The organism is Hymenobacter aerophilus DSM 13606 (genome assembly GCF_000382225.1).
Taxonomy (GTDB): Bacteria; Bacteroidota; Bacteroidia; order Cytophagales; family Hymenobacteraceae; genus Hymenobacter; species Hymenobacter aerophilus.
Genome location: NZ_KB907807.1, coordinates 73,571 through 170,811, shown reverse-complemented (window position 1 = coordinate 170,811; position 97,241 = coordinate 73,571). Strand labels below are relative to the sequence as shown.

Here is a 97,241-nt window from a genome sequence, read left to right as displayed (position 1 = left end):
CTTTTGATGTCAATAGGTTGCGGCAGGCCTGCGCGGGCCGCGGTATCGAGGCCAACATCCCGCGCAAACGGCGCTCGGCCGACTGGCAGACCGACGATGACACGCCGCTCGACCCCGAACTCTACCGCCGACGCCTGGTCATTGAGCGCCTCAACGCCTGGCTTGACGGCTTCAAGACCCTGCTCGTGCGCTACGAAACCAGCTTGCAAAACTGGCTGGCCATGCACTGGTTGGCCTTCACCGTATTGTTGCTGCGCAAAATTGCCCCATCTTCTACTTCCTAAACAGCTTCTATCTCTATTGAGAGCCTGGAAAAAACTGGACTATACGGGTGGACGCTAATGGCGCCGCTTGATTGGCTAAACAAAATTCAAAACTCATAATTCAAAATTCATAATTCCAACATCAGTCCGAGTTGAACTTGTAGCCCACGCCCTTGATGGTCTGGATGTGGTGGTCGCCCACTTTCTCGCGCACTTTGCGCACGTGCACGTCCACGGTGCGGGCCAGCACGAATACGTCGCTGCCCCAGATGTTCTGGAGCAGCTCGTCGCGGCCGAATACTTTATGGGGCGAGGAAGCCAGGAAGGCCAGCAGCTCGAACTCCTTTTTGGGCAGCAGGATTTTGCGGCCGTCCTGGTACACGGCAAAGGCCGTGCGGTCGATGGTGAGGCCGTTGATTTCTATCGTGTCGGACACGGGCTGGGGCTCTTTGTCGCGGCGCACGTAGGCGGCCAGGCGGCTGAGCAGGGCCCGGGGCTTGATGGGCTTGGCAATGAAGTCGTCGGCCCCGGCATCGAAGGCGGCCACCTCCGAAAACTCCTCGGCCCGGGCCGTCAGGAAAATGATGTAGGTGTCTTTGAAACGGGGCTGCTCGCGCAGCTGGCGGCAGGCGGCAATGCCGTCGAGGTGCGGCATCATCACGTCGAGCAACACAATGTCGGGGCCGAACTCGGGGGCCAGCGCCAGGGCCTGCTGGCCGTCGGCGGCGCTGGCCACGGTGTAGCCTTCCTTGCGCAGGTTGTATTCGAGCAGCTCCACAATGTCGGGGTCGTCGTCGACTACCAGAATTTTGTAGGCGTTCGGGTTCGGATTGGCGGTTGGGGCTGGTTGCACGGGCAGGGGCGGTTTAGGGTAGAACAGCAGGCGCGCCGATAAAAGTACGGCCGGCCGGCTTTGCCGGCGTGTTATCGTTTCGTTACCCGGGCCGCGGCGCCAGCTCAGCGGGGCCGGCCGGGGCAGCTTGGCCGGCACCGGGTTCGGAATGGGCCACACGAAATCGGCCAGCCCCACTGGGCGGGCCACCGGAGCCACGGGTGCGGCTAGCAGAATCGGGCGGCAGCGGGGGGCGGGGGCAACGAGGGGCGGCATCAGCAAGAAGGAAAACCAGCAGTAAGCACTACCCGCCGGCCATCCGGTACGGGCCAAAAAAAGGCGGCCCCGAATGGGAGCCGCCTGTCACTTCGCTTCATTTCGAAGCCACCATATTGAGCCGGTTTCGCAGGCCCTTGTACTTGTAGAGGTCCACTTTCACGGCCCCGACCAGCATTTCGGCCTGAATGAGGACCGGCACTTTGTTCTGGTCGTCGGAGAGAAAGACTGATACCGCGTTTTCGCCCTTGAACAGCTTGTTTTTGGGCATTTTGGGCACCAGCCGGATAACGCGGATGGTGCCGGCTTTGGTCGAAACAGTTTCGCGGCCCTTGTAAATCACGTCCATCGACATCATCTCCTCATCGAAGAAGCCCTGCACCCGGATTACCTCGCCGGGCCGGCGTAAATCGTAGTTGAGCGTGCGCAGGTAGTAAAAGCCGCTGACGATGTCCTGCACGTTGGCCGGCACTTTAAAGGTGCCGCGCTTCACGTCGTTCTTGTTCTTCTTGTAGCTCTCCACGTTGGCCACGTCGCGCTGGTGGTCGAAATCAACGGTTTCGCGCTTGCGGTAGTTGTTTTCCTCGATGTTGCGGTAGAAGCGGTGCGGCAGGATGCTGGTCGTGTCGATGTAGGAGCGCCAAGTGTCGCGGATGCGCAGGAAGTAGTCGAACGAGCCGGTGGTGCGGCCCGTAACGGTGGCCCGGTAGCAGGGCCGGTCGTTCACGCGGTGCACGTTGTCGTCGAGCTCAATCACCGCCTCGGCCGCGTTAATCAGGCCGTAATGCACCTTGTAGTGCAGGGTTTCGCCCCGCTCGAAGCTCGTGTTGCCCATCGAGCGGGAAACCGTGCTGGCGGGGCCGAAAGCGGCCAGACCAATAAACAGAACACCCAGAAAAACAGGAAGCAGAAGCCAGCGGCGGAGAAACATAAGCAAGTAGAAACGGTGATTCGGCCGGTTCATCTCAAATGCGGTGCCAGTAAAGGTACTCGGTTTTGAGCAGGCCTGAAACTCGGTCTTATTTAACGGCCGCGCGCCGCGTATGGATTTAACCCCGACGCCCGGCCGGCACCCGCCTGGTGGTCGGCCACAAAAAAAGCTTCTCCGTTGCCGGAGAAGCTTTTTACTTATGCCGCAGGCAGAGGCGCTTACGCTTCGTCCTCGGCTTCTACGGGCTCCAGCGCCTCTTCGGCGTCGATGGTGCGGTCCTCGTCGAGGGCGGCGAGGGCCTCCTCGGGGTTGCCCTTCACCTTGGCCCGAATCTGGGCTTCGATTTTGTCGGCTAGCTCGGGGTTGTCCTGCAGAATGGTTTTCACCCCCTCGCGGCCCTGGCCGAGGCGGTTGCCGTCGTAGCTGAACCACGAGCCTGACTTGGCAATAATGCCCATATCCACGCCGAGGTCGAGGATTTCGCCCACTTTGGAAATGCCTTCGCCGTAGATGATGTCGAACTCAATCACCTTGAACGGCGGAGCCACCTTGTTCTTGGCCACCTTCACCTTGGTGCGGTTGCCGGTAATGTTGTCCTTGTCTTCCTTGATCTGGCCAATCCGACGAATGTCGAGGCGCACCGAGGCATAGAACTTGAGCGCGTTACCACCGGTGGTGGTTTCGGGCGAGCCGAACATCACGCCGATTTTCTCGCGCAGCTGGTTGATGAAAATGCAGCAGCAGCCGGTTTTGTTGATGGTGCCGGTGAGCTTGCGCAGGGCTTGGCTCATCAGGCGGGCGTGCAGACCCACTTTCGAGTCACCCATGTCGCCTTCCAACTCGCCTTTGGGCACCAGGGCAGCTACCGAGTCAATTACGATGATGTCGATGGCGCCGCTGGAAATCAGCTGGTCGGCAATTTCGAGGGCCTGCTCGCCATTGTCGGGCTGGGCGATGAGCAGGTTGGCCGTGTCGATGCCGAGCTTGCGGGCGTACACCGGGTCGAAAGCGTGCTCGGCGTCGATGAAGGCCGCAATGCCGCCCTTCTTCTGGGCTTCGGCAATGCAGTGCATGGTGAGCGTGGTTTTACCCGACGACTCGGGGCCGTAGATTTCGACCACCCGACCCTTGGGCAAACCACCCACGCCGAGGGCAATATCGAGGCCCAGCGAGCCGGTGCTGATAACTTCGACGTCCTGCACCTTGCTGCTGTCGAGCTTCATTACGGTGCCTTTGCCGTAGTTCTTATCGAGCTTTTCGAGCGTCAGGTTAAGCGCCTTTAGCTTTTGCTGCTGCGGGGTCAGGTCTTTGCTATCGGCTTTGTCAGCTTTTTCGGCTTTCTCAGCCTTATCGGCTTTATTGGAGTTTAAGGCCATCAGAAAAGGGGTAAGTGAATTTGCTTAGGTTTGGTGAATGTAAGTCTTTTTGCCAGCCCGTGCAAGCCATTCAGGGCTACCGGAGGGGCTGGCATCTGGTAACGCCGCCGGGCTATATTTTGTGCCCGCAATGCTAAAGAAATTCGTCGGATTCAGCAGCTTTTTTTCGTGCTAAGATTTTTAGAAGTGAAGCCGGTTTTTAGCACCCTGATACTGACCGCCCTAGCGGCGCTGGCCGCCAGCCCCGCCGCGCACGCCCAACTTGATAACCGTGCCTTTACGGCCGATGCGCCCGGTGCCCCGCGCGGAAAACCCGGCATTCTGGGCCCCGCCCAACCTCTGGCCGCCGCCGAAACCCCCGCGGCCGGCGAGCTGCGCCTCTCGCTGCGGGCCTTCACGTTCTTCAAAGACAACGAGTATTTCAACGCCATTGCCGACGGCTACACGCTGTTTGGCACCCAGCTCAACCCGCAGCTGGCCTATAACCCCACGGCCAACCTGCGGCTCGAAGGCGGCGTGCTGCTGTGGAAGGATTTCGGCACGGCGCGGCTGCGGCAGGTGCGCCCCACGTTCCGGGCCACCTACACCAAAGGGCCGCACGAAATCACGCTGGGCAATATCCGGCCACACCTCAACCATGGCTATATCGAGCCGCTGTTCAACTTCGAGCGCGTGATGTTGCGGCCGCTCGAAGAAGGCCTGCAGTACCGCTACCACGGCACCCGGTTGGCGCTGCTCGATGTGTGGGTGGACTGGCAGCGGCAGCAGTACCGCTTCAGCAATTTTCAGGAGGAAATTGCCGGCGGACTGAGCGCCACCGTGCGCCTTACGCCCGAAGGCAGCCCGTTGCTGCTCACGCTGCCGGTGCAGTTCACCGCCACCCACCGCGGCGGCCAGATTGATACCATTGATAGGCCGTTGCAAACCCTGTTCAACGGCGCCACCGGCCTCGAAGCCCGCTACCAACTGCCCGGCCGCCCGACGGCGTTGCGCCTGCAGGCCTACGGGGTGGGTTTCTACGATAAGTCGTTTACCTACGAGCTGCCCTACAAGCGCGGCGCCGGCCTCTACCTCAACGCCACTGCCGAAACCCGCTACCTGAACGTGATGCTCAGCTACTGGCAGGGCCAGCAGTTCCTCTCGCCCCTGGGCGGCGACCTGTACCAGTCGGCCTCGCGCACCGTGGCCAACCCCGGTTACGTCGAGCCGCACCGTCGCCTGCTGTTTCTGCGCCTGCTGCGCGACTTCCCGCTCGGCGACGCCGCGGCCCTCACCGTGCGCGCCGAGCCGGTGTATGATTTCCAGCAGAAAACCACCGATTTCTCCTTCGGCGTGTACCTGAACTTCCGCCAGGAATGGCTGCTCGGAAAGGTGAAGTAGTGGGATTAAAGTTCTGTCATCCTGAGCGCAGCGAAGGACCTATATAGCAGGTAACGTCTGATGACACCTTCTATATAGGTCCTTCGCTGCGCTCAGGATGACAGAACCTTGAACTCACCATCTCGCCATCTCACCGCTTCAGCATATAATACAGCACCTGCGGGCCGTTGCCCAACAGCCGGTGCAGCCAGGCGGGGCGGGGGCGCACGGGTAGCGGCTGGAAGCCCAGCGCTACGGCAACGGCCACGCTGCGCGGGTTGTCGGGCCGGCAGCGGATGAGCAGGCGGGCGGCGCCAAGTGTCTCGAAGCCGAACGCTACAGCCGCGGCCAGCGCCTCGCGGGCGTAGCCCTGGCCCTCGGCGTCGGCGGCGAGGTAGTACCCGATTTCGAGGGTGACGGGGGCGCTCCAGTTGGGCTTGAGGCTGATGTCGCCGAGGTAGCGGCCATCCGGGCGGTGCCAGATGCCGAGCACGTAGAGCCGGCCGCTGCGCCAGTCGCGGCCGAACTGCGCCAGTAGCCGGGCGCTGGCCTCGGCGGAGCTGGCGGCGGCCTCGCGGGCCGGAAAGGAGGGCCGAAGCCGCAGCCGGTTGGCGGCAATCAGGGCGAAGAACTCCGCCGCGTCGGTGGGGGCGTAGTGCCGCAGCAGCAGGCGGGGCGTGAGGCGCGGGGCAGAGTCGGGAGCAGCGGCGGGGGCGGGCAAGGCGGCGTGTAAAATTTGCGACGAATTGGGAGGAAATGGCCCCGCAGGCCGCGGAAAACGGCGCCGGGTGCCGGGGCAAGCTCAGCACTGGAAACCAGCGGCGGCGGCAGTCGTTCAAAAAGCGTGCTCCGCGCTGGCGCACCGCCCCGACGTTCTACGCGGCCGCGGCCCGGCAGGCGCTTTTTTCACTTTTCACTTATCAATTTCAACCCCGATATGGCAGGCAGACTCCAGGACAAAGTAGCAATTGTAACGGGCGGCGGCTCGGGCATCGGCGAAGCCATCAGTAAACGATTTGCCCGCGAAGGCGCGGCCGTAGTGGTCGTGGGCCTCGACTCGGACCCGGTGCGCGCGGTCGTCGACGAGATTTTGAGCAGCGGCGGCCGCGCCATCGGCTACCTCGGCGACATTTCGCGGCAGGATACGGCCAAAGCCTGCGTAAAAGCGGCCGTTGATGAGTTCGGCCGGCTCGACATCCTCATCAACAACGCCGGCGTGTTTCCGGCCACCGCCGAACTGGACAAGTACCCGGTCGACGCCTTCGAGTACATGATTAAAAACAATATCTACTCGGTGTTTATGATGAGCCGGGCGGCGCTGCCCGAACTGCAGAAAACCAAGGGCAATATCGTGTCGGCCGGTTCGGAGGCCGGGCACATGGGCTCGCCCATGATTACGCCCTACGGCGGTACCAAGGCCTGGGTGATGACCTTCAGCAAGGGCCTGGCCGTGGAGCAGGCCAAGCACGGCGTGCGCGTCAACTGCGTCGGCCCCGGCCCCATCGACACGGCCTGGACCCACAAGGAAACCGGCCCGATGAACTCGAAAATGGAGAAAAACACGGTGAACGGTGTGCCGCTGGGCCGTCGCGGCACGCCCGAGGAAGTGGCCAACGTGTACCTGTTCCTGGCCTCCGACGAAGCCAGCTACGTAACCGGCGCCACCTATTTCGTGGATGGCGGCGTGACGATTTCCAAGAGCCTGCCGGGCGAGGAAGTGCCCGCACGCCTCAAGCAGCAACCCCCGCAACACCTCGACCTGGAGCACAGCAAAGAAGGCAACACCAAAGTGCGCAAAGACGCTGCTGCTTCGATGGGCTAAGACCACGGATTAGCGCGGATTTTAACGGATTGCACGGATTTTGTAGACCATCAAAAAAGCCACCTCAACTGAGGTGGCTTTTTCTTTTAGCGGATAGCGAATGGGAAAATGATAAGTAGGCCGGCTACAAAATCCGTGCAATCCGTTGAAATCCGTGCTAATCTGTAGTCCGGCTACAGAATCCGTGAAATCCGCTAAAATACGGGCTAATCCGTGGTCTTATTTGGTTTGGGCCACCAAGCCCACGCCGGAGCGCGACTGAGGCGGGCTGCCGAGGGCGTACTGGTTGCGCATCACGTTCACCTGGCGGGCGGCCTCGTTGAAGTATTCGAGGCGGCGGATGAGCATTTCCTTGGTGAGCACCCGGCCTTCGGGCGTGCGCATGAAGCTCTTTTTGTCGGCCAGAATGCGCTGCATCAGGGCCTCATTGTGGGCCTCGTGCTGCTGGAACTGCGCCAGAAACTCGCGTACCTGCTCGCGGGGCGCCAGGTCGGCCGAAAGGCGGAACTGGCCGCCGCCCTGGTTGAGCACCTCGCTCAGCACGTACACTTCCAGCGGCAACGACACGTTCAGGGCCGTCGTGCTGATGTTGAGGCCCGCGTCGAGGGCGCTGAGGATGATGATGAGGTTGCGCTCAAACTGCTCGTAGTAACCGGCTGCTTCCATGTTCTTTGAATTAATAATTAGTAATTACGAATTAATAATTGAAAAAGGACTGGCTGCTGTCAGCAGAGCAATTCTTAATTACTAATTCAAAATTACTAATTAACCTAAAGGAGTTCTTTCACCAGCTGATCCACCGTGATGCCCTCGGCTTCGGCCTTGAAGTTGCGCACGAGGCGGTGGCGCAGGATGGGCAGGGCCACCGCCTGCACGTCTTCGATGTCGGGCGAGTATTTGCCGTGGATGAGGGCGTGGCACTTGGCCCCCACAATCAGGTGCTGCGAAGCCCGGGGCCCGGCGCCCCACTCCAGCAGCTGGCTGGCGCGGGCGGCGGCGCGGCCGGTGTTGGGGCGGGTTTTGTGCACCAGGCCCACGGCGTACTCCACCACGTTGTCGGCTACCGGCACGCGGCGCACGAGCTGCTGGAACGCCTGGATTTCGTCGGCGTGCAGCACCTTCTCCACCTGCACGCGGTGGTTAGAAGTGGTGTTCTTTACGATTTGCAGCTCGGCCTCGTAGCTGGGGTAGCCCAGCTCGATGTTGAACATAAACCGGTCGAGCTGGGCCTCGGGCAGCGGGTAGGTGCCTTCCTGCTCGATGGGGTTCTGGGTGGCCAGCACGAAGAAGGGGCGGGGCAGTTGGTAGCGTTTGCCGGCGACGGTTACGGCGTACTCCTGCATGCTTTCGAGCAGGGCCGCCTGGGTTTTAGGCGGCGTTCGGTTGATTTCGTCGGCCAGCACAATGTTGGCGAAAATCGGGCCCGGCACGAAGTGGAAGTCACGCTCCTTGTTCAGCGTTTCCGAGCCCACGATGTCGGAAGGCATCAGGTCGGGCGTGAACTGCACGCGGTTGAACGAGAGGTCCAGCGAGTCGGCAATGGTCTGGATGAGCAGCGTTTTGGCCAGCCCGGGCACGCCCACCAGCAGGCAGTGGCCCTGCGAGAAAACAGCAGTCAGCACCAGCTCCACCACGTCTTCCTGCCCAATAATGACTTTCCCAATCTCGCGGCGCAACCGCTGGTAGGCGGCGGCCAGCGCGTCGGCGGCTTCTTTATCGGAGGCGAAGGGCATTAATGAGAGGTGAGATTTTGAGAAGTGAGAAGTGAGATTTTTGGCCTAACAGGTCAATAGGAAAAGCGAAATGGCAAGTCAATCGTTCTACCCAGAACGTAGTCTCACCTCTCACTTCTCAAATCTCACCTCTAATTAATCGAATTCAGCAGCTTGCAGCCGGCGTACTCGGGGTCGACTTCGAGGTAGACGGTGCCGCGGTTGAGGGCAAACCAGGCGTCGAGGGCTTTGTTTTTCTTCTGGTTGAGGGCGGCGGCGGCAATCTTCTGGTAGTCGTCGTCGAGGTTGGCCTGGTGGGGCGCGCTGTTCGATTTCAGGTACAGAATGCGTACGGCGTCCTTGCCATCCTCGGTGCGGTAGGGCAGGGGCGGGCTGATGCTGCCCACTTTCATCGTGTCGATGGTGAAGAAGATGGCCGGGTCGAGCTGGTCGAGGGGCAGGTAGGTGCTGGCGTCGCGGCGGTTCTGGAGCAGGCCGCCATTGCCGCTGGTCAGCTTGTCGTCGGAGTTGTCCTTGGCGGCTTTGGCGAAGGTCAGGCTGTCGGCCATAATCTGGCGGCGCAGCTTGGCCAGCTGCAGCGAGGCCTCGTTGGTGTCGGTGGTGCCGGTTTCGGGCTTGAGCAGGATATGACGCGAGCTGTACGAGTCGCCTTTGCGCTCGATGAGCTGGATGAGGTGGAAGCCAAACTGCGACTCCACGACCGGCGAAATGCCGCCCGGCTCCAGGCGCAGCGCGGCGGCCTCGTACTCGGGCACCAGCTCGCGGCGCTTGAAAAAGCCCAGGTAGCCGCCTTCCACGGCCGAGCCGGGGTCCTGCGAGTACTCTTTGGCCAGCGTGGCGAAGTCTTCGCCGGCCAGAATGCGGGCCCGCAGCTCATTGAGCTTGGCCTGGGTGGCCTGCTTGACCTTGTTATTGACCTGCGCCACCTTCACAATCTGGCCCACTTCCACCTCGGCCGAGTAGTAAGGCAGGCTGTCTTTGGGCATGCGGTTGAAGAACTGGCGCACCTCGCGGGGCGTTACCGACACCTTGCCGGCAATTTCGTCCTGCATTTTCTGCTGAATCAGCTGCTCCTTTACCTGCGGGCGCAGCTCATCCTTGATCTGCTTGAGCGGCTTGCCGTAGTATTCCTCCAGCTTCTTTTCGGAGCCAATCTGCTGCACGAAATAACCCATGCGGCGGTCCAGTTCGTTCTTCACCTGGCTGTCTTCCACTACCACCGAGTCGGTTTCGGCTTTGGCCAGCAGCAGCTTGTTCAGCGCCAGGCTTTGCAGAATCTTACACTTGGTATCGGGCGGCAGCGGCTTGCCCTCGGCGCGGGCCACTTCCTGCCCGTAAATGCCTTCCAGGTCCGATTTCAGCACAATCTGGTTGTCGACTTTGGCAATAATGCCGTCGACCATGGTACGGCCCACCGGGCGGCCCACGCCGAGTTGCGCGTGGCCAGCCGTAGCCGAAACAACCAGCAATGTGAGGCTTAACAGGGCCTTACAGGCTGGTACTCGCAAAAAAATACGCATGAATCTGGTTCGAATGCCCATCCTGGCAATATGCCCGGCAAAGGGTTGGTAAAAGACGCAACGCCCAAAACCGCCCGTAAATTTCGTTATAAATCCTTGCACCGGCAAAAACCGGGCGTTGCTCTGGATACAGGAGCCATTTTCGGGCCCCGACGTTGCATTCGTGCGCCGGCGCTGGGCCCTACCGCTTACTGGGCTTTACCGCTTGTCATCCTGAGCATTCCGCGAATTGAGCGGCGACGAAGGACCTGTACAGAGTCTAACATCAAAAACTACCTTCTGTATAGGTCCTTCGTCGCCGCTCAATTCGCGGAATGCTCAGGATGACAAATGGCGGCACGGCCTACCGGACTTTACTTGGTTATCAGCTTGTCGACTTCGCTGCGGTTGATTTTTACCGGATTCTGGGCCTTGAGCTGCTCCAACCACTCTTTTTCCAGGAAGTTCTGGTAGTCGGAAGTGGCCTGGCCGCGGGCTTCGTTCAGGGCCTTGGGACCGGCGGGCAGCTGCTTATCGATGACGACGGTGTAGTAGCGGCCGTCCAGCTCGGTCTGGTACACGCCGGGCGCCTTGTCCATAAACTGGTCGGCGGCCTTGCTTTCACCCTTGGCAAAGCTGCGCTGCTGAATCTGCACGGCCAGCGGATTTTTCTCGTTGAGCATGGCCTCCAGCGCGGCCGGGCTGGTGGTGGTCAACTCGAAGCGCACTTGGCCGGCGGCGCCAGCGCGCGGCTCGGCCGTGGCGCGCAGGCGGTCGGCGGCAATGCTTTTGCTCCGCAGGTAAGCCACTACGCGGTCGGCGCGCCGACGCGCCAGGGCCGGCGTTTCCCCTTTCTTCACCCGGCCCACCGCATTCAGGGTCAGGGTTTCATCGGCTTCGAGGCGGAAAGCCAGCTCGTCGAGGGCCTGGTTACTGGCGGGCAGGTCGGCCGAGCCGGTGCGGAAGGCGACGGGGGCGGGCAGGTCGGCTTTCAGCTGGTAGCGGCCCACCGCCATATATTGCTGGGCCTGGTTGCGCAACTGGGGCGTGGCGGCGCTGATGACGGTGGCCTGCACCCGCGGGCCCCACTGGTAGTTGGCCTGGTTGGCGGCGAAGAACTGCTGCAGGCCCACCGTGTCCTCGATGGCCTTGCTCCACACCTTCTCATCCATCAGCTGGAACAGCAGAATCCCGTCGCGGTACTCTTTTACCAGCATCCGGTAGTCCTCGTACTTGTTTTCGAGGTTGGCCTTCTCGAACTCGGTCAGGCGCTGGTCCACGTACTGGTCGTAGAGCTGCTGCATGGCGAAGCGTGGCTCGGCACCGGCACGCGGGCGCTGGCTTTGCTGGGCGTAAGTCAGGAAATCCTTTACCAGGTAGGGCTGGCCCTGAATGGTGAACAGGGCCGAGTTGTCGGTGATGTTCTTGCCGGCCTTGCCCGTGGCGGCGGCCGGCGCCGAGTAGGCAAATCGGCCCTGCACCAGCGAGGTATCGGCCTTGGCCAGCACGTACTCCTTCACGGCCGGAATTTCTACGAAGTTGTTTTCGCGGCGCACGCGCTTGAGGAAGGCGGCCCGGTTGAGCTCGGAGCGCGAATCCTTGGACACCTTGCTTTTGAGCGTGGGCTCCATGGCCTCAAACGACGGCACGGGCTGCTTTTCAGTCAGCTTGATGATGTGCCAGCCGTAGGGCGTCTGCACGGGCGGGGCAATGTCGCCGGGCTGCTGCAGCTTGAACGCGGCTTCCTCGAAAGAAGGAATCATGCGGCCGGTGCTGAAGGCCGGCAGCTCGCCGCCGTTGGGCGCCGAGCCGGCATCCTCCGAAAACTGCCGCACCAGCTTGTCCCAGTTCTCGCCCCGGCGCAGGCGGGCGTACAGCTCGTCCACCTTCTTTTTGGCCGTAGCCGAGTCGGCGGCGGGCATGTCGGGCTTGGTGCGGATCATGAGGTGGGCCACCTTGATTTCGCCCTGCGCGGGCCGCACGTTGTCCACCTTAATCAGGTGGTAGCCGAAGCGGGTGCGCACCGGCTGCGACACCTGCCCGGCCGCCGTGGCATAAGCTGCCGACTCGAAGGGGTACACCATCTGCATGGCCGTGAAGTAGCCCAGCTTGCCGCCGTTGCCACTGGCGCCGCGCGCCGAGGGGTCGTCGGAGTTTTCGCGGGCCACGGCGTTGAAATCTTCGCCGCCTTCCGTTACGCGGCGGCGCAGGTTCAGGGCCTTCTCATAAGCGGCCAGCGTGTCTTTGGGAGCGGCATCGGGCGCCACGCTCACCAGCAGGTGCGAGGCACTGATTTCCTTGCTCAGGCGGTCGTAGGCCTCGCGCACGAGCTGGTCGGTTACGCTTTTCTCTGTCAGGTAGGGCTGGGCCAGCTGCTGCTTGTAGCCCGCCAGCTCCTGCCGGAAGGCCTGGGTGGTATCAAGGCCGCGCTGCTCGGCGGCCAGCACCTTCAGCTTGAAGTTGGTGTAGAGGTCGAGGTACTCCTCCACGCTGGCCTTGGTGCCGAAGCCGGGGTCGGAGGCGTTGTTCTTGCGGTACACGTAGGCAAACTCCGAGGCCGGAACGGCGGTGGTGCCCAGGGTTTCGACGGCGGCCGTAGGGGTGCTAGCGGCGGGTTTGGTGGCCTGGCACCCGGCCAGAAGGGCAGCCGCAGCAGTGCCGGCAAACAAAAAACGGTGGTGCATACGAAGAAAGAAGGGAATCGGCGGGCGTAGTTGCGCGCCGGACCAAGGGCCCAGGCGCGGGGTGAACTACAATTTTACGGATTTTTTCCCGGCGGCCGGAACCGGCTGCCCGCGCCGCCGCGCCGGCTCAGGCCAGCGTCTTGTAGAGGCGGCAGATGGTATGCTCGCCACTCGTGCTGTACTCCACCCGGTCCATGATGCGGTTGACGAGCATCATGCCCACGCCGCCCTTTTTGCCCACCCGCACAAATTCGCGCAAATCGGGCTCCTGGTAGGGCCCGGGCGAGAAACCCGACACGGTGCCATCCTCAATCTCGAAGCCCAGCTCGCGGTTGTGCACATCTACGCGCACATCCAGAAACTGCTTTTCGTCCTCGGCATTGGAGTGGATGATGAAGTTGGCCACCACCTCATCCACGGCCAGAATCAGCTGATTCACCACGACCTCCGACAGCTGCTGCCCGGCCAGATAATCGGCCACGAAGTCGCGCACCACCTTCAGGTTGCGACGGTTGCAGCTAATACGAATGGCGTGTTGCATGCCTTGGCGGTACGGGCAAAATCAGGAAAGTGAACTCAAACGGCGGCGGCGTCGGCTTCCGAGGGCACAATGGTCATCAGCGAATCGAGGCCCAGTATCTCAAATACGTTGCGCACTTTTTCCTGCATATTGAAGAACACCAGCTTCACGTTGGCGTCCTGAAACGTCTGCAGGTGCGAGATGAACACGCCCAGGCCGGCCGAGGAAATGTAGTTGAGCTGCTGGCAATCGATGAGCACTTTCTGGGTGCGCAGGATTTCGGGCTTGCTGAGTTCCGTGTCGAGCAGAACGGAAGAGCTGGCGTCCAGCTCGCCGTTGAGGGCCAGCGTGAGCGTGGTGTCGGTGGCGTGTTGCGTTATTTTCATGGCTTGAAGCTACGTTAAAGCCCGGTCTCAGGTTGGGCCGACCGGAATTTAATGACCAGCAGCGTCTGGTCGTCGTGCATGGGCTGGCCCTTGCTGAACTCGTGCAAATCGGCCAGGATGTGCGCCTTAATCTGGTCGGCGTTGAGGTAGTAGGAGGCTTCGAGCAGGCGTTGCAGGCGCTCCTCGCCGTACTCTTCCTGGGCCGCGTCGCGGGCCTCCACGATGCCGTCGGTGTAAATCACCATCACGTCGCCGGGGTTGTAATCGTAGAACTGGTTTTTGATGTGCTTCTCGTAGCCGTCGTGGCGGATAATGCCCAGCCCCAGCCCGGGCGTCTGGAAGTAGGAAACTTCCTCCTTGATGGAATGATAGTACAGCGTGTGGCAGTGGCCGGCGCGGGCAAACACGAAGCCGCCGTGCTCATAATCAATGATATAGAGCGAAGCCGTGATGAAGGCCGACTTTTCGAGGCAGCGGCCCAGCGCACGGTTGGCCTGGGTCATGAACTGACTGGGCACCGGGAATTTCTCCCGCTCGTTGCGGGCCAGCGGGTTTTCCTGCATCAGCGCATGGAAAATGCCCTTCATCTGGGCCACGTGGAAGGCGGCCGTCACGCCCTTGCCGCTTACGTCGCCGATGAGCACAGCCAGCCGGCGGCCCGGCAGGTGCAGGAAGTCGTAGAAGTCGCCGCCCACTTCGGTGGCCGCCACGGCGTAGGAGCTGATTTCGAACCAGTTGTCAATCGGCAGGTTTTTCGGAATCAGGCTGTCCTGCACGGCCGAGGCAATTTTGAGCTCGTCCTGCACGCGCTGGGTGTGCAGCGAGGCCTGAATGAGCTGCAGGTTTTCGATGCTGAGCACCGCCTGGCTGGCGAAGGTCTGCAGAATGCTCAGGCTCTCGCGGTCGAAGGCCTGGGCGGCTTCCTGCAGCAGATAGATGTTGCCGTATTGCCGCTTGCTGGAACCGAGCGGCATCACCATCAGTGAGCCAAACGGCAGCTGCAGGCGACGAAAACTGCTGCCCACCAAATCGTTGTTGAAATACTCTAGGTTGCCCAGGTTGAACTCGGCCAGCAGCTCGCGGATGGGCGCGGCCTGTTCGGCTGACAGCCGGTGGTACAGGTCGAGGCGGTCTTCGTCGTCGATGGCGTCGATATGCAGCCAGGCGGCATCGGCGCGGGTGGTCTGGATGGCCGAGTCGAAGAACATCTGGTACACCTCGGTCGTGGTCTGGCCCCGCTGGATAAGCTGGGTGAGGCGCTGCATGCTCAGAATCTCCTCGCGCTTCTGCTCGAAAACGCCCGCCGTGGGCAGGTTGAACAGCGTAACCAGTAACCCCATCAACGCATAAAAACCCGCGAAAAAGGCGTTGAGCAGCAGAAACGCGTTCTGCGGCGCGGGCCCCACCAGCCGGAAGGCCGCCTTGGTGTAGAGGAAGTAGGCCACGAACACGCTCATCACCCCAATGATGGCCAGCTGCAGCAGCACGGCCTCAATTTTCTGGCGGCGGCTGAGGTAGGCCACCCACTTCTGGCGGCCACTCAGGTAGGCGCCATAGGCTGCCAGCACCCCCAGCAGCGCCGACGACAGGCCGATGGGCGGCGCGTAGGGCAGCAGGCGCAGCAGCAGCGTGGCGCCGAGCAGCACCTCGAACCACACCCACTGCCGCCGCAGCCGCTCGGAGCCCCGAAACAGCACCAGCGCCCGCCAAGCATAGTTGGTGCGGGCCAGCAGCAGTACAAACAACCCTACATTGAGGGTGTAAAAAGCCGTATGCGCCACCGAATCGGGCCCAAACCCGGGGGCCAGCGCCAGCAGCAGCTGGTGCAGGCCCGCGCCAGCCACAGCCAGCAGCGCCGGCCCCAGCAGCAACCGCCGCAGCAACCCAATAAAATCGACGCCCCGCAGCCGCTCGGCCGTGTTGCGCTCATGCAGAAATACAAGCGCCGTGAACAGGGCCTGCAGCACCAGCACCAGCCCGCTGGAGGGGGCCAGCTGCACGCCGCCCAGGCCCGGGTGCGCGTACAGCAGCGCCGCCGCCAGCAAGGCCAGCCAGCTCAGCAGCACGCCAACAGACAGCAGGGAAAAAGGCTTCCGAGGAACACCCATGCAGACTCGAAGAAAGGAACAGCCAACCCGGAAAAGGCGGCCGGCGGAAAGAAACAGGAGGACAAGATACGCGGCGCGCCGTTAGCAGGCCAAACCGGCCGCCAGCAACGGCAGTACCGCCCGGCGGCGCGGGCCACCAACTGGCTGAACAAACAGGCACCCCGGAGTTCAGCCTCCGGGGTGCCCGCCCAAACCGTCGCCGGGCGTTGTTAGCGGCTGCTATAGTTAGGCGCCTCGCGGGTAATCTGCACGTCGTGGGGGTGCGACTCGCGCAGGCCGGCCCCGGTAATGCGCACGAAGCGGGCCGTTTGCAGCGCTTCGATGGTGGCGGCGCCGCAGTAGCCCATGCCGGCGCGCAGGCCGCCCGTGAGCTGGTAAAGCACTTCGGCGGCCAGCCCTTTGTAGGCTACGCGGCCCACAATTCCTTCCGGCACGAGCTTCTTCACGTCGTCTTCGGCGTCCTGGAAGTAGCGGTCCTTGCTGCCTTCTTCCATGGCTTCCACCGAGCCCATGCCGCGGTAGGTTTTGTACTTGCGGCCTTCAAACAGCGTCATTTCGCCGGGCGCCTCGTCGGTACCGGCCAGCAGCGAGCCAATCATCACGGTGCTGGCGCCGGCCGCCAGCGCCTTCACCACGTCGCCCGAGTATTTGATGCCGCCATCGGCAATAACCGGCACGCCGGTGCCTTCGAGGCCGCGGGCGGCTTCGAGCACGGCCGACAGCTGCGGAACGCCAATGCCGGCCACGATGCGGGTGGTGCAGATGCTGCCGGGGCCTACGCCCACCTTCACGGCGTCGGCGCCGGCGTCGGCCAGGGCGCGGGCACCTTCGGCGGTAGCCACGTTGCCGGCAATGATTTCGAGGTCGGGGAACTGCTGCTTGAGGTTGCGCACGGCGTCGAGCACGCCCTTGCTGTGGCCGTGGGCCGTGTCTACGCTGATAACGTCCACGCCGGCTTCTACCAGGGCCGTTACGCGCTCGGCCAAATCGGCCGTGACGCCCACGGCAGCGCCCACCATCAGGCGGCCCAGCTCGTCTTTGCAGGCGTTGGGCGTGCGGCGGCGCTTGCGGATGTCTTTGTAGGTAATGAGGCCCACCAGCCGGCCTTCCATATCGATAACGGGCAGCTTTTCGACTTTGGAATCCTGCAGAATGTCCTCGGCGGCGGCCAACTCGGTGCCGGCCGTGGCCGTTACCAGCGGCGTGGCCGTCATCACCTCGCGCACCGGCCGGCTCATGTCCTTCTCGAAGCGCAGGTCGCGGTTGGTGAGGATGCCCTTCAGGTGGCGCTGCTCATCAATAATGGGGATGCCGCCGATGTTGTGCTCGCGCATCAGCTGCTTGGCCTCGGCCAGGGTGGCGGTTTCGGTGAGCGTGAACGGGTCGAGAATCATGCCGCTCTCCGAGCGTTTCACGCGGCGCACCAGCTCGGCCTGGGCCCGGATGCTCATGTTTTTGTGGATGATGCCGATGCCGCCTTCCTGGGCCAGGGCAATGGCCATTTCGGCCTCGGTTACCGTGTCCATGGCCGCCGATACGAAGGGTAGTTGCAGGCGGATGCGGCGGGTGAGCTGGCTGCCGGGGTCAACGTCGCGGGGCAACACCTCGGAGTAGCCGGGTAGCAGCAGCACATCGTCGTAGGTCAGGGCCTCGAAGGCAATTTTGGCGGTGTGGTCGGCCATGGCAACAAGAAGGTTAGAAGGTGGCTTGTTGCGGGTCAAAGTTAGGGCGCAAAGTTGGGTTTTGAATTATAGTCGGGTTTGGTTGCCAGGAAAAGACCGTAAAAAAAGCTGCTGCCGCCGCTAAAGCAGCAGCGGCAAAACCTGCGGCCCGCCCCGGCAGTTATAAGCCCCAGCCGCGCCACTCCGGCACGGCGGTTCCGTATCAATTTCAACCCATGGCAACTACCAAAAACTGGTTTATTACCGGCGTCAGCTCCGGTTTCGGCGCCTCACTGGCCGATTTACTGCTCGAAAAAGGCGATAAAGTGGCCGCTACTTTCCGCCAGCAGGCGCAGGCCGACGAGTTCACCAAAAAGGCCAACGGCCAGGGCTTCGGCTTCGTGATGGAAGTAACCGACGAGGCCCAGGTAAAACAGGCCATTGCCGACGCCATCAGCAAGCTCGGCCACCTCGATGTGATTGTGAACAACGCGGGCTACGGCTCGCTGGGCAGCATCGAGGAAATCGAGGCCGAGGAAGTTCGCCGCCAGTTCGACGTGAACGTGTTCGGGCCACTGCACGTGCTGCGGGCCGTGCTGCCCCACCTGCGCGAGCGGAAAAGCGGCCACGTGCTCAACATCACCAGCATTGGGGGGCTGAAAACCTTCCCCGGCGTGGGCGTGTACAACGCCAGCAAATTCGCCCTCGAAGCCATCGGCGAAAGCCTGGCTCAGCAGGTGAAGCCGCTCGGCATCAAGGTCACCAACATCGAGCCCAGCGGCTTCCGCACCGAGTGGGCGGGCGCCTCGGCCACCTACGTCGATACGGCCATTGAGGACTACCGCGCCACCGTGGGCGAGAACCTGAAGGGCATCCAGAGCTACAGTGGCAGCCAGCCCGGCGACCCCGACCGCGCCGCCCAAATCATGTACGACCTCGTGCACGCCGACGGCGACGCGCCCCTGCACCTGCCGCTGGGCAAAGCCGCCGTCAAAGGCGCCCGCGAGAAGTTCACGGACCTGGTAAAAGAGCTGGCCGAAGTAGAAGAAACCGGCAACTCGGCGGATTTCCCTGCTTAAGCTGCAAGCTACAAGCTGCCCAACTGTCATCCTGAGCAACGCGAAGGACCTTATCACGTGAAGACGAGCCGTTATTACGGCCGTTCCAGCGTGGTAAGGTCCTTCGCTGCGCTCAGGATGACAGCCGGGTAGCTTGCCGCTTGCAGCTTGAGGCTTGCAGCTCAACGAAGCCCGTTCTGCTTTTTAGTGCCGCGCACGGCCTGGGCTTCGAGCGGGTTTTCGGGCCAGTAGTGCTTGGGGTAGCGGCCGCGCAGGTCCTTGCGCACCTCGAAGTAGGAACTGGTCCAGAAGCTGCGCAAATCGCGCGTAACCTGGGCCGGGCGGTAGCCAGGCGAGAGCAGGTGTAGCGTGAGCGGCACCCGGCCGCCGCCCACCGTGGGCGTATCGAGCAGGCCGAATACTTCCTGCAGGCGCACGGCCAGCACCGGCGCTTCGGGTACGGCGTAATCGAGGCGGATGCGCGAGCCGGTGGGCACTTCGAGGTGAGTGGGGGCGAGGCGGTCGAGTTCTTGGCGCTGGCTCCAGCCGCCCGGCAGCCGGCCCAGCAGCGCCTCCTGAAAGTCAATCCGGCCCAGCTCGGCGGTTGATTTCACGCCCGTCAGGTAGGGCCCCAGCCAGTCGTCCAGTTCATCCAGCAGTACCTCGTCCGATACATCGGGCCAGCTTTCAGGGAAGTGGTAATGCGCAAACGCCAGCCGCTGCCGGAGCTGAGTAGCGGCCTCGCTCCAGGGTAGCCCGGCCACACCGCCGGCCCGCACTGCGCCCAGCAGGGCCGCGGCCACCAGCGCCGGGTCGGGGTTGGGTAGGTTGACATCGGACAGTACCAATGCGCCCAGACGGCGCAGGCGGCGGGCCGTTACGCGGCCGGCGGCCTCGTCCCAGCGCACTTCGTCGCGGGTTTCTATCTGATGCGCGAAGTGCTCTTCCAGCTCGGCCCGGCTCAGAGGGGCGGCCAGGCTGGCGCGGGGCTGGGCGGTGTAACCATCCAACGCGGCCACGGCAAAAAACTGGTCCTGCTGGCCGAAATGCTCAGCCGGCAGCGTAGCCCGCTGGCCGCTAAGCAGGCGCACCCGTTCGGGCGTTTCGCGCTGGGCCAGGCGGTCGGGGTAGGCCAGCGCGGCCAGCAGCCCGGCCGCATCGGGCTCAATTTTGCCCTTCGCCCCGGCTCGTTGGCGCAGCACGGCCGCCGCCTCGCGCACCCGGCGCAGGCCAGCGGCGTCGGGCAGCAGGCCGGGCAAGGGCGCGCGGCCGGTGTGCAGGGCCTCCAGGCGCAGGCGTAAATCGGGCGGACCAAACGAGCCGTCGGCGGGCCGCAGGATGTCGCGCTCGGTGAGCAGCGCGGCCAGCGCGCAGGCCGTGGCCCCGTGCCCGATTTGCTGACCGCGCGCCACCAGATGGGCCAGGCGCGGGGCCAGCCCCAGCCGGGCCAATGCGCGACCGTGAGGCGTGGGCGGCCCGGCGGGCGTAAGAGCTTCCAGCCGTACCAGCAGCTCGCGGGCCTGGGTTAGCGCCGGGGCGGGTGGGGCATCGAGCCAGCGCAAACTGCCGGCTTCGTGCGCGCCCCACAAGGCCAGCTCCAGCGCCAGCGGGCTCAGGTCGGCCGTCAGGATTTCGGGCGGCAGATGCGCCGGTAGCTCCCGGAATTCGGCTTCGGTCCAGAGGCGGTAGCAGGTGCCGGGGCCCAGGCGGCCGGCGCGGCCCCGGCGCTGGTCGGCGGCGGCCTGGCTGGCGGGCTCGGTGCCCAGCGTCGTCAGGCCAGTGCGGGGCTCGAAGCGCGGTACGCGGGCAAAACCACCATCCACCACGATGCTCACGCCCTCAATAGTGAGGCTGGTTTCGGCAATGCTGGTGGCCAGCACCACCTTGCGGCGACCGGCCGGGGCGGGGCGTAGGGCGGCGTCCTGCTGCTCGGCGGGCAGCTCGCCGTGCAGCGTGTGCAGGTCGATGTGGTCGGGTAACGAGGCCAGTTTGGCGGCCACCCGGCGCTGGTCGGCGAGGCCGGGCAGGAACACCAGCACGTCGCCGGTGGGGTGGGTTTGCAGGGCCTCGCGCACGAGCACCGGCACGAGGTCCTGAAGCTTTTCGTGGGGGCGGCGGGAGGCGCTGGCGGCTCGTCGGGGGCTCAGGTAGTGCGTTTCAACCGGAAACATACGGCCCAGGCTGCTGACCACGGGCGCGTTCAGCCAGCGGCCCAGTCGGTCGGCATCCAGCGTGGCCGACATCACCAGCAGGCGCAAATCGGGCCGCAGCACCTGCTGGGCATCGAGGGCCAGGGCCAGGCCGAGGTCGGCCTGCAGGCTGCGCTCGTGGAATTCGTCGAACAACACGGCCGCCACACCTTCCAAGGCGGGGTCGTCCTGGAGCTGGCGGGTGAGGATGATTTCGGTGACGACTTCGATGCGGGTTTTCGCCGATACCTTGCTTTCCAGCCGCATACGGTAGCCAACCGTCTGGCCCACGGGCTCGCCCAGCAGCTGGGCCATGCGGGTTGCCGCCGCCCGCGCCGCCAGCCGCCGCGGCTCCAGCACGATTAGTTTGCCGCCCGCCCGCCAATCGGCTTCCAGCAGCGCCAGCGGCACCAGCGTGGTTTTGCCGGCGCCCGGCGGGGCCTGCAGCACGGCGATGCTGTGGGCTTCGAGCGTGGCCAGCAGCTCGGGCAGGGCAGCGGTGATGGGCAGGTCGGGGAGGCGCATTTGTCTAGTTGGGTTTAGCCCGCAGAGGACGCAGTGGTTTCGCAGAAGGCGCCGTGTTCTTCTGGCACGACACGGCGCCTTCTGCGGAAACCACTGCGTCCTCTGCGGGAAATCAATACAACGCCACCGAACTGTCCACCCGCCGGCTCCAGGCGTCGATGCCGCCGCGCAGGTTCAGCAGGTTGGTGTGTTCGTGGCGGTGCTGCAGGTAGGCCAGCGCCTGCATCGAGCGCACGCCGTGGTGGCAGATGAGCACCACGGGCCGGTCGTCGGGCACTTCGTCGGCGCGGGAGGCCAACTCGCCCAGCGGCAGCAATACGCTGCCCTCGATGCGACAAAACTCGAATTCCTCGGGCTGGCGCACGTCGATGAGCTGGAGGTTTTCGCCGCTTTGCAGGCGGGCGTGCAGGGCTTCGGGCGTGAGTTCAGGCAGCATCAATAAAACAGGTGAAAGGCGGAATCAACCGTAAAATTACCCCGCGGCTGGTTAGCTTTGGCCGGCGGGCCCCAAACGGAGCCACCATATCTCACCTGCTGAAACCGAATTGGAAGAACTGCTCAGCTTCTGGACCGCCGCGGCCGGCAACGGCCCGCTCGAATGGGTGGCCGTACTCACGGGCTTTGCCTGCGTGTGGCTGGCGGCCCGCGAGTCGCTCTGGAATTTCCCGGTGGCCATCGTCAGCTGCGCGCTGTACGTGGTGGTGTATTTTGAGGCCACGCTGTACTCCGACGCCTTTCTGCAAACCCTGTTTATCGGGTTGGCGGGGCTGGGCTGGTACCAGTGGCTGTACGGCGGCCGCAACCGCTCCGAGCTGCCCGTAACCCGCACGCCTATGCGCGAGTGGGCGGGTTGCGCGGCCTTCGTGGCGGCCTACACGCTGGGCGTGGGCTACTATTTGCAGCACCACACCGATGCTGCCCTGCCGCACTGGGACGCCTTCACGACGGCCGGCAGCCTGGCCGGGCAGTTCCTGCTCATCCGTAAGCGCCTCGAAAACTGGTTTATCTGGATTGTGGTGGATATTATCTACGTGCCCATTCTCTGGTACAAGCAGCTGTACCCCACCAGCGCCCTGTACGTGCTCTACCTCGGCCTGGCCGTGTATGGCTACGTGGAATGGCGCCGGGCGCTGCGCAAAAACGCCACGCGTTCCGTTCCACTTTCTGCCTGACTTGCCATGAAAAAACCGCTCTACTTTCTGCCAGCCGATTTTCCGCTTCCCGCCGGAGTGGCCCGCCGCTGATGCTGCGCGTTGCCCTCACCGGCCCCGAATCGACGGGCAAAACCACCCTGAGCCGGCTGCTGGCCGAGCATTACGGCACGGCCTGGGCCCCCGAGTACGCCCGCGCCTACCTCACCGGCCGCCCCCCGGGTTACACGCTGCCCGACCTCGAAGACATTGCCCGCGGCCAGCTGCAGGCCGAGGAGCAGGCCGTGGCCGCAGCCCAGCGCCTGGGCCGGCCGCTGGTGTTCTGCGACACCGATCTGCTGGTGATAAAAATCTGGGCGGAGCACTCGTTTGGCTACTGCCCCGACTGGATTCTGCGCCGCATGGAGCAGCAACAATACGCCCTGATTCTGCTGCTGAACGTGGACCTGCCCTGGGAGGCCGACCCGCTGCGCGAGCACCCGCGGCAGCGCGGCCATTTTTATGCCCTCTACCAGCGCGAACTCCGCGACCAGCTGTCGAACTTTGCCGAAATCTGCGGCCCGCCCGCCCATCGGTTCGAGCAGGCCTGCTTCCACGTTGATGAGCTGCTCGGCCGCCAGCCCCGGCCCGACGAAGCGGCGGGGTAACTTTGTGGGGCGGCGGCCGTTGTTTGCCCGGTAGCGCATCGGTTTATCGCTCTATTCAATTTAGCATGGTTTATACCCTCGAAAACGAGCATTGCCGCGCGCAGGTGAGCACCCGCGGGGCCGAACTCACCAGCCTGGTGCGCCTGGATGCGGCGGCCGGCGGGCTGGAGTACCTCTGGCAGGCCGACCCCGCCTACTGGGGCCGCCACGCGCCGGTGCTGTTCCCCATCGTGGGACGCCTGCCCGAAAACCGCTACCTCCACCAAGGCCAAACCTACGAGCTGGGCCAGCACGGCTTCGCCCGCGACCAGGAATTTCAGCTGCTGCACCGCAGCGAGTTCGAGCTGACATTTGCGCTGCGCGACGATGCCGCCAGCCGGGCCGTGTATCCGTTTGGGTTTGCGCTGCGCATCAGCTACCGGCTGGCCGGCACCACGCTCACGGTGGGCTGGGAAGTCGAAAACCCCGGCTCCGACGAGCTGCTGTTCAGCATTGGCGCGCACCCGGCTTTCCGCTGCCCGCTGCTGCCCGGCGAAACGTTCGAGGACTACGAGTTCGTGTTCGACCACCCCGTCAGCCTCGACCGGCACCTGCTGCAAAACGGCCTGTTCAGCGGCGAAACCACGCCGCTGCTGCGCCACGAAACCGTGCTGCCGCTCAGCTACGGGCTGTTTGCCCAGGATGCGCTGGTGTTTCAGCACTTCGATTTTACCAGCCTCACGCTGCGCAGCCGCCGCTCGGGCCACGGCGTGCGGGCCCGCTTCGACGGCTTCCCCTACCTGGGCCTCTGGACGGCAGGACCGGGCGCCGAATTCGTCTGCATCGAGCCCTGGCACGGGCTGGCCGGCAGCGTGGGCGGCCCCGTCGAGCTGGCCGACAAGCCGGGCATCATGACGCTGGCAGCCGGTCAGCAGTTTATCACTTCTTACAGTCTGACCCTTGCCTGATACCAACACTTCCGACGTCTCCATCCGGGCCATTTCGGCGGCCGATACCTACGCGCTGCGCCACCAGGTGCTCTGGCCCGATGAGCCGGTTTCCTACATCAAGCTGGGCAACGATGAAACCGGCTTGCACTTTGGCGCCTTCCGCCACGGCAAGCTCGTGTCGGTTATCTCGCTGTTTATTGATGGCAGCGTGGCCCGGTTCCGCAAGTTTGCCACCCGCCCCGACTGCCAGGGCCAGGGCATCGGCTCGCAGCTGTTGCGCCACGTCATCAACGAAGCCCGCCGCCACGGCGCCCGCCGCCTCTGGTGCGACGCCCGGGCCGTAAATGAGGCCTTCTACCGCGCTTTCGAATTTGAGCCCGAGGGCAACCGCCTGTACCGGGGCACCGAGCCGTATATTCTGATGGCCAGGGATTTGTAAATAAGTCTGGTTGATAATAGAACGTCATTCAGAGCGAAGCGAAGAATCTCGCAGGCCAAAGTATTCCCAACATGGAGGTTACTTTGGCCTGCGAGATTCTTCGCTTCGCTCTGAATGACGTTCTTTTCTAAGCCCTAAGCCCTAGGCCCTAAGCCCTAAAACCTAATCCCGCATCACCGGGCGGCGGTTGTAGTCGGGCTCCCAGTCGTTGATGGGGCGCGAGATGCCGGGGGGCAGGTCGAAATCGGGCAGGCCGTCGTCGAGGGGTTCGCCGCCGCCATCGTCGTCGTTGCCGGGGGCCGGGGGCTGGCGCAGGCGGCGGCCGGGCATCAGCAAGACAAAGGCGGCGAAAATTAGCGCAACGAGCATATACAGGAGGCTGGGAACGGACATGGCGCGGAGGGTTGAAGAGGGGCGGGAGAGCTCCGGAACCGGACGGGCTATTTTAGTGCAACGGGCGCCGGCCTTGGCTTGTTTTTGCCGGCCGCCGCTTTTTTGCCGGGCAGCGGCCCTGGGCCGCGCCTATTTCCAAGATAACTGATTGCCAGTAGAAAACGAAGCCGTCCGCCTTTTTTTGACCGGACAAACCGGGTATATTCAGCTAAACCAATTTCCGCGGCGTACCTTCGCCGCATAGTTTAGGGGTGCCCCAGGCCGCACGAATTGCATTTCGAGCGGTAATAAGGCTGAGATCATACCCATTGAACCTGATCCGGGTAATGCCGGCGAAGGGAACAAACGATCCGCGAGCGAAAAACCCGTGGGGCCGACCCCTGGCCCCGGGTCCGTTCCACTTTTCCCATTTTTCACGTTTGAAAACTGTTGTAACTACCGGACTGGCCCTGCTGGGCCTGTCGGGCGCAGCCTGGGCCCAGGGGCCCGTGGCTGGTACCCTTACCGATGCCCGCACCGGCCAGCCACTGCCCGGCGCCACCATCCTGCTCGATGGCACGCCCAGCGCCGCCACCGACGCGGCCGGAACCTTCCATCTGGCCGAAGTGCCGGCCGGCGCCCACGAGCTGCGCATCACGTTTGTGGGCTACGAAACCTTCGTGCAGGCGCTGCAAGGGCAGGCCGCAGCCCAGCGCGTGGTGGCCCGCCTGCAGCCCGGCGGGGTGCTCACCGGCGACGCGCTGGTTACGGCCCAGCGCGCTTCCGACCGCACGGCCACGGCCTACACCAACCTCGGTAAGCAGGATCTGGCCAAGCGCAACTTCGGCCAGGATTTGCCCTATCTGCTCGACCAGACGCCCTCGGTGGTGGTTACGTCGGATGCCGGGGCGGGCGTGGGCTACACCGATATTCGCATCCGGGGCACCAGCAATACGGGCATCAACATGACGGTGAACGGCATTCCGCTCAACGATGCCGAGTCGCACGGCTCGTTTCTGGTGAACCTGCCCGATTTGTCCTCGTCCATCAGCAGCCTGCAGGTGCAGCGCGGGGTGGGCACCAGCCAGAACGGCGGGGCGGCTTTCGGGGCCAGCCTCAACATCTCCACCCTCGACAACCGCCGCGAGGCCTACGGCGAAACCAGCAACTCGTTCGGCTCCTTCAACACCTGGAAAAACACCGTGCAGTTCGGGACCGGGCTGCTGGGCGAGCATTTCACGGTGGATGGTCGCCTGTCGCGCATCAGTACCGATGGCTACATGAACCGGGCGACGTCCGATCTGAAGTCGTACTACCTGGCCGCCGGTTATCAGGCCAAGAATACGCTGCTCAAGTTCATCACGTTTTCGGGCCGCGAGAAAAGCTACCAGGCCTGGAACGGCGTGCCCGAGCCGGCTATTACCGGCAACGAGGCCCTGCTCCAGCAGTTCATCGACAACGGCGAGCTGAGCCCGGCCGACGCCGAGCGGGTGCGCCGCGAAGGCCGCCGCTACAGCTACTACACCTACGACAACCAGACCGACAACTACCAGCAAAACCACTACCAGCTGCACCTCTCGCAGGGCCTGGGCACCAACTGGAACCTGGGCGGGGCCCTGCACCTCACGCGCGGGCTGGGCTACTACGAGAGTTTCCGGGCCAACCGCAAGCTGGCCAATTACCAGCTGCCCAACCTCACGCTCGGCGACACCACCATCAAGCGCACCGACCTGGTCGACCGCAAATACCTTGATAACTATTTCTACGGCGGCACCTTCGCGCTCAGCTACCAGCCCAAGGAAGACGACCGGCTGCAGGCCACGGTGGGCGGGGCCTGGAACCACTTCGTGAACGACCACTACGGCGAGGTTATCTGGGCCCGGTTCGCCTCCACGGGCAACATCCGCCACCGCTACTATTTCAACGACGCCGCCAAAACCGACTACAACGCCTACGCCCGCGCCACCTGGCAGGTGCTGCCCCAGCTGGGCATCTACGGCGACGTGCAGGTGCGCCACATCGACTACGCGATTGACGGGCTCGAAGACGACCAGAACGACGTGCGCACCCGCGCCCGCTACACCTTCTTCAACCCCAAAGCCGGGGCCACGTTCGCGCTTGCGGAAGGCCAGCAGCTTTACGCCAGCTTCGCCGTGGGCCAGCGCGAGCCGGTACGCTCCGATTTCACCGACTGCCCCGCCGGCGACCAGGGCGCCAAAGCCGAGCGCCTGCACGACGTGGAAGCCGGTTACCGCCTGCGCCAAGCCAACGTGAATCTGCTGGGCCCTGGCGGCGCGGTGAGCTTCGAGGCCAACTACTTCTACATGCACTACCGCAACCAGCTGGTAGCCACCGGCCAGCTCAACGACGTGGGTACCGCCCTGCGCACCAATGCCCCGCGCAGCTACCGCACCGGCCTGGAACTGACCGGCGCCGCTTCGGCCCTGCAGAACCGCCTGGGTCTGAATAGCACCCTCACACTCAGCCGCAACCGCATCCTCGACTACCGCGCCGTTACCTACGACGCCGACTACAATCCGATTACGGCCGCCGAGGCGCGCACCACCACCATTTCCTACTCGCCCAGCGTGGTATCGGCGCACACGCTCGAAGCCCAGCCGCTGGCCGTTGTGCCGGGCCTGCGGGCGGCGCTGCTCTATAAAACCGTCAGCCGCCAGTACCTCGACAACACCACGAGTGAAGACCGTCGCGTGAAGCCCTACCAGGTACTCGATTTCCGGCTGCGCTACACCATCCGCCCCGCGTTCATGAAGGAGTTGGAGCTGGGCCTGCTGGTCAATAACGTGCTCGACCGCCGCTACGCCGCCAACGGCTACACCTACGGCTACCCCGGCGCCGACGGTCGCCAGCAAACCTTCAACTGGTACTTCCCCCAGGCCACCCGCAACTTCCTGGTATCGGTAGGGGCTAAACTCTAAATCACTGATTTTCGCTGATTGATCGTGATTTCGCTGATTTTTTGACGTGCTTTATTTCTGGACCTCCTGAAACAGAAAGGCCCGCTTTAAGCGGGCCTTTCTCATTTTACATGATTTTACATGCTGGAATCAAGAACCTAAAAATCAGCGCAATCACGATTAATCAGCGCAAATCAGTGATCAAATGATCAGGCGCACGCCGCCCAGCTCGGAAATCTGGTAGGGGAACCGGTCGCCGGGCGAACCGATGAACATGAAGTTTTTGGGCACGTTCCACTCGCGGGAGAGTTGGTCGATGAGCTCGGGGCCGAAGTGGCCGGGCATGGCCACAAAATCCACCCGAATCTGGTCGTAGGCGCGGTCGAGCACCTCAATGTCCTTGAGCAGCTCGGGCGAGTAGGTTTCGCCCTCGCGCAGCAGCGTCACAATTTTGAGACGGTTAGTGAACTCGTTTTCCACCACGTAGGCCATCACCTTGTTCAGGTTTGAAACGTTGTCGCCCTTCGTGAAAAACACGAACTCCTGCTGGTGCAGCTCGCGGGTGGCCTTTTGCACCTGCAGGCGGCTGAAGCGCGACACGCCGGGGTACTTGTGGGCAAAGGAAGTGGCAGCGGCCAGAATCAGCTCCAGAATAGAGGCCCGGTTGAGCATGATGTACACAATGGCCATCGAGGGCAGGAAGTACTGCAGGAAAACAATCAGGAACTTGGGGTTGAGCTGCACGTTGCCGTAAAGCGCTATCAGCACGCTGATCAGGGCCACCGTCACTGTGAGAATACCGGCGTAGATGGGCCGCGGCAGGTTGGGCCGCTTGCTCTTGAGCAGGAAGTTGCCCACGGCAAACAGCGCCATCACCGACAAAAACGAAATGGTGTACACGCCGGCTAGCGGCTTAATGTCGCCGTTGGTGATGAAGAGCACCGAAGCGCAGAGCAGGAAAAAGGTAACCAGGATGATGTAGTTGCTCTGGCGGGCGTTTTCCTTGAGGAAAAACTGGGGCAGGATGCGGTCGAGGGCCATGCGCTTCATCAGGCCGCTCACGCCCACAAAGCTCGTGAGCACGGCGCCGCTGAGCACGGCCACGGCATCGATGGAGATGAGCGTACCCAGCCACGGGCCGCCCGTAACCTCGCCCAGGTATGAAAGCACCGTTTCGGCGTGCTCCTCGACGCTGATAATGGGCAGCGCCGAAATGGCCAGAAACGCAATAACCGGGTTGAAAAAGCTCACCACCACCCACATGTTGCGCAGCGTTTTCGGAAACACGCCGTCGGCCTGCTCCTCCACGAAGTTGGCCGAGCTTTCGAAGCCCGAAATGCCCAGCATGGCCGCGCTGAAACCAAAGAACAGGGCCGTTATAAGGCTGCCGCCGGGAATGGGGGCCGAGAAGTTGAGCGAGAACGTGCTCATGTCGTGGGTAAGCAGAAACCAGATGGCCGTGCCCACCAGCACCGTCAGCGTCACCAGGTGCGTCAGGAAAATAGCCACCGCCACCTTCGCCGACTCCGAAATACCCAGGATGGTGAGGGCCAGAAACAGGCCCAGCAGCGCCAGGGTGGCGTAGTTGATGTTGAACCCGTCCCAGAGCGTGTGCAAATAGTGCATAGCCTCGGCGGCCGAAATAACGGCCGTGGCCATGTAGGAGAGGATGGTCAGGCAGGCGGCCAGCGCGGCGTTGCGCTTGCTGGTGGTATTGAGCAGCACGTTGTAGGCGCCGCCGTTGAGGGGCAGCGCGCCCACCACCTCGCCGTAAATCTTGCGGAACAGAAACAGCACCGCCGCCACCATCAGCAGGGCCACGAAGGCGTACTGGCCGGCGTAGGCAATAGCCAGCGCCGAAACATAGAGGCAGGACGAGGATATGTCGTTACCGCAAATGGCGGTGGCTTCCAGTTCGGTTAGCTTCTTGTGATGCGTGCTCATAAACGGGGGTGGGATGGGTAATAGAGGTTTTCAGGGAATAAACCGGAGCCCCCAAGCCGGGTAGCTGGCGGCGGGGCCGGATTCTAAGGTAGACTTTTTTCGGGCCGGCCGCCGGCCGAACCATCGGTCTGGGCGGGCTGTTTCGCATACGGAAAGTTCTATCTTTGAATCTGATTCCCACGTAAAAAATTGCCTTATGTCTTCTGAAGCTGACGTTCTCTCGCCCCAGGCCAAAGCCCACTCCGCCCAGCGCGGCTCCACCAACGCGGCCGGTTTCACCGACTATTTCGACCTCGACGGCCTGCTGACCGAGGAGCACAAGCTCATCCGCCAGAGCATTCGTGATTTCGTCAAAAAGGAAATCAGCCCCAACATCGAGAAGTGGGCCCAGCAGGCGCACTTCCCCAGCGAAATGGTGCGCAAGTTCGGCGAGGTGGGCGCGTTCGGCCCCACCATCCCCACCGAGTACGGCGGCGGTGGCCTCGACTACATCAGCTACGGCCTGATTATGCAGGAAATTGAGCGCGGCGACTCGGGCATGCGCTCCACGGCCTCGGTGCAGGGCTCCCTGGTGATGTTCCCGATTTACGCCTACGGCTCGGAGGAGCAGCGCCGCAAGTTTCTGCCCAAGCTGGCCAGCGGCGAGTGGCTCGGCTGCTTCGGCCTCACCGAGCCCGACCACGGCTCGAACCCCGGCGGCATGACCACGAACATCAAGGACATGGGCGACTACTACCTGCTGAACGGCGCCAAGCTCTGGATTTCCAACTCGCCCGAGTGCCAGGTAGCCGTGGTGTGGGCCAAAAACGAGGAAGGCCGCATCAAGGGCCTCATCGTGGAGCGCGGCATGGAAGGCTTCACGACGCCCGAAATCCACAACAAATGGAGCCTGCGCGCCAGCACCACCGGCGAGCTGGTATTCGACAACGTGCGGGTGCCCAAGGAAAACCTGCTGCCCGGCATCGACGGCCTCAAGGGCCCGCTCAGCTGCCTCGATTCGGCCCGCTTCGGCATTGCCTGGGGCGCTATCGGCGTAGCTATTGACTGCTACGAGTCGGCCCTCAAGTACAGCCTGGAGCGCGAGCAGTTCGGCAAGCCGATTGCAGCCTTCCAGCTCCAGCAGAAAAAGCTGGCCGAAATGATTACCGAAATCACCAAGGCCCAGCTGATGGTGTGGCGCCTCGGAGTGCTCAAAAACGAAGGCAAGGCCACCAGCGCCCAGATTTCGATGGCCAAACGCAACTCCGTCGAAATGGCCCTGCACATTGCCCGCGAAGCCCGCCAGATTCACGGCGGCATGGGCATCACGGGCGAGTACCCCATCATGCGCCACATGATGAACCTCGAATCCGTCATCACCTACGAAGGTACCCACGACATCCACCTGCTGATTACGGGCGCCGATATCACCGGCATCCAGGCATTCAAGTAAAGAGAGAAGGTGCATAAGTTCAAACGGCCGTTCTGGAAGCAGAGCGGCCGTTTTCTATAATTTTCGGATATGAATAAGGTGTTGCTCATTTTGATAATAGTGCTAGTTAGCTCTGTAGCCGCGTGTGCTCAAGTACCTGTTGCGCAATTCTATAAACTTGCTGATGCAGTACTTGATGGATTAAGGCCAAACGCAATTTCTTCTGTAAAAAGGGGAGATGATGGATATTATTATTGGCGCAACACTCCTGCAGATACGCCAACCGTACGCCTTCTGTTGCTAGACCACGCGTACGGTGATAGTCAGGTTTCTGGGCGCTTCATATCGGCTAACCAAGGCACTGAGTGGTACGCAGGGTTGCGTAAGTATTTTTCAGAGCGCGACATTGCCTCATTTCAGCAGCAACTACCGGCGGCCCATAGCTTCACCTTTGAGCAGGCTTATATAAAGTACGATTGGGTGCATGTCATAAGCCAGGATACGATCCGAGCTATTGATGGTAGGACGTCAAAGAAAGGGCAAATAGTATCATTAGATCCTAGAGGAGATTATCTTTCAAAGCACTATGGTAACTGGCAACTATTCAGTATTTCCGGAATGCTATTTTCTGAGGATGGCAAGCGGGCAATGGTCGAAGTCGGTTACGGGACTGGTATGGATGTGTGGATATATGAGAAGATAAAGGGCCAATGGCACAAGAAAGTTGCTATCTACTCGATGGTTCGGTAGAAAGACTATTCCGTTGTTGTAAATATCTTTTAAAATAGAAACAGCTCGCGTCTTTACCGCAGCGCATCAAACGCGTACTGGGCGCTGCTCCAGAACGCATCCAGCGCCACCAGCCGGGGCTTGAAGAAGGGGATAAGCCGGGGCCAGTCGTCGCGCGCGAACAGGTTGGCGGGGCGCAGCTCCTGGTAGATGCGGGCCAGCGGTTGCCCGCTGTCGTTGACGGCGGCCGGCTCCCAGGTCCAGGCTTCGCCGGTGGCTTCTTCCAGCAGCGGCCGTAGCTCCCGGAACTGCTCGAAGAACAGCTCACGCAGGCCCGCGTCGGGGTGGGTAATTTCGATGCCGATGGTAGCGTGGCGGTTGTCGGCGTGCAGGCGGAAGTACACGTGCTTGAGGCCGGTTTTATAGTTCATCCAGTTCACCAGCCCGCCATCGGCCGACGGTACGGGCTGCATGTACTGGCCCAGCGTGGTCCAGAAGGCTTGGCGGAGTTGGGTGGCTTCGGTCTTGCTATACATAGGCGGGCAAAGGTAGCGGGTGGGCGGAGGAGGGCGGCCGAACCCGGGCAAACGCGGCCCGCGCTGCCGGGTTGCGCAAACCGGCGCGACCCAAACCCGATTTGCTGCGTAGTTTAGGGCCTCACTACGCCTTCCTCCCATGTCCAAATCAGCCCCCGCCAACGCCCTGGTGCTGCTCGAATGCCTCGTGGCCGGCACCACGCACCGCCCCGGCCTGCGCGAGTTCGAGCCGCAACTGCTGCCCGGCCAGCTGCTGGCCCTCACCCGCGAAGCCGACAGTTCCTACGACGATTGGGCCGTACGCGTGCTCACCAGCGGCCCCGGCGAGGCGTTCTGGCTCGGCTACCTGCCCGAGGGCCGCAACGAAACCGTAGCGCGCCTGCTCGATGCCGGCTACCCGCTCGCGGCCCGCCTCACCCACAAAGCCTGGGAAGACGAGTGGCTGCATCTGGAAATTGAAGTGCTGCTGGAGCGGTAAAGCGCGGTAGTCCAATAACGAAACGGTCATTCAGAGCGCAGCGAAGAATCTCGCGTGCCAAAGTAATTCCTTACGGTAGGATTACCATTGCACGCGAGATTCTTCGCTCCGCTCTGAATGACCGTTCTTATACAGTTCACCGTCTACAGCAAATCGGCCAGGGCCAGCACCTGCTGGCGGGCCTGCGCTATTTCGGGGTGGTCGGGGAAATGCTGCTGCACCCAGCGCGTGAAGCCGCCGACGATGCTGCCCACGGCCTCGCGGTTGCTGGCCGGCGCCGGCTCGCTGGCCCGCCGCTCCTCGTCCGATAGGGTCGGGAAGGCGTCTTCCAGCCCGATATGGCTCATCAAATCCGACACGAACACCATACCGCAGACCTGCAGGGCCTGGTAAAGCTGCACCACTTCGGGCATCGTGAGAGGCAGCGGCTCGTGGGGCTGCGCGTGGCCGAGCCGGGCAATCAGCGGCTCCAGCGCCGCGGGCTGCAAGTGGGGCAGCGCCCGCACGGCCTGCGCAAACGGGTGGTCGGTGTCCTGCGGCAGACTGACGGCCAACAGCAGCGCCAGCCTCATAATGTGCAGCTGCGGCGGCAGCGGCCGCAGCTCCGCCACGGGCCGCGCCGCCAGCTGCCCGGTCAGAAATCCGGCAAATGCTTCCTCCAGCGCCAAGCGGTGCAGGCCCAGCGAAGCCGCCCCCGCCGGGGCCGCTACGTGCTCTTCCAACTGCCCCAGAAAGGCCTCGCTCAGCTGCCGGCAGTAGGCGAGCAGTTGGCCCAGCTGCTCCTCGGTAATATCCATAGCCTGCCGCACGTAGGCCAGCACCGGCGCCGCCAGGCTGGTTTCCAGCGTCAGGCCACCCAGCAGCAGCAGGTGGTACACGGCCAGCGGCTCCTGCCGCAGCGCTGCCAACAGCTGCGCTTGGCTGCTGATACCGTTTAGCCGTTGTATCATAGGTACATCGAGGCCGCTAAGCTGATGCATACGGCTGGTATTGGGGGTAGCGGGCCGGCTCAGCAATTCCAGCGCGGCCATGCCGTGCAGGTTCAGGGTGTGGGTGAGTTGGGCGTAGAAATCGGCAGGCAACGTATCGAGCCAGGAGTTGGAAGCGGGCATGAGCAAGGCGACGGGTTGAGGCCGCAAGGTACGCCATGGACCCCTGCAAAGCCGATAAGGGCCGTTGCTGTTTCCAGTTTTGCTAAAGAAATTAGTTGTATTCAAAATAGCCACTATTTTTTGCTAAAAAAGGCACCAAGGCCCGCGGCAAAGTGTTACCTTTCGACACGCTGAATTATTGCCCGACTTATGCGCGAACCGCTCCTGACGGGTGGCACCGACCACTACGACGCCACCGATAAAGACATTGACAAGGCCCTGCGGCCACTTTCCTTCGACGACTTTGCCGGCCAGGACAAGGTGGTGGAGAACCTGAAGGTGTTCGTGGCCGCCGCCAAGCGCCGCGGCGACGCCCTCGACCACGTGCTGCTCCACGGCCCTCCCGGTCTGGGCAAAACCACCCTCTCGCACATCATCGCCAACGAGCTCGAAGCGGGCATCAAGATGACTTCGGGCCCGGTGCTCGACAAGCCGTCCGACCTGGCCGGCCTGCTCACCAACTTGGAGCCCCACGACGTGCTCTTCATCGATGAGATTCACCGCCTGAACCCGGTGGTGGAAGAGTACCTGTACTCGGCGATGGAGGATTACCGCATCGACATCATGCTCGACTCGGGCCCCAACGCCCGCTCGGTGCAGATTTCGCTGTCGCCCTTCACGCTCATTGGCGCCACTACGCGCTCGGGCATGCTTACCTCGCCGCTGCGGGCCCGCTTCGGCATCAGCTCGCGCCTCGAATACTATGATGCCAAGCTACTGACCAGCATCGTGGGCCGCTCGGCCGAAATTCTGGCCACGCCCATTGAGGATGAGGCGGCCTACGAAATTGCGCGCCGTTCGCGCGGCACCCCGCGCATCGCCAACAACCTGCTGCGCCGCACCCGCGACTTTGCCCAGATTAAAGGCACCGGCACCATCACCCAGGACATTGCCCAGTTTGCCCTGGCCGCCCTCGACGTGGACGCCCGCGGCCTCGACGACATGGACAAGCGCATCCTGACCACCATCATCGACAAGTTCAAGGGTGGACCCGTCGGCATCACCACCATCGCCACGGCCTGCGGCGAGGAGGGCGAAACCATCGAGGAAGTCTACGAGCCGTTCCTGATTCAGGAAGGCTACATCAAGCGCACCAGCCGCGGCCGCGAAGCCACCGAAGCCGCTTACGAGCACCTGGGCCGCACCATGCCCCAGCACCTGCGCGGCAACTCGGCCACCGGCGAGCTGTTCAGCTGATATATTAACGTAAAGTTGCTGTCATCCTGAGCATGTCGCGTAGCAAGCGAGGACGAAGGACCTTGTCACCCTGAACAGAACGATAATCGCAGTTCTATTCAGGGTGATAAGGTCCTTCGTCCTCGCTTGCTACGCGACATGCTCAGGATGACGTATTTTTGTCGTTTCCTAAGTGCCCCGCCCATGCTGCCGACCGCCCACTACACTGCTTTCATCAAACGCCGGGCGGCGGAGTTGGGCTTTATGTACTGCGGCATTTCAGAGGCCGGATTTCTGGAGGAAGAAGCGCCGCGGCTCGAAAACTGGCTCAACAAGAACATGCACGGCCAGATGGCCTACATGGCCAACCACTTCGACAAGCGCCTCGACCCGCGGCTGCTCGTCGATGGGGCCAAATCGGTGATTTCGCTGCTGCTCAACTACTACCCGCCCCCGGAAACCCAGCAGCCCGACGACACGCTCAAAGTCAGCAAATACGCCTACGGGCGCGACTACCACTTTGTCATCAAGGACAAGCTAAAGGAGCTGTTGCACGATATGCAGCAGGAGATAGGGGAAGTGGGCGGCCGCTGCTTCGTCGATTCGGCGCCGGTGCTCGATAAGGCCTGGGCCAAGAAGAGTGGGCTGGGCTGGGTGGGCAAAAACTCCAACCTGATTACGCCCGGCACCGGCTCGTTCTACTTCATTGCCGAGCTGATTGTGGACGTGCCGCTGGACTACGACGGCCCCATCAAAGACTACTGCGGCACCTGCACCAAGTGCCTCGACGCCTGCCCTACCCAGGCCATTACCGAGCCTTACGTGGTGGATGGCAGCAAGTGCATCAGCTACTTCACCATCGAATTGAAGGACCAGATTCCGCGCGAAGTAGAAGGCAAATTCGGCAACTGGATGTTCGGCTGCGACATCTGCCAGGACGTGTGCCCCTGGAACCGCTTTGCCAAGCCCCATCAGGAGCCCCAGTTCAACCCGCACCCCGCCCTGAAAGACCTCAGCCGCGGCGACTGGCAGGAAATCACCCACGAGCTGTTTTCGGAGCTGTTCCGGCAGTCGGCCGTGAAACGCACGGGCTACGCGGGGCTGCAGCGCAATATTCGGTTCGTGACGGATGGGCAGGATACCGCTACGCCCGCAACTCTGGACTGAGCTAAACCAAAAACGCAAGGGCCGGGCAGCGCCACCAAGTAGGTGCGGTGCCCGGCCCTTGCGCTGCCGGCTGCCTGGGGAGCGGCCGGGAAGGGGGCTCAGCCCACGGCCGGCTGACCGAATACGCGGTTCAGCAAGCGGTGGTAAACGCGGGAAAATTGTTGGTAGCACCAGCTTTTAAGTTCCAGCCAATCGGCCGGCACCAGGTTGCGCAGGGCTTTGCGCAGTTCCTTTTCAAAAAGGATTTTGTCGAAGCTGACTTTCAGCAGAATAGTTTTAGCATACTCCAACATGGCGTTGACTAATTTGGGGTGGGAAAGGTGAAAAAGAGCGGAGGGGAAAAAGGTGGAACAATGAGTTTGTGCAGCTAAACTGCCCCTTTTACGGTCGCCACAAAAAAAGGCTGAACATGGGCCGAAGCAAGTACGCTGCGTTCTTGAAAGATACAAAAAATTGCCGGACAGATGCAAGCCCGGGCATTGAGTAGACTTGGGACAGAAAAACTAAAAGCGGCCGAAGAAACGCCAATTGCGCTTCTCCGGCCGCTTGTGCTTCCCGGCTACCAGGCCGGAACTAGTAGGTAAACAGCGCCGCCACGTCGGTGGCCACTACGGCGTTGGCGGGCTCGTCGAACGCCTCGGCCACTTTGCGCAGAATGGCTTCGGGGCTGAGCGGCGGCGTGGCTACGTTGATGGGCAGCGTGGAGTTGAAGGGCACCGAAGTCAACGCCCCGTTATCGGCCGCGCTGTAGGCCTGGACGCTGTTCGACTCGCCCGCATAAACGCGGGCCACGGCCGTGCCCGTCGTGCCTACGGGCGCATCGTCGGGGCTAATCCAGCTTTTTACCGTGGCGCCGCGTTGCCGCCGCAGGGTGCGCAGGTGCGAGGCGTGGCGGGCTTCCACCGTGTGGCTGCGTAGCAGCAGCTCGCTCAGGTAGATATCAGCGCGCACAAACTCCACCTGGGTTTTATACACCCGCACGGCCGCATCCTTCAGCACCTGGGCCACCAGCAGGTAGGTGTCGGGGTTGGTTTGGATGTCGGGGTAGAGGGCGGCGCGGGCGCCGTTCTGGCTGCCCGTAAAATCGTAGCGCGGGGCGGCGGGCAGCGTGGCCCCGCCGTCGGTAATCAGCTGCGAAACTAGGGCCACGCGTTGCACCTCCTGCTCCCGAATCACCTGGATGCCGGTTTTTTCGGCGGCCGTGAGGGGCAGGGCGGTGTAGCCGGGCACGAGGCCCAGGGCCCGCGAGTGCAGCTCGTTGCCGAGGGCGGCCAGTTGGCGTACCAGCAGCAGCACATCGAGGCGGGTACGGGTATCGAGGGTGCCGGCGGTGGCGGGCTGGCTGAGGGCGCCGAGCAGCAGGCCCGGCAGCAGCGCGGTGCCGGCCTGGCCCAGCCGGCCCAGGGCAGCGCGGCGCGCGCCAGCCGGTTGGGGCGCAGCAGCAGTCGAATCGAGGTCGGCCAACCGGGCCAGCAGGTTCAGAAAGTCCATGAGAAAGGAAAAGCGGGGCTTAAAGCAGCATCAGGTTGTCGGCCACCAGCACTGCCGGTACCAGCGGAGAAAGCAGCGTAGCTACCTCCACGGGCGTCTTCACCGTGTCGAGGCTGGCCTGGGAGCCGGTGATGGCAACTACATCGGGGCCGGCGAAGGAGTTGGGCTCGGCCTGGTCGCGCACAAAGGCGGCGTGGCGGGCCTTCACCGAGGCAATTTTAAGTAGCAGGCGCAGGTAGCTGAGGTTGCGCAGCCGCCGGCCCAGCCCGTTGTAGGCGCCCACACCAAGGTCTTCCAGCTTGCTGGCCGCCTCATACACACCTTTGCGCGTGGTGAGGGTGTAGGGGGTGAAGTTGAATTCCAACGCCTTCGTCAGGTTGCTATCGTAGGCATTGGTCGACAGCACCGATTTGTAGAACTCGCGGTAAATAACCGCGTGGTCGCGCATATCCACGAAGGCCTCCTTGTCGGCGGCGGTGAAGTCGGCGGGGGGCGTGGTCACCAGCTTCTGGTAGAAGTCGGCCTGAATCTGGGCCAGCAGGTAGGTCAGGTTGAAGATGCCCGTGTCGTCGCCCTTGAACGTCAGCGTGCCGGTGGTAACCTCTGGGGTCGGGGTAGGGTTGTCCTCCTTTTTATCGTTGCAACCGGCCAGAACCAGTGCCGAAGAAGCGGCCGTAGCGCCGGCTACCCGCAAGAAAGTGCGGCGGCGCAGGGCCCGGCCCGAAAATGAAGTGTCTGCCAAATCAGCCATACGCGAAAATAAACCCGAAAAGCGGCAACCCAACGCAGGCTGCCAGCTCCCGGCGGGCAAAGGTACTTCTTTGAACCGGGATGCTCTGTTGCCACGATACCAATACCGGCCGAAAGGTTGCGTAGCCGGCCCGTATAGTTGCAACCAACCTGCATTAACCGGCAAACCGCTCCGAATAGGCTGCGGGGGGCAGACCCAACAAAACAGGCTGCCCTTTACGGAGCAGCCTGTTTCAAAAGCAAGCCAAAAGGCTTGGCGCAATTTATTCTACCAAGCCACCAGCGCGCTTAGTGTCGAGCACCTCAGCCATGGTCAGGACTTCGTCAAACGAAGCCGCAGCGTCGTTGGCCGAGTATCCCGAGCCAAGCTTGGTGATATCGACTTTCGATTGTACAGTGTTGTCTTCGCGGGGCGAGGTTTCGCCGGTGTACACCGGACCCAGCGGAGCCGGCAGATTCGAGTCGGCGGCCGGAATCCAGGGCGTCTGCATGCGCATGGTGCGGATGTGGGCGGCGTGGCGGGCTTCTACTGAGTGAATCTGGAGGGCTACCTGCAACAGGCTGGTAGTACCGGCCACCTGCCCCATCAGGGCGCCAGCCTGGCCTTTGTAGGCCCGTACTCCGGTGTCTTCCAGCGCCTGGGCTACTACCAGCTGCGTGGTATAGTCAGCCGGGAAAGCCGACGCCTTGAACTTCTTGCCCGTTACCGGCGTGCCTTTGAGGGCCGTGATGGTGTCGGTAAGAAGCTTTACGTGCGCCGTTTCGTGCTTGTAGATGGTGTCGATGGCACCGGCCGGAGCACCGGCGGGTACTTTGCCGGCATCTTTCATCTTCTTGTAGAAGTCCTGCTCCAGCAGTTCCAGCGTCAGGGCGTAGTTCAGAACTTCAATAACACCGGTGCCGGTAGTCTGGCCGTAGGCTTTCGAGAACAGCGAAGCCACGAAAACCGGGGCGGCAGCCAGGGCACCTTTCTGAGCAGTGTTGCCAAGGCTCTTGAATACGGCCCGGCGCGAGTCGAAGCGGCCCAGTACGTCGGCGTCTACTTCCGACAGTTGTTCGATAATGCGAAGTATGTTCATGATGAAGTCTCGTTAAAAGGAAGGGAGGAATTACTTGCCGACTTTCGAAGCGTCGAGCTTCACTTTGAGGTAGCCCGAAGCAGCCGTGATAACTTCGACCGGCTCCATGGCCTTGTCCAAGCCCATAGAATCAACTACTTCCTCATTGGCAAACGAGCCGTTGGAAATCAGGTCGCGCACATAAGCGGCGTGGCGGGCTTCCACCGATACAATTTTGCCGGCAATTACCAGGTAATCCGCCTTCTTGATGTACTTGCCGGCACCGTTGTAGGCGGCTACGCCCAGGTCCTCGAAGGCCTTGGCAGCACCCAGCACCGAAGCGCGCTTGGTGAAATCAATGGAACTGAAGTTCAAGTCAGCCGCCGTCAGGGTTGGGATAATCTGGTTGGGCGCATCGCGGGTGATGGCAGCCTTGAAAAAGTCGCGGTGAATGGCTTCGTGGGCCGCTACCTGATTAAAGTAATTCTTCTCCACGTCCGCAAAATCAATAGCTGGGGTAGCCTTTACCTGGGCGTAGAACGCGGCTTCGAGCTGCTCCAGGGCGTAAGCGTAGTTGAGCACGCCCACGTCGCCCGAGCCCAGGCTGATGGTGCCGTCGTTGGGCACCACATTGGTGTTTTCGTCGTCGTCGCAGCCCGAGAGCAGCAGGGCCGTGGCACCGGCCGTGGCGCCGGCGTACATGAAGAACGAGCGCCGCTTGATGGGCGTGTACAGCGGCTTGGCGAATTCCGCCTCTTCGCTGGCATTTTGCTTGATGTTGGACATTGGGAAATAAGTTTGGGTGAAAAAAGGCAATAAGGGTCTGCCCGCCATCAGGCAGTAATTTGAAAACCAATAACTTCCATCCTGGTAAGCTGGAGGGTATTTGTTGCGTTGAGTTACGGCGCCAACTCAGCAGTGGATTGATAAATGCCCGAATTATGTATAATATGAATCATAACCCACTGATAAATAGAATATAACTTTTTTTATTTGGAGTTACACTTAATTTTTAGATGAATCTAATTTAGGGTGCCCAACAAGCAGGCTCAGACCAACAACCTAATTTGTGCGCCACCAGCTGCAGAGCCGAAAAAGCGGCCCAAACCAGTTTTTCGTAGCTTTGAAACCCACCCGCTGAAGTTGGGCCCCATGCGCGTAGTATTGGTTTTGTTTTGCTGGATACTGCTGCTGGCGGCCCCCGGGGCCCGTGCGCAGCCAAGCCCACCCACTGCCGCTGCCGCTGATATTGAACTGGGCCCGAGCGCGATTCCGCTCAACGAATACTACACCATCAGCTTCCGGCTGCGCGGCGCCCCGCTGGAGCGCTACTCGGCCTTCCCCGATCTGGAGGGCTTCAAGAAAAGCGGCAAGTCGAGCACCACCACCACGCGCATCGTGGGCGGCCAGCAGTTCACCGAGCTGACCATCACGCAGCGCTACGCCGCTTTTGCTGAGGGCGAGTTTGAAATCAAGCCCTTCAGCATGAAAGTGAATGGGCTGACGCTGGAGTCGGCAGGGGCCACGCTGACGGTGGGGCCGCAGCAGGCCGCCGCGCCGCCCGCGCCCGGCGGCACCGCGCCGCTGCAGGGCCTGGGCCTGCTCGACCAGCTTTTCGGCAAGCCCAAACCCCAGGACTACGTGGAGCCCCAGGATCAGGCCTTTCTGACCGTGGCCACCGATAAGCCGCGGGTGTTTGTAGGCGAGGGCCTGCACGTGGCGCTGTATTTCTACCTGCGGCCCGAAGACCAGGCCGTGCTCGATTTCTACGATTTCGCGGGCCAATTGCCGGGCATCATCCGGCAGTTGCGCCAGCGCACGGTGTGGGAGGAAAGCTTCGACGAGCAGGAAGTGGTGCCCGAAAACGTGACGGTGGGCGGCAAGCCATTTCTGCGCTACCGCCTCTGGGAAGCCGAACTGTATCCGCTCAATGCCGCGCCGCTGGCCTTTCCGGCCGTCGAGCTGAAGATGCGCAAGTACAAGGTGGCCAAGAAGCCCGCCGAGGGCCTCGACAACCGCCTCGAAGGCTACAAAACCTACCGCTCGGCTCCGCTGGCGGTGCCCGTGGTGCCGCTGCCGCCCCACCCGCGCCGCGACCAGGTGCCGGTGGGCAACTACGAGCTGAAGGAGTTTCTCGACCGCACCCGCTTCCAAACCGGCCGCACGTTTGCCTACACCTTCGGGCTCGAAGGCGAGGGCAACCTGGCCACCGTGAATCTGGCCGCGCCCGTGCCGCCGGTCGGGCTCGAACTCTACGGCCCCGAAGTGCAGCAGACGCTCACGCGTCAGAACGGCCGGGTGGGGGGGCGCAAGAGCTTCCGCTTCCGGCTGGTAGCCCGGCAGCCCGGCCCCGTGCGCCTCGATACGCTGTTTCAGCTCATCGTCTTCAACCCCAGTACCGCCCGCTACGACACGCTGCGGCCGAAGCTGCGGCCCGTGGTGCGGGGACCCGAGCGCACGGCCAACACCCTGCGCCCCGTGCCCACCGACCCGTTCTACCGTCAGGCCCTGGCGGCCGCCGACAGCACGCCCCAGCCCCGCGGCATCTACCGCGACGTGCGCCGCTACGCCAACCTGTTTCTGGCCGCCCTGCTGGTTTTCGCGCTCTGGGGCTGGTGGCGAGCGAGGCGGTGATTTGGTGATTTGGCGACGTGGTGATTTGGTGAATGAAAAAGAGAACGTCATTCCGACGAAGGAGGAATCTCGCTTGCTGAAGTAGTAGACCTGACGTTACCATTGCACGCGAGATTCCTCCTTCGTCGGAATGACGTTCTTACCTTCGCCCACTCATTCGCCAAATCACCACCTCACCAAATCACCGTATGAACACGTTCGGCCGCCTGTTTCGCATTACCACGTTTGGCGAGTCGCATGGGCCGGGGATTGGGGTGGTGATTGATGGGTGCCCGGCGGGGCTGGCCGTGAGCGACGCGCAGATTCAGGCGGCGCTGGACCGGCGGCGGCCGGGGCAGTCGGACCTGACGACGCCGCGCTCCGAGGCCGACCGGGTGGAGGTGCAGTCGGGCATCTTCCGGGGTGAAACCACCGGCACGCCCATCAGCCTCTACATTCGCAACCAGGACCAGCACAGCCACGACTACTCGCACATCGAGCACGCCTACCGCCCCTCGCACGCCGACTACACCTACGACCAGAAGTACGGCCGGCGCGACTTCCGGGGCGGCGGCCGCAGCTCGGCCCGCGAAACGGCCGCCCGCGTAGCCGCCGGTGCCGTGGCCCAGCAGCTGCTCAACCAGCACGCTATTCAGGTGGATAGTTACGTGTCGCAGGTGGGGGCCGTGGCCGTGCCGGTGAGCTACGAGGCGCTGGATTTGGGGTTAATTGACACCAACCCCGTGCGATGCCCGCACCCCGAAACGGCCGCGCGTATGGCCGAGCTTATCCGCCAGACCCGCGACCGGCACGACACGGTGGGCGGGCTGGTAACGGGTGTGGTGCGGGGCCTGCCGGCGGGCCTCGGCGAGCCGGTATTCGATAAGCTGCACGCCGAGCTGGGCCGGGCCATGCTGGGCATCAACGCCGTGAAGGGCTTCGAGTACGGCTCGGGCTTTGCCGGCACGCTGCTGTTCGGCTCCGAGCACAACGACGAGTTCTATACCGACGAAACCGGCCGCGTGCGCACCCGCACCAACCACTCGGGCGGCGTGCAGGGCGGCATCAGCAACGGGCAGGATGTGTATTTCCGGGTCGCCTTCAAGCCCGTGGCGACCATTCTGCAGCCCCAAAGCACCATCAACGACCAGGGCGCGGCCGTTACGCTGGCCGGCCGCGGCCGCCACGACCCCTGCGTGCTGCCCCGCGCCGTGCCCATCGTGGATGCCATGACCAGCCTCGTACTGGCCGATTTACTGCTGCGGGCGCGCGCCAACCGGATTTAGCGCGCGTCGGCCACCGGGCCGGGCAGCACCCAGGGCGCCGGGCCCAGCGTGCGGTGCACCGTCAGCAGGTTGAGCGTGGGGCTGACGAGCGGCTGGGGTGGGTGGCCGTTGAGGCTGACGCTCGATTCGCAGTAGATGGCCACCGGCGGCAGGCCCCGGCGCCGGTAGTCGTCGGCCAGCAGGTGGGCGAACTGCAGCAGTAAATCGGGGCTGGCCGTGAGCTTGTGGGCCTGGTTGGGCGTGAGGTAGCTGCTTGGCCATATCAGCTCCTGGGTGCCGTCGGGCAGGTGCACCCGGAACGCGGCCGTGCCGGTTTTGCTGCGCAGCATCAGGTGCCAGCTGAAACGGTGGCCCTCCTCGGTCCAGTGCACATCGGAAGGATACAGGAAGTGGCGCAGCGGCACCAGCACCTGCACCGCCACGAACAAACCCAGGCCGGCCAGCACCCAGCGGGTCCGGCGCGGCGCAATTGTTGGCGCACTTTGCGCGGCCTCGGTAGCCAGCGGCACCCGCGCCCGGAACCAGCGGCCCACGAAGCCCGGCAGCCGGCGCGGGAAATCGGGCGCGAAAAACAGGCTGGTGAGCAGGATGGAAAACCACGGAAACGTACCCAGCCCGAACACTACCACATTGGTCAGGTGAAACAGCACGGCCACCCCAAACGCCCAGGGCCGGCTGCGGCGCCACAGCAGCAACGGCACCACCAGCGCATCGAAGGCAATGCCGCCGTAGCTCAGCAACCAGGCCGCAGTGGGCTGGCTCAGTAGCGGCCCGATAAGCGGATAATGGGCCTTGGCGCCCAGCCACACCGTGAGCGGGCGCGCCGCCAGCCAGTCGGGGTTGAGCTTGGCCAGCGCGGCCAGCGCGTACACCAGCCCCATCTGAAACAGTAGCACCAGCCGCGTCCAGGCCGGGGTAGTGGCGGCGGGGGCCACGCGGCCGGCGCGCACGTCGGCCGAGGCGGCGCGGTGGGCGGGCAGCACCGCCAGCACGGCCGCTACCAGCGCGTAGAGGTAGAAGTGGTTGATGTACTCGGTTTCTTCGAGCAGCAGCAGGGCCCCGTAGCTCAGGCTGAGCGTGGCCGCCGCCGCGCGGTAGTGCCAGCCGGCGGCTACGGCCAGTCCGGCCACCATTACCAGCGCGTAGATAGCGTAAATGCCGGCCGGTGGCGGGTGCGGCAGCCACTCCCAGCCCAGGTAGCGAAAGTGGAATTGCGGCTCGGTGTAGTTGCGCACCCGCCCCAGCAGAATGGCCCCGCCGTGCTCCAGGGCCAGCAAAAAGCCCACGCCCAGCCGGAAATACACCAGCCAGGCAATGTCAACGGGGCGAAACAGGGCGGCAGTCAGGCGGGACATAATTGGGGCTACTGGGGCACTGGGGCTACAAGCTTCAGGCTGCAAGCTACAAGCTGACGTTCAACATCCGCTTATAGCTTGCGGCTTGGCCATTACGCCGCCCGCGTCGTGCTTACCGCGGCATCAGCAGGCTGACGTTCAACATCAGCTTGTAGCTTGCGGCTTAAAGCTTGTAGCTTAAGCAAAGAAGCTACCTTTGCAACTATTGCCGCCCCGCGCGGTTTTATGGTATTGAGGCCGACCAGAACGGCCCGTTTTCTCTCCGCTTGTCACCAAGTCTTTCAAACATGGCTGAACAACTCACTGCCCCCGCCGGCCCGGTTTCCATTTACGCCGAGGCCTCGCCCAACCCCGAATCCATGAAATTCGTGCTCAACGCCCAGCTTTTGGCTGATGGGGTGAGCGTGGATTACCCGACCCTGGAAGCCGCCGTTAACTCGCCGCTGGCCCAGGAGCTGTTCAATTTCGATTATGTGGGCCGCGTATTCATCGCCCAGAACTTCGTTACCATCACCAAGAGCACCGACCACCAGTGGGCCCAGCTGATTCCGGAGCTGCGCACCTTCCTTAAGTCGTACATCGAGGCCAACGGCCCCATTTTCACCGTCGACCCCGCCGCCGAGCAGCAGGCGCAGGCATCGGCCGCGCCCGCCAACGCCTCGGAGGCCGACCAGGCTACCAGCCAGAAAATCATCGACCTGCTCGATAACTACGTGCGCCCCGCCGTGGAGCAGGACGGCGGCAATATCACCTTCAAAAGCTACCATGAGGGCATCGTGACCGTGAACCTGCAGGGCTCGTGCTCGGGCTGCCCCTCGGCCACCGTTACGCTCAAGTCGGGCATCGAAAACCTGCTCAAGCGCATGGTGCCCGAGGTGCAGAGCGTGGTAGCCGAAGGCATCACCATCTAATCACAGATGTTGCAGATGAGTGGATGCCGCAGATGTAGGCGTCAACCCACCTAAGATACAAAGAGCCCGGCCGGTTGGTCGGGCTCTTTCTGTTTTACTGAGGACGAGAAATCGGCACTCCACCATCTACCAAAGAAAGAGCCCGACCAACCGGCCGGGCTCTTTCTTTGGTAGATCAGAAGCTTACAGAACGAATCTGCGCTATCCAACCATCTGCAACATCTGTGATCAGGTGTGCGAGGTGCTCAGTTTGGGAACTCCAACTTCGCCGGTGTCGCCCAGCGGGGTCTTGTCCTTGCGGCCGTAGGTGTCGACAATCAGGCCGGCGGCAATGAATAGCGACGAGTAGGTGCCGAACACCACACCGAGCAGCATGGCGAAGGAGAACGAGCGCAGCGTTTCGCCCCCGAAGATGTAGAGCACCAGCATTACCAGGAACACGGTGGTGAACGTAATCATGGTGCGCGAGAACGTGCTGTTCAGGGCCGGGTTTACCACCTGATTGAACGAGAGGTGCTTGTTTTCCTGCAGATATTCCCTGATTCGGTCGTAGATAACGATGGTGTCGTTCATCGAGAAGCCGATGGTCGTCAGGATGGCGGCCACGAATACCTGGTCCATCTCGTAGTTGAGGCCGAAGGCCCGCGCAATCGGGAACGACGCAATAACGATGAGCGCATCGTGGAACAAAGCCACTACCGCCGCCATCGAGTACTGCCACTTCTCGAACCGGAAGAGCACGTACACGAAAATGGCCAGCAGCGTGAGGCCCAGACTCAGCACCGACGTCCGCTTGATGTCGTCGGCAATGGTGGCGCCCACTTTCGCGGTGCTCTCGATTTTGGGATTCAGGGCGCCGTATTTGGCGTTGAGGCCGGTAAGCAGCGCCGTTTTCACTTTGTCGTCGGCCGCTACGCTCTCGTCGTCGGCCAGGTAGCCGGTCGTGATGCGCAGGCGGTTGCTGGCGCCAAAGGTTTTGGCCTCGGTGCCAGTGCCGGCAAAGTAGTCCTTGGTGAGCATGTCGCGGGCATCGGAAGCCACTACGGCCTTATCGAAGCTCACAACGTAAGCCCGGCCGCCGCGGAAGTCGACGCCCAGGTTGGGGCCGCCCTGCACGTACATCAGCCCGAAACCAATCAGAATGAAAACGGTCGAGAAGAGGTAGGCCAGCTTGCGCTTGCCCATAATGTCGAAGTTGACGTTTTTGAACAGGTTGCGCGACAGGAACGTGCTGAAGGTCAGCGAAGTGGTTTCCTTTCCTTTCACCATCCACTCGATAATCAGGCGCGAAATGTACACGGCCGACAGGAACGAGGTGAACACGCCAATCAGCAGCGTGATGGCGAAGTTTTGCACCGGACCCGTACCGAAAATGAACAGGATGGTGGCAATAATCAGCGTGGTGACGTTGGCGTCGAAGATGGCGGAGAAAGCCCGCGAGTAGCCTTTGTTGATGGCGTCCTTGGGCTGCAGGCCGTGGTCCATTTCCTCGCGGATTCGCTCGAAAATAAGCACGTTGGCGTCTACCGAAGCCGCAATTACGAGCAGCAGACCGGCAATGCCGGGCAGCGTGAGGGCGAAGCTGAACTGGGCCAGAATGCCCATAATCAGGAACAGGTTGAACAGCAGCACGGCGTCGGCCACGATGCCGGCGCGGCCGTAGTAAGCCGCCATAAAGGCCATGATAATCAGCAGGCCGCCGAGCGTGGAGTACAGGCCCTGGTTGGTGGCTTCCTGGCCCAGCGAGGGGCCTACCACGGCTTCTTCCACAATGCGGGTAGGAGCGGGCAGCTTACCGGCTTTCAGCACGCTGGCCAGGTCCTGGGCTTCCTCGATGGTGAAATTGCCCGAAATGCTGGAGTTGCCACCGGCAATTTCGGCCTGCACCACGGGGGCCGAATACACGTAGTCGTCGAGCACGATGGCTACCTGGCGGCCGATGTTGGCGGCCGTCAGGCGCTGCCACTTGCGGGCGCCGTTCGAGTTCATCTGCATCGACACCTCGGCGCCGCCGCCCTGCTGGCTGAAGTCGCCGCGGGCATCCGAAATAACTTCGCCGCCGATGGGCGCTTCCATGTCGCGGCTCTTGCGGATGGCGTAGAGCTGCAGGTACTCCTGGCCGTCAATCACGTCGGGCTTCACGCCCCACATCAGCGTCAGGTTGGAGGGCAGCACGGCGCGGGTGTCGGCGCTGTGCAGCACAGCATTCACGCGGGCCGTGTCGCGGATGTTGGCACCCAGCGTGCCGGGCATCGTGAACAGGCTGCCCAACACATTTTTCTGGGCCAGGGCCGCGGTGTCGGTTTTAGCGGCGGCGGTGTTTTTCTGGGCCAGCTGGCGGGCCAGGGCCGAGGTGTCGCCGGCAGCAGCAGCGGTAGGAGCAGTGCCGGCGGTGGTGGCAGCAGCGGCGGCCGGCGCGGCGGCAGCTTCTTTGGCGCTCAGCACCTGGTTGAGCTGGTTGAGGTAGGGCGCAAATTCATCCTGGCGCCATACTTCCCAGAACTCCAGCTTGGCCTGGCCCTGCACGAGCTTGCGCACGCGGTCGGGGTTATCCACGCCGGGCAGCTCAATCTGAATGCGGCCGGTGCCTTTTACCCGCTGAATGCTGGGCTGGCTGGTGCCGAACTTGTCGATACGAGTGCGCAGAATATCGAACGAGCGGTCGATGGCCTCCTCAATCTGCTTGTTGATTTCGCCGATAACCTTGTCGTCCGACGAGTTGATGTCGATAGCGCCCTTGTTGATGGTGTTGGCAAAAATGCGCGCCAGCTTATCGTTGGGCGCTACCGAGCGGAACGACTGGGCAAACAGCGTAGTGAAAGGCGTGCCCGGGTTGGTGCGCTGCAGGGCCTCGGCCTGCGTCATGGCCTTGTTGAAGTTGGCGTCCTTGCTCTTGCCGCTCATGGCGCGCACAATTTCCACCGGCGACACTTCCAGCGTCAGGTGCATGCCGCCGTTCAGGTCCAGGCCCAGGCCCAGCTCCGACTGCCGCACCTCCTTATAAGTAAGCGGCCCGAACACGGGCGCGCGCCACACCGAATCGAGGTAGTGCTGGCGCTGTTTTTCCACGATCTGGCCGCCGCGCGTGGCGTAGCGCTCGGCATCGCGCTGCACGCTCCGCGAAATGAGCGTCAGCGAGAGAAAGTAAATGCACAACGCCGACAGAATAACTGTCAGCGTGATGATGAGTCCTTTATTACGCATGTAGTAGTTTGAGCTGTTAGCCAGCAGCCGTTGGCTGGTAGCTACTGTTCGGGAAAAGCAAAGGGGAAAACCGGCACCGTACCTGCTAGAATGGCGGGCGCTGGCTAGCTGGAGAGTTGGGCGGGCAGAAAGCGCGAAAAGCAAGCTGCCGACCCAGTTGCCACTAAGGGGCCTGGGGCGAGAGGGCCACGCGCAGCAGCCGGTTGCGGAAAGTGCCTTTTGCCGCACTCCGGAGCGGGTGCGGCGTTGGGGTGCGGGCTACCGCCGGCCATTGGGGCGGCGCGGGCAGCCGCAGGGGCGGAACCGGCAGCCAGGCATCGGCCGCGGCGGGTATTTCGGCTACAAAAACGGGCGTCGCCTCCAGGCTCACGCGCTGCTTCACCACGGCCGTGTGGCCCGATACGGCCGCGCGGGCGGGCGCTTCAGCGGCCGGCAGCACCCGCAGCGTCGCCACCGACTGGTGGTTGAGGCCCAGCACCATCAGCACCGTCAGGGTGAGGAAGGCCAGGCGCAGACGCGGTAAAAAGGCGGTGAGCAGCAGCACGGAACAAACGTAAGAACTACAAATATAGCTTTTTGACCCTGCCGCCGCAATGCCCCGGCCGCAACCGGCATCAAAAACCTACTGGGCGGCCTCGCGGCTGGCGGCCACTTTGCCGCGCAGGTAGGCCACCAGCACCTCGAGGCCCTTGTCGAAGCGGTGGTTGTTGGGAATAATCAGGTCGGCGTCCTGCTGGAAAGGCTTGATGTACTTTTCGTAGGTGGGCGCCACGTGGTGGGTGTAGCGGTAGAGCACGTCCTCGAGGTCGTAGCCCCGCTCGTCCCGGTCGCGCACAATGCGGCGCTGCAGCTTCACGTGCTCCTGGGCATCAATGAACACCTTCAGGTCGAGCAGCCGGGCCACGGCTTCAAAGTAGAACACGAAAATGCCCTCCACCACCACAATGGGCGCGGGCCGGAACACCAGCTCGGCGGCCACCACGTTGGGGTTATTAAAGGTGTACTCGGGCCGGCGCACTTCCTTGCCCTGGCTGATGCGCAGCACATCGGCGGCGTAGGCCGTCGAGTCGATGGAAGTGGGCAGGTCGAAATTGGTGACGCCCTGGGCATCGACGAGCTGGTTTTCGCGCGGGTGGTAGTAGTTGTCCTGCGAAATCAGGCAGATATCCTCTTCGGGAAACGAGGCCAGCAGCCGGCGCAGAAACGTGGTTTTGCCCGAGGCGCTGCCGCCCGTGATACCAACGATGAAAGGTTGTTGCATAGGGGAATTCGGGGCCCGTACCGGCAGGGCCAACCCTGCAAAAGTAGTGAGAAGCAGGGTTAGAAGTAAGAAGAAAGGGCGACGAAGTGGGAAAAAGGCCGTCAGGCCGAACGAAAGGATGTCATTCTGATAGAACTGTCATTCTGAGCGGAGCGAAGAATCTCGCGTGCCACGGTAATCCTGACATTAGGATTTACCGTGGCACGCGAGATTCTTCGCTCCGCTCAGAATGACAGTTCTTTTAGTGCCTGTCTCCCGTACCGTTTCTCACTTCTCACTTCTCACTTCTCACTTCTGATTTAGAAATGCCACCAGCCCGGCTACGGCGCGGCTGCGGTGGCTGAGGCCGTTCTTTTCGGCCAGCGGCATCTCGGAAAACGTGCGGCCGTCGCCCTCAGTAGGCACAAACACGGGGTCGTAGCCGAAGCCGCCCGCGCCGTGCTGCGCCTCGCTGATGCGGCCTTCCACGGCCCCGGCAAACTCGTGCACCGCGCCGTCGGGCAGCACCAGGGCCACCACCGTCCGGAACCGGGCCGTGCGGTCGGAGTGCTCGTGCAGCTCGTGCAGCAGCTTGGCCACGTTGTCTTCGGCCCGGCGCTGGGGGCCGGCGTAGCGGGCCGAATACACGCCGGGCGCCCCGCCCAGGGCCATTACTTCGAGGCCGGTGTCATCAGCAAAGCAGGCCACGCCGAAATGGTCCCACACGTACTGGGCCTTCTGGCGGGCATTGCCTTCGAGCGTGTCCTGGGTTTCGGGCAGCTCTTCGGTGCAGCCGATGTCGGCCAAACTCAGCAGCTGCACCGAAGCGGGCAGCAGCGGCCGGATTTCATCCAGCTTATGTTCATTGTTGGAGGCGAAGCAGAGGCGCATAGCAGGGCGGCGTAGCAGGGTTGAAGAAGGAACCGGGCGCAAAGTACGGGCATAAAAAATCCGGCGCCGGGCCGGATTTCGGGGTTGGCTGGAACTCAGCGGAACATTTGTTTAATAAGGTCCCAGGAGCGGCCCAGCACGTCGCTGGAAGCGGGCGAGCTGAGGTAGGAGCGGGTGCCCGCGGCCGTATGCACCGTCAGGCGGTAGGTTACGGCGTCGCCGGTGGCCGTTACCGGGCGGGCGTTGCGGTCGAAGTAGGCGTAGCGGGGCTGGGCGCCGGCCGTCAGGCTGGTCAGGTGGTCGAAGTCGTCGGCGGGGCCGTCCTGCCGGTCGACGCCGTAGCGGATGACGTTAGGCTCGTTGGCGGCGGCCCATTCGAGCTGCACGCCGCCCGGCAGCGCCTGGGTGCGGAAAAGCAGCAGCACGGAGCCCGACGCCAGCCCCGAAAACAGCAGTAGCAGCGCCAGTAGCGGAAGTAAGCGATTCATAGCGTAGAAATAGATAGAGCGAAAGGAATTGCAAGTATAATCGGATTCGGGCAAAGGCCCGGCAGCCGGCCCGGGCGCAATTAGCGAGGAAGGCGTTGGCGCACGGCGCCGGTAAAGCATTCAGCCACAACTTATAGCCCGACTGTTGGGCCCGGCGCCTGGTGGGAAAGAGGAAAAAACGCCGGGCGTTTTTAAAATCCGAACCTAACGTGTACTTTTGCAGTCCCTTCCGCAAAATCGGCAGGCACTCAGGTACAAACGGCCCTACGACCATGAAAAAAGAAATTCATCCCGAGTATCGCGAAGTGGTATTCCAGGACACTTCCAGCGACTTCAAGTTCGTGACCCGCTCCACGATGACCTCCAACGAGACCATCACCATGGAAGACGGCAAGACTTATCCCGTTATCAAGGTGGAAGTTAGCTCGGCTTCGCACCCCTTCTACACCGGCAAAAACGTGTTCATCGACACCGCCGGCCGCGTGGAGAAATTCCGCAACCGTTACAGCAAGAAGGCTCAGTAGAGCTACAAGCCGCAAGCTTCAAGCGACAAGCTGATGTTATTTGAAACTCCCGTTGGCAAGCTTGCCAACGGGAGTTTCTGTTTAATTATAGTACTACCTACGTCTACTTTACCGCCTCAGCTTGTAGCTTGCGGCTTGTAGCTTGAAGCTAAAATTCCCATGCGCGTTCTGCTCTTCGATGACCCGGCCATCCGGCCCCGGCTGCTGCCACTTACCTTCACCCGGCCCGTGGCCGCGCTGCGTTGCGGCATTCTTACGCTGGCCGAAAAGTGGCAGCACCGCCTCGGGGTGGAGGAGGTGGGCTACCTGACCGAAAGCTACCTGCAGGCCAAGTTTCCGGCCGGCGACACCCGCGGCCCGGCCCTGGTGGTAAACGGCGCTGTGTGCCCCGACGAGCTGCTGGCCCGGCAGGTGCAGGCCCTGGCGCCCGGCAGCGCCCTGTTCGATGGCGAGCTGCTGGTGGCCGCCCACCTGGCCGACGCTACCAAGGTGGCCGAGCTGATTCAGGAAGGCTTCCAGAATACGCACGAAGTAGCCGAGCCCGTAACCGTTATCGGCGAGCTGTGGCACCTGTTTCTGCGCAACGGCGCCGAAATCCGCCTCGACTTCGACCTGCTGACGGCCGGCCGCGAGTCGGCCCCGGTCGGCGACCCGCATACCATCGTGTACGCGCCGGAAAATATCTTCATTGAGCCGGGCGTGAAAATCCGGGCGTCCATCCTCAACGCCGAAAGCGGCCCGATTTACCTGGGCCGCAACGTGGAAGTGCACGAAGGCGCTATCCTGAAAGGCCCGCTGGCCGTCTGCGAGGGCACCCACATCAACACCGGCGCCAAACTGCGCGGCGACAATACCATCGGCCCGCACTGCCGGGTGGGGGGCGAGGTGGCCAACAGCATCATCATGGGCTACTCGAATAAAGGCCACGAGGGCTATTTGGGCAACTCGCTCATCGGCCAGTGGTGCAACATCGGGGCCGACACCAACACGAGCAACCTGAAAAACAACTACGCGCCCGTAAAAATCTGGAGCCACGCGGCCGGCCGGTTCGTGAACACGGGCCAAACCTTCTGCGGCCTGACCATGGGCGACCATAGCAAGTGCGGCATCAACACGATGTTCAACACGGGCACGGTGGTGGGCGTGGCGGCCAACATCTTCGGGGCGGGCTTCCCGCGGGCCTTCATTCCGAGCTTCGCCTGGGGCGGCCCGGCGGGCTTCGAAACCTTCCGGCTGGCCAAAGCGGGCGAAGTAGCCGAGCGTGTGATGAGCCGCCGCCACCTCGCCTACGACGAAGCCGAGCAGGAAATCATGCGCCACGTGTACGAGGCCACGGCCAAAGACCGAGTGTGGGAAAAGGCGGAGTAAGTGAGCGGGAAAGCAGCACAACGGCAAACTGGTGGTGATATAGAGCTGAATGAAACCAGACATGGTCACTTATGAGTGCATACCTAAAGTGGTACGATAAGCTTGTTCTAGGCTTTGTAATTTCGGTGGAAACGGTGCTTATTCTGTCCGGTTTCGCTGTTGCTATTGAAGGTGGAGTTACTGCTGCAATTTTTGGCGTGACGGGTATAATAGTCCTATATAAATTTCTGCACAAAGACCTGAGTCCTATAAAAAAGATTCTGGGAAGTATAGGCTTGCTTTTTTTGACTGTACTTGCACAGATGGGTTTCCATTTTTTAATTCAGTTTCTGTCTCGCTAGATGCGTTTTTCGGCTATTCCGGGGCTTGAGCAGGTAAAGCAGCTGCTGCTGGGCGGCGTGCGGCGCAATCACGTAGCCCACGCCCAGCTGTTTCGCGGGGCCGAGGGTTCGGCGGCGCTGGCGCTGGCGCTGGCCTACGCAGCGTTTCTGAACTGCGAAAACCGCCCGCCCGAAGCCGACGACTCGTGCGGCAGCTGTCCGAGCTGCCAGAAAATCGACCGGCTCATCCACCCCGACCTCAACTTCATCGTGCCCGTCACGACCACCAAAGCGGTGGCCAAGGACGCCACGAGCAGCAAGTTCGGGGCCGAGTGGCGCGAGTTCGTACTTCAGAACCCGTACCAGGGCCTCAACGACTGGATGCAGCACATCGGGGCCGAGAACAAGCAGGGCAGCATTTCCAAGGACGAAAGCGTGCAGCTGCTGCGGCTGGTAACCCTGAAGGCATTTGAGGCGCGGTTTAAAGTGGTGGTCATCTGGCTGCCCGAGCTGATGCATCCGGCGGCGGCCAACGCCGTGCTCAAGCTGCTGGAGGAGCCGCCGCCCGCCACCGTATTTCTGCTGGTGAGCTTCGCGCCCGAGCAGTTGCTGCCCACTATCATCAGCCGGGTGCAGCCAGTGGTGGTGCGCGCTCCTTCCGAAGAAGAATTAACTGAGTGGCTGCACGCCGCCCACCACGTGCCCGAAGCCAAAGCCCGGCAGCTGGCCCAACTCACCGATGGCAACGTGGGCGCGGCGCTGGCCGCCAGCGTGGCCGGCGCCGATGTCGGCCCCGACTACTACGAGCTGTTTGTGGGCTGGATGCGCACCTGCTACGGCAACAAAGTGGCCGATATGCTCAGCAAGAGCGACGAATTTCAGAAGCTGGGCCGCGAAAACCAGAAGGAGTTCTTCCAGTACGCGCTGGCGCTGCTGCGCAAGGTGCTGCTCTTCGGCCTCGACCCGCAGCTGGTGCCGCACCTGCCGGCCCAGGAGCAGGGCTTCATCAAAAGCTTCAGCCCCTTCGTGACGCCGCGCAACGCCGACGCCCTGACCCAGGAAATCAACGAGGCGCACTACCACATCGAGCGCAACGCCAACCCGCGCATGGTGTTCGTGGATGCCTCGCTGCGCCTGGCCGAGCTGCTGCGGCCGTAGATCCAGCCAGGCCGGCGGGAGCGAATTATCGGCCTCCAAGAGCTGGAAACGGCAAAAATACATTTTGCTAATTTGATATAGCAAGTGTTAAAACCAGTATAGGCAGGGCTGCCCGCGGGGAGGGGCTATCTTTGCCGGAAGCATGGGCCTACCGGAGCGGTTTCGGGTCCGAGTTTCTTGTTTTCTGACGTTACTTCCTAGTGAAAAAGCATATCCGCATCGGCACCCGGGGCAGCAAGCTGGCGCTGTGGCAGGCCCACCACGTAGCCGACCGGCTGACGGCCGCCGGCCTGGAGCCTGAAATCGTTATCATCACCACCAAGGGCGACATCGTGCTGGACCGCTCGCTGGATAAAATCGGCTCGAAGGGCGTGTTTACCGAGGAGCTGGAAGAGGGCCTGCGCACTGGCCACATCGACGTGGCCGTGCACAGCGCCAAAGATGTGCAGAGCACCATTCCCGACGATTTGGAGCTGCTGGCCTTCATGGAGCGCGAAAAGGTGAACGACGTGGTGCTCAGCTTCGACGCCGACCTCGACCTGAACCGGCCCGACCTGGTGCTGGGCACCAGCAGCACCCGCCGCCGGGCCATGCTGCGCCGCTTTATGCCCCACGCTACCACCGCCGACGTGCGCGGCAACCTGCAAACCCGCCTGCGCAAGCTTGAAGAAGGCCACTACCACGGCCTCGTGCTGGCCTTTGCCGGCGTGCACCGCATGGAGTACGACGGCCTGATCCGGCACGTGCTGCCCGAAACCCGCTACGTGCCCGCTACCGGCCAGGGCAGTGTGGCCGTGGAGTGCGCCCGCGACCTGGAGCCCGTGCTGAAGGCCGAGTTGCACCGCCTGCTCGACCACCCCGCAACCCATGACTGCCTGCGGGCCGAGCGCGCTTACCTGCGCACCATGGAAGGCGGCTGCAGCATTCCCAGCTTTGCGCTGGCCACCCTGAGCCCCGACGGCCAGACGGTGCAGCTGCACGCCGGCCTCATCAGCCTCGACGGCAGCCAGCTGCTCGAAGAAACCCAAACCGCTTCTGTGGCCGACGCTGCCCAGCTCGGCAACACCATCGCCGAAAGCATCCTGGCCCGCGGCGGCCGCGAAATTCTGGAGGAAATCCGCAGCGGTAAGTAAGCTGGTGATGGGATGAGAAGGGGATGAAATACCTGTCATTCTGAGCATGCTGCGCTTAGAGCAGGGACGAAGAATCTCGCGTGCCACAGTAACTCCTGACGACAGGGTTAGTATGGCACGCGAGATTCTTCGTCCCTGCTCTAAGCGCAGCATGCTCAGAATGACAGTTTTTTTACTTTGCTACCCCTTACTTGCTCCGCCGCCCGAACAGCGCGTACAACGCCAGCGCGAAAATGGCCCCGCTGGTGTCGGCCAGCATGTCTTTTTGGGCATCCCAGATGTCGCCCTGGCTGCCCAGGAAGGCTGCGCCACTGTCGCCGCCGGCCAGCTCGGCGTACACCCACTCAATCAGCTCATAGCTCATGGCCACCGTGCCGATAACGCACAGCGGGTAGAGGTAGCTGATGGCGCGGCTGTTGATGAGTTGGCGCGAATCGGTGTATTCGATGAGGGCGTAGGCGTAGAAACCGACCGAAAAGTGCGCCACCCGGTCGAACATGTTGCGCTCGAAGCCGAACAGGTTATTGAACCAATCGAAGGGCACCTTCTCGAAGGTGTAATGCCCGCCCACGGTGTGCAGGAAAATCAGCACGCTCATCAGGGCGTAGGCGAGGTTGGAGAAGCGCACACCCCGCAAGTACAGCACCGTCAGTAAGGCCACAATTAGCATAATGGGCACGTTTTCGGCCCACCAGGTGGCGCGGTCGGCGGGGTGCAGGCCCAGGGCCACAAACTCGATGAGGTAGGCGGCCAGCAGTAGAACCGGAAACCAGTGGAAAGGACGGGCCGGAGCCGCAGCAGCGCGCATAGCGAAACGGGAAAAGCGGAAAGATGCGGTAACCTACGCAAACGCGGCGTAGCAACCGGCCCCGGGTTTTGGCGCCGCTTCGCGAAGAAACTGCGTAAATTCGGCCTGCGGTTCGCCGTTGAACACTTCGCCCGCTTATTTCGCATGACAAATTTCTTTCGCCGCGCCCTGCTGCTGGTTCTGGTACTGACGCTGGCCATTCCGGCCGTGCAGGCGGCCAAAAAGCCCCGTAAAAGCAAAAAAGATGAGCTCGTCACCATCAGCACCTCGCTGGGCGACATCCGGCTGGTGCTTTCCGAGCTGACGCCGGTGCACCGGGCCAACTTCCTGAAGCTGGCCCGCAGCGGCTTCTACAATGGCACCACCTTTCACCGCGTCATCCTCAACTTCATGGTGCAGGGCGGCGACCCGAACTCGAAGGACGCCGACCCCAGCAACGACGGCCAGGGCCCGGCCAACGAGCAGACGCTGCCGGCCGAAATCCGCCCCGAGCTGACCCATGCGCGCGGGGCCGTGGCCGCCGCCCGCACCGCCGATTTCGTGAACCCCGAGCGGCGTAGCAGCGCCTCGCAGTTCTACATCGTGCAAAACCCCAAAGGCACGCCCCACCTCAACGGCCAGTACACCGTGTTCGGCCAGGTTATCAGCGGCCAGGACGTGGTGGACAAGATTGCCCAGCAGCCCACCGGCCCCGCCAACCGCCCCCTCACCGACATCAAAATGACGATGAAAGTGGAGAAGCTGAAGAAGAAGAAAATCACGGAACTGTACGGGTATCAGTATTGAGAAGTGAGTATTGAGATGGAACGTCATTCAGAGCGCAGCGAAGAATCTCGCGTGCTGACGTTGAAATGGCAACACAACGTCAGCACGCGAGATTCTTCGCTGCGCTCTGAATGACGTTCCATCTCAATACCCAATACTCATTTCTCAATACTCACCCATGAAAATCCTGATTACCGGCTCTAATGGCCTGCTGGGGCAGAAATTGGTGGCTTTGCTGAGCCGGCAGCCGGGCGTGGCGCTGGTGGCTACCTCGCGCGGGACCAACAAGCTGGCCGGCTTGTATCCGCAGGTTAGGTTCGTGCCGCTCGATGTAACCGACGCGGCCCAGGTGGCGCAGGTTATCGAAACCGAAAAGCCCACCCATCTCATCCACACGGCCGCCCTGACCAACGTGGACGAGTGCGCGCTGCACCCCACCGACTGCTGGAATCAGAACGTAACGGCCGTGGCCCACCTGGTAGCCGCCTGCGAGCAGCAGCAGGTGCACCTGATTCACCTGAGCACCGACTTCATTTTCAGTGGCGAAACGGGCCCGCTGGCCGAGGACGCCGTGCCGGGGCCGGTGAATTTCTACGGGGAAAGCAAGCTGGCCGCCGAGCAGTTGGTGCGCCAAAGCCGCGGCTCCTGGGCCATTGTGCGCACCGTGCTCGTGTACGGCGTGGTCCACGACTACGGCCGCACCAATCTGGTGCTGTGGGTGCGCGACGCACTGCGGGCCGGCAAGCCGATAAACGTAGTCGACGACCAGCTGCGCACGCCCACGCTGGCCGAAGACCTGGCCCACGGTTGCTGGCTGGCGGCCCGCCACAACGCCACTGGCGTCTACCACATCAGCGGAGCCGAGCTGTGCACGCCCTACCAGCTGGCGCTGCAGGTGGCCGCGTATTTTCAGCTCGATGCCAGCCTTATCAGTCGGGTTGATGCGGCCACGTTTTCGCAGCCTGCCCTCCGCCCGTTGCGCACGGGGTTCATAATTGATAAAGCAGTGCGCGAGCTGGGCTACCGGCCCCACTCGCTGGCCGAGGGCATTGCCCTGGTAGCCACGCAGGCCGATCAGGCTCATCAGGCCGCGTCGGGGGCCTAGTGCCGAACGGAACCGGCAGGAGCGGGCACCGGCCGGCGTACCGGGGTTTTAGGGCGAGGTTTAGCGGCGGCCGGCCGGGCGGCGGCTGTAGCAGTGGCCGGCCGGGGAGCCGGCGGGGCTTTGACTGGTGCGGACGCCGGCGCAGGAGCCGGCGCGGTTACTGGCGCGGGCGCGGCGGGCAGTGGTACGGCCGCTACGGTGGCGGGCAGCGCGTTGGGGGCGGCAGTTAGCAGGCGTTCGAGCTGGGTGGGGCTGAGGATAGCGCCGAGCTGCGCGGTGTACTCGCGCCCGATGGCCGTTAGCTTATTGCTGAGCATAGCGGGGTCGTCGGCGTACTGGGCGCGGGCTTCGGCCTCCTGGCTCAGGCGCAGCTGCACCAGCCGGCGCACCGGCAGTTGGCGGGCATCATCGAGCGAAATAAAGGCGGCCAGCGTGCGCGTGGCAGTGGTGGCCTGTTCGCGCAGGGCCGGGGCAGTTTCCTGGGCGCGGACTGCCGTGGAAGTTAGCAGTAGCAGGCCGGCCAAGTTCAGCAGCGCCAGGTACAGGGTTTTCATAAGAAGAAGCAAAGTCAGCAGAAGAGGCACCACGCAACCGGCGGCGGGCACGGCAGCGCGCCGGGCGGCCGAAGATAGCGCGCCGGCTTGGGCCCGCCGAGCGTTGCCGGTTGAGTGGGGGCAATGGCCCGACCAAGCGCGCAAAAACCTAGCTGAGCGGCTACGGCAGCACTACCACCTGGCGGCTCACGCAGTGGCTGTCGGGGCAGGAGCCGGGGCCGTTGGCGCGCAGGGCCATGCGCACGGCGTAGCGGCCGGGCCGGCGGAAGCGGTGCTCCACCCGCGGGCCGGTGCCGGTGGCGCCGTCGCGAAAATCCCAGATAACCACCATGTTCTCGCAGGCCGGCAGCTGCGAGTCGGCGGCGTCGAAGGCCACCGGCTGGCCCACCCGCACCGTATCGGCGGCCCGGAAGTTGACCACAGTCTGCCTGGTGAAATCGACGTCGAGCAGTTTTTCGGCCTCCCGCACCTCGCCGCTGGCCTCATCCACCACGTCGAGGCGCACGGTGTAGCGGCGGCGCTCGGCGTAGCAGTGGGCCACGGTGGGGCCGGTCAGCGTGGTGCCGTCGCCCATGTTCCAGCGGAAGGTGAGCGGCCCGGCGGCGGGGTCGACGGCCCGGCTCGCATCCAGCTCGACGCACAACCTGGGCACGCGCGGCGGCGGGCAGGCTACGCTGGTCGTGTCGCCGGGCTGCTGGGCCGCGGCCGGGCGGGAGGCCAGCAGCACAGGCAGCAGGAGCAGCACAGAACAGATCAGGCGAAGCAGCACGGGAGCAGTGAAAATATGGATAAGAAAAGGGCGTTGCCCAATTATGATCAGAACCGGTTCAGGCGTTGGAAAACCTCTTTCTGGTAAGTCTGGCCGATGGGCACGTGCTTGTCGGCCAACAGAATGGAGTTGTCTTCGATGGTCTGAATCTGGCGGATGTTGACGATAAACGAGCGGTGCACCCGCATAAACAGCGCCGCCGGAAACTTCTCGGCAATGGCCCGCAGCGTGCTGTACACGATGAGCTTGCTGGTTTTGGTGATGATGTGCACGTAGTCGCCGAGGGCCTCCACGTACAGCACGTCCTCGAACTGTACCTTCACCAGCCGGCTGTCCACCTTCACGAAGGTAAACGCGTCGTCGGGTGCGGTGGGCTGAGCGCGGGCCGCTACGGCCTCGCGGGCCTGCTGGGCGGCCTGCAGAAAACGGGCGTAGCTGATGGGCTTCACCAGGTAATCGAGCACGGCGTACTCGAAGGCCTCCACGGCGTAGCCTTTGTTGCTGGTAATGAGCACCACCAGCGGCGGGTGGCGCAGAGTACGCAGCAAATCCAGGCCCGACATCAGCGGCATTTCCACATCCAGAAACAGCAGGTCGATGGGCTGGGCGCGCAGCACTTCGGCGGCGGCCAGGGCGCTGGCGCAGCTGCCGGCGTGGCTCAGAAAGGGCGTGTTGGCGACGCAGTTTTCGACAATCTGCACGGCCAGCGGGTCGTCGTCGACCACCAGGCAGCGGAGGGAAGCGGGAGTTTCAGCCATAGAAGCAAAGCTACAGGGTTTCTTGGCAGAATTCCATCAGGGCAGAAGCTGCCCGGTTGCCTCCAGCTGCTGCTCCAGCACCGGAAACAGCGCCTGCAAACGGCCTTGGATATTGGCCAGCAGTTCGGGCCCGGCCGGGTGCGGCGCCTCTGCGTGGCGGGCCGCGGCTTCCAGCTCCTCCAGCTGTTGGCAAAGCTGCGGTAGGCCGAAGTACGCCACCTGGCCCCGCAGCTTGTGGGCCGCCTCGGCCAGGGCCAGCCCCGAAAGCTGGGGCAGGGCCTGCACCAGCGGCGGCGCCTGCGCCAGGAAGGTGCGCACAATCTGGCCCACGAAGGCCGGGCTGCCGCCGGCCAGTTCCTGCAGCAGCGTCCAGTCGGGCAGCTCGGCGGGAGCGGGGCCGGCTGGCAGCAGCTCACCATCGGGAAGCGGCACGGCAGAAGCCTCTGGCGGGGCAGCACTTAAGGTAGGAGCAGGTTCGGCGGCGGCACTACGGCTGGTGTAGTGGGCCAGGCGGGCGTAGAGCACGGCCGGGTCGAAGGGCTTGGCCAGCGTGTCGTTCATGCCGGCGGCCAGGGCCAGCACGCGGTCTTCGGGCAGAGCCGAGGCTGTGAGGCCGATTAGCGGTAGTTGGGCCGGGTCGGGGAAGAGCCGTCGCAGCTGGCGGGCCGCCTCGTAGCCGTCTATTTCGGGCATCTGCACATCGAGCAGCACGGCATCGAAGGGCTGCTGGCGGGCAGCCTCCACGGCCAGCCGGCCGTTGTCGGCCACGGTTACGTGCACGTTCCAGGCTTCGAGGGTGCGGCGGGCCACGAGCTGGTTGAGCAGGTTGTCTTCGGCCACCAGGACCCGCAGGGCCGGCTCGAACGGCGGCAGCACGGCAGCGGCTTCGGGCGGAATGGCGGCCGGGTCGGCGGGGCGGGCCGGAATTTCAAACCAGAACGTGCTGCCGTGCCCCTCGGTGCTTTCCACCCACAGCCGCCCGCTGTGCAACCGCACCAGGTTGCGGGCGATGCTCAGGCCCAGCCCGGTGCCGCCGTACTGGCGGGTGGTGCTGGCGTTGGCCTGCGAGAAATCCTCGAAAATAGCCTCCTGCTGCCCGGCCGCAATGCCGATGCCCGTGTCGCGCACCCCAAACCGCAGCCTGGCTAGGTCGGCTGGATTATCAGCTGGTAAGGCTTCGAGCAGCAGCGTAAGGCCGCCGCGGGCCGTGAACTTCACGGCGTTGCCCACCAGATTCACCAGCACCTGCTGCAGCCGCACCGGGTCGCCGGTAATGGCCTCGGGCACGCCGGGGCCGATTTCGGTGCGCAGATACAGGTCTTTGGCATCGAGGGCAAAGCGGAACATGGCCTGCACCCGCGCCAGCAGCGCCGGCAGCCGGAAGGGCACCTGCTCCAGCGTAAGCTTGCCGGCTTCCATCTTCGAGGAGTCGAGAATGTCGTTGAGAATGACCAGCAGGTTCTGCGACGACGATTGAATGGCCTCCAGATACTCCTGCTGCGTGGTATCGACGCGGGTGCCGCGCAGCAGGTGCGTGAGGCCGATAACGGCGTTGAGCGGCGTGCGGATTTCGTGGCTCATGTTGGCCAGAAACTGCGCCTTGGCCCGTTGCGACGCCTCGGCCGCGTCGCGGGCCACCAGCAAATCGGCGTTTACCTGCTCGGTGGCCGCTTTCTGCCGCCGCAGCTCGGTCGTGCGCTCGTGCACTGTGGCTTCGAGCAGCCGCTTCTGGCGGCGCAGCGCGGCGGTGCGCACCCGCAGCAGGCCCCAGATGCCCCCGAGCACCGTCGCTACGCTCAACAGGGCAAACCAGCCGGTCTGCCAAAACGGCGTGGCCACCCCAAACGAAGCCGCGGTAACCGGGCCCCAGGCGCCTTCGGCACCGCGCCGGGCGCGCACCTCCAGCGTGTAGCGGCCGGGTCCGAGCCGGGGAAAGTCGGCCTCCGTGAACCCGCTGGCATGACTCCAGCGGGGTTGGTAGCCCCGCAGCCGGTACTGGTACTGCCAGCTACCGGCCGGGGCCAGGCTGGCCGTGCGGAAAAACCAGGTGAGGTGATGCGCCCCCGCCGGCAGCTCGCCCAGCGAGTCGGGCCGGTGGCGGGCACCGTCTACCTCAACCCCCACCAACGCCACCCGGGGCCGAACTGCGGCGGGCAGCGCGGGCAGGCCCACCCGCAGCAAACCCGCCCGGCTAGCCAGCAGCACGGCGGGCGCCGGACCGGTCAGCAGCTCGGCGGCGTTGGGCAGCAGCTGTTGCACCAGCGGGTTGCCGGGCGTAGTAAGCGGACCAAACCCTTCGCCCCGCCCCAGGCTCAGCGCCTCGGCGTGCTGCACCACCAAGCCGGCAGGCGTGGGCAGCAAACCGTAGCAGTAGTTGCTGACCAGCCCGCTGTTGCGGGTCGTGAACTGCCGGAACCGCCCGCCCTCAAAGCAGAACAGCCCGTCGCCCTCGGTCCCAATCCACACCCGCCCGGCGGCATCCTGGCTCAGGGCCGACGCCTCGATGCCGCCGGCCAGCACGCGGTACACGTGGAACTGGCCGGCTTCGAGCACCGCCAGCCCGGTGCCGTGCGTGGCGAACCACACGCGGCCCTGCCGGTCGGGCAGAATGGCGTAAATATCGTTGTGGAGCAGGCCGGTGGCGGTGGTGTAGTGATGCAGCCGGCCTTCATCCAGATAGAAGGCCCCTTCGCCCACCGTGCCCACCCACAGGCCCCCGGCCGCGTCCTGGGCCAGCGCCGTTACTCTCAGTCCGGCCGGCAGCTGTTGCAGCGCCAGCCGGGTGTTTTCGGAAGTAAGCAGCAGCGGCAGATTACGCTGCCACGCGGCGGCGGCCTCCGTGCCGGCCACGGCCCAGCCGGCCCCAACGGGGCCAATCGGCGCAGTAGTGCCCGGCGACACCGGCTGCGGGTTCGTTCCGGTGGCATCGAGCCGCAACACCTGGCCGGTGCGGGTGGCAGCCAGCAGCTCCGGCCCGCGGCGGAGCAGCGCAACCAAGCCGGGTAGCGGCCGCAGCGAAACGTGCGGGTCGAGGAGGCGCCACAGGCCCTGCCCGGCCGTAGCCAGCCAGTAGGTGCCTTCGGTGTCGCGCAGCACGTCGGTTACTGTCAGGTTGGCGGGCAGCGCCAAGTAGTAGCGGCGGCGCAGCTGGCCGAGGCGGGCCGTGTCGGGGGGCAGCAGGCCCCTGGCGGCGGGCAGGCCAGTTTCGGCGGGCGTAGCGGGCCGGAAGCCGGCGCCCTGTTCAACGGAAAGCCCGCCCTGAAAATGGCGCACGGCCAGCCGGCCGGTGCCCGGCGTTAGCGCCAGCTGGGTCACGAAATCCTCGGCCAGCCCTTCGCGGGTGGTGAAAGTGCGGAACGTGGTGCCATCAAAGCGTACCAGCCCCTCGGCGGTGCCCAGCCAGAGGTAGCCGGCGCGGTCTTGGGCCAGGGCGTAGATGAACGGCTGCGGCAGCCCCTCGGCCAGCCCGAACTGCTTCAGCGCCTGCCGGGCCGGCAGCGGCTGGGCAGGGGCAAATTGGGCAAGCAGCAGAAGGAAAACGAGCAGGCAACGCATCAGGCCGGCAAGATACACGCAGTTGCGAACCGCCACCGGCTTGTGCGTTCAGCCATGGGCTTTCCTCAGCAGACTGGTGAGTTCAGGCGTTAAGAAAAGGAATTATGGATTTTGAATTATGGATTTTGAATTGAGTGCTTGTACAATACAGGCCCGGTATTATTCACCGATATCCACCGTTCATAGTGTAGGGGCTACTATGGGCGTTGCTTTTCTGAACGATGGGCGGCTTATTTTCCAGGCTGCGGCCCCCTTCAGCGGCCATACAGCCAATTCAAAATCCCTAATTCAAAATTTCCTCACTTCCCCGTTACCTTGAACTCGGTGCGGCGGTTGAGCTGGCGGCCGGCTTTGGTGGTGTTGGGGGCCACCGGCTGGGTGTCGCCGTAGCCGGCGAAGGTCAGGCGGCTTTTCTCCACGCCCTTGCCCACGAGGTAGTCGACCACGGCTTTGGCGCGGCGTTGCGAGAGGTCCTTGTTGTAGGCCGCGTTGCCCACGTTGTCGGTGTGGCCCGAAATTTCGAGGCGCAGGGCGGGCGTTTCGGTCAGCAGCTTCTGGAGGCGCTCCAACTCGCCGGTGCTTTCCTTGCGCAGGGTCGCCTTGTCGAAATCGAAGAAGATGTTGTTGAGCACCACCTTCACGCCCACGTCGAGCTTCTTGAGGGCAATGTCCTTCACGACTTCCGAATAAGCGGCGCCGGCCGGCAAATCGAAGTTTTCGGAATGGAACAGGTAGCCGTCTTTGCGCACCACAATGCCGTAGTTCACGCCCGACGGCAACGACACGAGGTAGCGGCCCGACTTCTCGTTCGACTGGAACGAGGCAATTACCTGGTTGAGCGAGTTGTCGATTACGTCAATCGTGGCTTCCAGCGGCTGGCGGCTGGCTTCCTCGCTCACCACGCCCTTCAGAATGGTTACCTGGGCCGCCACAATGGCCACCGGCGGAGCCAGCAGGGTTTCCTTTACCGGCTGCACGCGGCTGGCCAGCAACTGATCTTCCTGGCTGAGTACGGGCGGCTTTTCGGGGCCCAGAAACGTAATCCGGTAGATGTCTTTCGAGCCCAGCCCGTCGTCGCGGAAGGACGAGTAGTAACCATGCCGGCCCGAGGCCGAAATCACGAAAAATACGTCGTCGTCGGGCGTATTGATGGGCCAGCCCAGGTTTTCGGGCTTGCTCCACTTGCCGTTTTCGAGCACCGATTTAAAGATGTCGTAGCCGCCCATAGCGTCGTGGCCCTCCGAGCTGAAGTACATCGTTTTGCCATCGGGGTGCAGGAAAACGCCCTCCTCGCCGTAGGGCGTGTTGATGACCGGCCCCAGGTTCTGAGCCGGCCCGCGGCCCTCTATTTCAATGCGGTAGATGTCGCGCGAGCCCAGGCCGCCTTCCTTGTCGCTCACGAAAAACAGGTGGCGACCATCGGGCGTGTAGGAGGCTGAGGACTCGTGCGAGCGGGAGTTGATGCGCGAGCCCAGCTGCTGGGGCTTGCGCCACTCGGTGCCGCGCAACTCCGCCTGGTGCAGGTCGCCGCCGTTGTTTTCCAGGTACACCAGCAGGCGCTGGCCGTCGGGCGAGAGGCCCACGGTGGCGTCGTGGCCATCGGTGTTGATGTTCTCGCCCAGGTTGCGGGCCGCGCTCCAGCCGTCCTTGCCTTCGCGGGTGCTCTGGTAAATATCCTCGAAATAGCCGCCCAGCTCGGGGTCGGTTTTGCCGCCCGTCGAGCCCTCGCGGCGCGAGGTAAACAGGATAACCGACTCGTCGGCCGTGATGACGGGGCCGTAGTCGGGGTAGGGCGAATTCACGCCGGGCCCGGCGTTGTCGATGAACACGCGGGTGGGCTTAGCGGCCAGCCGGCGGCCGTTTTCGCACTCCTTTATTTTCTTCTGAATGTCGGCTACCAGCCCGGCCGTGTTTTTGGTGCCGGTGGCCGGCAGGGCGCGCTTGTACTCGGCAATGGCCGCGTCCCACTTCGCGTTCAGGTGCAGGCCCCGGCCCAGCAGGTAATGGATGCGCGGGCTCACGTCGGGGTTGAGCTGGTAGGCGCGCTGCAGATATTCCAGCGCCCGCGGCTTAAAGCCCGAATGCAGGTAGCAGTCGCCAATTTTGAGGTTGAGCTGGTCGTTGCTGGGGTTGAACTGCTGGGCTTTCAGGTAGAACACCAGCGCCTGCTCGTAGCGCGGCGGGTCCGATTCGTAGAACGCGTCGCCGGCCTTGATGTCTTTCTGGGCCGCTTTCAGCCCATCCTTGTCGTTGCCGAACCGGTCTTTGCTGAACTCCACACTCTGGGCCGAAGCCGCGGAAGCCGTGAGCAGCAGAAAAGCGAGCAGGTACTTATGCATAATTTCGTTAAGCCATTAGCTTTCAGCTACTAGCTGTTAGCTTTTATTTCGATTGCCTGGTTCTCCAGGCTGAAAAATGCGCCGGTCTGATTCTATGGGCAACAGGCTCCCGCGCTACGGGCAGCCCGAGTTGGCGGCGTGGGTAAGGCCCACTTCCAGGTCCAGCTCGGCGGCGCGGTGCCAGTCCTGGCAGGCAGCGTCGGGCTGGCGGAGCATTTCGCGGGCGTGGCCCCGGTTGAGGTAGGCCTCGGCGTACTCCTTGTTCAGGCTGATGGCTTGGCTGGCGTCGGCTTCGGCCTTTTGGTAGTCTTCGAGCTTGAGGTAGGCGGCGGCGCGGTTGTTCCAGGCGAAGGCGTAACCGGCGTCAAGGGCTACGGCCCGCCCGAAATCCTCCACGGCGCCCTTATAATCCTTCAGCTCGTAGCGGGTGGCGCCGCGGTTGGTGTAGGCCAGCGCGTTGTCCTGCTTCTTGCTCAAATACGCGTCATAGTCCTGCAAAGCGCCTTTCAGGTCGGCGGCGCGGCGGCGGGTGCCGGCCCGGTTCAGCAGGGCCGGCAGCAGCTCGGGCTGCAGCGTGAGGGCCTGGCTGTAGTCCTGAATGGCGGCGGGCAGGTTGCCGAGCCGGCGCTGGGCGCTGCCCCGGTCGTGCCAGGCGTAGGCGTAGGCGGGGTCGGCCTTGATAGCGGCGTCGAAATCGGCTTTGGCGGCGGCGTAATCGGCCTTTTCGAAGCGCAGGGCGCCGCGGTAGTACCAGGCCGGGGCGTAGTCGGCCTGCAGCTCGGCGGCCCGGCCGTAGTCGCGCTCGGCCTCGGCGGGCTGCTGCAAGGCCTCCTCGGCCCGGGCCCGCCCGAAGTACGGCGCGAAGGTGTTGGGCTCCAGCTTGATGGCCTGCTCGTAATCCTGCACGGCGGGCTGGTAGTCCTTCAGCTCGTAGCGGGCGGCAGCGCGGTTGGTATAGGCGCGGGCAAAATCGGGCTTCACAGCCAGGGCCTTGTCGAAGTCGAGGACGGCCGCGCGGTAGCTTTTCTGGTTGAATTTGGCCAGCCCGCTGTTGTAGAGCCGCTCGGCCTGCTGATCGGGGGGCAGGGTAGAGGCCCGCACGCTATCTACCTGGGCCCGGGCTGCCGCCGCGCTCAACAGCAGGCCCAACAGTAAAACAGGAATTTTTTGCATCATATCCCGCCCATTTCAAAGGCGCGGGATAAATGTAATTTTTTCTGCTGAATCTAGCTAATTAAGCAATTTAATAGATGGAATATTGACCTTTACCCATAATCAATAGCATCGAATACAAAGCGCGGATTCCTGCTCGTGGTGCCATTAGGCACTCCGGGCTACCGGACAGGTTGTAGAGACGCGACCCATCGCGTCTCGGCATTGAACGGCCCCATGTAAACAACATCAGCAACACCAAGACGCGATGGGTCGCGTCTCTACACCAACAACTCAAAAAATTTAATCCGGTAGTTGAGTGCGCACTATTTCCTGCCACTCGTGGCGCAACGAGCCGTCGAATTCGGGGCGGGCGGCGCGGCGGTACCAGTAAGCGGCATTGTTGAGGTCGCCCTGCTGGCGGTGCAGGAAGGCGTGCAGCCAGTCGAACAGGGGCGCGTCTTCGTGCTGCTGGGCAATGGCGTGGGCCTTATGCCACTCGTCGCGGCCGGCGTACCAGAGGGCTTCGAGCAGGGGCGAGAGGCCGGCTGGGGCTTCGTGCTGAATCTGGGAATCGAGAAAGTCGTCGTAGGTCATATTAGTGGGCTGGAGGATAGGGAAACAGTTCAGGCAGTAAACTTCCTTGAGCCGGCCGGGGTTTTACCTGCTGGCAGCCGCCGGGCGCCGGGAGTTGCGTAATTTTACGCCGCGGCCCGATTCCGGCTCCGCCAGAAAGTACATTTTCTCACGCCTAGCTTTCACCTATGGCCACTTACCCCGAATACATGGTTGCCCCCATCCGCCAGGACCTCACCGAGGCCGGCTTCGAGCAGCTCATGACCCCCGAAGAAGTTGATTCCGCCCTGTCGGCCGACAGCGGCACCGTGCTGGTCGCCGTGAACTCGGTGTGTGGCTGCGCCGCCGCCAAAGCCCGTCCGGCCCTCAAAATGGCCGTTTCCAGCTCCGAGAAGAAACCCGCCAAGCTCGTAACCGTGTTTGCCGGTATGGAGTCGGAGGCCGTGGCCCAGGCCCGCCAGCACATGCTGCCCTACCCGCCCAGCAGCCCCTGCATTGCTCTGTTCAAAGACGGCGAACTGGTGCACATGATTGAGCGCTACCACATCGAAGGCAACGACCTGATGCGCATCGTGAACAACCTGCAGGGCGCCTTCGAGGAGTACTGCTAGGTTTCTTTAGTGCTTAGCTGATTGTGCTTCGTGCTTAGGCAGGTTGTCAATTGGCATACAGCGCGAAGTACACGTGTTTGAATTACGTACAACAAAGCCCGTGGCCGTCTGCTGCGGGCTTTGTTGTACATAATTCGTTCTCTCATCCGTCACCAACCAGCCCGTGCCTGTTCAGCATCTGCCCTGGGATTCCAACTTTCTAGGCTTTGCCGTGGGCCAGCTCCGCAGGTCTGAGTTACCGTCCGGTGGGCTGGCTCCGCTGCTGGCCCGCGCCCGCCAGCAGGGCTACCGGCTGATTTACTGGTTTGTGCCACCCGGCTTGGCAGCGGCGGCGGCCCTGGACGGGTGCCCGGTAGCCCTGTTGGCCGACCACAAGGTGCGGTTTCGGTTACCAGTGTCAGCCGGGCAAGCCATTCAACTGCCGGCCGGCCTGGCGCCCACCCGCGACTATAGCCCCGGTCTGCGCGCCCTGGCCTCTCAGGCCGGCGGGTATTCCCGCTTCCAAACCGACCCCAACTTTGCGCCTGAAGTGCATGAACGGCTGTATCAGCGTTGGCTGGAACGTTCGGTTAACGGCGAACTGGCCCGCGAGGTGCTGGTATATCAACCGCAACCGGCCGGGCCGGTGCGGGGGTTTATGGCGCTGAGCCAGCACGACAACCGCACCCAAATAGAGCTGATAGCCGTGGAAAGTGTCAGTCGGGGCCAAGGTATCGGGGCCGCGTTTATTGAAGCCGCCCGCGCCCGGGCTGCCGCCGTTGGCCACACGATAGTGCAAGTCATTACTCAGGCTGATAACCCTGCCTGCCGCCTCTACCGCCGCGAAGGATTTGTGCTGGAGCATGAGGAGCTGGTATATCACTTGTGGTTATAGAAGAGGGCTGCACGGTAAAGACTAACTTCGCCCTCATGCTCGACTACTCGCTCGACTACTCGGTGGTGGTGCCCGTGTACCAGGGCCAGGACACGCTGGCCACGCTCACGGCGCAGCTCCACGCTTTCTTCACTGGTGTCAGCCGCTCGTTCGAAATCGTTTTCGTCTACGACTGCGGGCCCGACGACTCGTGGGCCGTTATCCGGGCGCTGCAGGCGCAGTACGGGCCAGCGCTGGTGCGGGCCGTGCACCTGACGCGCAATTTCGGCCAGCACAACGCCCTGCTGTGCGGTTTCGGCGAGGCGCAGGGTCGCTTCATTATCACGCTTGATGAGGATTTGCAGCACCGCCCCGCCGACATTGGGCTACTGATTGCGCGGCAGCAGCAGGGCAACTATGATGTGGTGTATGGCATGCCGCAGCAGATGCAGCACTCGCCCTTCCGCAACTTTGCCTCGCGGGCCATGCGCCAGCTGCTGCGGGCCGGAATTCCCGATCTGCACCCGCACTTCTCGGCCTTCCGGCTGCTGAAAACCGATATTGCCCGCGCCTGCCTCGACATGCGCAACTCCCACACCTTCCTCGATGGTTACCTGACCTGGCTGACGACCCACGTAGCCAGCGTGCCGGTGGCGCACCAGCCCCGCACGGCCGGCCAGAGCGGCTACACGCTGGGTCGGCTGCTGGCGTTTTCGCTGAATATTTTCGTCACCTTCTCCAACCTGCCCATCCGCCTGCTCACGGCACTTTCGGTGCTTGTGTTCCTCGTTACCAGCGGCTACTCGGGCTACGTGCTGGTGCGCAAGCTGCTCTACAACGACTACCTGCTCGGCTTCCCCTCGCTCATCATCTCCATCGGCTTCGGCGTGGGCCTTATCATGCTGGGCCTGGGCATCCTGGGCGAGTATATCTACCGCATCAACCTGAAAACCACCCGCCGTCCCAATTTCGTGAAGCGGACGATGGAGGATGATTTGTAGCCGCAAGCTATAAGCCACAAGCTGCAAGCTTCTGCCGGTGGCCATTTGTTTGGCGGTCGGCAGAAACTTGCAGCTTGCCGCTTACGGCTTGCAGCTCTAATTCGCTACTTCGCTCAGAAACTTGATGCGCATCAGGCGCAAATCCTCCTCGGTGTAGTCGTCGGTGCCGAGTTCTTTCAGGGCCACGGCGATGTTGTCGGTGCTGGCCGACATGAAGTAGTCGTAGATTTCGTCCTGGCGGTCCTGGTCGAGCACGCCGTTGATGTAGTAGCCCAGGTTGAGCTTGGTGCCCGAGTAGCAGATGTGCTCGATTTCCTCCATCAGCTCGCGCATGTCGAGGCCCTTGGAGGAGGCAATTTCCTCCAGGTCCATCTTCTTGTCGATTTGCTGGATGATGTAAATCTTGATTTTCGACTTGTTGACGGCCGATTTCACCACCACGTCGGCGGCCGTCGTGATGTCGTTGTCCTCCACGTACTGCTTTATCAGCGTCAGGAAGGGCGCGCCGAACTTCTGGGCCTTGCCCTGGCCCACGCCCGAAATGTGGGCCAGCTCGTCGGGCTTGGTGGGGAAGGTAGTGGCCATTTCCTTCAGCGAAGGGTCCTGGAACAGCACGTAGGGCGGCAGGTTTTTCTGGCTGGCCACCTTCTTACGCAGTGCCTTCAGCATGTCAAACAGCGCCTCGTCGTGGCCGGCGGCGTGCTGCACGTCCTCCTGCTGCTGCTCCTCCTTCACTTCCTCATCGTAGTTGTGGTCTTTGGTGAGTTTCATGGAATGGGGGTTTTCGATGAAATCCAGGCCTTTCTGGGTAATCCGAATTACGCCAAAATTTTCCACATCCTTGGCCAGCAGTCCGCTAAGCATCGTCTGGCGCAGCAGCGAGTGCCAGAACTGCGCGTCGTGGCCTTTGCCCTGGCCGTAAATCGGCAGCTGGTTGTGGGCGTAGCTGATAACGTGCGGGTTCGACATGCCCATGAGCACCGTGCCGATGTGGTCGAGGCCGAACCGCTCGTCGGTCTGCACCACGGCTTTCAGGGCCAGCAGCACCTCGTCACGCGCCTCAAATCGCTCGCGGGGGTGGCGGCAGTTGTCGCAGAAGCCGCAATCCTTAGCGTATACCTCGCCGAAGTAGTGCAGCAGTTGTTTGCGCCGGCATACCGCCGAATCAGCGTAGTTGGCCATTTCCTGGAGCAGCTGCTTGCCGTTGTCGCGCTCGGTTACGGGCTTGTCCTTGTTGAACTTCTCCAGCTTGATGATGTCGTCGTAGCTGTAGAACATCAGGCAGTCGCCGTCCATGCCGTCGCGGCCGCCGCGGCCGGTTTCCTGGTAGTAGCCCTCGATGCTTTTGGGCGTGTCGTAGTGTATCACGAAGCGCACATCAGGCTTGTCGATGCCCATCCCGAAGGCGATGGTGGCCACAATCACGTCGCACTCCTCGTGCAGAAACGCGTCCTGGTTGGCCATGCGCACGTGCGGGTCGAGGCCGGCGTGGTAGGGGCGGGCGCGCACGTCGTTCACGCGCAGCAGCTCGGCAATTTCCTCCACCTTCTTGCGGCTCAGGCAGTACACGATGCCCGCCTGGCCCTGGCGCTGCTTCACGTACTGAATCAGCTGCTTTTTGGTGTTGTGCTTGGGCCGCACCTCATAATACAGGTTGGTGCGGTTGAAGCTGGTTTTGAACACCGAAGCATCATCCATCTGCAGGTTTTTCTGGATGTCCTGCTGCACCTTGGGCGTGGCGGTGGCCGTGAGGGCAATGATGGGCACGTTGGCGCCGAGGTTGTCGATGATGCCGCGGATTTTGCGGTACTCGGGCCGGAAATCGTGGCCCCACTCCGAAATGCAGTGGGCCTCATCAATGGCCACGAAGCTGATGGTGGCCTTGTTGAGAAACTCGATGGTTTCGTCCTTGGTCAGGCTTTCGGGCGCCACGTACAGCAGCCGCACCTCGCCGCTAATCACGTCGCGCTTCACCCGGTTCATCTCCGATTTGCTCAGCGTCGAGTTCAGAAACTGCGCATTCACGCCGAAGGCGTTGAGCTGGTCGACCTGGTTTTTCATCAGGGCAATCAGCGGCGAGATGACGATGGCCGTGCCCGGCAGCACCAGCGCCGGCAGCTGGTAACAGAGGCTTTTGCCGGCCCCGGTGGGCATGATAACGAACGTATTGTGGCCGGCAATTACGTTGTTGATGATATCCTCCTGCACGCCGCGGAACTGCCCGTAGCCGAAAACTTCCTTTAACTTGCCCTTCAAATCAGCAGCTTGCTGGACTTCGGGGGTTTCCACTGACATCGACATCCGCACGTACGCTTGTTTAGTTGATAGACTGATAAAGCAGCTACTTCGGGCCGCTTCCTCAATCTAAGGATTTTACCGGGATTTGCGGCCGCGCAGGCGAAACAATGGGGCTGGCCGCGGCCGGATAATTCCCCTCGCTTCGGCCCCGCTTTCGAACCGCACTATCAAATTTAGATTGAAACTGCCAACCGAACTTCATAGCCTCGCAAAAAAAGTGCTTCTGCTCGAAGCCGAGGCCATCCAGGGCGTCGCCGCCGCGCTCGACGAGCGGCCCGATTTTGCACAATGCGTAGAAGCAGTTCTGAGCCGCCGGGGCCGCGTTGTTGTCACGGGCATTGGCAAGAGCGCCCACATTGCGGGCAAGATGGTGGCCACCTTCAACTCTACCGGCACGCCCGCCCTGTTCATGCACGCCGCCGACGCCATCCACGGCGACCTGGGCATGATTCAGGCCGATGATTTCGTCATTGCCATCAGCAAGTCGGGCGACACACCCGAAATAAAGGTGCTCGTGCCGCTGCTCAAGCGCAAGGGCGTGCCGCTGGCCGCCCTGGTCAGCAACGCCGACTCCTACCTGGGCCAGCAGGCCGATTACATTTTGCACGCCCCGGTAACCCGCGAGGCCTGCCCCCACAACCTGGCGCCCACCACCAGCACCACCGCCGCGCTGGCCCTGGGCGACGCGCTGGCCGTGTGCCTGCTCGAAAGCCGCGACTTCTCGCGCCAGGATTTTGCGGGCCTGCACCCCGGCGGCACGCTAGGCAAGCAGCTCTATTTGAAAGTAGGCGACCTGAGCCGCCAGAACCAGCAGCCCCAGGTAACCGAATCGGCCCCGCTGCGCGACATCATTCTCGAAATATCGGGCAAGCGCCTGGGCGCCACCGCCGTGCTGAGTGAGGCCGGCGAACTGGTCGGCATTATCACCGACGGCGACCTGCGCCGCATGCTCACGGCCCACGCCGGCCGCCTCGACGCCGTCACGGCCCGCGACATCCTCACGCCCGGCCCCGTGACGGTGGAAGTGGACGATTTTGCCGTAGAGGCTCTGGCCCGCATGCAGGCCCGCAACATCACCCAGCTGCTGGTAACCGAGCAGGGCCGGTTCAGCGGCTTCATCCACCTGCACGATTTGCTGCGCGAGGGGCTGGTGTAGGGGCGGGGAGACGCTGGAATCCGTCTGTCATCCTGAGCATTCCGCGAATTGAGCGGCGACGAAGGACCTATACGGAAGCTATTGTTTGATGCTAGCCTCTGCATAGGTCCTTCGTCGCCGCTCAATTCGCGGAATGCTCAGGATGACAGGCGGGTTTGCCCTCACCCCCGGCAAAGCCCTAACTTTCCGGAAAACAAGCTTGACTTCATGGACCAACATACCTACTTAGTGGTGATGGCCGGCGGCATTGGCAGCCGCTTCTGGCCCTTCAGCCGCACCCACCACCCCAAGCAGTTCCACGACGTGCTGGGCCTGGGCCGCTCCATGCTTCAGCTGACCGTGGACCGTTTTGCCGGCATTTGCCCGCCCGAAAACGTGTTCGTGGTGACCAACCGCGACTATACCGAACTGGTGCAGCAGCACCTGCCCGAGCTGGCGCCCCACCAGATTTTGGGCGAGCCCATCGGCCGCAACACGGCCCCCTGCATCGCCTACGCCAGCTACCGCATCGCCCGCCTCGACCCCGAAGCCGTGATTGTGGTAACGCCCGCCGACCACGTGGTGATGCACGAGGACAACTTCCGGGAAGCCATCCGCACGGCGCTGGCCGGTGCCCGCAGCCACAACGTGCTCATCACACTCGGTATTCAGCCCTCACGGCCCGATACCGGCTACGGCTACATCCAGTTTATCGACGACGAGGTGCGGCCCCAGGATGTGCGCCGGGTGCCGGGCCACGCCGATGGCTCGTTTCCGAAGGAGCTGCGCAAGGTGAAAACCTTCACCGAAAAGCCCAATGCCGAGCTGGCCCAGATGTTTGTGAGCAGCGGCGAGTTCCTCTGGAACTCGGGCCTGTTCGTGTGGCGGGCCGATGCCATCGTGCGGGCCTTCCACCAATACCTGAGCGACATTGCCGAGGTGTTCGATGAGGGCGCCGACCAGCTCGGTACGCCCGGCGAGGAGGCCTTCATCACCCGCGCCTACAGCCTCTGCCGCAACATCAGCATCGACTACGGCGTGATGGAAAAGGCCGACAACGTGTACGTGCTGCCCGCCGACTTCGGCTGGAGCGACCTGGGCACCTGGGACTCGCTGCACCGCATGGGCCAGCACGACGCCGACGAAAACGTCGTCGACGGCAACGCCCTGCTCTACGACACCCGCGAGTGCGTCATCAAAACCCCGCCCGAGCGCCTCGTGGTAGTACAGGGCCTCGAAGGCTACATCGTGGCCGAGTACGACAACGTGCTGCTCATCTGCAAGCGCACCGAGGAGCAACGCGTCAAGGAGTTCGTAGCCGACGTGAAATCGAAGAAGGGCGGAGGCTATAATTGATTTTAGAGCTTTGGACTTAGAGCCTAGATGGTTCTGTCATCCTAAGCAAAGCGAAGGACCTTATCACGTCTGAACGACAATCGTAACAACGACTCGTTTCAACGTGATAAGGTCCTTCGCTTTACTCAGGATGACAGAACCATCTAGGCTCTAAGTCCCAAAACCTAAGCTCTAAAACCTAAGCTCTAAGCTTTGCTTGCAGGTTCTCGTCCAGCGCGGCCAGGAATTCCTCGGTGTAGAGGTAGTCGCGGCCGTGCTCCACCTTGTTGCCGTGGATGTTGACGGCCAGGTCCTTGGTCATCTTGCCGCTTTCCACGGTTTCGATGCACACGGCCTCCAAGGCGTGGCAGAAGTCGATGAGCTCTTGGTTGCCATCGAGCTTGCCGCGGAATTCCAGGCCGCGCGTCCAGGCGAAAATGCTGGCGATGGGGTTGGTGCTCGTGGGCTTGCCCTTCTGATGGTCGCGGTAATGGCGCGTCACGGTGCCGTGAGCGGCTTCGGCTTCCATCGTCTTGCCATCGGGCGTTACCAGCGTCGAGGTCATCAACCCCAGCGAGCCGAAACCCTGGGCCACGGTGTCGCTCTGCACGTCGCCGTCGTAGTTCTTGCAGGCCCACACGAAGTTGCCGTGCCATTTCAGCGCCGAGGCCACCATGTCGTCGATCAGGCGGTGCTCGTAGGTGATGCCGGCCTCCTGGAATTTGGTAGCGTATTCCTGCTCGTAAATCTCCTGGAAGATATCCTTGAAGCGGCCATCGTACTTCTTGAGGATGGTGTTTTTGGTGCTCAAATACAGCGGCCAGCCCTTCATCAGGGCCTGGTTGAAGCAGGCGTGGGCGAAGCCGCGGATGCTTTCGTCGGTGTTGTACATGGCCAGGGCCACGCCGTCGCCCTTGAAGTTGTAGACCTCAAACGACTGCTCCTCGCCGCCGTCTTCGGGCGTGAAGGTGATGGTGAGCTTGCCCTTGCCCTTGGTCACGAAGTCGGTGGCCTTGTACTGGTCGCCGAACGCGTGGCGGCCGATGCAGATGGGGGCCGTCCAGTTGGGCACGAGGCGGGGCACGTTGCTCATCACAATCGGCTCGCGGAACACCGTGCCATCCAGAATATTACGAATAGTGCCGTTGGGCGACTTCCACATCTGCTTGAGGCCGAACTCCTCCACCCGCTGCTCGTCGGGCGTGATGGTGGCGCACTTGATGCCCACGCCGTACTGCTTGATGGCGTTGGCGGCGTCGATGGTTACCTGGTCGTTGGTTTCGTCGCGGTACTCCAGGCCGAGGTCGTAGTACTTGATGTCGAGGTCGAGGTAAGGGGTGATGAGCTTGTCTTTGATGAATTTCCAGATGATGCGGGTCATCTCGTCGCCATCGAGCTCAACTACCGGATTGGCTACCTTGATTTTAGTCATGGGGTGGGGGATAAGGAAAAAGTAAAAGAGGCTCCGGCCGGCCAACCGGGCCGGCCTTTGCGGCCATAAGATAGGCATAGGCCACGAAGCGCCGCCTATTTTACCGGGCCGGCGGTGCCGGCGGTTCCGGGTTTCCGCTTACTTTAGCCCCCGCTGCGGCACGTGCCCCGCTCACCCGCTCCGCCCACATACCCGACTCCGCTCCACTCCGCAAGCGCGACCACTTGGCCGATGCCGCCCTGGCTACCGGCCACCGCCTGCGCCCGCTGCTGGAACTGGTCGAGCGCATCCGCCCCCACGTTGGCCACCACACGGTGTTCAGTTCGCGCCGCGAGAAAATCCGCGAGCAGCTGGCTCTGGTGCAACAGCAACTGCATTCGGAGCAGCCCAAGCACAAAGCACTGCGTGAGGCCTTGCACCAGCTAAGCGAGTTCGTGCGCGAAGAAATGCACGAAGTCAGCCGCGACGAGGTGAAGGAATCCGGCAAGCGCTTCGTGGCCGCCACGCTCAAAAACGCGCCGCAACTGCTGGCGGCTGCCAAGCAGGCGGGGCTGCTGAGTTGAAAAGAGAATTTATTGTCAATATTATTGTTTACATATAATATAATAAAAATCATTCGCCATACTCGTCGATTTTATAACGGCCTCCACTATTGCTGTAATTATAGCCATGTGCGTATGAAGATCCAAATATAAATATTAAATTAATTGAAATTCCAATAGCAATTGATTTAGCATTTAGCGATTTTCCTAATTTATTAATTAGTAGTCCGTAACAGCAGAGGGTTTGCGTTATAGATAACGCTATTATAGTGCTCAATATAGCAGAATCATGTGGTAAGTGTAATTGCTCTGAAAGAGGGTACAACAATAATATAACATACGGAAAAAAACCAAACATGAATGTTACGACATCCCCAGTAGCATCATACTCCCTTGCACTAGATTCAGAATTTGAAGTTTTAAAATTGAGAGCACAATGCTCTGTAAAAAGCCAGGTTATTGTAGTTAATATAATAGAGTGTCTAAAATATGGCCAATATAACAACACCTCTCTTCCACTGGCTGTGGTAATTCCTTTGTAGTTTATATGTATCGATAGTATAGATAATACAATAGCAGCTATAAATGGAATAATATTTTTTGTCTTTTTCCAGATGCTAGTTTTGTTTTTTCTAGGGTCGTAGAAATCCATGAATAGCTTTATAGTTTGTTAAATATTATTCTTTCCCAGCCGTTGCCGGAGCACCTCGTACAGCATAATGCCGCTGGCTACCGATACATTGAGGGAGCTGATTTGGCCGGCCATCGGGATGCGCAGCTTGTGGTCGGCGAGGCGCAGGTATTCGGGGCTGATGCCGTCTTCCTCCGAGCCCATCAGGATGGCCAGGGGGCCGGTCAGGTCTACGGTTTCGGCTTCCAGGCTGGCATCCGACTTCTCGGTACAGGCCACCACCTGCACCCCCGATTCGCGCAGGAAGGTGAGGGTTTGCTTGAGGTTGTGCTCGCGGCAGACCGGAATCAGGTTGAGCGCGCCGGCCGAGGTTTTGAGCGCGTCGCCGTTGATTTGGGCCGCGCCGTGGCTGGGCACCACAATGGCGTGCACGCCCAGACACTCGGCGTTGCGGGCAATGGAGCCGAAGTTGCGCACGTCGGTAATCCGATCCAGCACCAGCAGCAGGGGCGTTTTGCCCTCCTCGTACAAGCCGGCCAGAATGTTGTCCAGCGGCATGTAGTCAATCGGCGACACGAAGGCCACGGCGCCCTGGTGGTTTTTGCGGGTGATGTTGTCGAGCTTTTCCACCGGTACCATCGACACGGGCACGTTGGCTTCGCGGGCCAGCGTGTTGATGTCCTGGGTCATGGAGTTTTTGGTGGCGCGCAGCAGGAAAATCTTGTCCAGCGTGCGGCCCGCGCTCAGCGCCTCCAGAATGGGCCGGAGCCCGAAAATCATGTCGATGCTGCGGTCCTGAGGCGGGCGGTGGGGGTAGCGCGGCTTGTCAGACGATGACGACGGCCGGCGGCCACCTTCGCGGTTGCCGCCCTCGTCGCGCCGGCCCTCGGAGCGCTCCTCGTCGCGACGCGGGCGCGGCTCGCTGAACTGCTCATCATCGAAGCGGCCTCCCTCGGCGCGGCTGCGCTCAAAGCGCGGGGCATCGTCGCGGCTCTCATCGCGGCCCTGGTCCTCGCGTGGGGTGCGGCGGTTGGGCACGGGGCGGTTCTGCGAGTCGAAATATTGGCGGCGTTCGGTTACCGGCCGGGCTGGGCGATTAGTCCTTTTCTCCATAGCTCCACGGCGGCATACCAGAGATATTCATGCTCGGGACGGCGCACCAGTTCGTAGTTGTCGGGCGCAAAGGTACTGGGTTTGGCGCGGAAGACGAACGTGCTGTTCTGGGTCTGGTAGCCGCGGTACACCCACCGCTCCTCGTTGCCGCTGCGGTACACAGTTTCGGGCGCGCCCATCACCTGCAACAGCATGCCCCGGTCGGTGAGCCAGCCGGCTTTGTGGGCCGAAAATAACTGGTTGGCCGCTACCACCCGGCCGTAAAACGCGCGAATCAGCGCCCGGGCCCGGTCCTGGTCGTCGTTGGCTACGCCGAGCCAGAACTGGTCGACGGCTTTTTTGGGGTCGGGCGCATCAAATAGTTTCTGGCGCTCCTGCGAGGTCGACACGTAAATCAGCGGCGCAATCAGCTCATCGGCCGACGTGAGCTTGGGAAACCGGTTCTCCTCGACCAGCAAACCCAGGTTGGGGCCCTGGTTGCCCACGCGCAGCAGGTACAGGCCGGCGGGCAGCCGCAGCAGCTGGTCGGCATTGAAGCGGGCCGAATCCTGCAGGCCCAGCGTGCGCGGCTGCTGGCCCAGGGTGCTGCTGGCCGCCATGGGCGGGGCCGCGGCCTGCGAGCTGAGCGGGTACCGATACGCCGTCAGGCTTTGGCCGGGCGCGTAGGCTTCTACTCCAAAAACCTCGCGGGCCCGCACGTAGCGGCGCATCAGCGGCCGGCTCAGCGAGTCAATCAGCACGAAGCTGCGGTTGAGGGTTGAAGGCGTGAGCCGCAGCCAGGCCGCGTCGCCGCTCATGGCTTCCGTGGCCGGCCCGAAGGCCATGCTCAGCACCTGCCCGGCCACCAGACGGCTCAGCGGCAGCGTAAAGCTCAGGCGGTCCAGGTCGCCATCGGTGCGCAGGCGGCGGCCGACGCCGCGCACCGTGTCCTGCCAAAGGGGGCGGCGGGCGTTGAAATCAGCCCAGCTCATTACCTGCAGCGGTACCCGGCGCCGCTGCGCGCTCTGGTTCGGAAACCGCAGGTACACCCGCAGGCTGTCGCCCTCGCGGCGGGTGTCCACCTCAATAGTGCGGCCCGGCCGGTACTGGTTGGCAAAGTCGCGGCGCGGGGCGGCCTGCAGCGGCCCCGCACCAAGTAACGTCAGTAATAGCAGCAGCAGCGGGGCGAGGTTTTTCATACAATAACTGGAAAGGTGGGATAGGTAAACCGCGTGAAAACCCAAGCTAAGGCCAACGACTTTACGCGAAAAAGCCGGCCCCGTTCCCGGAGCCGGCTTCAGCGCTCAAAAACCGTGCACTACTAGCGCGGATTGTAATACTGCTGCAATAGCTTGATGGCCCGCTCGGCCCGTTTCCGGTCGCCGATGGCCTCGGCAGCGCGGCCGATGCTGTTGAGCGTCATCAGATACGTCTGGTATTCCTGGTCGAACAGGGCCTGGTTATGGGTGCTATAGTAGGCCAGGCCCCGCTCGGCGCGGTCGGTCATGGTGTCCATGATTTCGTTGGCCCGCGCCTGCTCGCCCACGGCCAGCAGTGCCGGAATGAACTGGGGCACGTAGTAGTCGTACGGAATGGCCTTGTCGGGCATCACTTCGAAGGCCTTGTCGAGCACCTGCTTGGCCCGCACCTTGTCGCCCTTGATCAGCAGCGCATCGGCCAGGCGCGAGAACTTGTCGCGGTAGTTGGCCGGGAAGCGCAGGTTGTTTTCGTCGTAGAAAATGTTGGGGTTGTCGAGGCCGCGGTAGGCGAACTGCTTCATCAGCTTGTCGTACATCAGGCCCGTTTCCACGAAGCCCTCGTCGGCGTTGCCCGTTTTGGGGTCGGCGTCGGGGTTGCGGGCCGGCAGAATGCGGTAGGCCATGCCTTCGAGCTGGAAGTAGGGCTGCAGGCCCATAAAGTCGCGCGAATCGACGGTGCTCGAAAAGTACACCGGCCGCTCCCAGTTGTTGGTGGCCAGAATATCAAGGATGAGCAGCGTCTTCTTTTCGATGGCGCTCTTGCCTACGCTCCAGTCCATCTGCGTCACCAGCTGCTTGCGGCGGTCGGCCGGGATGATGCCCGACTTGGCCACGGCGGCGGTGTCAATCGGCAAATAGAAGTTGCGCGAGGGGAAAGACAGCATGTTTTTGCCGTCGCCGTAGCTGACCTGCAGCAGCGGGCTGTTGGCCTCCACGAGCTGCATAAACTGGCGCACATCCACGGCCGGCACCGCCGGGTTTTCGGCGTAGGGCAGGTAGTCGTTGGTTCCCTGCTTGTAGTCCTTGTTCTCCATCGAAATCGGCAGCGGGGCCGATTTGTAGGAGCGGCGCTTCATCTGGTCGATGTACCAGTCGGTGTTCAGGTAGCTGAGCACGGCCACGCGCACGTCGGTGCGCACGCCCTCCACTTCCTGGGCGTACCAGAGTGGGAAGGTGTCGTTGTCGCCGTTGGTGAACAGGATGGCGTTCGGCGCGCAGGAGTTCAGCAGGTTTTTGGCCGAATCAACCGACAGAAAGCGGTCGGAGCGGTCGTGGTCGTCCCAGCCCTGCGTTACCATAATGCCCGGCACCATCAGGCCGGCCAGCGTCACCACGCCGGCGCGGGTGGTATCAGCTTTGAGCACCGATTGCAGCAACTCGGCCAGCGCCAGCACGCCCAACCCAATCCAGATGGCGAAGGCAAACGTGGCGCCCGCGAAGGTGTAGTCCCGCTCGCGGGGCTCGATGGGCGGCTGGTTGAGATAAATAACGATGGCCAGACCCGTGAACAGGAACAGCAAACCCACAATAAAGGCGTTGCGGCCGTCGCGGCGGATGTGGAAATAGAGGCCCAGCAAGCCCAGTAGCAGCGGCAGCGCGAAGAAAGCGTTGCGGGCCGGGCTGTCGGCCACGCGCTCAGGCAGGCCGTTGCCGTCGGCGCTGCCCCACAAAACGCCCGACTGCTGCAAGTCGCCCTCGCGGCCTACGTAGTTCCACATAAAGTAGCGCCAGAACATGTGGCCCATCTGGTAGCGGAACAGGAAGGCCAGGTTCTGGCCCATAGTCGGCTTCACGTCCTTCTGCACGTCCACCCATTTCTGGTAGTTGTACACGTGCAGCGGGTCGGGGCTGTAGATGCGCGGGAGCAGCATTTTATCTTCGGGGCGGTACTCCAGCACCGGGCGGTACTCGGCCACCACGTACTTGTCGCCCTGGCGCACGTAGCGCGGGGCGCCCTCGGTCTGGGCGATGGGCTGGGCGTTGAGCTGCGGACCGTAGAGCAGGGGCCGGTCGCCGTACTGCTCGCGCTTGAGGTAGCTCACGAACGAGAGCACGTCCTCGGGGTTGTTTTCGTTGATAGTAGGGTGATAGGAGCTACGGATGGGCACAATCAGGTAGCTAGAATAGCCAATCAGAATGAACACGAAGCTCAGCATCACGGTGTTCAGCAGCCGGTTGCGGCGCTGGAACGATTGCCGGAAGCCGAACCAGATCAGGCCCACAAACACCAGCAGAAAGATGATAATGCCCCAGTTGAAGGGCAGGCCCACGCTGTTCACGAAGAACACCTCGAACGCGCCCGCCAGCGTGGGCAGTCCCGGAATGATACCGGCCAGAATCAGGCCTACAATCACGCTGCTGATAACCAGCGTAGCCACCCCGCCCCACATGGTAGGGTTTTGGGTGCGGCGGTAGTAATAGATGAAGCCCAGCGCCGGAATGGCCAGCAGATTCAGCAGGTGAACCCCGATGCTCAGGCCAATCACGTAGGCAATCAGCACCAGCCAGCGGTCCGAATCGGCTTCGTCGGCGCGGTTTTCCCACTTCAGCATCAGCCACACCACGGCCGCGGTGCACAGCGACGACATGGCGTACACCTCGGCCTCTTCGGCGTTGAACCAGAACGAGTCGGAGAAAGCGTAGGCCAGCGCGCCCACGGCGCCCGCGCCCATAATTAGCAGCGTTTGCCCGAAGCTGGGCTCCAGCAGCCGGTCGTCGTGCATGCCAGGGCGGTGCAGCACCAGCTTCTTGGCCAGCATGGTAATCGTCCAGAACAGAAACAGCACCGTGAACGACGAGCTAAGCGCCGACAGCGCATTCACCAGCACCGATACTTTGGTGACGTCGCCGAAGCTGAGCATGGAAAACAGCCGGCCCAGCAGCAGGAACGTGGGGGCGCCGGGCGGGTGCGGCACCAGCAGCTTATACGAGCAGGCAATGAACTCGCCGCAGTCCCAGAACGAAGCCGTGGGCTCCAGGGTCATCAGGAAAACAACGGTGGCCAGGGCAAATACGCCCCAGCCGACGAGGTTATTCAGGCTTTTGTAACTCCGCATACAGAAAGTGAGAGAGGCCCGCCGCTTGCAAAAGGGCAGGAGAATCGGGAAAGCAGGTCAGCGAAAGTTCAAAAGTAGCCAATAACTCCCGAGCCGCATCCCCAAATCAACCAACACCTCTTTTAAGAGCTACAAGCGGCAAGCTGCAAGCCATAAGCTGCAAGCCACAAGCTTTACGGCCTGTCATCCTGAGCGCAGCGAAGGACCTTATTACGTGAAGACGAGGCGTTGTTACGGTCGTTCCAGCGTGATAAGGTCCTTCGCTGCGCTCAGGATGACAGGCCGTAAAGCTTGTGGCTTGCAGCTTATGGCTTGCAGCTTGCCGCTTGTAGCGCAAAAAGCTAGTTCTGCAACACCAGCCGCTTGGTCGAAACCACTTTGTCGTTCTGCAGCAGGCTGTAGAAATACATGCCGGAGGGCAAGTCAGCCAGGTTGAGCGACATGCCACGGTCGGCGGCTTCGGGGCGCAACGCCACGGTGCGCACCTCGCGGCCGATGATGTTGCTCAGCCGCAGCCGGTACTCGGTGCCGGCCGCATACTGGCTCATGGAGAGCGTAACGATGCCGTGGGCAGGGTTGGGGGCCAGCGAGAAAGTGGGGCTCAGCATACGGGCGGCCAACGTAGGAACTCCGGCAACCGGGGCGCGACCCTGCGCGGCCGACGGCGGCGCGTAGCTGGCGGCGGCCAGCTGCGGCAGTTGCCACAACAGCAACAGCAGAAAGGTGAAAAAACGGGGCGTAAATTTCATGACATTCAGAGGAGCGTAGGGGAGGAGGCCAGCTGGCGGGGCCTGACAAACGGTGTTTGGGGCAGCTGGAGGGGCAATTTGCAACTACCGTGCCCACCCGGCTGGCGGCCGGCAGTCGGGGTACAGATACCGCTTAAAGCCCGTAGGTTGCCCCTGGGTTTAGGGTTCCGGCCTTCAAGGTACGTAAATAGTTGGCTTTTAGACCGGTGCAAGGCGAAAATAATGTAGCGTTCAGCCGATATATGCCCCGGGGCCGCTGCATTTACAGATACCGGATTTCCTTCAGGTCAAAGTGGCGGATCTGGCCATGGGTTTCCAGCGCCAGCCGGCCGGCCGCGTCGGTGCCCACGATGCGCCCGCGCAGGCGCCGGCCGCCGGCCTCGTAGGTATGCTCCTCACCAAACCGATACAGCACGGCCTGGTAGTCGGTTTGCAGCGCGCGCACCCGGCCGGCGCGCAGTTGCAGGTAGCGGCGCTCCAGGCTTTCGAGCAGGCGGGCGGCCAGCGGGGCCAGCTCGTAGGCCCGGCCCGTCAGGCAGCTCAGCGAAGTAGCCGTGGGTACGCCAAACTGCTGCTGGTTCACGTTGAGGCCGATTCCGACGATACTGTGCTGAATTTTTGCGCCGCTCAGCGTGTTCTCAATCAGGATGCCGCCCAGCTTCTGCGCGCCGTAGTACAGGTCGTTGGGCCACTTCACCCGCAGCGCCGGGCCGGGGCCGAGCAGCGCGCTCAGCCAGTCGTGCACGGCCAGCGCCACCGCCTGGCTGAGCAGAAACTGGTCGGCGGCGGGCAGAAAGGCCGGTTTCCAGACTACCGACAGCGTCAGGTTTTCGCCGGGCGCGGCCTCCCACTGGTTGCCGCGCTGGCCCCGGCCGGCGGTCTGTTTGTCGGTAATCACGCAGCAGCCATCCGTGGCCCGGTTTTGGCCTGCCAATAACTGGGCTTCCGAGTTGGTGGAGCCGCATTCGGGCAGCCAGAGAAGCTGTTGGCCCGTGAAGAGCGTTTGGGGGACCAGTGCCGCCATCTGTTTTTCGTACTTTGTGCTATTCAAACCTACCAAGACCTTATGAAAAGTACCTCAGTTCGACAGGATTCGGACAAGTTGGCAGATGTCGTCGTGCGCGGCATGCAGGAGAAGAAGGCGTCCGATATCGTCGTCCTCAACCTCAAAGACCTTAAAAATGCCGTTGCCGATTATTTTATTATCTGCTCGGCTTCATCCGATACGCAAATCGACGCCATTGCCCGCTCGGTAGAAGAGGAAGTGGAAAAGCTCACCGGCCAGAACCCCTGGCAGACCGAGGGCCGCACCAACCGCGAGTGGGTGCTGATCGACTACGTCGACGTAGTAGTGCACGTGTTTCTGCGCGACCGGCGCCAGTTTTACTCGCTCGAAGAGCTGTGGGGCGACGCCGAAATTACCTACGTGGAGGAAGAGGCTTCGGCCGCCGCAAACTAATTTAACTTAGTAGGCAGTGGTTGGGTTGGGGTAGAGAGTTGGCCGGCCGATGCGTGGTGAGACGAAATCCGCCCGTCTGTTGTTTCAGGTATGGAACGCGGGCGGGCGCCGAGTCAACTATTCCGGGCTTGCGCGGCTCTTCGTTTCAACGCAACTATTCATCCTAACTATTCACTCAGCAATTCATGTCTGATACGACGCCCAAAAAGAAAAAATCCCCCCTGCCCAACCCGGCCCCCAAGCCCGGTATGCAGTTGTGGGTCCTCTCGGGGTTGGTGGCGCTCATCCTCGGGATGGTCTATTTTTCCAGCGGAAGCCGGTTGGTAGAAATCAAGCAGCGCGATTTCGAGCAGATGCTCACGGCCGGCGACGTGGCCGACTTGGCCCTCGTCAACGACCGGGAAGTGCAGGTCAGCCTCAAGAAGGAAGCCCTGCAGAAGCCCGAGTACAGCAAGCGCCTCACCACCCAGCGCAGCCCGCTGGGGCTGCCGGGCGCCGGCGTGTCGGCCACCGGACCGCAGTTTGCCTTCCGCGTAGTCGATGGCAAAGTGTTCAAGGAAGACCTCGACAAGCTGCAGGCCACGCTGCCCACCGACCGGCAGGTAGGCCTGAAAATCACGGATGAGCGCGGTTTTGGCGACTTCCTCGGCACCTGGGGCTTCATGATTCTGCTCTTCGTGGGCTTCTGGTTCCTGATGCGCCGCATGAGCGGTGCGGGCGGACCCGGCGGCCAGATTTTCAATATCGGCAAGAGCCGCGCCGCGCTCTTTGAGGGGGGCGACAAGGTGAAGGTGACGTTCAAGGATGTGGCCGGCCTCGAAGAAGCCAAGGAGGAAGTGGAGGAAATCGTGGAGTTCCTCAAGAACCCCTCGAAGTTCACCGTACTTGGCGGTAAAATCCCGAAGGGCGCGCTGCTGGTAGGCCCTCCCGGTACTGGTAAAACATTGCTGGCCAAAGCCGTAGCCGGCGAGGCCGATGTGCCGTTCTTCTCGCTCTCGGGCTCCGACTTCGTGGAGATGTTTGTGGGCGTGGGCGCGGCCCGGGTGCGCGACCTGTTCAAGCAGGCCAAGGCCAAGGCGCCGTGCATCATCTTTATCGATGAAATTGACGCCATCGGCCGCAGCCGCAGCCGCGGCAACACGCCCGGCGGCAACGACGAGCGCGAAAACACGCTCAACTCGCTGCTGGTAGAAATGGACGGCTTCGGCACTGATTCCGGCGTGATTATTCTGGCGGCCACCAACCGCCCCGACACGCTCGACTCGGCCCTGCTCCGCCCCGGCCGCTTCGACCGCCAGATCAGCATCGATAAGCCCGACATCAACGGCCGCACCCAGATTTTCAGCGTCCACCTCAAGCCCCTCACGCTGGCCCCCGATGTGGACTCCCGCAAGCTGGCCGCTATGACGCCCGGTTTTGCCGGCGCCGAAATTGCCAACGTCTGCAACGAAGCCGCCCTGATTGCCGCCCGCCGCGACAAGAAGATGGTGACCATGCAGGACTTCACCGACGCCGTCGACCGCGTAATTGGTGGCCTGGAGAAGAAAAACAAAATCATCAGCCCCGGCGAAAAACGCATTGTGGCCTACCACGAGGCGGGCCACGCGGTGGCCGGCTGGTTCCTCGAACATGCCGACCCGCTGGTGAAGGTGAGCATCGTGCCCCGCGGCGTGGCCGCGCTGGGCTACGCGCAGTACCTGCCCCGCGAGCAGTTCCTCTACAACACCGAGCAGCTCATGGACGAAATGTGCATGACGCTGGGCGGCCGCGCCGCCGAGGAGCTGGTGTTCGGCAAGATTTCGACCGGCGCCCTGAGCGACCTGGAGCGCATCACGAAGGTGGCCTACAGCATCGTGACGATGTATGGCATGAACGAGAAGCTGGGCAACGTATCGTTCTACGACTCGAAGGGCCAGGACCAGTACGGCTTCACCAAGCCTTATTCGGAAGCTACGTCGCAGATGATTGACGAGGAAGTGCGTACCATTATCTCGCAGGCCTACATCCGCACCAAGGAACTGCTGACTGAGCGCCGGCACGAGTTGGAGGTAATTGCCAAGGAGCTGCTGGAAAAGGAAGTGCTGCTCCAGGACGACTTGGAACGCCTCGTCGGCCCGCGCCCCTACGACACCCAGACCAGCTACCAGGCCCACATGGCCGGCACCGACCGCTCGGAAACCCTGAGCGAGCGGAAGCAGGAGCACCCCGTAGCGCTGGACAATGATTTGCCCGACCTGAACCTGCCCGGCATCGACCAGGGCGGCGAAGGAGCCGGCAACTCGTCCACCGAGCCCAGCGGCTCGACCGTTACCCCGGTGTAATCGATACACTGAAGTGCATAAAAAAAGCCCGCCATCCGGCGGGCTTTTTTTATGCGTAGTTGATTGTAAAACGGTCTGGTTCTGATAAAGCTGGTGGCTCTATCGCACAACCAATTCCTTCACCACAATAGTGTCAGCTGAACTAGCGTCCAGAGTCAGCATATCAGCAATGTTCCAGTTAAGCGTTATTGTCTGGTTGCCGGTCGGCTTGGCCGCCGTCGAGACATATACCCAGCGGTTGGTGCCCTTTACTTGGTTTGTTAAGGCAAAATCTACTGTTTCTTTACCGCCTTTGGTGTCACCATAATTGATCTTGCCGGTATATAAAGTGCCAAGGCCTTTTTGTGCTTCCTCCTTGGTAGCAGCCACGCCAAAACGGGCAACTGTGGCTGGGGCAGACATATATCCGCGCATGCCAAACTGAAAGCTTACTGTTTGCGGGACAGTAACAGGACCTACTGGATTGTCCGTGTCATCGTCACAGCTTGTTAGGGCGATGCTGCCCACAGCCAAGAATAAACAGGCAATAGTTGAAAACGTGTTTTTCATCTGAGATATAAGAGTGAAGGTTCGAAAGGTAATTAATTTGTAACATCTCAATCTTTATCATCAGTTCGTCCTTTCGCGCAGAAACTGCTGAAAGGCGCTTAATTGGCGCGCTTTTTCGAAGCCCTGCCGGGCCAGCGCGGCCCGGATGCCGGGGAGCAGTTCCTGCAGCCAGGCGTGGAAGTCGGCCTCGGTGGCCACAAGAAAGCAGGTGGCCGGCGCAGTCGGGGTAGTGGAGCTGACGGCAGGCGAGTGTTGCATAGCAGGGATAAGGGTGAAGGACTGGCAGCGGAAATACCAAAAAGATGCCATTATCAATATTGGACTTTGCTGTTCAGCTTGTTAGCAAAGCAGAATTAGGCCTTAACGACCTGCAGGGCATACCAAGCCGATTAAGCAGGCAGCAAAAGCCCGAATTTTATAAGCTGTGGTTGGATTCGGAGGCAGAAAAAAACGCTTTGTGCCTCTTGTTGGGAAAAGCAGAAAAAATAGGTTCATTTTGAGAAGCTGCCGGATTTTCAGCCTGCCGAAACCCGCGTACCTTTGTGGTATGGCCGAAAGCTCCCGTGACCTCATTCTAAGCCGCATCCGTGAGGCCCTGCGGACGCCCGGCGCGGCGGCTGCGCCCCGGCCCGACTTTGCGGCCCCGCTGCACCCGCGCCCCGCCGATTCCGACGACCTGGCCGTGGCCTTCGCCCAAAGCTTCGTGCGGGTGGGCGGCGCCTTTTATTACTGCGAGTCGGTGGAGCACTTCTACGATCAGCTGTTCCTCTATAAAAAGGAGCAGCAGCTGGAGCACCTCTACGTGTGGGAGCCGGAGCTGAAAAAGCTGCTGCACGCCGGCGACCTGGTTTTTCGGGGTGATGAGGACGACTTTCGCGAGCACGCCGACGCGGGCCTGACGAGCTGCGAGGCCCTGGTGGCCCGTACCGGCAGCATTCTAGTGTCGGGCGCCACGGGCAGCGGGCGGCGGCTGAGCATCTACCCCGACCAGCATCTGGTGCTGGCCCGCACCTCGCAGGTGGTGGCCGACATCGCCGATGCGCTGCAGTTGATGCAGCGCAAATACGGCCCCGGCAAGCTGCCGTCCATGATTTCCCTGACTTCGGGCCCGAGCCGCACGGCCGATATCGAAAAAACGCTGGTGCTTGGGGCGCATGGCCCGCGCCGCCTCGCCCTTTTCCTGCTCGATGACGCGCCCGCCCCAACTGCCTGATTTGGCCCTGCCGCCCGGCTGCCGGGTGTACTTCGCTTCCGATTTCCACCTCGGCGCGCCCGATGCCGCCCGTTCGCGCGAGCGGGAGCGGCGCATTGTGCGCTGGCTCGATGAGGCCGCCCGCGACGCGGCGGCCATCTACCTGCTGGGCGATATTTTCGACTTCTGGTTTGAGTACCGCCACGCCATTCCGCGGGGCTTCACGCGCCTGCAGGGCAAATTGGCCGAGCTGACCGATGCGGGCCTGCCGGTGACGTTTTTCACCGGCAACCACGATATGTGGATGTTCGATTATTTCACCCAGGAGCTGAATATCCCCGTTCTGCGCCACCCGGTCAGCCAGCGCATCGGCGGGCACCAGTTCCACATCGGGCACGGCGACGGGCTGGGGCCGGGCGACCACACCTACAAGCTGCTGAAGCGGGTGTTTGCCTCGCCGGTGGCCCAGTGGCTGTTTGCGCGGCTGCACCCCAACTTCGGCATCGGGCTGGCCAACCGCTGGAGCCGTCACAGCCGCCTGCAAAACGGCCCCTCCGACGACCATTTCCTGGGCGACGACGAGTGGCTGCTGACCTATTGCCGCCAGCTGCAGCAGCAGTTTCCGCACGAGTACTACGTGTTCGGCCACCGCCACCTGCCCCTCGACGTAGAAGTAGCCCCCGGCAGCCGCTACGTCAACCTCGGCGAATGGGTCAATTATTGCACCTACGGCGTGTATGATGGCGAGCAACTGGCGTTATTGGAGTATGGGGGCTAGGTATAAGAGCTTAGAGCTTAGAAATAAGAAGTTAGCGCCTAGAAGTGAGGAAATGATCATTGTGGACAACAGGTTCTCAGTTCTCAGTTCTCAACTCTCAGTTCTAAAAATTCTCTTCCTCTCATTCCTTACATCTAACCTCTCCCTTCCCGCCCACGCCCAGACCACCGCGCCGCCGGCCGGCTCGGTGGTGCCGGCCGGGCAGGCGGCGGCGCCCGTAGCGCCGCTACGGCCCGATACGGCCGGTGCGGCCCTTAGCTGGCAGCTGGTGCGCACTGTGGCGCTGCCCCAGCCGGGCGCGGCCTCGCTCGACCGGCGTGGCAACCTGTATGTAACCGACCGCCAGAACAACCTGCGCCAGTTTGGGCCCGACGGGCAGCCGCTGAACGTGTACGCCCCGCCGCTGCCCGGCCACGTGATGCAGGTCGAAGCCTGGAACACGGCCAAAATCCTGGCTTTCTACGATGACCGCCAGCAGGTGCTGCTGCTCGACCGGTTTTTGTCGCCCATCAGCGAGCTGCCCTTGCTTCAGTTCCTCGACGGGCAGGCGCGGGTGGCGACGCTGGCCCCCGACGACCGTTACTGGCTGTTCAACGAGTCGGACCTGACGCTGCGGCAATTCGATGCAACCCAGAAGCGGTTCACCATCAGCACCCCGCTCGATATCCTGATTGGCCGTTCTCGCCCCGACTTCCGGTTCCTGCGCGAGTATCAGAACAACCTGTATCTGGTGGACAAGAACAGCGGCGTGTACGTGTTCGACAGCCTGGGCAACTTCCGCAAGAAGCTGCCGCTGCCGGGCCTGACCTACGTAGGCTTCCGCGGCGACGAGTTGTACTACCTGGCACCCGACGGCCTGCGTTTTTTCCACCTCTACAACCTGACCGAGCGCACCTTGCCGCTGCCGGTGCCGGATGCGCAGCAGGTGCTGGTGAGCGACCAATATGCCTACCTGCTGACGGTGGCGGGCGTGCAGGTGTACAAAATCCCCGGCAAGTAAGCTGCTGGCGGCCCGGCCAATTGGGCAGCGCAGGGCTGGCCGCCGACTGGATTTCTGGCTATATTTGGAAGCCGCTGCGCCAGTGGCTGTTGCCTCGCCTGTCGCCTCATCCTTCCTGCCCCAACCACGCCGCTATGCCACCTGCTTCGCTCCGCCGCGCCGGGGCTACTTTGCTGTTTATGCTGCTGAGTGCGGCCGTTTCTGTTCGGGTGGAAGCCCAGGCCCCGGCCCGGCCCGCCGCCGCCCGGCTGGCTCCCAGCCTGCGGCAGTTGTCCGATAATGCCCCCCGGCCGCTGCGGGTAAGCGTAACCGACGAAGCCGCATTCCGGCAGTGGCTGGCCCGCACCCGGCCCGGTGCCGCGGCCGAAGCCGAGCCGCACCAGAAAGGGCTGCTGCGGGTGCAGGGCCTGAGTGCTCCCGTGCTGGCCGACTGCCCCTGGGTGAAATTCGTGCAGGCCGCCGACCGCCGGGCGCGCCCCGAGCGGGAGCTGGGCGGCCTCGATTTCGGGGTGAACAAGGTGACGGCCGTGCACGCGCGCTTTCCCACGCTCACGGGTCAGGGCCTCACAGTGTCGGTGAAGGAAAGCCCGCTGGATATTGCCGACCTCGATTTCCGGGGGCGGCTGTTGGAGCCCGACCCGCTGGCGGCCACGCTCAACTCGCACTCCACCATCATGGCCACCATTATTGCCGGCGGCGGCAACACCTCGCCCGATGGCCGCGGGGTGGCCTGGCGGGCGCGCATCGCCCAATCCAGCTACGACAACCTGCTGCCCGACGACGGAGCGAAGCTGGCGGCCCAGGGCGTATCGGTGCAAAACCACTCGTACGGGGTGGACGTGGAGAATTTCTACGGTCAGGAGGCCCGCGCCTACGACCAGCAGGCCCGTCAGTACCCCACGCTGCTGCACGTGTTTTCGAGTGGCAACTCGGGCCAGCTGCCCGCCCCGACCGGCGGCCCCTACGCCGGCCTCGACAGCCTGGCCAACCTCACCGGCGAGTTCAAGAACGCCAAGAACAGCCTCAGCGTGGGCGTTACCGATGCCTTTGGGCTGGTGAACCCGCGCAGCTCGCGTGGGCCGGCCGCCGACGGCCGCCTCAAGCCCGAGCTGGTGGCCTACGGGGCCGGCGGCTCCTCCGACGCGGCGGCCCTGGTGTCGGGCATCAGCTTGCTGGTGCAGCAGGCCCACCAGCAGCGGCGCGGCACGCTGCCCACGGCGGCGCTGGTGCGGGCCGCTTTGCTGAATTCGGCCGATGACGTGGGCCGGCCCCAGGTTGATTTCGTGGCTGGCTATGGGCAGGCCGACGCGCTGGGGGCCGTGCAGACGGTGCTTGATGGCCGCTTCGTGGAAGGCACGGCCACCACCGGGCAGGAGCGCGTTTTCCCCATTACCGTGCCCGCCGGCGTGCATCGGCTCAAAATAACGCTGGCCTGGACCGACCCCGAAGCCGCCGCGGGCGCCACCTCGGCCCTCATCAACGACCTCGACCTGACGCTGCGCCGGCCCGCCACCAACCAAACCTGGCTGCCCTGGACGCTGAGCGCCTACCCGCACCGCGACTCGCTGGCCCGCCCCGCCCGCCGCTGCCCCAACCACCGCGACAACGCCGAGCAAATCACGCTCGATGTGCCCGTGGCCGGCACCTACGAGCTGCGGGTGCGCGGTTTTGCCGTGCCCCAGGGCCCGCAGGCGTTCAGTGTGGCCTACGAGCTGGAAAGCGGCCTGACCTGGACGGCGCCCACCAAAACCCGCGGTCTGGAAGCCGGCGCAACCGGCCAGCTGCTGCGCTGGCAGTGGACCGGCCCGGCCACTACGGCCCGGCTCGAATACAAGCCCGTGGGCCAGACGGCCTGGACGGTGCTGAGTGCCAGCGTCAACCTGGCCGATAAGCTGTTTCGCTGGACGGCCCCCGATGCCACCCGGCCCGGCCAGCTGCGGCTGGTGGCGGGCGCCACTACGGCCCTGTCCGACACCTTTTTTGTGGCCCGGCCACTGGCCCTGACCGTGGCCTACAGCTGCCCCGAGGAGGCGCTGCTGACCTGGCGCAAGGTGCCGGGCGCCACGCAGTACCAGGTGTACCGGTTGGGCGCCACCCACCTGGAGCCGTTGCGCCGCCTCACCGATACCACCCTGCTATTGACTACCGCCGAAGTTGCCGCCCGCTACTTCGCCGTGGCGCCCGTGGTAGCCGGCCGGGTGGGGCCGCGCGGGGCTACCGAAGACGTGCTGCAGGAAGACCACGGCTGCTACGTACGCAGTTTCGCGCCCCGCCTCCTGGTCACCGATTCGGTCCGCTTCGACCTTGCGCTGGGCTCGGTGTACCGATTGCAGGCCGTGGCGCTGGAGCGGCAGCTGCCCGACGGCAGCTTCCTGGAAGTCCAGCGCCTGAGCCCCGTGCCCGGTCTTACAATGGATTTGTTCGACCCAACGGCGCCGGCCGGCTACTCGCGGTACCGGGCCCGGCTCACGCTCAGCAGCGGCGCCAGCGTGTACAGCCAGCCCGAGCGGGTTTTCCGCGTCGTGCAGGCCGCCGATGTGCTGGTGTACCCGGTGCCGCTGCCCGCCGGCGAGCCGCTACGCATCGTGCTGCCCCCCAACGAGTCGGCCGAGGTGCGCCTGTTCGACCTGACGGGCCGGCTGCTGCGCACCGAAGCCGCCGAAGTGGGCGTCATCAAGCGCATCGCCACCGATGCCCTGCGCCCCGGCACCTACCTGCTCCGCATCCGCCTGCGCACCGGCGCCGAAATCACGCGCCGCGTACTGGTACTGTAAGTATTCGCCCCACGAAAATGCATTCACCATCCCGATAATGCCATTCCGGGAGCCGTGAACGGCTTTCCGGCCGGTGTGAATCATCCTCCGCAAGGCGTGAACGGCTTTCCGGTTGGTGTGAATGGTCTTCCGGACGGTGTGAACGACTTTCCGGTTGGTGTGAATGGTCTTCCGGACGGTGCAAACGACTATCCGGAGGGTGTGAACAGGTTACTGGTTGGCGTGAATGATCTTCTGGTCGGTGTGAATAGTTTGCCGACCGGTGTGAATGATTAAAGAGGCAGCGTGAAGGAGTAAAGGGGTGGCGTGAACGGCTAAAGAGACGATGTGAACAGGTTAAGAAGTAGCGTGAAGGAAGATAGAGGAAGCGTAAACGATTGAAACGGTGACGTGAGCGACCTAAGCCCCAGCGGGGCGACATATCGGTAGCCAGAAGCAACCACAATCACCCCAAAGCCCCAGCGGGGCAGCACCAATCGTCCAACGGCTGGTGTCGCCCCGCTGGGGCTTTGGGGTGATTGTGGTTGCTTCTGGCTACCGATATGTCGCCCCGCTGGGGCTGAAAAGACCGGCGCACAAGGCGCGTGCAAAAGCGTCAAACAAAAACCGCCCCGGCGCAAACGAGCCGGGGCGGTTCCAGTAAATCAGCTAACAGCTAACAGCTAACAGCTAACAGCTAACAGCTAACAGCTATTAATACACGTAGTTGAGGGCCGTGCGGTCGTTGGCGGTGAAGGGCCGGTCGCCGGTCGAGCCAATGCAGGCCAGCATCCACGAGTTGGGGTCGGCGCCCGAAGGCGTGCCGGGGATGAGGATGGCGCCGATGTTGCTGGCGCCCTCGTTGGAGGCCGCACCGCCGCAGCTATAGGCACGGTTGAAGTAGTCGGTGTGGCGGAAGCCGATGCAGTGGCCAATTTCGTGGGCCATGATGGTAGCCACGTTGTTGATGCTGCGGCCGCCAATCACGCTCGGGGCCAGCTTGAAGCCGGGAGCAGGGTTGCCGTTGGAGGGGAAGCCGCCCGACTGGCCCAGCACGCCGGGGCCCAGGTTGGCCGAGTACGTAATGGGCAAATCGGCGCGGCCCGAGGTGATGCGGCGGAACGTGATGCGCAGACCCAGGGCGTTGTAGCGGCGGATGGCCTCGTCGGCGGCCTGCACGTAGCCGTTCGGGAACTGGCTCGACACGCTTACGGTGAGTACCCGGGGCAGGCGGCCTACCAGGTTGGTGGTGCGGTACTGCTCATCCTGGCCCACGCGCAGCAGGTTGTGCTCGGGCTGGGCGGCCAGCATCTCGTTGGTCAGCAGAATGTCGCCTTCCACCACCACACCCTCATCGGTCTGGCGGGCATCGGCCGTCGTGAAGCCCAGTGCCTTGATCTGGCCGAGGGCGTTTTCCGAGACCTGGTTCTTAACCGTCACGTTGTCTTTCTGCTGGCACGACGAGAGGCCGAGTCCGGTGGAGGCCAACAAAGCCAGGGCAGCCAGTAAGTTGTTTTTCTTCATGGTGTTTGGTTGTGAGGAGGTAGGATGGTGGAACAATGTCCCAAACGTAGGCTTTTATTAATGATATTTCAAAATACAAGCGGTTTGATTATCGAAATTATATACATTGGCCTTTTGTAATGCATATCGAATAAAGTGCCTCTCCTGCCGCTATCGGTAGAATTATTCAGCTTTAGCTGGACTACAGGAAGAAGAAAAATTTATCGGCGGCTAGTCCCGGCCGGCGCAGCCCGCCCGCTCATGCCAGTCGACCGGCCGGCGGCAGGCAGCAGTCGGGCAGCTTAGGAGGGGCGGGAAGGCCGGGCTTAGCTGCCCCGGCTATTTGGTTATCTTTGTCGATAACCCATTTCGTGCCGTTGGCTGATTGGCCGCGGACTTACCTATATAGATTCTCCAAGCCGTGGCTTGTTCCTCCTGTTCTTCCGGCGGCGGCGGTTGCTCTACCAACGCTACTACTTCGGGCTGCGGCTCGAAGGGTAGCTGTAGCAGCGGCTGCACCCGCCTCAATGTATTCGACTGGCTCCAGGACCTGGATATGCCCAGCGACTTTAAAGAGTTCGACATCGTGGAAGTCCGCTTTAAAGGCGGCCGCAAAGACTTTTTCCGCAACCAGAGCCGCCTGCCGCTCATCACCGGCGACGCCGTGGTGGTAGAGGCCGCCGGCAGCGGCTGGCACCTGGGCCACGTTTCGCTCAAGGGCGAGCTGGTACGGCTGCAGATGAAAAAGAAAAAAGTGCCCCTCGACTCCAAGGACATCCGCCCCATTCTGCGGGTGGCCACCGACGACGATGCCGAGCGCTGGCAGGCCGTGCGCGACCTCGAAACGGGCACTATGTTCCGGGCCCGCGCCGTGGTGGAGGAACTGCGCCTGCGCATGAAGCTCTCCGACGTGGAGTACCAGGCCGACCGCACCCGCGCCACGTTCTTCTACTCGGCCGACGACCGCGTGGACTTCCGCGACCTGATCCGGCGCTTGGCCGACGAGTTTCGGGTGCGGGTGGAAATGCGCCAGATTTCGCTGCGCCACGAAGCCGGCCGCCTCGGCGGCATCGGCAGCTGCGGCCGCGAGCTGTGCTGCTCCACCTGGCTTTCCGATTTCAAGAGCGTGAGCACCACCGCCGCCCGCTACCAGAACCTGAGCCTGAACCCGGCCAAGCTTTCGGGCCAGTGCGGCCGCCTCAAGTGCTGCCTCAACTACGAGCTCGATACCTACCTCGACGCCCTAAAGGA

At 62.6% G+C, this 97,241-nt stretch carries 85 protein-coding genes and 1 riboswitch (1 of these 86 cut by a window edge); of the genes, 37 read left to right on the top strand and 48 right to left on the bottom strand.

Annotation, left to right across the window (positions count from 1 at the left end; all coding sequences use genetic code 11):
- Positions 1-284, top strand: a 284-nt coding sequence (locus H145_RS0108230; RefSeq protein WP_157541375.1) for a transposase, incomplete at its 5' end; no start/stop codon positions are given.
- Positions 285-405: 121 nt separating this feature from the next.
- Here H145_RS0108230 and H145_RS0108225 read toward each other — a convergent pair.
- The 3 genes from H145_RS0108225 to recA form a co-directional block, all read right to left on the bottom strand.
- On the bottom strand, positions 406-1,116 hold the full coding sequence (locus tag H145_RS0108225; protein ID WP_051102988.1) for a response regulator transcription factor: 711 nt from the start codon (positions 1,114-1,116) through the stop codon (positions 406-408).
- A gap of 352 nt (positions 1,117-1,468) precedes the next feature.
- Complete coding sequence (locus tag H145_RS0108220; RefSeq protein WP_019947663.1) at positions 1,469-2,302, bottom strand: DUF3108 domain-containing protein; 834 nt, start codon at positions 2,300-2,302, stop codon at positions 1,469-1,471.
- 218 nt (positions 2,303-2,520) lie between these two features.
- On the bottom strand, positions 2,521-3,678 hold the full coding sequence (gene recA / locus H145_RS0108215) for a recombinase RecA (protein ID WP_019947662.1): 1,158 nt from the start codon (positions 3,676-3,678) through the stop codon (positions 2,521-2,523).
- Positions 3,679-3,864: 186 nt separating this feature from the next.
- Between recA and H145_RS0108210 the strand changes: the two genes are divergently transcribed.
- Complete coding sequence (locus H145_RS0108210) at positions 3,865-5,058, top strand: hypothetical protein (RefSeq protein ID WP_019947661.1); 1,194 nt, start codon at positions 3,865-3,867, stop codon at positions 5,056-5,058.
- A gap of 130 nt (positions 5,059-5,188) precedes the next feature.
- Here H145_RS0108210 and H145_RS22690 read toward each other — a convergent pair whose 3' ends face one another.
- Positions 5,189-5,758 (bottom strand): GNAT family N-acetyltransferase, encoded by a 570-nt coding sequence (locus tag H145_RS22690; RefSeq protein ID WP_019947660.1) that lies wholly within the window; start codon positions 5,756-5,758, stop codon positions 5,189-5,191.
- Positions 5,759-5,974: 216 nt separating this feature from the next.
- Between H145_RS22690 and H145_RS0108195 the strand changes: the two genes are divergently transcribed.
- The gene (locus tag H145_RS0108195; RefSeq protein ID WP_019947659.1) at positions 5,975-6,859 is read left to right on the top strand and encodes an SDR family NAD(P)-dependent oxidoreductase; all 885 of its coding nucleotides are present in this window, start codon (positions 5,975-5,977) and stop codon (positions 6,857-6,859) included.
- Between the two features lie 219 nt (positions 6,860-7,078).
- Here H145_RS0108195 and H145_RS20505 read toward each other — a convergent pair whose 3' ends face one another.
- The 8 genes from H145_RS20505 to guaB all read right to left on the bottom strand — a co-directional run bounded on the left by H145_RS20505 (position 7,079) and on the right by guaB (position 17,471).
- Entirely contained in the window at positions 7,079-7,525 is a 447-nt protein-coding gene (locus tag H145_RS20505; RefSeq protein WP_019947658.1) for a hypothetical protein, read from the bottom strand.
- A gap of 104 nt (positions 7,526-7,629) precedes the next feature.
- Positions 7,630-8,592, bottom strand: a complete 963-nt coding sequence (locus H145_RS0108185) for an AAA family ATPase (RefSeq protein ID WP_019947657.1) — start codon at positions 8,590-8,592, stop codon at positions 7,630-7,632.
- A gap of 131 nt (positions 8,593-8,723) precedes the next feature.
- On the bottom strand, positions 8,724-10,061 hold the full coding sequence (locus tag H145_RS0108180) for a peptidylprolyl isomerase (RefSeq protein WP_019947656.1): 1,338 nt from the start codon (positions 10,059-10,061) through the stop codon (positions 8,724-8,726).
- 404 nt (positions 10,062-10,465) lie between these two features.
- Complete coding sequence (locus H145_RS0108175) at positions 10,466-12,775, bottom strand: peptidylprolyl isomerase (RefSeq protein WP_019947655.1); 2,310 nt, start codon at positions 12,773-12,775, stop codon at positions 10,466-10,468.
- A gap of 127 nt (positions 12,776-12,902) precedes the next feature.
- Positions 12,903-13,316: an ATP-binding protein gene (locus tag H145_RS0108170; protein WP_019947654.1), complete on the bottom strand. Its 414-nt coding sequence runs from the start codon at positions 13,314-13,316 to the stop codon at positions 12,903-12,905.
- Between the two features lie 35 nt (positions 13,317-13,351).
- Positions 13,352-13,681 carry an STAS domain-containing protein gene (locus H145_RS0108165; protein ID WP_019947653.1) on the bottom strand — a complete coding sequence of 110 codons (330 nt, stop codon included), beginning with the start codon at positions 13,679-13,681 and terminating at the stop codon, positions 13,352-13,354.
- Between the two features lie 14 nt (positions 13,682-13,695).
- Complete coding sequence (locus H145_RS20500) at positions 13,696-15,789, bottom strand: PP2C family protein-serine/threonine phosphatase (protein ID WP_083937724.1); 2,094 nt, start codon at positions 15,787-15,789, stop codon at positions 13,696-13,698.
- A 209-nt stretch (positions 15,790-15,998) separates the two neighbouring features.
- Positions 15,999-17,471, bottom strand: coding sequence for an IMP dehydrogenase (gene guaB, locus H145_RS0108155; RefSeq protein ID WP_019947651.1), 1,473 nt, complete (start codon positions 17,469-17,471; stop codon positions 15,999-16,001).
- Between the two features lie 215 nt (positions 17,472-17,686).
- On the opposite strand from guaB, the gene H145_RS0108150 reads away from it, so the two are divergent.
- Positions 17,687-18,529 carry an oxidoreductase gene (locus tag H145_RS0108150; RefSeq protein ID WP_019947650.1) on the top strand — a complete coding sequence of 281 codons (843 nt, stop codon included), beginning with the start codon at positions 17,687-17,689 and terminating at the stop codon, positions 18,527-18,529.
- 161 nt (positions 18,530-18,690) lie between these two features.
- Here the strand turns inward: H145_RS0108150 and hrpB are convergent, their stop codons facing one another.
- A complete protein-coding gene (gene hrpB / locus H145_RS0108145; protein WP_019947649.1) occupies positions 18,691-21,222 on the bottom strand; it encodes an ATP-dependent helicase HrpB in 2,532 nt (843 codons plus the stop codon).
- A 112-nt stretch (positions 21,223-21,334) separates the two neighbouring features.
- Positions 21,335-21,658, bottom strand: a complete 324-nt coding sequence (locus H145_RS0108140; RefSeq protein ID WP_019947648.1) for a rhodanese-like domain-containing protein — start codon at positions 21,656-21,658, stop codon at positions 21,335-21,337.
- Between the two features lie 109 nt (positions 21,659-21,767).
- Between H145_RS0108140 and pnuC the strand changes: the two genes are divergently transcribed.
- From pnuC to H145_RS0108120, 4 genes are all read left to right on the top strand, one after another.
- Positions 21,768-22,394, top strand: a complete 627-nt coding sequence (pnuC, locus tag H145_RS0108135) for a nicotinamide riboside transporter PnuC (RefSeq protein ID WP_019947647.1) — start codon at positions 21,768-21,770, stop codon at positions 22,392-22,394.
- A 71-nt stretch (positions 22,395-22,465) separates the two neighbouring features.
- Positions 22,466-23,020 carry an AAA family ATPase gene (locus H145_RS0108130; protein WP_019947646.1) on the top strand — a complete coding sequence of 185 codons (555 nt, stop codon included), beginning with the start codon at positions 22,466-22,468 and terminating at the stop codon, positions 23,018-23,020.
- 65 nt (positions 23,021-23,085) lie between these two features.
- Positions 23,086-23,967, top strand: a complete 882-nt coding sequence (locus H145_RS0108125; protein WP_019947645.1) for an aldose 1-epimerase family protein — start codon at positions 23,086-23,088, stop codon at positions 23,965-23,967.
- Positions 23,960-24,388: a GNAT family N-acetyltransferase gene (locus tag H145_RS0108120; protein WP_019947644.1), complete on the top strand. Its 429-nt coding sequence runs from the start codon at positions 23,960-23,962 to the stop codon at positions 24,386-24,388. Before H145_RS0108125 ends, H145_RS0108120 begins: the two co-directional genes overlap by 8 nt.
- A 162-nt stretch (positions 24,389-24,550) precedes the next feature.
- Here the strand turns inward: H145_RS0108120 and H145_RS0108115 are convergent, their stop codons facing one another.
- Positions 24,551-24,757: a hypothetical protein gene (locus H145_RS0108115; RefSeq protein ID WP_157541373.1), complete on the bottom strand. Its 207-nt coding sequence runs from the start codon at positions 24,755-24,757 to the stop codon at positions 24,551-24,553.
- 261 nt (positions 24,758-25,018) lie between these two features.
- Positions 25,019-25,141: riboswitch (TPP riboswitch) on the top strand.
- A gap of 59 nt (positions 25,142-25,200) precedes the next feature.
- Between H145_RS0108115 and H145_RS0108110 the strand changes: the two genes are divergently transcribed.
- Positions 25,201-27,699, top strand: a complete 2,499-nt coding sequence (locus tag H145_RS0108110) for a TonB-dependent receptor (RefSeq protein ID WP_019947642.1) — start codon at positions 25,201-25,203, stop codon at positions 27,697-27,699.
- Between the two features lie 180 nt (positions 27,700-27,879).
- On the opposite strand, the gene H145_RS0108105 is transcribed toward H145_RS0108110, so the two are convergent.
- On the bottom strand, positions 27,880-29,622 hold the full coding sequence (locus tag H145_RS0108105; RefSeq protein WP_019947641.1) for an APC family permease: 1,743 nt from the start codon (positions 29,620-29,622) through the stop codon (positions 27,880-27,882).
- Between the two features lie 196 nt (positions 29,623-29,818).
- Between H145_RS0108105 and H145_RS0108100 the strand changes: the two genes are divergently transcribed.
- Both H145_RS0108100 and H145_RS0108095 read left to right on the top strand, forming a co-directional pair.
- Positions 29,819-31,054 (top strand): acyl-CoA dehydrogenase family protein, encoded by a 1,236-nt coding sequence (locus H145_RS0108100; protein ID WP_019947640.1) that lies wholly within the window; start codon positions 29,819-29,821, stop codon positions 31,052-31,054.
- 69 nt (positions 31,055-31,123) lie between these two features.
- Positions 31,124-31,783 carry a hypothetical protein gene (locus H145_RS0108095; protein WP_157541368.1) on the top strand — a complete coding sequence of 220 codons (660 nt, stop codon included), beginning with the start codon at positions 31,124-31,126 and terminating at the stop codon, positions 31,781-31,783.
- A gap of 53 nt (positions 31,784-31,836) precedes the next feature.
- Here H145_RS0108095 and H145_RS0108090 read toward each other — a convergent pair whose 3' ends face one another.
- Positions 31,837-32,298, bottom strand: a complete 462-nt coding sequence (locus tag H145_RS0108090; RefSeq protein WP_019947638.1) for a DUF4268 domain-containing protein — start codon at positions 32,296-32,298, stop codon at positions 31,837-31,839.
- A 139-nt stretch (positions 32,299-32,437) separates the two neighbouring features.
- Here H145_RS0108090 and H145_RS20495 point away from each other — a divergent pair, with 139 nt between their 5' ends.
- Positions 32,438-32,776: an HIRAN domain-containing protein gene (locus tag H145_RS20495; protein WP_019947637.1), complete on the top strand. Its 339-nt coding sequence runs from the start codon at positions 32,438-32,440 to the stop codon at positions 32,774-32,776.
- A gap of 143 nt (positions 32,777-32,919) precedes the next feature.
- On the opposite strand, the gene H145_RS0108080 is transcribed toward H145_RS20495, so the two are convergent.
- Positions 32,920-33,888 (bottom strand): hypothetical protein, encoded by a 969-nt coding sequence (locus H145_RS0108080; protein WP_019947636.1) that lies wholly within the window; start codon positions 33,886-33,888, stop codon positions 32,920-32,922.
- Between the two features lie 189 nt (positions 33,889-34,077).
- On the opposite strand from H145_RS0108080, the gene ruvB reads away from it, so the two are divergent.
- Entirely contained in the window at positions 34,078-35,124 is a 1,047-nt protein-coding gene (gene ruvB, locus H145_RS0108075; RefSeq protein WP_019947635.1) for a Holliday junction branch migration DNA helicase RuvB, read from the top strand.
- A gap of 183 nt (positions 35,125-35,307) precedes the next feature.
- Complete coding sequence (queG, locus tag H145_RS0108070; RefSeq protein ID WP_019947634.1) at positions 35,308-36,270, top strand: tRNA epoxyqueuosine(34) reductase QueG; 963 nt, start codon at positions 35,308-35,310, stop codon at positions 36,268-36,270.
- A gap of 98 nt (positions 36,271-36,368) precedes the next feature.
- Here queG and H145_RS25020 read toward each other — a convergent pair whose 3' ends face one another.
- The 5 genes from H145_RS25020 to H145_RS0108045 form a co-directional block, all read right to left on the bottom strand.
- On the bottom strand, positions 36,369-36,563 hold the full coding sequence (locus H145_RS25020; RefSeq protein ID WP_019947633.1) for a hypothetical protein: 195 nt from the start codon (positions 36,561-36,563) through the stop codon (positions 36,369-36,371).
- Positions 36,564-36,843: 280 nt separating this feature from the next.
- Positions 36,844-37,761: a ferritin-like domain-containing protein gene (locus H145_RS22685; protein ID WP_019947632.1), complete on the bottom strand. Its 918-nt coding sequence runs from the start codon at positions 37,759-37,761 to the stop codon at positions 36,844-36,846.
- 19 nt (positions 37,762-37,780) lie between these two features.
- Positions 37,781-38,512, bottom strand: coding sequence for a ferritin-like domain-containing protein (locus tag H145_RS20485; RefSeq protein WP_019947631.1), 732 nt, complete (start codon positions 38,510-38,512; stop codon positions 37,781-37,783).
- A gap of 262 nt (positions 38,513-38,774) precedes the next feature.
- On the bottom strand, positions 38,775-39,590 hold the full coding sequence (locus H145_RS0108050) for a ferritin-like domain-containing protein (protein ID WP_019947630.1): 816 nt from the start codon (positions 39,588-39,590) through the stop codon (positions 38,775-38,777).
- 30 nt (positions 39,591-39,620) lie between these two features.
- Positions 39,621-40,355 (bottom strand): ferritin-like domain-containing protein, encoded by a 735-nt coding sequence (locus H145_RS0108045; RefSeq protein WP_019947629.1) that lies wholly within the window; start codon positions 40,353-40,355, stop codon positions 39,621-39,623.
- 366 nt (positions 40,356-40,721) lie between these two features.
- Between H145_RS0108045 and H145_RS20480 the strand changes: the two genes are divergently transcribed.
- A complete protein-coding gene (locus H145_RS20480) occupies positions 40,722-42,203 on the top strand; it encodes a BatD family protein (protein ID WP_019947628.1) in 1,482 nt (493 codons plus the stop codon).
- A 188-nt stretch (positions 42,204-42,391) separates the two neighbouring features.
- Entirely contained in the window at positions 42,392-43,468 is a 1,077-nt protein-coding gene (aroC, locus tag H145_RS0108035; RefSeq protein ID WP_019947627.1) for a chorismate synthase, read from the top strand.
- On the opposite strand, the gene H145_RS20475 is transcribed toward aroC, so the two are convergent.
- The gene (locus H145_RS20475) at positions 43,465-44,823 is read right to left on the bottom strand and encodes an HTTM domain-containing protein (RefSeq protein ID WP_019947626.1); all 1,359 of its coding nucleotides are present in this window, start codon (positions 44,821-44,823) and stop codon (positions 43,465-43,467) included. The genes aroC and H145_RS20475 overlap by 4 nt on opposite strands.
- A gap of 287 nt (positions 44,824-45,110) precedes the next feature.
- Here H145_RS20475 and H145_RS0108025 point away from each other — a divergent pair, with 287 nt between their 5' ends.
- On the top strand, positions 45,111-45,734 hold the full coding sequence (locus H145_RS0108025; RefSeq protein ID WP_019947625.1) for a NifU family protein: 624 nt from the start codon (positions 45,111-45,113) through the stop codon (positions 45,732-45,734).
- 228 nt (positions 45,735-45,962) lie between these two features.
- Here H145_RS0108025 and secDF read toward each other — a convergent pair whose 3' ends face one another.
- The 5 genes from secDF to H145_RS0108000 all read right to left on the bottom strand — a co-directional run bounded on the left by secDF (position 45,963) and on the right by H145_RS0108000 (position 51,557).
- Positions 45,963-48,938, bottom strand: a complete 2,976-nt coding sequence (secDF, locus tag H145_RS20470) for a protein translocase subunit SecDF (protein ID WP_033426022.1) — start codon at positions 48,936-48,938, stop codon at positions 45,963-45,965.
- Between the two features lie 163 nt (positions 48,939-49,101).
- Positions 49,102-49,482, bottom strand: a complete 381-nt coding sequence (locus H145_RS0108015) for a hypothetical protein (protein ID WP_019947623.1) — start codon at positions 49,480-49,482, stop codon at positions 49,102-49,104.
- Positions 49,483-49,560: 78 nt separating this feature from the next.
- A complete protein-coding gene (locus H145_RS0108010) occupies positions 49,561-50,199 on the bottom strand; it encodes a uridine kinase family protein (RefSeq protein ID WP_019947622.1) in 639 nt (212 codons plus the stop codon).
- Positions 50,200-50,487: 288 nt separating this feature from the next.
- Positions 50,488-51,069, bottom strand: coding sequence for an RdgB/HAM1 family non-canonical purine NTP pyrophosphatase (rdgB, locus tag H145_RS0108005; RefSeq protein WP_019947621.1), 582 nt, complete (start codon positions 51,067-51,069; stop codon positions 50,488-50,490).
- A 95-nt stretch (positions 51,070-51,164) separates the two neighbouring features.
- Positions 51,165-51,557, bottom strand: a complete 393-nt coding sequence (locus tag H145_RS0108000) for a hypothetical protein (protein ID WP_019947620.1) — start codon at positions 51,555-51,557, stop codon at positions 51,165-51,167.
- Between the two features lie 272 nt (positions 51,558-51,829).
- On the opposite strand from H145_RS0108000, the gene H145_RS0107995 reads away from it, so the two are divergent.
- The 4 genes from H145_RS0107995 to hemC all read left to right on the top strand — a co-directional run bounded on the left by H145_RS0107995 (position 51,830) and on the right by hemC (position 56,060).
- Entirely contained in the window at positions 51,830-52,081 is a 252-nt protein-coding gene (locus tag H145_RS0107995; protein WP_019947619.1) for a type B 50S ribosomal protein L31, read from the top strand.
- A 159-nt stretch (positions 52,082-52,240) separates the two neighbouring features.
- Positions 52,241-53,449 carry a GlmU family protein gene (locus H145_RS0107990; RefSeq protein WP_019947618.1) on the top strand — a complete coding sequence of 403 codons (1,209 nt, stop codon included), beginning with the start codon at positions 52,241-52,243 and terminating at the stop codon, positions 53,447-53,449.
- Positions 53,450-53,790: 341 nt separating this feature from the next.
- Complete coding sequence (locus H145_RS0107980) at positions 53,791-54,927, top strand: DNA polymerase III subunit (RefSeq protein WP_019947616.1); 1,137 nt, start codon at positions 53,791-53,793, stop codon at positions 54,925-54,927.
- A gap of 200 nt (positions 54,928-55,127) precedes the next feature.
- Entirely contained in the window at positions 55,128-56,060 is a 933-nt protein-coding gene (gene hemC, locus H145_RS0107975) for a hydroxymethylbilane synthase (protein WP_019947615.1), read from the top strand.
- Positions 56,061-56,247: 187 nt separating this feature from the next.
- Here hemC and H145_RS0107970 read toward each other — a convergent pair whose 3' ends face one another.
- The gene (locus tag H145_RS0107970; protein ID WP_019947614.1) at positions 56,248-56,868 is read right to left on the bottom strand and encodes a DUF2238 domain-containing protein; all 621 of its coding nucleotides are present in this window, start codon (positions 56,866-56,868) and stop codon (positions 56,248-56,250) included.
- 144 nt (positions 56,869-57,012) lie between these two features.
- Here H145_RS0107970 and H145_RS0107965 point away from each other — a divergent pair, with 144 nt between their 5' ends.
- Positions 57,013-57,654, top strand: a complete 642-nt coding sequence (locus H145_RS0107965) for a peptidylprolyl isomerase (protein ID WP_019947613.1) — start codon at positions 57,013-57,015, stop codon at positions 57,652-57,654.
- A gap of 157 nt (positions 57,655-57,811) precedes the next feature.
- Positions 57,812-58,738, top strand: a complete 927-nt coding sequence (locus H145_RS0107960; protein ID WP_019947612.1) for an SDR family oxidoreductase — start codon at positions 57,812-57,814, stop codon at positions 58,736-58,738.
- Here the strand turns inward: H145_RS0107960 and H145_RS0107955 are convergent.
- The 7 genes from H145_RS0107955 to H145_RS0107925 all read right to left on the bottom strand — a co-directional run bounded on the left by H145_RS0107955 (position 58,735) and on the right by H145_RS0107925 (position 68,462).
- Entirely contained in the window at positions 58,735-59,292 is a 558-nt protein-coding gene (locus H145_RS0107955; protein ID WP_026351353.1) for a hypothetical protein, read from the bottom strand. The genes H145_RS0107960 and H145_RS0107955 overlap by 4 nt on opposite strands.
- A 160-nt stretch (positions 59,293-59,452) precedes the next feature.
- On the bottom strand, positions 59,453-60,061 hold the full coding sequence (locus tag H145_RS0107950; protein WP_019947611.1) for a PKD domain-containing protein: 609 nt from the start codon (positions 60,059-60,061) through the stop codon (positions 59,453-59,455).
- Positions 60,062-60,108: 47 nt separating this feature from the next.
- Positions 60,109-60,819: a LytR/AlgR family response regulator transcription factor gene (locus tag H145_RS0107945; RefSeq protein ID WP_019947610.1), complete on the bottom strand. Its 711-nt coding sequence runs from the start codon at positions 60,817-60,819 to the stop codon at positions 60,109-60,111.
- 36 nt (positions 60,820-60,855) lie between these two features.
- Positions 60,856-64,374, bottom strand: coding sequence for a hybrid sensor histidine kinase/response regulator (locus H145_RS22680; protein WP_019947609.1), 3,519 nt, complete (start codon positions 64,372-64,374; stop codon positions 60,856-60,858).
- 299 nt (positions 64,375-64,673) lie between these two features.
- A complete protein-coding gene (locus tag H145_RS20460; protein WP_019947608.1) occupies positions 64,674-66,713 on the bottom strand; it encodes an OmpA family protein in 2,040 nt (679 codons plus the stop codon).
- Between the two features lie 114 nt (positions 66,714-66,827).
- A complete protein-coding gene (locus tag H145_RS0107930; RefSeq protein ID WP_019947607.1) occupies positions 66,828-67,889 on the bottom strand; it encodes a tetratricopeptide repeat protein in 1,062 nt (353 codons plus the stop codon).
- Positions 67,890-68,168: 279 nt separating this feature from the next.
- The gene (locus H145_RS0107925) at positions 68,169-68,462 is read right to left on the bottom strand and encodes a hypothetical protein (protein WP_019947606.1); all 294 of its coding nucleotides are present in this window, start codon (positions 68,460-68,462) and stop codon (positions 68,169-68,171) included.
- A 167-nt stretch (positions 68,463-68,629) separates the two neighbouring features.
- Here H145_RS0107925 and H145_RS0107920 point away from each other — a divergent pair, with 167 nt between their 5' ends.
- From H145_RS0107920 to H145_RS0107910, 3 genes are all read left to right on the top strand, one after another.
- Complete coding sequence (locus H145_RS0107920) at positions 68,630-69,052, top strand: BrxA/BrxB family bacilliredoxin (protein WP_019947605.1); 423 nt, start codon at positions 68,630-68,632, stop codon at positions 69,050-69,052.
- Between the two features lie 163 nt (positions 69,053-69,215).
- Positions 69,216-69,926 (top strand): GNAT family N-acetyltransferase, encoded by a 711-nt coding sequence (locus H145_RS0107915; RefSeq protein WP_019947604.1) that lies wholly within the window; start codon positions 69,216-69,218, stop codon positions 69,924-69,926.
- A 35-nt stretch (positions 69,927-69,961) separates the two neighbouring features.
- The gene (locus tag H145_RS0107910) at positions 69,962-70,906 is read left to right on the top strand and encodes a glycosyltransferase family 2 protein (protein WP_019947603.1); all 945 of its coding nucleotides are present in this window, start codon (positions 69,962-69,964) and stop codon (positions 70,904-70,906) included.
- 96 nt (positions 70,907-71,002) lie between these two features.
- On the opposite strand, the gene recQ is transcribed toward H145_RS0107910, so the two are convergent.
- Positions 71,003-73,201 (bottom strand): DNA helicase RecQ, encoded by a 2,199-nt coding sequence (gene recQ, locus H145_RS0107905; RefSeq protein ID WP_019947602.1) that lies wholly within the window; start codon positions 73,199-73,201, stop codon positions 71,003-71,005.
- Between the two features lie 181 nt (positions 73,202-73,382).
- On the opposite strand from recQ, the gene H145_RS0107900 reads away from it, so the two are divergent.
- Positions 73,383-74,360 carry a KpsF/GutQ family sugar-phosphate isomerase gene (locus tag H145_RS0107900; RefSeq protein ID WP_026351350.1) on the top strand — a complete coding sequence of 326 codons (978 nt, stop codon included), beginning with the start codon at positions 73,383-73,385 and terminating at the stop codon, positions 74,358-74,360.
- 207 nt (positions 74,361-74,567) lie between these two features.
- Complete coding sequence (locus tag H145_RS0107895; RefSeq protein ID WP_019947600.1) at positions 74,568-75,695, top strand: mannose-1-phosphate guanylyltransferase; 1,128 nt, start codon at positions 74,568-74,570, stop codon at positions 75,693-75,695.
- A gap of 178 nt (positions 75,696-75,873) precedes the next feature.
- Here the strand turns inward: H145_RS0107895 and H145_RS0107890 are convergent, their stop codons facing one another.
- Complete coding sequence (locus H145_RS0107890; protein ID WP_019947599.1) at positions 75,874-77,106, bottom strand: NADP-dependent isocitrate dehydrogenase; 1,233 nt, start codon at positions 77,104-77,106, stop codon at positions 75,874-75,876.
- Positions 77,107-77,330: 224 nt separating this feature from the next.
- Between H145_RS0107890 and H145_RS0107885 the strand changes: the two genes are divergently transcribed.
- Positions 77,331-77,669, top strand: a complete 339-nt coding sequence (locus tag H145_RS0107885) for a hypothetical protein (RefSeq protein ID WP_019947598.1) — start codon at positions 77,331-77,333, stop codon at positions 77,667-77,669.
- Between the two features lie 49 nt (positions 77,670-77,718).
- Here H145_RS0107885 and H145_RS24050 read toward each other — a convergent pair whose 3' ends face one another.
- From H145_RS24050 to H145_RS0107860, 6 genes are all read right to left on the bottom strand, one after another.
- A complete protein-coding gene (locus H145_RS24050; RefSeq protein ID WP_157541365.1) occupies positions 77,719-78,300 on the bottom strand; it encodes a hypothetical protein in 582 nt (193 codons plus the stop codon).
- Positions 78,301-78,318: 18 nt separating this feature from the next.
- Entirely contained in the window at positions 78,319-79,392 is a 1,074-nt protein-coding gene (gene rlmB, locus H145_RS0107880) for a 23S rRNA (guanosine(2251)-2'-O)-methyltransferase RlmB (RefSeq protein ID WP_026351360.1), read from the bottom strand.
- Positions 79,356-80,570 (bottom strand): GWxTD domain-containing protein, encoded by a 1,215-nt coding sequence (locus H145_RS22675; protein ID WP_019947596.1) that lies wholly within the window; start codon positions 80,568-80,570, stop codon positions 79,356-79,358. The genes rlmB and H145_RS22675 overlap by 37 nt, the downstream gene beginning before the upstream one ends.
- A 122-nt stretch (positions 80,571-80,692) precedes the next feature.
- On the bottom strand, positions 80,693-83,686 hold the full coding sequence (locus tag H145_RS0107870) for a glycosyltransferase family 117 protein (protein WP_019947595.1): 2,994 nt from the start codon (positions 83,684-83,686) through the stop codon (positions 80,693-80,695).
- A 341-nt stretch (positions 83,687-84,027) separates the two neighbouring features.
- Positions 84,028-84,435, bottom strand: coding sequence for a T9SS type A sorting domain-containing protein (locus tag H145_RS22670; RefSeq protein ID WP_019947594.1), 408 nt, complete (start codon positions 84,433-84,435; stop codon positions 84,028-84,030).
- A 262-nt stretch (positions 84,436-84,697) separates the two neighbouring features.
- Entirely contained in the window at positions 84,698-85,459 is a 762-nt protein-coding gene (locus H145_RS0107860; RefSeq protein WP_026351349.1) for a biotin--[acetyl-CoA-carboxylase] ligase, read from the bottom strand.
- A gap of 42 nt (positions 85,460-85,501) precedes the next feature.
- Between H145_RS0107860 and rsfS the strand changes: the two genes are divergently transcribed.
- The gene (rsfS, locus tag H145_RS0107855; protein WP_026351348.1) at positions 85,502-85,894 is read left to right on the top strand and encodes a ribosome silencing factor; all 393 of its coding nucleotides are present in this window, start codon (positions 85,502-85,504) and stop codon (positions 85,892-85,894) included.
- Positions 85,895-86,079: 185 nt separating this feature from the next.
- Positions 86,080-88,215 (top strand): ATP-dependent zinc metalloprotease FtsH, encoded by a 2,136-nt coding sequence (ftsH, locus tag H145_RS0107850; RefSeq protein ID WP_019947591.1) that lies wholly within the window; start codon positions 86,080-86,082, stop codon positions 88,213-88,215.
- A 99-nt stretch (positions 88,216-88,314) separates the two neighbouring features.
- Here the strand turns inward: ftsH and H145_RS0107845 are convergent, their stop codons facing one another.
- Positions 88,315-88,764, bottom strand: a complete 450-nt coding sequence (locus H145_RS0107845) for a hypothetical protein (protein WP_157541363.1) — start codon at positions 88,762-88,764, stop codon at positions 88,315-88,317.
- A 60-nt stretch (positions 88,765-88,824) separates the two neighbouring features.
- Positions 88,825-89,022, bottom strand: a complete 198-nt coding sequence (locus H145_RS24045; RefSeq protein ID WP_157541361.1) for a hypothetical protein — start codon at positions 89,020-89,022, stop codon at positions 88,825-88,827.
- Between the two features lie 289 nt (positions 89,023-89,311).
- Here H145_RS24045 and H145_RS0107835 point away from each other — a divergent pair, with 289 nt between their 5' ends.
- From H145_RS0107835 to H145_RS24040, 5 genes are all read left to right on the top strand, one after another.
- Positions 89,312-89,977, top strand: coding sequence for a LutC/YkgG family protein (locus tag H145_RS0107835; RefSeq protein WP_019947588.1), 666 nt, complete (start codon positions 89,312-89,314; stop codon positions 89,975-89,977).
- Positions 89,952-90,734: a UDP-2,3-diacylglucosamine diphosphatase gene (locus H145_RS0107830; protein WP_019947587.1), complete on the top strand. Its 783-nt coding sequence runs from the start codon at positions 89,952-89,954 to the stop codon at positions 90,732-90,734. Before H145_RS0107835 ends, H145_RS0107830 begins: the two co-directional genes overlap by 26 nt.
- Before the next feature lie 52 nt (positions 90,735-90,786).
- On the top strand, positions 90,787-91,734 hold the full coding sequence (locus tag H145_RS0107825) for a hypothetical protein (RefSeq protein ID WP_205619301.1): 948 nt from the start codon (positions 90,787-90,789) through the stop codon (positions 91,732-91,734).
- 134 nt (positions 91,735-91,868) lie between these two features.
- Positions 91,869-94,508 carry a S8 family serine peptidase gene (locus tag H145_RS0107820; protein ID WP_083937722.1) on the top strand — a complete coding sequence of 880 codons (2,640 nt, stop codon included), beginning with the start codon at positions 91,869-91,871 and terminating at the stop codon, positions 94,506-94,508.
- A gap of 54 nt (positions 94,509-94,562) precedes the next feature.
- Positions 94,563-94,784 (top strand): hypothetical protein, encoded by a 222-nt coding sequence (locus H145_RS24040; protein ID WP_157541357.1) that lies wholly within the window; start codon positions 94,563-94,565, stop codon positions 94,782-94,784.
- A gap of 417 nt (positions 94,785-95,201) precedes the next feature.
- On the opposite strand, the gene H145_RS20445 is transcribed toward H145_RS24040, so the two are convergent.
- A complete protein-coding gene (locus H145_RS20445; RefSeq protein ID WP_019947584.1) occupies positions 95,202-96,011 on the bottom strand; it encodes a M57 family metalloprotease in 810 nt (269 codons plus the stop codon).
- 400 nt (positions 96,012-96,411) lie between these two features.
- Between H145_RS20445 and ricT the strand changes: the two genes are divergently transcribed.
- Positions 96,412-97,241: the 5' portion of a PSP1 domain-containing protein gene (gene ricT, locus H145_RS20440; protein ID WP_169513174.1), read on the top strand. Its footprint extends 817 nt past the window's final position; 830 of the gene's 1,647 nt are visible here — the first part of the coding sequence; it begins with the start codon at positions 96,412-96,414; its stop codon lies beyond the right edge, outside the window.

Bases quoted from the DNA above. Each gene is read 5' to 3' on its own strand.
- H145_RS0108220 (WP_019947663.1), bottom strand. From the start codon at position 2,302: ATGTTTCTCCGCCGCTGGCTTCTGCTTCCTGTTTTTCTGGGTGTTCTG.
- recA (WP_019947662.1), bottom strand. From the start codon at position 3,678: ATGGCCTTAAACTCCAATAAAGCCGATAAGGCTGAGAAAGCCGAAAAA.
- H145_RS0108195 (WP_019947659.1), top strand. From the start codon at position 5,975: ATGGCAGGCAGACTCCAGGACAAAGTAGCAATTGTAACGGGCGGCGGC.
- H145_RS20505 (WP_019947658.1), bottom strand. From the start codon at position 7,525: ATGGAAGCAGCCGGTTACTACGAGCAGTTTGAGCGCAACCTCATCATC.
- H145_RS0108185 (WP_019947657.1), bottom strand. From the start codon at position 8,592: ATGCCCTTCGCCTCCGATAAAGAAGCCGCCGACGCGCTGGCCGCCGCC.
- H145_RS0108175 (WP_019947655.1), bottom strand. From the start codon at position 12,775: ATGCACCACCGTTTTTTGTTTGCCGGCACTGCTGCGGCTGCCCTTCTG.
- H145_RS0108170 (WP_019947654.1), bottom strand. From the start codon at position 13,316: ATGCAACACGCCATTCGTATTAGCTGCAACCGTCGCAACCTGAAGGTG.
- H145_RS0108165 (WP_019947653.1), bottom strand. From the start codon at position 13,681: ATGAAAATAACGCAACACGCCACCGACACCACGCTCACGCTGGCCCTC.
- H145_RS20500 (WP_083937724.1), bottom strand. From the start codon at position 15,789: ATGGGTGTTCCTCGGAAGCCTTTTTCCCTGCTGTCTGTTGGCGTGCTG.
- guaB (WP_019947651.1), bottom strand. From the start codon at position 17,471: ATGGCCGACCACACCGCCAAAATTGCCTTCGAGGCCCTGACCTACGAC.
- H145_RS0108150 (WP_019947650.1), top strand. From the start codon at position 17,687: ATGGCAACTACCAAAAACTGGTTTATTACCGGCGTCAGCTCCGGTTTC.
- hrpB (WP_019947649.1), bottom strand. From the start codon at position 21,222: ATGCGCCTCCCCGACCTGCCCATCACCGCTGCCCTGCCCGAGCTGCTG.
- H145_RS0108140 (WP_019947648.1), bottom strand. From the start codon at position 21,658: ATGCTGCCTGAACTCACGCCCGAAGCCCTGCACGCCCGCCTGCAAAGC.
- H145_RS0108130 (WP_019947646.1), top strand. From the start codon at position 22,466: ATGCTGCGCGTTGCCCTCACCGGCCCCGAATCGACGGGCAAAACCACC.
- H145_RS0108125 (WP_019947645.1), top strand. From the start codon at position 23,086: ATGGTTTATACCCTCGAAAACGAGCATTGCCGCGCGCAGGTGAGCACC.
- H145_RS0108115 (WP_157541373.1), bottom strand. From the start codon at position 24,757: ATGCTCGTTGCGCTAATTTTCGCCGCCTTTGTCTTGCTGATGCCCGGC.
- H145_RS0108105 (WP_019947641.1), bottom strand. From the start codon at position 29,622: ATGAGCACGCATCACAAGAAGCTAACCGAACTGGAAGCCACCGCCATT.
- H145_RS0108100 (WP_019947640.1), top strand. From the start codon at position 29,819: ATGTCTTCTGAAGCTGACGTTCTCTCGCCCCAGGCCAAAGCCCACTCC.
- H145_RS0108095 (WP_157541368.1), top strand. From the start codon at position 31,124: ATGAATAAGGTGTTGCTCATTTTGATAATAGTGCTAGTTAGCTCTGTA.
- H145_RS0108090 (WP_019947638.1), bottom strand. From the start codon at position 32,298: ATGTATAGCAAGACCGAAGCCACCCAACTCCGCCAAGCCTTCTGGACC.
- H145_RS20495 (WP_019947637.1), top strand. From the start codon at position 32,438: ATGTCCAAATCAGCCCCCGCCAACGCCCTGGTGCTGCTCGAATGCCTC.
- H145_RS0108080 (WP_019947636.1), bottom strand. From the start codon at position 33,888: ATGCCCGCTTCCAACTCCTGGCTCGATACGTTGCCTGCCGATTTCTAC.
- ruvB (WP_019947635.1), top strand. From the start codon at position 34,078: ATGCGCGAACCGCTCCTGACGGGTGGCACCGACCACTACGACGCCACC.
- queG (WP_019947634.1), top strand. From the start codon at position 35,308: ATGCTGCCGACCGCCCACTACACTGCTTTCATCAAACGCCGGGCGGCG.
- H145_RS25020 (WP_019947633.1), bottom strand. From the start codon at position 36,563: ATGTTGGAGTATGCTAAAACTATTCTGCTGAAAGTCAGCTTCGACAAA.
- H145_RS22685 (WP_019947632.1), bottom strand. From the start codon at position 37,761: ATGGACTTTCTGAACCTGCTGGCCCGGTTGGCCGACCTCGATTCGACT.
- H145_RS20485 (WP_019947631.1), bottom strand. From the start codon at position 38,512: ATGGCTGATTTGGCAGACACTTCATTTTCGGGCCGGGCCCTGCGCCGC.
- H145_RS0108050 (WP_019947630.1), bottom strand. From the start codon at position 39,590: ATGAACATACTTCGCATTATCGAACAACTGTCGGAAGTAGACGCCGAC.
- H145_RS0108045 (WP_019947629.1), bottom strand. From the start codon at position 40,355: ATGTCCAACATCAAGCAAAATGCCAGCGAAGAGGCGGAATTCGCCAAG.
- H145_RS20480 (WP_019947628.1), top strand. From the start codon at position 40,722: ATGCGCGTAGTATTGGTTTTGTTTTGCTGGATACTGCTGCTGGCGGCC.
- aroC (WP_019947627.1), top strand. From the start codon at position 42,392: ATGAACACGTTCGGCCGCCTGTTTCGCATTACCACGTTTGGCGAGTCG.
- H145_RS20475 (WP_019947626.1), bottom strand. From the start codon at position 44,823: ATGTCCCGCCTGACTGCCGCCCTGTTTCGCCCCGTTGACATTGCCTGG.
- H145_RS0108025 (WP_019947625.1), top strand. From the start codon at position 45,111: ATGGCTGAACAACTCACTGCCCCCGCCGGCCCGGTTTCCATTTACGCC.
- secDF (WP_033426022.1), bottom strand. From the start codon at position 48,938: ATGCGTAATAAAGGACTCATCATCACGCTGACAGTTATTCTGTCGGCG.
- H145_RS0108010 (WP_019947622.1), bottom strand. From the start codon at position 50,199: ATGCAACAACCTTTCATCGTTGGTATCACGGGCGGCAGCGCCTCGGGC.
- rdgB (WP_019947621.1), bottom strand. From the start codon at position 51,069: ATGCGCCTCTGCTTCGCCTCCAACAATGAACATAAGCTGGATGAAATC.
- H145_RS0108000 (WP_019947620.1), bottom strand. From the start codon at position 51,557: ATGAATCGCTTACTTCCGCTACTGGCGCTGCTACTGCTGTTTTCGGGG.
- H145_RS0107995 (WP_019947619.1), top strand. From the start codon at position 51,830: ATGAAAAAAGAAATTCATCCCGAGTATCGCGAAGTGGTATTCCAGGAC.
- H145_RS0107990 (WP_019947618.1), top strand. From the start codon at position 52,241: ATGCGCGTTCTGCTCTTCGATGACCCGGCCATCCGGCCCCGGCTGCTG.
- H145_RS0107980 (WP_019947616.1), top strand. From the start codon at position 53,791: ATGCGTTTTTCGGCTATTCCGGGGCTTGAGCAGGTAAAGCAGCTGCTG.
- H145_RS0107970 (WP_019947614.1), bottom strand. From the start codon at position 56,868: ATGCGCGCTGCTGCGGCTCCGGCCCGTCCTTTCCACTGGTTTCCGGTT.
- H145_RS0107965 (WP_019947613.1), top strand. From the start codon at position 57,013: ATGACAAATTTCTTTCGCCGCGCCCTGCTGCTGGTTCTGGTACTGACG.
- H145_RS0107960 (WP_019947612.1), top strand. From the start codon at position 57,812: ATGAAAATCCTGATTACCGGCTCTAATGGCCTGCTGGGGCAGAAATTG.
- H145_RS0107955 (WP_026351353.1), bottom strand. From the start codon at position 59,292: ATGAAAACCCTGTACCTGGCGCTGCTGAACTTGGCCGGCCTGCTACTG.
- H145_RS0107945 (WP_019947610.1), bottom strand. From the start codon at position 60,819: ATGGCTGAAACTCCCGCTTCCCTCCGCTGCCTGGTGGTCGACGACGAC.
- H145_RS22680 (WP_019947609.1), bottom strand. From the start codon at position 64,374: ATGCGTTGCCTGCTCGTTTTCCTTCTGCTGCTTGCCCAATTTGCCCCT.
- H145_RS20460 (WP_019947608.1), bottom strand. From the start codon at position 66,713: ATGCATAAGTACCTGCTCGCTTTTCTGCTGCTCACGGCTTCCGCGGCT.
- H145_RS0107930 (WP_019947607.1), bottom strand. From the start codon at position 67,889: ATGATGCAAAAAATTCCTGTTTTACTGTTGGGCCTGCTGTTGAGCGCG.
- H145_RS0107925 (WP_019947606.1), bottom strand. From the start codon at position 68,462: ATGACCTACGACGACTTTCTCGATTCCCAGATTCAGCACGAAGCCCCA.
- H145_RS0107920 (WP_019947605.1), top strand. From the start codon at position 68,630: ATGGCCACTTACCCCGAATACATGGTTGCCCCCATCCGCCAGGACCTC.
- H145_RS0107910 (WP_019947603.1), top strand. From the start codon at position 69,962: ATGCTCGACTACTCGCTCGACTACTCGGTGGTGGTGCCCGTGTACCAG.
- recQ (WP_019947602.1), bottom strand. From the start codon at position 73,201: ATGTCAGTGGAAACCCCCGAAGTCCAGCAAGCTGCTGATTTGAAGGGC.
- H145_RS0107895 (WP_019947600.1), top strand. From the start codon at position 74,568: ATGGACCAACATACCTACTTAGTGGTGATGGCCGGCGGCATTGGCAGC.
- H145_RS0107890 (WP_019947599.1), bottom strand. From the start codon at position 77,106: ATGACTAAAATCAAGGTAGCCAATCCGGTAGTTGAGCTCGATGGCGAC.
- H145_RS24050 (WP_157541365.1), bottom strand. From the start codon at position 78,300: ATGGATTTCTACGACCCTAGAAAAAACAAAACTAGCATCTGGAAAAAG.
- rlmB (WP_026351360.1), bottom strand. From the start codon at position 79,392: ATGGAGAAAAGGACTAATCGCCCAGCCCGGCCGGTAACCGAACGCCGC.
- H145_RS22675 (WP_019947596.1), bottom strand. From the start codon at position 80,570: ATGAAAAACCTCGCCCCGCTGCTGCTGCTATTACTGACGTTACTTGGT.
- H145_RS0107870 (WP_019947595.1), bottom strand. From the start codon at position 83,686: ATGCGGAGTTACAAAAGCCTGAATAACCTCGTCGGCTGGGGCGTATTT.
- H145_RS22670 (WP_019947594.1), bottom strand. From the start codon at position 84,435: ATGAAATTTACGCCCCGTTTTTTCACCTTTCTGCTGTTGCTGTTGTGG.
- H145_RS0107860 (WP_026351349.1), bottom strand. From the start codon at position 85,459: ATGGCGGCACTGGTCCCCCAAACGCTCTTCACGGGCCAACAGCTTCTC.
- rsfS (WP_026351348.1), top strand. From the start codon at position 85,502: ATGAAAAGTACCTCAGTTCGACAGGATTCGGACAAGTTGGCAGATGTC.
- ftsH (WP_019947591.1), top strand. From the start codon at position 86,080: ATGTCTGATACGACGCCCAAAAAGAAAAAATCCCCCCTGCCCAACCCG.
- H145_RS0107845 (WP_157541363.1), bottom strand. From the start codon at position 88,764: ATGAAAAACACGTTTTCAACTATTGCCTGTTTATTCTTGGCTGTGGGC.
- H145_RS24045 (WP_157541361.1), bottom strand. From the start codon at position 89,022: ATGCAACACTCGCCTGCCGTCAGCTCCACTACCCCGACTGCGCCGGCC.
- H145_RS0107835 (WP_019947588.1), top strand. From the start codon at position 89,312: ATGGCCGAAAGCTCCCGTGACCTCATTCTAAGCCGCATCCGTGAGGCC.
- H145_RS0107830 (WP_019947587.1), top strand. From the start codon at position 89,952: ATGACGCGCCCGCCCCAACTGCCTGATTTGGCCCTGCCGCCCGGCTGC.
- H145_RS0107825 (WP_205619301.1), top strand. From the start codon at position 90,787: ATGATCATTGTGGACAACAGGTTCTCAGTTCTCAGTTCTCAACTCTCA.
- H145_RS0107820 (WP_083937722.1), top strand. From the start codon at position 91,869: ATGCCACCTGCTTCGCTCCGCCGCGCCGGGGCTACTTTGCTGTTTATG.
- H145_RS20445 (WP_019947584.1), bottom strand. From the start codon at position 96,011: ATGAAGAAAAACAACTTACTGGCTGCCCTGGCTTTGTTGGCCTCCACC.